This is a genomic window from Leminorella grimontii (assembly GCF_039789245.1).
Lineage (GTDB): Bacteria > Pseudomonadota > Gammaproteobacteria > Enterobacterales > Enterobacteriaceae > Leminorella > Leminorella grimontii.
Genome location: NZ_CP146357.1, coordinates 715,521 through 830,863 on the forward strand (window position 1 = coordinate 715,521; position 115,343 = coordinate 830,863).

At 54.5% G+C, this 115,343-nt stretch carries 100 protein-coding genes, 3 tRNA genes and 2 pseudogenes (2 of these 105 cut by a window edge); 71 read left to right on the plus strand and 34 right to left on the minus strand.

The genetic code is table 11. The annotated features are described in order from the left end of the window. From V8L73_RS03430 to V8L73_RS03460, 7 genes are all read left to right on the plus strand, one after another. On the plus strand, positions 1 to 2,889 hold the 3' portion of the coding sequence (locus tag V8L73_RS03430) for a nitrate reductase subunit alpha (protein WP_347254123.1). Its footprint begins 867 nt before the window's first position; 2,889 of the gene's 3,756 nt are visible here — the last part of the coding sequence; its start codon lies beyond the left edge, outside the window; it ends in the stop codon at positions 2,887 to 2,889. Next, on the plus strand, positions 2,889 to 4,448 hold the full coding sequence (gene narH / locus V8L73_RS03435) for a nitrate reductase subunit beta (protein WP_347254124.1): 1,560 nt from the start codon (positions 2,889 to 2,891) through the stop codon (positions 4,446 to 4,448). Before V8L73_RS03430 ends, narH begins: the two co-directional genes overlap by 1 nt. Then, positions 4,445 to 5,167, plus strand: a complete 723-nt coding sequence (gene narJ, locus V8L73_RS03440) for a nitrate reductase molybdenum cofactor assembly chaperone (protein ID WP_347254125.1) — start codon at positions 4,445 to 4,447, stop codon at positions 5,165 to 5,167. Before narH ends, narJ begins: the two co-directional genes overlap by 4 nt. Next, positions 5,164 to 5,841: a respiratory nitrate reductase subunit gamma gene (gene narI, locus V8L73_RS03445; protein ID WP_347254126.1), complete on the plus strand. Its 678-nt coding sequence runs from the start codon at positions 5,164 to 5,166 to the stop codon at positions 5,839 to 5,841. Before narJ ends, narI begins: the two co-directional genes overlap by 4 nt. A gap of 349 nt (positions 5,842 to 6,190) precedes the next feature. Beyond that, on the plus strand, positions 6,191 to 6,394 hold the full coding sequence (locus V8L73_RS03450) for a hypothetical protein (RefSeq protein WP_261832709.1): 204 nt from the start codon (positions 6,191 to 6,193) through the stop codon (positions 6,392 to 6,394). A gap of 73 nt (positions 6,395 to 6,467) precedes the next feature. After that, positions 6,468 to 6,758 (plus strand): DUF3861 domain-containing protein, encoded by a 291-nt coding sequence (locus V8L73_RS03455; RefSeq protein ID WP_347254127.1) that lies wholly within the window; start codon positions 6,468 to 6,470, stop codon positions 6,756 to 6,758. Positions 6,759 to 7,292: 534 nt separating this feature from the next. Next, positions 7,293 to 9,950 (plus strand): autotransporter outer membrane beta-barrel domain-containing protein, encoded by a 2,658-nt coding sequence (locus V8L73_RS03460; protein WP_347254128.1) that lies wholly within the window; start codon positions 7,293 to 7,295, stop codon positions 9,948 to 9,950. 59 nt (positions 9,951 to 10,009) lie between these two features. Here V8L73_RS03460 and V8L73_RS03465 read toward each other — a convergent pair whose 3' ends face one another. The 3 genes from V8L73_RS03465 to V8L73_RS03475 all read right to left on the minus strand — a co-directional run bounded on the left by V8L73_RS03465 (position 10,010) and on the right by V8L73_RS03475 (position 13,854). Then, positions 10,010 to 10,186 carry a hypothetical protein gene (locus V8L73_RS03465; protein ID WP_154656327.1) on the minus strand — a complete coding sequence of 59 codons (177 nt, stop codon included), beginning with the start codon at positions 10,184 to 10,186 and terminating at the stop codon, positions 10,010 to 10,012. Between the two features lie 70 nt (positions 10,187 to 10,256). After that, complete coding sequence (gene mgtA, locus V8L73_RS03470; RefSeq protein WP_347254129.1) at positions 10,257 to 12,953, minus strand: magnesium-translocating P-type ATPase; 2,697 nt, start codon at positions 12,951 to 12,953, stop codon at positions 10,257 to 10,259. Positions 12,954 to 13,155: 202 nt separating this feature from the next. After that, positions 13,156 to 13,854 (minus strand): MgtC family protein, encoded by a 699-nt coding sequence (locus V8L73_RS03475; protein ID WP_261831412.1) that lies wholly within the window; start codon positions 13,852 to 13,854, stop codon positions 13,156 to 13,158. Between the two features lie 670 nt (positions 13,855 to 14,524). Between V8L73_RS03475 and V8L73_RS03480 the strand changes: the two genes are divergently transcribed. Beyond that, on the plus strand, positions 14,525 to 14,971 hold the full coding sequence (locus tag V8L73_RS03480) for a helix-turn-helix domain-containing protein (RefSeq protein WP_027274313.1): 447 nt from the start codon (positions 14,525 to 14,527) through the stop codon (positions 14,969 to 14,971). Between the two features lie 117 nt (positions 14,972 to 15,088). Here V8L73_RS03480 and V8L73_RS03485 read toward each other — a convergent pair whose 3' ends face one another. Together V8L73_RS03485 and V8L73_RS03490 are read right to left on the minus strand one after the other, a co-directional pair. Continuing rightward, entirely contained in the window at positions 15,089 to 16,456 is a 1,368-nt protein-coding gene (locus V8L73_RS03485; protein ID WP_347254130.1) for an L-serine ammonia-lyase, read from the minus strand. Between the two features lie 33 nt (positions 16,457 to 16,489). Further along, positions 16,490 to 17,794, minus strand: coding sequence for an HAAAP family serine/threonine permease (locus V8L73_RS03490; RefSeq protein WP_347254131.1), 1,305 nt, complete (start codon positions 17,792 to 17,794; stop codon positions 16,490 to 16,492). A 708-nt stretch (positions 17,795 to 18,502) separates the two neighbouring features. Between V8L73_RS03490 and V8L73_RS03495 the strand changes: the two genes are divergently transcribed. Next, positions 18,503 to 19,486, plus strand: a complete 984-nt coding sequence (locus tag V8L73_RS03495; RefSeq protein WP_027274310.1) for a TerC family protein — start codon at positions 18,503 to 18,505, stop codon at positions 19,484 to 19,486. Positions 19,487 to 19,552: 66 nt separating this feature from the next. Here V8L73_RS03495 and V8L73_RS03500 read toward each other — a convergent pair whose 3' ends face one another. After that, the gene (locus V8L73_RS03500) at positions 19,553 to 19,783 is read right to left on the minus strand and encodes a DUF2594 family protein (RefSeq protein WP_027274309.1); all 231 of its coding nucleotides are present in this window, start codon (positions 19,781 to 19,783) and stop codon (positions 19,553 to 19,555) included. Between the two features lie 151 nt (positions 19,784 to 19,934). Here V8L73_RS03500 and V8L73_RS03505 point away from each other — a divergent pair, with 151 nt between their 5' ends. After that, entirely contained in the window at positions 19,935 to 20,360 is a 426-nt protein-coding gene (locus tag V8L73_RS03505) for a hypothetical protein (protein ID WP_261831408.1), read from the plus strand. Between the two features lie 88 nt (positions 20,361 to 20,448). On the opposite strand, the gene V8L73_RS03510 is transcribed toward V8L73_RS03505, so the two are convergent. Further along, the gene (locus V8L73_RS03510; protein ID WP_036023648.1) at positions 20,449 to 20,817 is read right to left on the minus strand and encodes an HMA2 domain-containing protein; all 369 of its coding nucleotides are present in this window, start codon (positions 20,815 to 20,817) and stop codon (positions 20,449 to 20,451) included. A 377-nt stretch (positions 20,818 to 21,194) separates the two neighbouring features. Here V8L73_RS03510 and V8L73_RS03515 point away from each other — a divergent pair, with 377 nt between their 5' ends. The 8 genes from V8L73_RS03515 (at position 21,195) to lplT (ending at position 29,445) form a co-directional block, all read left to right on the plus strand. After that, entirely contained in the window at positions 21,195 to 21,521 is a 327-nt protein-coding gene (locus V8L73_RS03515; RefSeq protein ID WP_027274306.1) for a hypothetical protein, read from the plus strand. Positions 21,522 to 21,532: 11 nt separating this feature from the next. Next, on the plus strand, positions 21,533 to 22,165 hold the full coding sequence (locus V8L73_RS03520; RefSeq protein WP_051155656.1) for a hypothetical protein: 633 nt from the start codon (positions 21,533 to 21,535) through the stop codon (positions 22,163 to 22,165). Then, positions 22,158 to 22,472, plus strand: coding sequence for a hypothetical protein (locus V8L73_RS03525; RefSeq protein ID WP_027274305.1), 315 nt, complete (start codon positions 22,158 to 22,160; stop codon positions 22,470 to 22,472). The genes V8L73_RS03520 and V8L73_RS03525 overlap by 8 nt, the downstream gene beginning before the upstream one ends. Then, on the plus strand, positions 22,456 to 22,779 hold the full coding sequence (locus V8L73_RS03530) for a YtxH domain-containing protein (protein ID WP_027274304.1): 324 nt from the start codon (positions 22,456 to 22,458) through the stop codon (positions 22,777 to 22,779). The genes V8L73_RS03525 and V8L73_RS03530 overlap by 17 nt, the downstream gene beginning before the upstream one ends. Before the next feature lie 8 nt (positions 22,780 to 22,787). Further along, positions 22,788 to 24,857 carry a heavy metal translocating P-type ATPase gene (locus V8L73_RS03535; RefSeq protein ID WP_347254132.1) on the plus strand — a complete coding sequence of 690 codons (2,070 nt, stop codon included), beginning with the start codon at positions 22,788 to 22,790 and terminating at the stop codon, positions 24,855 to 24,857. Positions 24,858 to 24,948: 91 nt separating this feature from the next. Further along, positions 24,949 to 25,704: a hypothetical protein gene (locus V8L73_RS03540; protein ID WP_027274302.1), complete on the plus strand. Its 756-nt coding sequence runs from the start codon at positions 24,949 to 24,951 to the stop codon at positions 25,702 to 25,704. Positions 25,705 to 26,086: 382 nt separating this feature from the next. Continuing rightward, a complete protein-coding gene (aas, locus tag V8L73_RS03545) occupies positions 26,087 to 28,243 on the plus strand; it encodes a bifunctional acyl-ACP--phospholipid O-acyltransferase/long-chain-fatty-acid--ACP ligase (RefSeq protein WP_347254133.1) in 2,157 nt (718 codons plus the stop codon). Continuing rightward, on the plus strand, positions 28,240 to 29,445 hold the full coding sequence (gene lplT / locus V8L73_RS03550; RefSeq protein WP_347254134.1) for a lysophospholipid transporter LplT: 1,206 nt from the start codon (positions 28,240 to 28,242) through the stop codon (positions 29,443 to 29,445). Before aas ends, lplT begins: the two co-directional genes overlap by 4 nt. A gap of 4 nt (positions 29,446 to 29,449) precedes the next feature. On the opposite strand, the gene mutH is transcribed toward lplT, so the two are convergent. After that, a complete protein-coding gene (gene mutH / locus V8L73_RS03555; RefSeq protein ID WP_347254135.1) occupies positions 29,450 to 30,148 on the minus strand; it encodes a DNA mismatch repair endonuclease MutH in 699 nt (232 codons plus the stop codon). Positions 30,149 to 31,110: 962 nt separating this feature from the next. Between mutH and rppH the strand changes: the two genes are divergently transcribed. From rppH to V8L73_RS03595, 8 genes are all read left to right on the plus strand, one after another. Further along, the gene (gene rppH / locus V8L73_RS03560; protein WP_027274298.1) at positions 31,111 to 31,671 is read left to right on the plus strand and encodes an RNA pyrophosphohydrolase; all 561 of its coding nucleotides are present in this window, start codon (positions 31,111 to 31,113) and stop codon (positions 31,669 to 31,671) included. Positions 31,672 to 31,860: 189 nt separating this feature from the next. Next, entirely contained in the window at positions 31,861 to 32,742 is an 882-nt protein-coding gene (gene lgt, locus V8L73_RS03565; RefSeq protein WP_027274297.1) for a prolipoprotein diacylglyceryl transferase, read from the plus strand. 32 nt (positions 32,743 to 32,774) lie between these two features. Then, positions 32,775 to 33,569: a thymidylate synthase gene (gene thyA / locus V8L73_RS03570; protein ID WP_027274296.1), complete on the plus strand. Its 795-nt coding sequence runs from the start codon at positions 32,775 to 32,777 to the stop codon at positions 33,567 to 33,569. A 60-nt stretch (positions 33,570 to 33,629) separates the two neighbouring features. Then, complete coding sequence (locus tag V8L73_RS03575) at positions 33,630 to 34,175, plus strand: WG repeat-containing protein (RefSeq protein ID WP_347254136.1); 546 nt, start codon at positions 33,630 to 33,632, stop codon at positions 34,173 to 34,175. 128 nt (positions 34,176 to 34,303) lie between these two features. After that, positions 34,304 to 34,810, plus strand: a complete 507-nt coding sequence (locus V8L73_RS03580) for a prepilin-type N-terminal cleavage/methylation domain-containing protein (RefSeq protein ID WP_347254137.1) — start codon at positions 34,304 to 34,306, stop codon at positions 34,808 to 34,810. After that, positions 34,804 to 35,409, plus strand: coding sequence for a prepilin peptidase-dependent protein (locus V8L73_RS03585; protein ID WP_347254138.1), 606 nt, complete (start codon positions 34,804 to 34,806; stop codon positions 35,407 to 35,409). The genes V8L73_RS03580 and V8L73_RS03585 overlap by 7 nt, the downstream gene beginning before the upstream one ends. Next, the gene (locus V8L73_RS03590; RefSeq protein WP_347254139.1) at positions 35,406 to 35,858 is read left to right on the plus strand and encodes a DUF2509 family protein; all 453 of its coding nucleotides are present in this window, start codon (positions 35,406 to 35,408) and stop codon (positions 35,856 to 35,858) included. Before V8L73_RS03585 ends, V8L73_RS03590 begins: the two co-directional genes overlap by 4 nt. Beyond that, complete coding sequence (locus V8L73_RS03595; protein ID WP_347254140.1) at positions 35,855 to 36,211, plus strand: prepilin-type N-terminal cleavage/methylation domain-containing protein; 357 nt, start codon at positions 35,855 to 35,857, stop codon at positions 36,209 to 36,211. The genes V8L73_RS03590 and V8L73_RS03595 overlap by 4 nt, the downstream gene beginning before the upstream one ends. Positions 36,212 to 36,309: 98 nt before the next feature. Here V8L73_RS03595 and V8L73_RS03600 read toward each other — a convergent pair whose 3' ends face one another. Then, positions 36,310 to 37,413, minus strand: a complete 1,104-nt coding sequence (locus V8L73_RS03600) for an NADH:flavin oxidoreductase/NADH oxidase (protein WP_347254141.1) — start codon at positions 37,411 to 37,413, stop codon at positions 36,310 to 36,312. Between the two features lie 364 nt (positions 37,414 to 37,777). Here V8L73_RS03600 and recC point away from each other — a divergent pair, with 364 nt between their 5' ends. The 4 genes from recC to recD all read left to right on the plus strand — a co-directional run bounded on the left by recC (position 37,778) and on the right by recD (position 49,577). Further along, positions 37,778 to 41,167 (plus strand): exodeoxyribonuclease V subunit gamma, encoded by a 3,390-nt coding sequence (recC, locus tag V8L73_RS03605; RefSeq protein WP_347254142.1) that lies wholly within the window; start codon positions 37,778 to 37,780, stop codon positions 41,165 to 41,167. A 111-nt stretch (positions 41,168 to 41,278) separates the two neighbouring features. Continuing rightward, a complete protein-coding gene (ptrA, locus tag V8L73_RS03610; RefSeq protein WP_347254143.1) occupies positions 41,279 to 44,167 on the plus strand; it encodes a pitrilysin in 2,889 nt (962 codons plus the stop codon). Then, positions 44,167 to 47,703, plus strand: a complete 3,537-nt coding sequence (gene recB, locus V8L73_RS03615) for an exodeoxyribonuclease V subunit beta (RefSeq protein WP_347254144.1) — start codon at positions 44,167 to 44,169, stop codon at positions 47,701 to 47,703. The genes ptrA and recB overlap by 1 nt, the downstream gene beginning before the upstream one ends. Further along, positions 47,703 to 49,577, plus strand: coding sequence for an exodeoxyribonuclease V subunit alpha (recD, locus tag V8L73_RS03620; RefSeq protein ID WP_347254145.1), 1,875 nt, complete (start codon positions 47,703 to 47,705; stop codon positions 49,575 to 49,577). Before recB ends, recD begins: the two co-directional genes overlap by 1 nt. Before the next feature lie 67 nt (positions 49,578 to 49,644). On the opposite strand, the gene V8L73_RS03625 is transcribed toward recD, so the two are convergent. Together V8L73_RS03625 and argA are read right to left on the minus strand one after the other, a co-directional pair. Then, the gene (locus V8L73_RS03625; RefSeq protein ID WP_261831395.1) at positions 49,645 to 50,634 is read right to left on the minus strand and encodes a siderophore ABC transporter substrate-binding protein; all 990 of its coding nucleotides are present in this window, start codon (positions 50,632 to 50,634) and stop codon (positions 49,645 to 49,647) included. 204 nt (positions 50,635 to 50,838) lie between these two features. Continuing rightward, on the minus strand, positions 50,839 to 52,167 hold the full coding sequence (gene argA / locus V8L73_RS03630; RefSeq protein ID WP_027274287.1) for an amino-acid N-acetyltransferase: 1,329 nt from the start codon (positions 52,165 to 52,167) through the stop codon (positions 50,839 to 50,841). 306 nt (positions 52,168 to 52,473) lie between these two features. On the opposite strand from argA, the gene amiC reads away from it, so the two are divergent. Next, positions 52,474 to 53,715, plus strand: a complete 1,242-nt coding sequence (amiC, locus tag V8L73_RS03635; protein ID WP_261831394.1) for an N-acetylmuramoyl-L-alanine amidase AmiC — start codon at positions 52,474 to 52,476, stop codon at positions 53,713 to 53,715. Positions 53,716 to 53,728: 13 nt separating this feature from the next. Here amiC and V8L73_RS03640 read toward each other — a convergent pair. From V8L73_RS03640 to V8L73_RS03660, 5 genes and pseudogenes are all read right to left on the minus strand, one after another. After that, positions 53,729 to 53,917 (minus strand): annotated as a pseudogene (locus V8L73_RS03640) (DHCW motif cupin fold protein); the annotation flags it as partial. A 253-nt stretch (positions 53,918 to 54,170) separates the two neighbouring features. Beyond that, positions 54,171 to 54,338, minus strand: coding sequence for a hypothetical protein (locus tag V8L73_RS03645; RefSeq protein WP_347254146.1), 168 nt, complete (start codon positions 54,336 to 54,338; stop codon positions 54,171 to 54,173). A gap of 82 nt (positions 54,339 to 54,420) precedes the next feature. Then, positions 54,421 to 54,497, minus strand: a tRNA-Met gene (locus tag V8L73_RS03650). Between the two features lie 35 nt (positions 54,498 to 54,532). Next, positions 54,533 to 54,609: transfer RNA gene (locus V8L73_RS03655), tRNA-Met, on the minus strand. A 35-nt stretch (positions 54,610 to 54,644) separates the two neighbouring features. Further along, positions 54,645 to 54,721: transfer RNA gene (locus V8L73_RS03660), tRNA-Met, on the minus strand. Between the two features lie 216 nt (positions 54,722 to 54,937). Here V8L73_RS03660 and mltA point away from each other — a divergent pair. Both mltA and tcdA read left to right on the plus strand, forming a co-directional pair. Next, positions 54,938 to 56,056 (plus strand): murein transglycosylase A, encoded by a 1,119-nt coding sequence (mltA, locus tag V8L73_RS03665; RefSeq protein ID WP_347254147.1) that lies wholly within the window; start codon positions 54,938 to 54,940, stop codon positions 56,054 to 56,056. 29 nt (positions 56,057 to 56,085) lie between these two features. After that, positions 56,086 to 56,895, plus strand: a complete 810-nt coding sequence (tcdA, locus tag V8L73_RS03670; protein ID WP_027274283.1) for a tRNA cyclic N6-threonylcarbamoyladenosine(37) synthase TcdA — start codon at positions 56,086 to 56,088, stop codon at positions 56,893 to 56,895. A gap of 8 nt (positions 56,896 to 56,903) precedes the next feature. Here the strand turns inward: tcdA and csdE are convergent, their stop codons facing one another. After that, positions 56,904 to 57,338, minus strand: a complete 435-nt coding sequence (csdE, locus tag V8L73_RS03675; protein WP_347254148.1) for a cysteine desulfurase sulfur acceptor subunit CsdE — start codon at positions 57,336 to 57,338, stop codon at positions 56,904 to 56,906. A gap of 3 nt (positions 57,339 to 57,341) precedes the next feature. Further along, on the minus strand, positions 57,342 to 58,544 hold the full coding sequence (csdA, locus tag V8L73_RS03680) for a cysteine desulfurase CsdA (protein WP_347254149.1): 1,203 nt from the start codon (positions 58,542 to 58,544) through the stop codon (positions 57,342 to 57,344). Positions 58,545 to 58,800: 256 nt separating this feature from the next. Here csdA and V8L73_RS03685 point away from each other — a divergent pair, with 256 nt between their 5' ends. From V8L73_RS03685 to rlmM, 4 genes are all read left to right on the plus strand, one after another. Continuing rightward, positions 58,801 to 59,025 carry a YgdI/YgdR family lipoprotein gene (locus tag V8L73_RS03685; RefSeq protein ID WP_027274280.1) on the plus strand — a complete coding sequence of 75 codons (225 nt, stop codon included), beginning with the start codon at positions 58,801 to 58,803 and terminating at the stop codon, positions 59,023 to 59,025. Between the two features lie 396 nt (positions 59,026 to 59,421). Further along, positions 59,422 to 60,336 (plus strand): transcriptional regulator GcvA, encoded by a 915-nt coding sequence (locus tag V8L73_RS03690; RefSeq protein ID WP_027274279.1) that lies wholly within the window; start codon positions 59,422 to 59,424, stop codon positions 60,334 to 60,336. 96 nt (positions 60,337 to 60,432) lie between these two features. Further along, complete coding sequence (locus V8L73_RS03695) at positions 60,433 to 60,819, plus strand: DUF423 domain-containing protein (protein WP_347254150.1); 387 nt, start codon at positions 60,433 to 60,435, stop codon at positions 60,817 to 60,819. Next, positions 60,816 to 61,928 (plus strand): 23S rRNA (cytidine(2498)-2'-O)-methyltransferase RlmM, encoded by a 1,113-nt coding sequence (rlmM, locus tag V8L73_RS03700; RefSeq protein WP_347254151.1) that lies wholly within the window; start codon positions 60,816 to 60,818, stop codon positions 61,926 to 61,928. Before V8L73_RS03695 ends, rlmM begins: the two co-directional genes overlap by 4 nt. Here rlmM and xni read toward each other — a convergent pair. From xni to queF, 4 genes are all read right to left on the minus strand, one after another. After that, positions 61,891 to 62,673, minus strand: coding sequence for a flap endonuclease Xni (gene xni, locus V8L73_RS03705; protein WP_347254152.1), 783 nt, complete (start codon positions 62,671 to 62,673; stop codon positions 61,891 to 61,893). The two genes, rlmM and xni, sit on opposite strands and share 38 nt — an antisense overlap. Before the next feature lie 54 nt (positions 62,674 to 62,727). Continuing rightward, complete coding sequence (gene ppnN / locus V8L73_RS03710) at positions 62,728 to 64,095, minus strand: nucleotide 5'-monophosphate nucleosidase PpnN (RefSeq protein WP_027274275.1); 1,368 nt, start codon at positions 64,093 to 64,095, stop codon at positions 62,728 to 62,730. An 89-nt stretch (positions 64,096 to 64,184) separates the two neighbouring features. Further along, positions 64,185 to 64,844, minus strand: coding sequence for a suppressor of fused domain protein (locus tag V8L73_RS03715; RefSeq protein WP_347254153.1), 660 nt, complete (start codon positions 64,842 to 64,844; stop codon positions 64,185 to 64,187). A gap of 170 nt (positions 64,845 to 65,014) precedes the next feature. Beyond that, on the minus strand, positions 65,015 to 65,869 hold the full coding sequence (queF, locus tag V8L73_RS03720; RefSeq protein WP_347254154.1) for an NADPH-dependent 7-cyano-7-deazaguanine reductase QueF: 855 nt from the start codon (positions 65,867 to 65,869) through the stop codon (positions 65,015 to 65,017). Between the two features lie 89 nt (positions 65,870 to 65,958). On the opposite strand from queF, the gene syd reads away from it, so the two are divergent. From syd to V8L73_RS03750, 6 genes are all read left to right on the plus strand, one after another. Beyond that, entirely contained in the window at positions 65,959 to 66,507 is a 549-nt protein-coding gene (syd, locus tag V8L73_RS03725; RefSeq protein ID WP_036023637.1) for a SecY-interacting protein, read from the plus strand. A gap of 626 nt (positions 66,508 to 67,133) precedes the next feature. Next, positions 67,134 to 67,436 (plus strand): hypothetical protein, encoded by a 303-nt coding sequence (locus V8L73_RS03730; RefSeq protein ID WP_347254155.1) that lies wholly within the window; start codon positions 67,134 to 67,136, stop codon positions 67,434 to 67,436. 67 nt (positions 67,437 to 67,503) lie between these two features. Further along, the gene (locus V8L73_RS03735; protein WP_347254156.1) at positions 67,504 to 67,833 is read left to right on the plus strand and encodes a YqcC family protein; all 330 of its coding nucleotides are present in this window, start codon (positions 67,504 to 67,506) and stop codon (positions 67,831 to 67,833) included. Further along, positions 67,834 to 68,613 (plus strand): tRNA pseudouridine(65) synthase TruC, encoded by a 780-nt coding sequence (gene truC, locus V8L73_RS03740; RefSeq protein ID WP_261831381.1) that lies wholly within the window; start codon positions 67,834 to 67,836, stop codon positions 68,611 to 68,613. Between the two features lie 26 nt (positions 68,614 to 68,639). Then, the gene (locus V8L73_RS03745) at positions 68,640 to 69,092 is read left to right on the plus strand and encodes a flavodoxin (protein ID WP_027274268.1); all 453 of its coding nucleotides are present in this window, start codon (positions 68,640 to 68,642) and stop codon (positions 69,090 to 69,092) included. A gap of 280 nt (positions 69,093 to 69,372) precedes the next feature. Beyond that, positions 69,373 to 70,269, plus strand: a complete 897-nt coding sequence (locus tag V8L73_RS03750) for a transporter (protein WP_347254157.1) — start codon at positions 69,373 to 69,375, stop codon at positions 70,267 to 70,269. Positions 70,270 to 70,328: 59 nt separating this feature from the next. Here V8L73_RS03750 and V8L73_RS03755 read toward each other — a convergent pair whose 3' ends face one another. Beyond that, positions 70,329 to 70,724 (minus strand): DUF3461 family protein, encoded by a 396-nt coding sequence (locus tag V8L73_RS03755; RefSeq protein WP_261831379.1) that lies wholly within the window; start codon positions 70,722 to 70,724, stop codon positions 70,329 to 70,331. 145 nt (positions 70,725 to 70,869) lie between these two features. Here V8L73_RS03755 and V8L73_RS03760 point away from each other — a divergent pair, with 145 nt between their 5' ends. Continuing rightward, a complete protein-coding gene (locus tag V8L73_RS03760; protein ID WP_261831378.1) occupies positions 70,870 to 71,454 on the plus strand; it encodes an SMI1/KNR4 family protein in 585 nt (194 codons plus the stop codon). Between the two features lie 312 nt (positions 71,455 to 71,766). Further along, on the plus strand, positions 71,767 to 72,228 hold the full coding sequence (locus V8L73_RS03765; RefSeq protein WP_347254158.1) for a hypothetical protein: 462 nt from the start codon (positions 71,767 to 71,769) through the stop codon (positions 72,226 to 72,228). A 187-nt stretch (positions 72,229 to 72,415) separates the two neighbouring features. Here V8L73_RS03765 and dapD read toward each other — a convergent pair whose 3' ends face one another. Both dapD and glnD read right to left on the minus strand, forming a co-directional pair. Continuing rightward, positions 72,416 to 73,240: a 2,3,4,5-tetrahydropyridine-2,6-dicarboxylate N-succinyltransferase gene (gene dapD / locus V8L73_RS03770; protein WP_027274264.1), complete on the minus strand. Its 825-nt coding sequence runs from the start codon at positions 73,238 to 73,240 to the stop codon at positions 72,416 to 72,418. A gap of 42 nt (positions 73,241 to 73,282) precedes the next feature. Then, a complete protein-coding gene (gene glnD / locus V8L73_RS03775) occupies positions 73,283 to 75,958 on the minus strand; it encodes a bifunctional uridylyltransferase/uridylyl-removing protein GlnD (protein WP_347254159.1) in 2,676 nt (891 codons plus the stop codon). 368 nt (positions 75,959 to 76,326) lie between these two features. Between glnD and V8L73_RS03780 the strand changes: the two genes are divergently transcribed. Continuing rightward, positions 76,327 to 77,616 carry a hypothetical protein gene (locus V8L73_RS03780; RefSeq protein ID WP_347254160.1) on the plus strand — a complete coding sequence of 430 codons (1,290 nt, stop codon included), beginning with the start codon at positions 76,327 to 76,329 and terminating at the stop codon, positions 77,614 to 77,616. A 21-nt stretch (positions 77,617 to 77,637) separates the two neighbouring features. Here V8L73_RS03780 and map read toward each other — a convergent pair whose 3' ends face one another. Next, entirely contained in the window at positions 77,638 to 78,432 is a 795-nt protein-coding gene (gene map / locus V8L73_RS03785) for a type I methionyl aminopeptidase (protein ID WP_027274261.1), read from the minus strand. A gap of 429 nt (positions 78,433 to 78,861) precedes the next feature. Here map and V8L73_RS03790 point away from each other — a divergent pair, with 429 nt between their 5' ends. The 23 genes and pseudogenes from V8L73_RS03790 (at position 78,862) to V8L73_RS03900 (ending at position 106,401) form a co-directional block, all read left to right on the plus strand. Continuing rightward, positions 78,862 to 79,788: an aspartate carbamoyltransferase catalytic subunit gene (locus tag V8L73_RS03790; protein WP_027274260.1), complete on the plus strand. Its 927-nt coding sequence runs from the start codon at positions 78,862 to 78,864 to the stop codon at positions 79,786 to 79,788. Then, positions 79,788 to 81,092: a dihydroorotase gene (locus tag V8L73_RS03795; protein WP_347254161.1), complete on the plus strand. Its 1,305-nt coding sequence runs from the start codon at positions 79,788 to 79,790 to the stop codon at positions 81,090 to 81,092. The genes V8L73_RS03790 and V8L73_RS03795 overlap by 1 nt, the downstream gene beginning before the upstream one ends. 572 nt (positions 81,093 to 81,664) lie before the next feature. Then, entirely contained in the window at positions 81,665 to 82,390 is a 726-nt protein-coding gene (gene rpsB, locus V8L73_RS03800; protein ID WP_027274258.1) for a 30S ribosomal protein S2, read from the plus strand. Between the two features lie 140 nt (positions 82,391 to 82,530). Next, the gene (gene tsf, locus V8L73_RS03805; protein WP_027274257.1) at positions 82,531 to 83,385 is read left to right on the plus strand and encodes a translation elongation factor Ts; all 855 of its coding nucleotides are present in this window, start codon (positions 82,531 to 82,533) and stop codon (positions 83,383 to 83,385) included. 105 nt (positions 83,386 to 83,490) lie between these two features. Beyond that, positions 83,491 to 84,228 (plus strand): UMP kinase, encoded by a 738-nt coding sequence (gene pyrH / locus V8L73_RS03810; RefSeq protein WP_027274256.1) that lies wholly within the window; start codon positions 83,491 to 83,493, stop codon positions 84,226 to 84,228. A gap of 84 nt (positions 84,229 to 84,312) precedes the next feature. Further along, on the plus strand, positions 84,313 to 84,870 hold the full coding sequence (gene frr / locus V8L73_RS03815) for a ribosome recycling factor (RefSeq protein WP_027274255.1): 558 nt from the start codon (positions 84,313 to 84,315) through the stop codon (positions 84,868 to 84,870). A 568-nt stretch (positions 84,871 to 85,438) separates the two neighbouring features. Beyond that, positions 85,439 to 86,635: a 1-deoxy-D-xylulose-5-phosphate reductoisomerase gene (ispC, locus tag V8L73_RS03820; protein ID WP_027274254.1), complete on the plus strand. Its 1,197-nt coding sequence runs from the start codon at positions 85,439 to 85,441 to the stop codon at positions 86,633 to 86,635. Positions 86,636 to 86,840: 205 nt separating this feature from the next. After that, complete coding sequence (gene ispU / locus V8L73_RS03825) at positions 86,841 to 87,599, plus strand: (2E,6E)-farnesyl-diphosphate-specific ditrans,polycis-undecaprenyl-diphosphate synthase (protein ID WP_261831373.1); 759 nt, start codon at positions 86,841 to 86,843, stop codon at positions 87,597 to 87,599. Positions 87,600 to 87,608: 9 nt separating this feature from the next. Further along, on the plus strand, positions 87,609 to 88,460 hold the full coding sequence (gene cdsA, locus V8L73_RS03830) for a phosphatidate cytidylyltransferase (RefSeq protein ID WP_027274252.1): 852 nt from the start codon (positions 87,609 to 87,611) through the stop codon (positions 88,458 to 88,460). Positions 88,461 to 88,466: 6 nt separating this feature from the next. After that, entirely contained in the window at positions 88,467 to 89,828 is a 1,362-nt protein-coding gene (gene rseP, locus V8L73_RS03835; RefSeq protein ID WP_347254776.1) for a sigma E protease regulator RseP, read from the plus strand. 31 nt (positions 89,829 to 89,859) lie between these two features. Next, positions 89,860 to 92,268 carry an outer membrane protein assembly factor BamA gene (bamA, locus tag V8L73_RS03840; RefSeq protein ID WP_347254162.1) on the plus strand — a complete coding sequence of 803 codons (2,409 nt, stop codon included), beginning with the start codon at positions 89,860 to 89,862 and terminating at the stop codon, positions 92,266 to 92,268. A gap of 66 nt (positions 92,269 to 92,334) precedes the next feature. Further along, positions 92,335 to 92,820: an OmpH family outer membrane protein gene (locus tag V8L73_RS03845; RefSeq protein WP_027274249.1), complete on the plus strand. Its 486-nt coding sequence runs from the start codon at positions 92,335 to 92,337 to the stop codon at positions 92,818 to 92,820. 3 nt (positions 92,821 to 92,823) lie between these two features. After that, a complete protein-coding gene (gene lpxD / locus V8L73_RS03850; RefSeq protein WP_027274248.1) occupies positions 92,824 to 93,849 on the plus strand; it encodes a UDP-3-O-(3-hydroxymyristoyl)glucosamine N-acyltransferase in 1,026 nt (341 codons plus the stop codon). Between the two features lie 165 nt (positions 93,850 to 94,014). After that, the gene (gene fabZ, locus V8L73_RS03855; protein ID WP_027274247.1) at positions 94,015 to 94,470 is read left to right on the plus strand and encodes a 3-hydroxyacyl-ACP dehydratase FabZ; all 456 of its coding nucleotides are present in this window, start codon (positions 94,015 to 94,017) and stop codon (positions 94,468 to 94,470) included. 4 nt (positions 94,471 to 94,474) lie between these two features. Beyond that, the gene (lpxA, locus tag V8L73_RS03860) at positions 94,475 to 95,263 is read left to right on the plus strand and encodes an acyl-ACP--UDP-N-acetylglucosamine O-acyltransferase (protein WP_027274246.1); all 789 of its coding nucleotides are present in this window, start codon (positions 94,475 to 94,477) and stop codon (positions 95,261 to 95,263) included. Positions 95,264 to 95,266: 3 nt separating this feature from the next. Beyond that, positions 95,267 to 96,421, plus strand: coding sequence for a lipid-A-disaccharide synthase (gene lpxB / locus V8L73_RS03865; RefSeq protein ID WP_347254163.1), 1,155 nt, complete (start codon positions 95,267 to 95,269; stop codon positions 96,419 to 96,421). Positions 96,422 to 96,443: 22 nt separating this feature from the next. Continuing rightward, complete coding sequence (rnhB, locus tag V8L73_RS03870) at positions 96,444 to 97,043, plus strand: ribonuclease HII (RefSeq protein ID WP_347254777.1); 600 nt, start codon at positions 96,444 to 96,446, stop codon at positions 97,041 to 97,043. Positions 97,044 to 97,100: 57 nt separating this feature from the next. Beyond that, complete coding sequence (dnaE, locus tag V8L73_RS03875) at positions 97,101 to 100,583, plus strand: DNA polymerase III subunit alpha (protein WP_027274243.1); 3,483 nt, start codon at positions 97,101 to 97,103, stop codon at positions 100,581 to 100,583. A gap of 12 nt (positions 100,584 to 100,595) precedes the next feature. Next, a complete protein-coding gene (accA, locus tag V8L73_RS03880) occupies positions 100,596 to 101,555 on the plus strand; it encodes an acetyl-CoA carboxylase carboxyl transferase subunit alpha (protein ID WP_027274242.1) in 960 nt (319 codons plus the stop codon). Positions 101,556 to 101,764: 209 nt separating this feature from the next. Next, positions 101,765 to 102,141 (plus strand): annotated as a pseudogene (gene tnpA, locus V8L73_RS03885) (IS200/IS605 family transposase); the annotation flags it as partial. 294 nt (positions 102,142 to 102,435) lie between these two features. Next, positions 102,436 to 102,816 carry a hypothetical protein gene (locus tag V8L73_RS03890; RefSeq protein WP_347254164.1) on the plus strand — a complete coding sequence of 127 codons (381 nt, stop codon included), beginning with the start codon at positions 102,436 to 102,438 and terminating at the stop codon, positions 102,814 to 102,816. 265 nt (positions 102,817 to 103,081) lie between these two features. Next, positions 103,082 to 105,118, plus strand: coding sequence for a hypothetical protein (locus V8L73_RS03895; protein ID WP_347254165.1), 2,037 nt, complete (start codon positions 103,082 to 103,084; stop codon positions 105,116 to 105,118). A gap of 455 nt (positions 105,119 to 105,573) precedes the next feature. Beyond that, positions 105,574 to 106,401, plus strand: a complete 828-nt coding sequence (locus V8L73_RS03900) for a DUF4198 domain-containing protein (protein WP_347254166.1) — start codon at positions 105,574 to 105,576, stop codon at positions 106,399 to 106,401. A 70-nt stretch (positions 106,402 to 106,471) separates the two neighbouring features. On the opposite strand, the gene V8L73_RS03905 is transcribed toward V8L73_RS03900, so the two are convergent. From V8L73_RS03905 to V8L73_RS03930, 6 genes are all read right to left on the minus strand, one after another. Beyond that, on the minus strand, positions 106,472 to 106,846 hold the full coding sequence (locus V8L73_RS03905; protein ID WP_347254167.1) for a hypothetical protein: 375 nt from the start codon (positions 106,844 to 106,846) through the stop codon (positions 106,472 to 106,474). A 74-nt stretch (positions 106,847 to 106,920) separates the two neighbouring features. Continuing rightward, positions 106,921 to 107,667 carry an FCD domain-containing protein gene (locus V8L73_RS03910; protein ID WP_027274238.1) on the minus strand — a complete coding sequence of 249 codons (747 nt, stop codon included), beginning with the start codon at positions 107,665 to 107,667 and terminating at the stop codon, positions 106,921 to 106,923. 394 nt (positions 107,668 to 108,061) lie between these two features. Further along, complete coding sequence (gene symE / locus V8L73_RS03915) at positions 108,062 to 108,391, minus strand: endoribonuclease SymE (protein WP_027274237.1); 330 nt, start codon at positions 108,389 to 108,391, stop codon at positions 108,062 to 108,064. 414 nt (positions 108,392 to 108,805) lie between these two features. After that, a complete protein-coding gene (locus V8L73_RS03920) occupies positions 108,806 to 110,008 on the minus strand; it encodes an IS256 family transposase (protein ID WP_347252891.1) in 1,203 nt (400 codons plus the stop codon). A 91-nt stretch (positions 110,009 to 110,099) separates the two neighbouring features. After that, positions 110,100 to 112,097, minus strand: coding sequence for an AAA family ATPase (locus V8L73_RS03925; RefSeq protein ID WP_347254168.1), 1,998 nt, complete (start codon positions 112,095 to 112,097; stop codon positions 110,100 to 110,102). A gap of 9 nt (positions 112,098 to 112,106) precedes the next feature. Continuing rightward, positions 112,107 to 112,589: a hypothetical protein gene (locus V8L73_RS03930; RefSeq protein ID WP_347254169.1), complete on the minus strand. Its 483-nt coding sequence runs from the start codon at positions 112,587 to 112,589 to the stop codon at positions 112,107 to 112,109. A 538-nt stretch (positions 112,590 to 113,127) separates the two neighbouring features. On the opposite strand from V8L73_RS03930, the gene cspE reads away from it, so the two are divergent. Continuing rightward, complete coding sequence (gene cspE, locus V8L73_RS03935; protein WP_347254170.1) at positions 113,128 to 113,340, plus strand: transcription antiterminator/RNA stability regulator CspE; 213 nt, start codon at positions 113,128 to 113,130, stop codon at positions 113,338 to 113,340. A 113-nt stretch (positions 113,341 to 113,453) separates the two neighbouring features. Here the strand turns inward: cspE and V8L73_RS03940 are convergent, their stop codons facing one another. After that, a complete protein-coding gene (locus tag V8L73_RS03940) occupies positions 113,454 to 113,993 on the minus strand; it encodes a DUF2058 domain-containing protein (RefSeq protein ID WP_027274232.1) in 540 nt (179 codons plus the stop codon). Between the two features lie 345 nt (positions 113,994 to 114,338). Between V8L73_RS03940 and V8L73_RS03945 the strand changes: the two genes are divergently transcribed. Continuing rightward, entirely contained in the window at positions 114,339 to 114,920 is a 582-nt protein-coding gene (locus V8L73_RS03945; protein ID WP_347254171.1) for a histidine phosphatase family protein, read from the plus strand. Between the two features lie 95 nt (positions 114,921 to 115,015). Here V8L73_RS03945 and V8L73_RS03950 read toward each other — a convergent pair whose 3' ends face one another. Beyond that, positions 115,016 to 115,343: the 3' portion of a hypothetical protein gene (locus V8L73_RS03950; protein ID WP_347254778.1), read on the minus strand. 101 nt of this gene lie beyond the right edge of the window; the window shows 328 of its 429 coding nt (coding positions 102-429); the start codon falls outside the window, past its right edge — the gene reads right to left on this strand; it ends in the stop codon at positions 115,016 to 115,018.

A 115,343-nucleotide genomic window follows, 5' to 3' on the forward strand; every position in this document is an offset into this window, starting at 1 on the left:
AAACTGTGCGACCAGTGGCTAAACCCGAAGCAGGGCACCGACAGTGCGCTGGCGCTGGCGATGGGGCACGTTATTCTCAATGAGTTCCACGTCAAGCGTCAGACCGAATACTTTGCCGACTATGTTCGTCGTTACACCGACATGCCGATGCTGGTGCTGCTTGAGCCGCGCGAGGGCGGACACTACGCCGCCGGGCGCATGCTGCGCGCGTCGGATCTGGTTGACGGTCTGGGGCAGGAAAACAACCCCGAGTGGAAAACCGTCTCTATCGACGCGCGCGGCGAGCTGACCGCGCCGCAGGGCTCTATCGGCTTTCGCTGGGGCGACAAGGGCAAGTGGAATTTAGAACAGCGCGACGGTAAAACCGGCGAAGAGGTTAAGCTGCGCCTGAGCCTGCTGGATAACCACGACGACGTCGTTGACATCGGCTTCCCTTACTTCGGCGGCGCCGAGAGCGAACACTTCAACGGCGTAGCGCTGGAGGACGTGCTGCTCCACCGCCTGCCGGTCAAACGCCTGCGCTTGGCGGACGGCTCCGAAGCGCTGGTGACCAGCGTGTACGACCTGACGCTGGCCAACTACGGCATCGAACGCGGGCTGGATGACCAAAACTGTGCGACAGACTATGACGACGTAAAGGCCTACACCCCCGCCTGGGCAGAGCGGGTCACCGGCGTTAGCCGTCAGAACATCGTGCGCATCGCCCGCGAGTTCGCCCAGAACGCGGAGAAAACGCACGGCCGTTCGATGATTATCGTCGGCGCCGGGGTCAACCACTGGTACCACATGGATATGACCTATCGCGGCCTTATCAACATGCTGATCTTCTGCGGCTGCGTAGGGCAAAGCGGCGGCGGCTGGGCGCACTACGTCGGACAGGAAAAGCTGCGTCCGCAGACCGGCTGGCTGCCGGTGGCGTTCGGGCTGGACTGGCAGCGCCCGCCGCGCCACATGAACAGCACCTCGTTTTTCTACAACCACTCAAGCCAGTGGCGCTACGAAACCGTGAAGACCGACGAGCTGCTGTCGCCGATGGCGGACCGGTCCCGCTTTAGCGAAAGCCTCATCGATCTCAACGTGCGCGCCGAACGCATGGGCTGGCTGCCTTCTGCGCCGCAGCTGGGCGTAAACCCGCTGCGTCTGGCTGAACACGCACGCTCCGCCGGGCTTTCGGTCGTGGACTTCACCGCGCAGAGCCTGAAAGAGGGCCGCGTGCGCTTCGCTTCGGAGCAGCCGGACAGTCCGCAAAACTTCCCCCGCAACCTGTTTATCTGGCGCTCGAACCTGCTGGGTTCCTCCGGCAAGGGGCACGAGTACATGCTTAAGTACCTGCTCGGCACCGAAAACGGCATTCAGGGGCTGGACCTCGGCCAGCAGGGCGCGGTTAAGCCGCAGGAGGTTGAGTGGCGCGACGAGGGCGGCGAAGGCAAGGTCGATTTGGTGGTGACGCTGGACTTCCGCATGTCCAGCACCTGCCTCTACTCCGACATCGTGCTGCCGACGGCGACCTGGTACGAAAAAGACGACATGAACACCTCGGACATGCACCCGTTTATTCACCCGCTGTCCGCCGCCGTCGACCCCGCCTGGGAGTCAAAGAGCGACTGGGAAATCTACAAGGGCATCGCCAAAGAGTTCTCCCGCGTGTGCGTTGGGCATCTGGGTAAAGAGACCGACGTGGTGACGCTGCCGATTCAGCACGACTCGGCCAGCGAACTGGCGCAGCCGTTTGGCGTGCTGGACTGGAAAAAGGGCGAATGCGATTTAATTCCAGGCAAAACCGCGCCGCACATCATTGCCGTCGAACGCGATTATCCGAACACCTACGCTCGCTTCACCTCCCTAGGCCCGCTGATGGACAAGCTCGGCAACGGCGGCAAGGGCATCAGTTGGAATACTCAGGACGAAGTCGAATTCCTGAAGAAGCTGAACTATACCCAGCCGGAAGGCGCCGCCGCCGGTCGGCCGAAAATCGACACGGCGATTGACGCTGCTGAAGTGGTGCTGTCTCTGGCGCCGGAAACCAACGGCCAGGTAGCGGTTAAGGCCTGGCAGGCCTTAAGCGACGTAACCGGCCGCGACCATACCCATCTGGCGTTGAATAAAGAAGACGAGAAGATCCGCTTTCGCGACATTCAGGCCCAGCCGCGCAAGATCATCTCCAGCCCGACCTGGTCAGGATTGGAGGATGAACACGTTTCCTATAACGCCTGCTACACCAACGTCCACGAGCTTATTCCGTGGCGGACGTTGAGCGGCCGTCAGCAGCTGTATCAGGATCACGAATGGATGCGCGCCTTCGGCGAAAGCCTGCTGGCCTATCGTCCGCCGATCGATACCAAAGCGGTGGAGCCGGTGCTGGGCAAAAAGCCTAACGGCCACAAAGAAAAGGCGCTCAACTTCCTGACGCCGCACCAGAAGTGGGGCATTCACTCCACCTACAGCGACAACCTGCTGATGCTTACGCTGTCGCGCGGCGGCCCGATCGTTTGGCTGAGCGAAGACGACGCTAAAGATCTGGGAATCGAGGACAACGACTGGATCGAAGCGTTCAACGCCAACGGCGCGCTGACGGCGCGTGCGGTGGTCAGCCAGCGCATTCCGTCCGGCATGACCATGATGTACCACGCGCAGGAACGTCTGATTAACCTTCCCGGTTCCGAAATCACCGGCCAGCGCGGCGGCATTCACAACTCCGTCACCCGCGTGACGCCCAAGCCGACCCACATGATCGGCGGCTATGCGCAACTGGCCTACGGCTTTAACTACTACGGCACCGTGGGTTCCAACCGCGACGAGTTTGTGGTGGTGCGCAAGATGAAAAACGTTGACTGGCTGGACGGTGAAAACGACGGCTACGTTCAGACAAACGGGCAGGAGAAAGCATAATGAAAATTCGTTCACAGGTTGGCATGGTGCTCAACCTTGACAAGTGTATCGGCTGTCATACCTGCTCCGTGACCTGTAAAAACGTCTGGACCAGCCGCGAAGGCATGGAATACGCCTGGTTCAACAACGTTGAAAGCAAGCCCGGCCTCGGCTATCCGCACAACTGGGAAGATCAGGCGCAGTGGAAGGGCGGCTGGATCCGCAAAATCAACGGCAGGCTTGAGCCGCGCATGGGCAATCGCGTCGGCGTGCTGTCGAAGATCTTCGCCAACCCGGACGTACCGGGGTTGGACGACTACTACGAGCCGTTCGACTACGATTACCACCATCTGCAAAACGCCCCGGAAAGCAAGCATCAGCCGATCGCTCGCCCCCGCTCTTTGATTACCGGCAAGCGGATGACCAAGATTGAAAGCGGCCCGAACTGGGAAGAGATTCTGGGCGGCGAGTTCGAAAAGCGCAGCCGCGATGCCAACTTCGCCAATATGCAGAAGGAGATGTACGGCCAGTTTGAAAACACCTTCATGATGTACCTGCCGCGCCTTTGCGAACACTGCCTCAACCCGGCGTGCGTGGCGACCTGCCCGAGCGGCGCTATTTACAAGCGGGCGGAAGACGGCATCGTGCTTATCGATCAGGACAAATGCCGAGGCTGGCGCATGTGCCTGACCGGCTGCCCGTACAAGAAAATCTACTTTAACTGGAAGAGCGGCAAGTCCGAAAAGTGCATCTTCTGCTATCCGCGCATTGAGGCCGGTCAGCCGACGGTGTGTTCGGAAACCTGCGTTGGGCGCATTCGCTATCTGGGCGTGCTGCTTTACGACGCGGATAAAATTGCCAACGCGGCGTCGGTGGAAAGCGAGCAGGATCTCTATCAGCGCCAGTTGGACATCTTCCTCGATCCGAACGATCCAGCGGTGATCGCGCAGGCGCTGGAGGACGGCGTGCCGCAGGGCGTGATTGAAGCAGCCCAACAGTCGCCGGTGTACAAAATGGCGGTGGACTGGAAGCTGGCCCTGCCATTGCACCCGGAATACCGCACGCTGCCGATGGTGTGGTACGTGCCGCCCCTGTCGCCGATCCAGTCCGCCGCCGACGCAGGCCAACTGCCCCACAGCGGCGTACTGCCGGACGTAGAAAGCCTGCGCATTCCGGTGGAGTATCTGGCTAACCTGCTGACCGCCGGCGACACCGAGCCGGTGCTGCTGGCGCTGAAGAGAATGCTGGCGATGCGCCACTATAAGCGGGCGGAGACCGTTGACGGCGTGGTGGACACCAGCGCGCTGGAGCAGGTCGGCCTGAGCGAAGCGCAGGCGCAGGAGATGTATCGCTATCTGGCGATCGCCAACTACGAAGACCGCTTCGTTATTCCATCCAGCCACCGCGAGCTGGCCCGCGAGGCGTTCCCCGAAAGCAAGGGCTGCGGCTTTAGCTTCGGCGACGGCTGCCACGGCAGCGACAGCCGCTTTAACCTGTTTAACAGTCGCCGTATCGACGCTATCGACGTCAGCCCTCGGACGCCTCGCGACCCGGATATTCAACGGGAGAAAAGCGCATGATCGGTTTGAAGATGATTGCCCGCCTGCTGGACTACCCCGATGAGGCTCTGTGGGCCCATCGCGATGAGCTGACTGCGGCGCTGGAAGAGGCGCACGAACCGACGATTAGTCGTTCGGCGCTGCTGATGCAGTTTATTCGCGACTACACCGGGCAGGACCTGCTGGACGCCCAGTCTCAGTACTGCGAGCTGTTTGACCGCGGCAGGGCGACGTCCCTGCTGCTGTTTGAACACGTGCACGGCGAGTCCCGCGATCGCGGTCAGGCGATGGTTGACCTGATGGGTCAGTATCGCGCCGCCGGGCTGGAAATCGACAGTCGAGAGCTGCCGGACTTCCTGCCGATGTATCTGGAGTTTCTGGCCAGCCGTGACGAAGCAACCGCACGTCAGGGGTTGTTGGACATCGTTCCGATCCTGGCGCTGCTGGGCGCTCGTCTGAAGGAACGCCAGAGCCGTTACGCTATTTTGTTCGATCTGCTGCTGGGCCTGTCCGGTTCGGACGTTGAGAGCGCGCAGCTTGAGGATAAGGTCGCTCAGGAAGCGCGGGACGACACGCCCGCCGCGCTGGACGCCGTCTGGGAAGAAGAGCAGGTCAAATTTCTGGGAGACGAGGGCTGCGCCTCGGCGCAGCAAACGGCGCACCAGCGTCGCTTCGCCGACGCCGTGGCGCCGCAGTATCTCAGTTTGGACGCCACTATGGTGGCAGGAGAACGCCAATGAACTACATAAACCAGTTCTTTTTTGATATTTATCCGTACCTGGCCTTGGCCGTTTTCCTCATCGGCAGCTGGCTGCGTTACGACTACGGCCAGTACACCTGGCGCGCCGGTTCCAGCCAGATGCTGGACAAAAAGGGCATGCGCTTGGCCTCTAATCTGTTCCACCTTGGCATTCTGGGCATCTTCGCCGGCCACTTTTTCGGCATGCTGACGCCTCACTGGATGTACGAGTCGTTCCTGCCGGTAGCCGTCAAGCAGAAGATGGCGATGTTCGGCGGCGGCGCCAGCGGGGTGATGATGCTGATTGGCGGCGCGATGCTGCTTAAGCGTCGACTGACCAATCCGCGCGTTCGCGCCACTTCAAGCGTAGGGGATATTCTTATCCTGACGCTGCTGGTGGTTCAGGTGCTGCTGGGGCTTTTGACCATTCCGGCCTCCGCTCAGCATATGGACGGCGGTGAAATGATGAAACTGGTGGCCTGGGCGCAGTCGATAGTTACGTTTAGAACCGGTGCGTCGGCGCATCTGGAGGGGGTAGCGCTGGTCTTTAAGCTCCATATCGTTCTTGGCCTGACGCTGTTTATCCTGTTCCCGTTCTGCCGCTTGGTGCACATTTGGAGCGCGCCGATAGAATATCTGACTCGTCGCTATCAGCTGGTGCGCAACAGGCACTAGCAGTTTTGGTCAGTCAACGTTGAATGAAGGCGCACCCTACGGGCGCGCCTTTTGCCTGTATCCCCTTCCGTTCGGCCCTTTGGCCGCTCGCTGAGAATCGTCTGACGCTTTAATAGCAGCCTGATGCTCCTTTATCTCCTTTTAGTTCATTTTTATCATAAAAATCAGTTGGTAGTCATTTATTGGTTATGACAAAATCGCCCGCCGCTTTCGGGCGATTATTCGAATAATTTTTATAAATTATTGAGGTTTTTCTATTTTGTTTCCGTCCTTATTATCCGTCAGGGACGGGGTATAAGAGATACGCGGTTATCTCCATTAGATGGATTTGGCAGAGAAGGAGTCAGTCATGCAGTACTTAAGTGAAATGCCCATTGATATAAGGGAAACGCTGGTAAAGCTTCTGAATGAAGAATCGTTAAACTTTCACCTGGAGTGGCTTGAAGACGGCAGCGTCGTATTCTCTACCGCCGATTCCTGCGGCGCCTATAAGGTGACCGTCGAAAAAAGCGCCAAGACCTGGACGGACGTGCGAGGCGCCAGCGCAGCCTAACGCACGGAAAGCGGGGGCAAATCGTCGTTATCCCAGTACACTCAGTGCAATAGCCCAATGAGAGGAAATGACGATGCCCAGCTATAAGTACCGCATCACGGTAGAACCTCTGGCCGAAGGCGAGGAGGCGGTGAAAGCGCCAGTGGCGTTTGAGGTCGAAAATCATGACGATATCCTTAAGATAGTCGAAACGCTTAAAGGCAGAAAAGACATAGGCTTTGACGAACGAACGACGTTAGAGTTTATCGTCGGGTTAAAACTGTTTTCCGAAGTCATGATGAGAAACCGTAAGCACTGGCTGTTTGAGCCCCTGAGAGACGGCTTTAAGTCGTTTATGCTAAGGCTGAAAAAGGGTGCAAGCTAATAAGCGCAAGGTTAATTTTGATGCAGAAGAGAAGGAGCCGTTGGACAAGGCTCTTTTTTCTTATTGTGTAACGGACGGGCATGTCTAAAGCGTACGCTGCGTAGCGCTATTTTTAACAATGTCTTATCTAAAATATGAACTATCAATTCAATATTTTTTGTTTTTTCTGTGAAACTTATAACCTTTGATGATTATTTTTATACTAATAAACACTCTTTTATTTTTTAATATAAATTGATAATAAACACATTGTCCAAAAATGGATGTTAGTTTTTTTTGTTTTTTAAATTCCAAATATTAGATTTAAATTCCATTAAATATAAAATTTAAGATCTTTTATATGTTAATTTTGGTATATTTAGGTTTAAAAGTTATTAAATTCATTTAAATTCAGCGACTAATGAGTTATATAACGATCTATAAAACCTAAAAACACTTATTTGATGTTATTTTATTTTTATGTATTCTGTTTTTTGCAAGATTTTTATCCGAAAAACCTAATAACGGACTGTAATTATACAGTATGGATACCTTATGAATAAGATAAGCCTGCTCTCTTTTAGCATATGCCTCGCGTTGAGCGGCGCGGCCTATGCGGCTCCCGCGACGACCAGCGTTGCCGACTTGGCTACTTTGACTTCCCATGGCGGAGAGGTTGACGTTGTCGATCAATGGGGAATAACTTTGCTTGATAACAACGCATTTAATTATTCAGGTGATGTTAGCGTTAAATATAAAACGACCGGCTCTGGTCGTGGTATTGGTATTAGCGTATTCAACAGTTTAATGACGCTGGGAAAAACGACGGTGGTTGTTGACGTAGACAGCGCGCCGAATGCTAACGCCGACGCCGTTACTGCCGTTCGATTAAAGAACGGTTCGGTTACGGTTGGCCCTGCGGGCAATGACAAAGTCACCGCTGAATTTGGCGCAGGTTCGTCTTTTACCGTCAATGGAAACGGCAGTACCGAAATCACCGGTCTGGATATTGAGGCTGGCCCCTATACCTCAGCCTATCTGATCCCTGAGATGACGATAACGCTAAATGAGAATACCACCGTCACGCTTAACAGAGCGGGTAACTATTCCGTTGGCCTATATGCCTATATCTCGGGCGCGAAATTTATTACTAAAGACGGGCTGTCTATCAATCTGAATTCCGACAGCGCGGCGACCATGTATGGCATCCGGGCACAGGGGATTATTCCCAGCAGCAGCGCTCCTGTATCAAGCCTGCCTGGCGCAGAAGTTGAACTAAACGGCACGACCGAAATTCACATGCTAAACGGCGGTACCGGTACGGCGGGGATCCTCGCGCACGTGACGGGCTCGAAGGTGACGGCGCAAAAGGCAGTAACCGTTACTAACGTCACCAACAACGCTACGGCGAATTTATACGGCCTCTATGCCAGCGGTGGTGCAATTGATTTCGCCGATACGGCTAATCTGACGATTAGCGGGGGCAGTGCAAGTTCGGCGGCAGTGATTGCCTCTGCCGGGGGCTCTGTTGCGCTGACCGGCGCCAATATCGACGTTGACGCCGGGCGTGCTTTTTATGCGAGCGGCGTAGACAGCACCATTACTGGCAGAGCGGCGCAGTATACGATTGACGGCAATATGCTGGCGGCTAACGGCGGCGCTATTAACGTCAGCATGGCGGACGGCTCTCGCTTTAACGGCATCACCAGCCTGGGGGCGACGCCGGGAACGATCGATTTGGCTATGGACGGCAGCCAGAGCGTCTGGAATATGAGCGGCGATTCGGTGCTGTCGACGCTGTCGTTAAATAACGGCGCGACGCTGGCCTATACGCCGGTAGCGGCGGGCGGCGCGTTTACGCCCAAAACGTTGACCGTGGAAGGCAACTACGCGGGCAACGGCGGCGTGCTGACGCTGAATACCGTTTTGGGCGGCGACGGTTCCTTAACGGACAGGCTTATCGTAAACGGCGACGTTGAGGCCGGTACGACCAAGGTAGCCGTTGTGAACGTCGGCGGAACCGGCGAGCAGACCGTTGACGGGATAAAAATCGTCGAAGTGCAGGGCACGTCCATCGGTACGTTTGAGCAGCAAAACCGCATCGTGGCGGGGGCTTACGACTATTCGGTGGTGAAGGGCGCGTCTGACGAAAACTGGTATTTGACCAGTAAAGTGACGCCGATCGACCCCGAAGGTCCGGAAGGACCAGAACAGCCAGGCGGCGAAAGTGCGCTGCGTCCTGAATTCGGCAGCTATCTGGCCAACAACTATGCGGCCAACACCATGTTCCTGACGCGCCTGCACGATCGCTTGGGCGAGACCCAGTACACCGACGTGCTGACCGGCGAGCAGAAGGTGACCAGCATGTGGATGCGCAACGTCGGCGGACACACGCGCTTCAGGGACAGCAGCGAGCAGCTGAGAACCAAGAGCAACCGCTACGTGCTGCAGCTCGGCGGCGATTTGGCCCAGTGGAGCAGCGACGGCCTTGACCGCTGGCACCTCGGCGCCATGGTCGGCTACGGCAACGATCGCAGCAAGACGGTGTCCAGCGTTAACTCGCGCGATTCCAAGGGCCAGACCACCGGCTACAGTGCGGGCCTGTACGGCACCTGGTACGCCAATCAGGCGGATAAGTCGGGCGCCTATCTGGACAGCTGGGTGATGTACAGCCGGTTTGACAACAAGGTGATGGGCGAAGAGCGCGAGACGGAGAAATACAAGTCACGCGGCGTTACCGCTTCCGTCGAGGGAGGCTACAGCTTTAAGGTGGGAGAAAACGAGCACAAGAGCTACTGGATCCAGCCGAAAGCTCAGGTGATCTGGATGGGCGTGAACGCGAAGGATCACTATGAGGCAGCAGGCGTTGACGGCAGCCGAGTGAAGGTGAGCGATGACACCGACGGCAACCTGATGACCCGATTGGGCGTGCGGGCCTACATGAAGGGACACAGTGCTATCGATGAGGGCAAAGACCGCGAGTTCCAGCCGTTTATCGAAGCTAACTGGATCCACAATACGCAGAACTACGGCGTAAAAATGGCGGGCGTGAAGAATGAGATGAGCGGCACGAAGAACATCGGCGAAGTGAAAATCGGCGTCGAAGGCCAGCTCTCCAAGCGCCTGAACCTGTGGGGTAACGCGGCCCAGCAGGTGGGGGATAAGGGATACAGCGATACGTCCGCGATGGTGGGCGTGAAGTATAGCTTCTGACGTTTGTTACGTTGCTCAACAGGCCGGCGAATGCCGGCCTGTTCTTTTTCATTCGTTCGTTATCCCGTTGCAGAGGAATACAACGCTGCATGATGCGTAACCGTCGCCAGTAAAATGAGGTAGAGAAAAACCAGCGCCAGCCGGTAAAGCCGAGCCCGGGGTGTTTTCGCCGTTTTCCAAACGTAGAGCACCGCGATTGCCGACGCCAATAAGACAAATATCATAAACAGGTTCATTGAGACCGCCCTGAAATAGGTTTGATGCCCCTACCTACGACATTCCGCCGCGGGTAAGGGCAGACAGTGGCTATAGCCATTCGTTGAAACGGCGGATATAAAAACGCTTCATCATCTGGGCGACGAAGCAGTAGCTGACGAGCGTCGCCGCCAGCCAAGGGAAATATTCCCAAGGCAGGGGCTGTAGCCCAACGTAGGCGCCCAGCGGTGAGAACGGAATATAGATGCCCAGCGCCATAACGAGCCCGGTCGTCAGCAGCACCGGTAGCGCGGCGGTGCTTTGAATAAAGGGGACCTTTTGAGTACGCAGCATGTGTACAACCAGCGTCTGCGACAGCAGCCCTTCGATGAACCAGCCAGACTGAAACAGCGCCTGATGCTCCGGTGAATTGGCGGCGAACACAAACCACATCAGCGCGTAGGTGGTGATGTCAAAGATGGACGACGTCGGCCCGATCCACAGCATAAAGCGGCCGATGTTTTTGGCGTCCCACTTGCGCGGCTTACGCAGGAACTCTTTGTCCATTTTGTCCCACGGCAGGGAAAGCTGGGAGATATCGTACATCAGGTTCTGAATCAAAAGATGGATAGCCAACATCGGTAAAAACGGAATAAACGCGCTGGCGACCAATACCGAAAAGACGTTGCCGAAGTTGGAGCTGGCGGTCATGTTCAGGTACTTGATAATGTTGCCGAAGGTCTCGCGGCCTTTGATGACGCCTTCTTCCAACACCATCAGGTTCTTCTCCAGCAGGATAATGTCGGCGGATTCTTTGGCGATGTCGGTGCCCGTGTCGACGGAAATTCCCACGTCGGCGTCGCGCAGCGCGGGCGCGTCGTTAATGCCATCGCCGAGGAAGCCGACGGTGTGGCCGTTTGCCTGCAGCATTTGCAGTACGCGAGATTTTTGCAGCGGCGTCACTTTGCAAAACGTCGTTCGCTGCTCTACTTCGTGAGCCAACGTCGCGTCATCCATTTTTTCAATATCGACGCCGAGCAGCGGTTCGCCGGGTTCCAAGCCTACGTCGCGGCAAATTTTGCCAGTGACGATCGGGTTATCGCCGGTCAGCACTTTTATCGTAACGCCGTTCTCCTGCAGGGCGGCGATAGCCTCGCGAGCGCTCTCTTTTGGCGGATCGAGGAAGGTTAAGATCCCCTGGATCGTCAAGTCCCTTTCTTCTTTTTCACTCAGGGGCAGCGCCAGCGCTTGCGCATCCAGTGGGCGGGTCGCCAGCATCAGCACCCGGAAGCCCTCTTCGTTATAGCGCTGTGTCAACGCCAGCAGGGCGGCGCGCTTTTTCGCATCAAGCGGCCGCGTTTCCTGCCCTTCATGAACGTGAGTAGCGATAGACAGCATCTCTTCCACCGCGCCTTTACAGATGAGCAGCGGTTGGCGTTTTTCGTCCTGAACGACGATAGACAGGCGACGGCGGATGAAGTCAAAGGGCAGTTCGTCCACTTTGCTGAAACGCTTGAGGGCGTCAACGTCCGCCTTTCCTTTAGCAAAATGCAGAACGGCGCGGTCCATCAGGTTCTTCATTCCGCTTTGATGAAAGCTGTTAAGCCAGGCGAGGCGGAGAACCTCTTCATCCCGTTGGCCGTGGGCATTGAGATGGTGTTCCAGAATGATGCGATCCTGCGTCAGCGTACCGGTTTTGTCGGTGCACAGCACGTCCATCGCGCCGAAGTTTTGGATGGCGTTAAGCCTTTTTACCACCACCTTACGGCGCGACATAGCGATGGCGCCCTTCGCCAGATTGGAGCTGACGATCATCGGCAGCATTTCCGGCGTCAGGCCGACGGCTACGGCCAGAGCGAACAGCGCGGCTTCCGCCCAGTCGCCTTTAGTAAAGCCGTTGATCAAAAGAACGACGGGCACCATGACCAGCATAAAGCGAATCAGCAGCCAGCTGACGCTGTTAACGCCTCGGTCAAATGCCGTTTGCGCGCGGCTGCCGACAATCGACTTCGCCAGCGAACCGAAGTAGGTGCGATCGCCGGTAGCGACCACGACGGCGGTTGCCGTGCCGCTGGTGACGTTAGTGCCCATCAGGCAAACGTTGGATAGCTCCAGTACGCCGCGCTCTCCGCCGTGTACCGCATCGCTTGATTTTTGGCTGACGTTGCCTAACGCGTCGTATTTCTCAATCGGAATCGATTCGCCGGTCAGTATCGCCTGGCTGATGAACAGATCGCGGGAATTCAGCAGCTTTACGTCCGCCGGCACCATGTCGCCGGCGGAAAGAGTAATGATATCCCCCGGCACCAGATCGTGAATAGAAACCTCCTGCATCGCTGGCTTGGCGCCGGCGTTAGCCCGGCGAAGCACCGTTGCGGTGGTGTGCACCATGGACTTTAGCGCTTCGGAAGCCCTATTGGTGCGGTACTCCTGCCAGAAACGCAGCAGCCCGCTGAGGCTGACCATGATGAGAATGATGCTGACGCCGGTAACGTCAGTCTCTTCTCCCGCCTGCAGAGGCAGCCAGTAGTCGGTGAAGAAGCTGATGGCTGCCAGCGCCAGCAGTACGTAGATAAAAGGATTGTTAAACGCGCTGACGAGCTGCACCAGCGCGTGGGGCGCCTTTTCATGGGCAACGTGGTTGGGGCCGAATGCCGCCAGCCTTTCGTTGGCGTCTTCCTGCGTAAGCCCGATGCGGTTGCAGTTCAGATTGGCCAAGGTCTGATCTTGGCCGTAGGCCGCTTCCCGCTCAATGGCGAATGGAGCGGTGGATTTAGCGCGGCGTGGCGTCTTTTTGAAACAGGTCATAACGTTGTTCTCACGTTTTTAGGCGCAGGCCATCCCCTGCCGAGCGGGAGCGGCATGCGCAGAGAAAATTAACGGCGTATTAGACGCGGGCCTGGCGGGTAATAGTTAGCGCTTGGCCTGCGTCAGAGAGTTGTTAGTCCCGGGGTGGTCGTCCATAGGGCCTCCTTATCACCCTTTAGGTGAAGTTATGATGATTGTGGGCCTATACGGGCAGTTCTGACGTCACCCGCCAGTGGACGGCGCTGACGCTTTTTTCCAGACTGATGCGGCAAACGATGTTTTCAATGTGTTTTTGCGCCGCGGGCGACGCGCCGATCTCCGCGAAGACCTCCAGTCGTCCGGGCGTTGCGATATCCGCGCTGCGCAACGACTGTAGCCGCATGGTCATGCCGTTTAGCGACTGAAGGATAAGCGTGCGCACCAGAATTTCGTCCTGCTCCGCGCAGGTCACCTGAATGCGGTAGTGCTGTTCCAGATCTACCGCCTGCTGCGGCGGCTGTAGGTTGATGCGCTGCGCCGCTTCGCGCAGCAGAATGTTGGCGCACAGGATAACCATCGTCGCCAGCGCGGCGTTCCAGTATTGGCCTAGCCCGCACAGCACGCCGATGGCGGCAGAACACCACAGCGTGGCGGCGGTGTTAAGGCCGCGCACGTTAAGCCCTTCGCGCATAATGACGCCCGCGCCGAGAAAGCCGATGCCGGAAACGATCTGCGCCGCGATGCGCCCGGCGCTGGTGGGTTCCGCGGTCATTGAGCTGAGGATAAACGCCGCCGCGCCGGTGGCGACCAGCGCGTTGGTGCGCAGGCCGGCCATCCGCTGACGCCATTGACGCTCAGCGCCGATAACGGCGCCAAGAAGCATCGCTAACAGCAAATTTAAAATAAAAGGAGTCATAGCCATGATCTTCCCCTTTTTAATAATGAAAGGTTGAATCATGTGCTAAATAAGCACATAAGATTTTCCGCCGAAAATAAGTCAGCGTAAGCGAAGTTTATGCGCCAGGAGGAAATAGGTTGTGAGTATAAAACAGCATAATAATATCCGAATCAATCAGGCTCCGGGCAATAATAGCCAGGGGCGGTAACGTTATATTCGGGTATGCACTGCCGGATGAATCAAGGAAGGAGTGCTGCCCGCCGGGTTCGGCAAGCAGACAGATCGAGAAAGGATTGTTCAGCTTACCGCATCAAATTTTTTACAACTGTAAGTGTCCAATTCATTCTCCTGAAATTAATTTTCGAGCGGGATCTTAAAGAGATTTAATTATGAAGTAAAGAAAAAAGGTTAATTAATTTATTCTTTAATATGTGTTGATGAATGAGTGATTATTAACTGAATAATTATTAATGGATCTGAAGTAAACGCGTCGTTGAGTGAACAAACAGGCCTTTTTCGATTGAGGATGCATAGCGATCGTTGGACCATTCAATTTTGCTCTTTGAGATGAATCAGGAAAGAAAAAGTGGCGTGATATCAATCGAAATCCACAGGGACATGATTCTGGTTATCCTTACAGTATAAATAGTGGGTATAATGGCTCCCTTGTAACAGTAACAAATCAGGTACAGCGATGAAATTTAATACCGTATCCGATAGCGAAATCATCTCTGAGCTCTGCCGGCGAATCAAAGAGACGCGTATTGCCATGCGGTTATCCCAAATAGAGCTGGCTGAACGCGCGCAGGTAGGGATCGCCACCATAAAGCGCGTAGAAATGGGAGAGTCCGTAACGCTCAGTACGCTGATTGGTATTTTGCGTGGCCTCGATCGCCTGCATCAGTTAGAAGGGATTTTGTTTGATTCAGAAGTGCGCGCGTTTAACGCTCAGATAAGCCCTGAGGCGGAAAAAGCGCCGGTGCGCATCCGTAAAAAAGCGGGTGACGACGATGACGCGGTGAAAGGTACCGCTCCGCAGGAAGAAACGCCCCATACTCTGCAGGGTAACAGCAGTTGGTATACTCAGGCCGCGAAAAGTAACGTCGTCTGGCCCTGGTTTAAGCCAGACGACAAAAAGTAAACGCCGAAAGGGGGCAATGCTCAGGTGTCTTTTTACAGACGATGGCGTTTAAAAAACTGCTTGCCCGCACGGATGCGGGCGGATAAAACTTCAATAACTTCAACTCTTGCAGGGCGATCAGGACTCACACAGGGCGACTTTGATAGCTAATCCGCCGCGCGAGGTTTCGCGATACTTCGCGTTCATGTCCTTACCCGTCTCATACATGGTCTCAATAACCTTATCGAGAGATACGCGCGGCTCGCTGGTGCGCAGTATCGCCATGCTGGCGGAGTTGATGGCTTTCACCGACGCGATGGCGTTACGCTCAATGCAGGGCACCTGAACCTGGCCAGCGACCGGGTCGCAGGTTAGGCCGAGGTTGTGCTCCATGCCGATTTCCGCCGCGTTGCAGACCTTCTCAGGGCTGCCGCCGCGCAGTTCCGCCAGGCCTGCGGACGCCATAGAGCAGGCTACGCCTATCTCACCCTGACAGCCGACTTCCGCCCCGGAGATTGAGGCGTTCATCTTAAACAGCAGGCCGATAGCGCCCGCCGCCAGGAAGTAGCGGGTGTAGGCTTCCGGCGCGACCGGCTGGATGAAGTGATCGTAATAGGCCAGCACGGCAGGGATAATCCCGCAGGCGCCGTTGGTCGGCGCGGTGACGACGCGGCCACCGGCAGCGTTTTCTTCACTGACCGCCATGGCGAACATGTTGACCCAGTCCATCGCCGTCATCGGATCTGTCGACAGGCGGTCGTGGGTGTGCAGAATACGGTGCAGCGCGGACGCGCGGCGCGGCACCTTCAGCGGGCCGGGCAGAACGCCTTCGGTATTCATACCGCGGTGAATGGCGCTTTTCATGGTGTCCCACACCTGCGCCATATAGCGCTCCACTTCCTCTCGGCCATGCATCGCTACTTCGTTTTTCATCATCACGGCGGACAGCGACAGGCAGTTGTCATTGCAGTGACGAAGTAGGTTTTTCGCCGAATAGAACGGGTAGGGGACTTCGACTTCGCTAGCAGACTGCTTGCCGAAGTTTTCTTCGTCTACCACGAAGCCGCCGCCGGTTGAGTAGTAGGTTTTGCTCAGCAGAAGAATGTTTTTGTCATACGCGCTGAACGTCAGCCCATTCTCGTGCAGCGGCAGCGCGTTGTCTGCAAAGTTCAGCCTAAGCCCAACGTGACGCTCGGTACCGTCTGAACAGCGAATCGGCATCGTCCCCGTCTCGTCAACCTTTTGAATAAAGGCGGGGATGGCGTCGACGTCTACGGTATCCGGTTTGTTGCCGGCCAGACCCATGATGACGGCAATATCCGTATGGTGCCCTTTTCCCGTCAGCGACAAAGAGCCATAGATGTCGACAACGATGTTGGTGGTCAGAGTGTCCAACTGCTTACCGATAAGCTCTTCAATGAAGCGCTTGCCGGCCACCATCGGGCCGACGGTGTGCGAACTGGACGGGCCTATACCGATTTTAAATATTTCAAATACGCTGATCATGGTATCTCCTTACAGCATCACGTTGGACGAGGGTTAACCCAGCAGGCTATAGATGATGGCGGTCATAGAGATAAGACCCATCAGTACCACGAACACGTTGCTGATATGGCCGCTGTACTTGCGCATAGCGGGAACCTTGTGGATGGCGTACATCGGCATCAGGAACAGCAGCATGGCGATAATCGGGCCGCCCAGCGTTTCGATCATGCCCAGGATGCTCGGGTTCAGCGTTGCGACTACCCAGGTGGTGACCAGCATGAACAGCGCGGTAATGCGGTTCAGCTTGTTGATTTCGATGCTCTTGCCTTTGCTGCGCAGCGACTTGATAACCATGCCGTTGAAGCCTTCACGCGCGCCCAGATAGTGGCCCAGAAACGACTTGGTGATGGCAACGAACGCGATGACCGGCGCAATATAGGCGATAACCGGCGTTTGGAAGTGGTTAGCCAGGTAAGACAGAATAGAGATGTTTTGTGCTTTCGCTTCGGCCAGATCGGCGGGCGACAGGCTCAGCACGCAGCTGAAGACGAAGAACATCACCGTCAGCACCATCATGACGTGGCTGCGGGCCAGGATCTGCGAGCATTTCTTCTCGGCGTTCTTCTGGCCGTACTCTTCGCGCTTGGCGACCGCAAAGGCGGAGATGATTGGCGAGTGGTTGAAGGAGAACACCATCACCGGAATAGCCAGCCATAGCGTCATGATAAGGCCGTTGCCGGTTGCAGACGCGGTAGAAGACACGTCCAGCGTTTGGAAAATAGCGCCTGACCAGTTTGGAATTAAGTACAGCGCCAGCAGCATCAGAACGGCGACGAACGGGAATACCAGGATGCTCATTGCCTTAACGATAATTTGCTCGCCGAAGCGTACGATAGTCATTAATCCCAGAATAAGGATCAGAGACAAAATAGCGCGCGGCGGAGACGGCAGGTGTAATTGGTGAACAATAAAGCTGTCTACCGTATTGGTAATTGCCACGCTATAAACTAACAGGATGGGATAAATAGCGAAGAAGTAGAGCAGAGTAATTAATTTACCCGCACCGGTACCAAAATGTTCTTCAACCACTTCGGTAATATCTTCGCCGGGATTTTTACCGGAAAGAACGAAACGACAAAGGCCGCGGTGAGAGAAATAGGTCATCGGAAAGGCGATAATGGCCATGATGATTAGAGGGATCAGGCCGCCGATGCCGGCGTTGATAGGCAGGAAGAGCACGCCTGCGCCGATGGCCGTGCCGTAAAGGCCGAGCATCCACATGGTGTCGGTCTTTCGCCAGCCCTGGGCTTGAGTCGAAGCGATCGCGCCCGCGTCTGCTGTGGTTTGAATACTGTTCATAGCTACCCCAAGGAATTGGATTTCAGATAAAGGACAAAAATAGTTACACGATATTCATTATTAATATCGGAAAAAAACTGTAATTTATTAAAAATAATGCGTTGGTTTGCCGCGGGAGGCACTTTATCAAAATCGAAAGATGTAATGAGGCGTACCGATCACAAAAATCATTTTGGCTAAAAAGTTTTAAGGAATCAAAATTGATATTTTATTTTCCATGTGTGGTTGTGGCTCGGATTTGATACTTTTTAAAAGCGAATTTTAGGCGGGATTAATATTTAAAGAATCAAAATTGATATTTTAATTTAAATTATTAATAAGGTCTCAAAGGTGATGCTTTAAATATATTGCGTTTGTCTTATCGATTATAGAGCCGATAAAGAAAGAAGTCCAAATAGTTCGCACGATATATTTTAGCTTGCAATGCCTTTTTCTCTATACCTTTAATAGCAAACGTATCTTGACGCCTTTGACTGCTTCCAGTATCTTCCTCTCTAGCAAAGGGGAGTAACTTCCACGCTGGTTAATCGTCAATACGATGCATGAATGCATCCGGTTACCAGGCAACCTTCGGTTGTAAGTGAGACCTTGCCGGAAGGCGAGGTGCGCTTATAATTAGCTAAAAGAGCGGCCACGTTTTCTGACGTAGCCGTTTTTTTATGTCTGAAGGTCAGCTTTTCGCATTGGCGGAAAGCGGGAGGAACTCTAATGCACTCTGTAGGTACGCCGCTGCTGTGGGGCGGTTTCATCATCATCGTCGTCGTTATGCTTTTAATTGACCTGTTTGGGCAGGGCAAGAAAAAGTGCGGCGGCATGTCGTTTAAGCAGGCGGCCGCCTGGTCGCTAGTCTGGGTTAGCCTTTCGCTGCTCTTTGCGCTGGGGCTTTGGTGGTACCTGAAGGGAACCGCCGGGCCGGAAGTCGCTAACGCGCAGGCGCTGGCGTTTATCACCGGCTATTTAATTGAAAAAGCGCTGGCGGTCGATAACGTCTTTGTCTGGCTGATGTTGTTTAGCTATTTCGCCATACCCGTGTCTATGCAGCGCCGAGTGCTGGTTTACGGCGTATTGGGCGCTATCGTCCTGCGGACAATCATGATTTTTGCCGGCAGCTGGCTTATCTCCGAGTTTAGCTGGATCCTCTATCTGTTCGGCGCCTTCCTGCTGTTTACCGGCGTGAAGATGATGGCGTTTTCCAAAGAAGGGGACGAGGGCGATCTTGGCAACCGGCCGCTGATAGGATGGGTTCGTGGGCGGATGCGCATGACGGACTCGCTGGAAGGGGAACGTTTCTTTGTCCGTCGCAATGGGCTTTTGTACGCAACGCCGCTGTTTTTGGTGCTGGTTCTGGTTGAGATTAGCGACGTTATTTTCGCCGTTGACAGCATTCCGGCGATCTTCGCCGTAACGACCGACCCCTTTATTGTATTAACGTCCAACCTGTTTGCCATTTTGGGCCTCAGGGCCATGTACTTCCTGCTGGTTAACGTGGCGGAGCGTTTCTCTATGCTGAAATACGGGCTGGCGGTCATACTGATTTTTATCGGCGTGAAGATGCTGATTGTTGACTTCTACCATATCCCTATCGCCTTCTCTCTGGGTACGGTAGGGGCAATTCTGCTGGCTACTCTGGCGATTAACGTCTGGGTCAACCGACGTAACGATCGGCGCAAGGCCCGTTCAGAAGACGCATAAAAAAATCGCCGCATGGAGTTAATCCGTGCGGCGATTAAATAAAGGCATTGGGATATATGCTTTTAATCAGGATTCCTGGCGGTAGGCCTGACGGATCTGCTGAACGACCTTTTTAAACGTTTCAACTTCCGCTTCGTTCTCATGCGCGGCCATCAGCCTTTCCATCTTCAGGATGACTTTGCCCGCATCCGCCTGGCCCATAGTGATCAGCATCAGCGTCATCAGGGCCTTCAGCGCGGAGATTTCCTGCGCCATTTCTTCAATTTTTTCCGCCGTTGGAAATTCAATGTTATTCATAACTTACCCGTATCTTCATGAATGGTGGTGTAAACAATGGGCACTATGGTAGCAAAGTATTTGTTCTCGCGTGAGTCTCTACCGCTGGAAAAGGGCGAAAAATAGGATAATAATATAAAGAATCATTCTCATTATCGTGTGGTGTTATTCAATGTCATCGGCTCTTAAGGCGCTAAAGAAGCTGCATAAAAAGGCGTTAAAGCAGGATAGAAAGGCTGGAGATCGCGCTTTACGGGCGCTTTCTCACGGTACTTTGCCTCCTGTTATGCCAATAAGACAAAGCGAAGCGCTTAAGGAAGATTCCGTCTGGGGAGAGGTTTCTCAGCAGGTGGTCGGCGCCATGCTTGGAGAAGTCGCTAAGCCGTTAAAGCCGCTGCTGGAGTGGTTTGACTACCATGAACCTTCCTGGCCTTCAGCGAAAGAGAAAATGCCTTCGGCGAGAGGAGCGATGCGGCCGATGCCAAAAGGAGCTCAGTCCCCGTCGATATTACGCCTGCCGCTCAAATCGCCTCCCTGTAAGCGCTGCCCTGCACGCAGCGGCGGCATTTGCCAGTGCGCGGCCAAACGCTTTGGTTAGGCCACTGAGTTCTATCCTGAGCGTTATATAAAGAAACGCCCCGCAGGCCGTAGAGCCTGCAGGGCGCATAGAATAACGAAGACGTCGCTTATCTGGCCATCGCGGCTACGGTGCTTAGCAGCGAGCCGCCCAGCGTGCGCTTAAGCGTGGTGACTGCAATTCCCTTAATCAGCGTTTTGGCTCCCAGCCGCAGTGCGTGATGAACAAAGTCGCGCTGCTCGCTTTCTTCCATCCAGCCGTTGCTTTCCAGCGTTTCCAGCAGCGCGGAAGCGCTGACAACCTTGCTGTCGAATTGAATAGCAACGGAACCGGCATAGCGGCGGTGCTGAATGTCCTTAATGCCCGGAATTTGGTTCAGCTGCTTGATAAGCGCTTCAACGCGAGCAGGATGGTGCTGAATAAAGTCAGAACGTACGCGGATGCGGTTGGGGGTTTGATGGACGTAAGGGTTGCTCATGGTGACCACCTAAACAGTAAAGTTAACGATAATAATTTACATTAAGATTTGTGTTCTGTCTATATCCCAAGGCATAGGAAATATGAGAGATTCGCAACATATTGAAAGCGTAGGAAATCGCATTCTCAGTACGGGATAAAAATATTCCGGATTTGTGGCCGTTCAGGGCATTTTCATATTTTCAATCACCGGCTGGCGTCATATGATAGTTGCAACGTTTTTTAACGACCTATACCCGTCATACTTCAAGTTGCCTGTACGTTGGCTGCGCTCGCTCACCCCAGTCACGTACTTATGTACGCTCCTGGGGATTCTCTCCCTTGCCGCCTTCATACAACTCGAATTATTTAGGGTATAAACGAGATTTAGGAAAAAGAATGAGTTCGGATAGCCTTATGGCGCTTCGCCGCTATGTGACGATTGCGCACCATATCCCCGGCCGCATTAGGCTGCGTTTTAACAACACGCTGATTGCGTCGCTGGGAAAGAGCAAGCTTTCCGCACTGGACGACTACTGTGGCCCGGGGCATAGTCTTCATAGCTATAGCCTGAATACGGCGACCGGTAGTCTATTATTAGAGTACGACGCTAAGCGCCTGTCTCCTAAGCTGATTGCACAGCTGTTCGGCGATGATGACGAACAGGCCGAGTTGGCGTTAACCGAACTGTTACCAATTATCTCGCCGTCAGCGGCTAAAGACTGAGGAACTGAATAATGGGAAAAGATAAAAAAAGCAGCGATTGGGAAAACGCATCCGGTCAGGATATGCCTCCATACGGACCTTACGGCTATCCCTACTATCCGCCTTACCCTCCCTATCCCCCACAGCAAACCATGCAGCCGCCGGCCTGGCCCCCCTATCCACCAATGTGGCACCCGATGTGCGGTCAGCCGCCGATGGGCTACGGCATGCCGCCTGCGCCTCAGCAGTTTCAGCAGCCGGGCGTGCCTCCTCAGGGCTTTGACTGGGGTTCACAGGCTCAGGGCATGGTGGAAGGGCTGATGGGCGAACAGGCCAGCCTGTTTAAGAAAATTGTCAGTACGATTGGCGTTGATGATAAAGAGTTTTGGAAGGGCGCCATGATAGGCGCGGCGGCGGCGCTGATCTTGGGTAATGAGAGCGTGCGCAACACGCTGCTGCAAACCTTCGCCAACGCGGGCGATTTGCTGAAAACCGGCGGCGGAAAGGTTAAAGAAGCGGCCGGCTCTGCGGCAGAAAGCGTTAAAGAGAGCGCAAAGGCCGGCGGCGAAATTTTCCGCGATACCGTTACCGCGGGCAAAGAGGGTTTTCAGGAGTCGGTAGCGCGCCACCGCCAGGCCGACGACAAGGAGGCTGACGATGAGTAATAACAGCGATCGCCTTAATCCCGCCAGCCGGGCGTTGATTGCAGGCGCTTTAGTCGGCGCGGCGGCCTCCGGCGTTGAGCAGTGGCGGCGCTATAAGAACGGAGAAAATACCCTTGAGCAGGCGACGGGTAAGGTACTGAAGGACGCCACCAAGGCGGGGCTTATCAGCGGCGCCGCCATGACGGTAGCGAACGCCACGGCAGGTCGCCCGGTGTTAACGCTTTTGACCGTACTCAGCGCCGGCGCAGCCGGTTTATACCTTATGGATGCCGTAAATAAGAGAGGCGCAGATGAAACAGCCGAATAATCCTTACTACTATTATCCGCCGTATCCCTATTCGCCTTACTCCCAGGGCTATGCTCCTGGCGCACCGCAGGGCCAACAAACGCCCTATCGCGCCGACAATGGCCGCGCGCATTTAATTACCGGCATCGTTGCCGGCGCGGCTATCGCCTATCTGCTGTCTAACAGTAAGGTGCAGGAGAGCATCGGCGCGACGGCTAACAGGGCCTGGGGCGCGGTGCGCGGCGAGGTTGAGGAGCTAAAAGAGCGGCTGGCCGACGTTCAGGCCGAGCTTGACTACTATCGCGAGAATGCGCAGGACGGCGAGTAGCGCCCGCAATGACGCATTTATCCCAAATTACGCCGGTTCACTCTTTGCCCGGCCGCCTGCGCGTGCGAATTCCTCTTTTGTTGGAACATGAAGAGTATGCCGGCTGGCTGAAAACGCAGCTTCTGGCCTTCAGCGGGGTCAGAGGAGTTCGCCTTCGCCCTGCGGCGGCGTCCGCCGTGCTGACCTACGATCCGCAAAAGACCGATGAAGCGGCGCTGCTCGCGCAGTTAAACCGCCTGGACTGGTCTCTGGCGCAGGAAAAGGAGTATGAGTCCGAGTACTGCGGCGGTGATAACCTGTTGAATATCGCAGGTCTGGCGGCTACGCAATTTCTTCCCAAACGCTGGGCCGCAGTGCCTGCGCTGGCGCTGATGGCGCCGACCATAGCCGAAGGGATCGAATCGCTTTGCCGACGCGAGCTGAACGTTGAGGTATTGGACGCGCTGGCGCTAAGCCTGTCCATCGTTCGCGGCGACTACCGCACGGCCATGCTGACCCAGAGCCTGCTTACGCTCGGAGAGTACTTTGAGCAGGAAACCAGCCGCCATTCGGACGAGCTGCTGTCCGAGCTGATGCAGCCACAGCATCACGCCGTTTGGGTTGAGCGCGGCGATGCGCGCGAAGAGATTGCCGCTGACGATCTTAAAAACGGCGACGTTATGCTGCTGGGACCGGGGGATAACATTCCGGCCGACGGTCGCGTTATCCGCGGCGTTGGCCTGATTAATCAGGCGTCGATGACCGGCGAAAGCGTGCCGGTGCGCAGAGAAAGCGGTGCATGGGTTTTTGCCGGCACTCAGGTGCAGGACGGCAACGTCGCGGTTCGCGCCGAACGCGTAGGGGACGACTCATCTACCGCCAGCATCCGGCGCTTTATCACCGAATCGCTGGGCCAGCGCAGCGAGACGCAGCAGGTGACTCAGCGAATGGCCGACCGCCGGGTGGCGATCACCCTCGGCGCAGGCGCGGGCGTGTTTGCGCTAACCCGCGACTGGCAGCGCCTGGCGTCCGTATTTCTGGTTGACTACTCATGCGCGCTGAAGCTCAGCACGCCGATAGCCTTCAAGTCAGTGATGTATAAAGCCGCTACCTCTGGGCTGCTGCTCAAGGGCGGCAGAGCGATAGAGCAGCTTGCCGATATCGATACGGTAGTGTTCGATAAGACCGGAACGCTCACCCACGGCGACATGCTGGTGACGGATGTCGTGAGCTTTGCGCCGGAAACAACCTGGGCCCGCCGCCTGTTGGCCATTGCCGCGTCGGTGGAAGAACACAGCAATCACCCGCTGGCGCGCGCCGTCGTCAACGCCGCCGCCCAGCACGAACTCCCCCATATTAACCACGGGGAAGTAGAGTACGTTATCGCCCACGGCCTGATTTCGGAGCTGGAAGGCAACCAGATGGTCATCGGCAGCCGCCACTTCCTGCGGGAACACTATCAGATAGACTTTGGGCCGTTCCAAAAGCAGATTGAGGTGCTGGAGGAAAAAGGCCGCCACCTCCTGTTTATCAGCCTGAACGAGCAGCTGGTCGGCATGATAGGGCTACAGGACAACGTTCGCGACGAAGCGGCCGAAGTTATCTCTCATCTTCGAGAGCTGGGTATCCGGCAGGTTGTTCTGTTAACCGGCGATAAACAGGAGAAGGCTGAACAGCTGGCCGATTCGCTGGGTATTGACCGCTATTTCGCCGAAGCAACGCCGGAAAGCAAGGTCGAGGTGGTGCAGACTCTTCAGGAACGGGGATGCCGCGTGCTGTTCGTCGGCGACGGCGTAAACGACGCCCCGGCGTTGACTCAGGCCGATATCGGCATGGCGATGAACCAAAGTACGGAACTCGCTCAACAGGCGGCGGATGCGGTGCTGATGCGAGATTCCCTGCACGGCGTGGCCACGGCCAGAGAGCTGTCCGTACAGGCGATGCGTTTGGTGAACAGCAACATCAAGGTTACCGAATGGGTCAACAGCGGCATTATGCTGGCGGCGGCGATGGGAAAACTTTCTCCAACGCTGAGCGCGCTGCTGCATAACGGGACGACGATCGGCGTTCTGCTGCGCTCGCTGTCTGCCCGCAGGTAGCCACCGAGTAAATAAGCGTAAACGGCGGTGATTTTTTATCCAGCCCTGATATCTTTCGGACAAATACAACATGGAATTAGGGATATCTGTTATGAAACGTATTTTTTCGGGAAGGGGCCGGATCCTGTTGGCCGTCGTGTTGGGCGCGCTGGTGCTTTCAGGCTGTTCAACTCGCTCTATTTCGCAGTCCGGCGGGCGCGGCGGTAACGCCTTTTACTCCGGCGAGCTTAAGGACAGCGACGTTCTGGGGGCCGCGCCTAAAAGCAAAGCTATCAGCGATGATGACATCCAGAAGGCCCTGAGCAGCGCGCGGCAGGATTTCCGCCTGCCCAAAAGCTCTTCCATTTTGCTTATTCAGTCCGGCGCAATGACGCCCGACGTTGAAATGCAACAGGCGCTGGCGCAGCACTATTCCGTCGCGCTTTACTCCGGCATCCCTCCCGACAGCGGCTATCGCTACGGCCAAACGACAGACAACGCGGCTTCGGTTGACTACCCCAGGCTGCTGCGCCTGACGGCGGCCAACGGCGGTCAGGATAAGATCCTGGTGTACTGGGGCCAGCTGGAGAGCGGCTCTGAAAACGAGGCTACCAAGGTGGTTTCCTGGGTGCCGTTTGTCGGCGGCGTTTTACCGGATGAAACGCAGCATATGCGCATCGTTCTGCGCATCGCGCTTATCGACGTCGCCAGCGGGCGTTGGACAACCTTCACCCCGCCGGTATTCGAGAACAGCAGCCTCAGTGGCCGCTATAACCGCGACTCAAAAGACGCCAAGCAAATTATGGAGCTGAAGTCTCAAGCCTATCAGGCCGCCGCTGAAGAAATTTATAAACGGTTTACGCAGTGATGCCTATTGATGAAAAACTTGCTTCATACTGATTACGAGCGATTTTTAATCGAGTTGTGTAGGAAAAATAGGTGAAATGATAATAATTTCACGCTTGGTTACACTTTGTCGGGCAATGTAGCGTTTTGGCAGTGGCTGGAATTTAGCGCTTGAACTAGATTTTAGATCCCAGAGGTATTTATTGGTGAATATCCGGCGGCGACGTCGGAACCATTTACTGGATTACACCGACCTACGCGGATGCGTAGGTTTTTTTTTACCTGAGCTGGGCGCCGGTTTTTTGTTCGGTTAACCGTAAGGTAATGAACGGCGTAATAATTCACTTGTCTTATCGGTGAAAGGGATGTATCAACGCATACTGCGCTGTGATAGGGAGATAGTCATGATTTACAAGGTTCTTCGGTTTATTGCTCGAACGTGCTTTCGCGTACGCGTGACGGGCGATCTTAACGGTTTCAATCATCAGCGCCTGCTGATAACCCCCAACCACCTTTCTTTTATCGACGGCGTCCTGCTGGGGCTGTTTTTGCCGGTAAAGCCGGTGTTTGCTATTTACACCAGCATGACCGACCGCTGGTTTCTGCGAATGATGGAACCGCTGGTGGACTTTGTGCCGCTGGATCCAACCAAGCCGATGGCGATTAAAACGCTGGTCCGCCAGATTGAACACGGCAGGCCGATCGTGATTTTCCCCGAAGGCCGCATCACGGTGACCGGCTCGCTGATGAAGATTTACGACGGCGCGGCCTTTGTGGCGGCGAAGTCGCAGGCGACGATTATCCCTATCTGGATAGACGGCCTGGAGCTGAGCTTCTTTAGCCGCCTGAAGGGCATTTTTAAGCGGCGCCTGTTTCCACAGGTCAACATTCATATTTTGCCTGCGACGACGATCCCGATGCCGGAAGGCGGACGAGCCGCCGAGCGCCGCAGGCTGGCCGGCGAGCGGATGCATCAAATCATGATGGACGCCCGCATGGCGACCCGCAGTCCGAGAACGCTGTATGAAGCGCTGGTTGAAGCAACCTGCCGCTACGGCGGCAGCAAGCCCTGCATTACCGATATCGGCCTGAAAGAGGACTCCTATCGCTCGCTTTTGAAAAAGTCGCTGGGCGTTAGCCGCATTATTTCTCGTTTAACCGCGCCGGGAGAAACGGTCGGCCTGCTTTTACCCAACGCGACGATTACCGCTGCGACCATTTTCGGCACCTCACTGTGCGGCCGCGTACCCGCCATGCTGAACTATACCGCCGGCGTTAACGGGCTGGAGAGCGCGCTTAAGGGCGCGCAGATAAAAACCATCGTGGCGTCGCGCCAGTTTTTGGAAAAAGCCAATCTGACGCACCTTGCAGAACAGGTAAAGGGCGCGACCTGGTATTTTCTCGAAGACCTGAAGGACACGGTGACCCGTGATGACAAGCTTTGGGTGTTAAAGCACCTGCTGATGCCGCGCTGCGCAATGGCGCCGCAAAAGCCGGACGACGCGGCCATTATCCTGTTTACGTCTGGTTCAGAGGGCAATCCGAAGGGCGTAGTACACACCCACAGCAGCCTGCTGGCTAACGTGGAGCAGATCCGCACCGTGGCGGACTTCTCGCCGCAGGACAAATTTATGTCGGCGCTGCCCCTGTTCCACGCCTTCGGCCTGACTGCGGGGCTGCTGGCGCCGATTGTTACCGGCAGCCGCATTTTCCTTTACCCAAGCCCGCTGCACTATCGCATCGTGCCGGAAGTGATCTACGATCAGAACTGCAACGTGATGTTCGGCACGCCGACGTTTCTCAACAACTATGCGCGCTTTGCCCATCCGTACGACTTCGCTCGCCTGCGCTACGTAGTGGCCGGGGCGGAGAAGCTTTCGAGCGCTACGCGCGAGCTGTGGCAGGAGAAGTTCGGCATTCGCATTCTGGAAGGCTACGGCGTGACCGAATGCGCGCCGGTGCTGGCGATTAACGTTCCGATGGCGTCCAAATCTCAGACCGTAGGGCGACTGCTGCCGGGCATCGAATCCCGCCTGATCTCAGTTCCGGGGATTGAAGAGGGCGGCCGCCTGCAGGTGAGGGGGCCAAACATCATGAAAGGCTATCTGCGGGTGGAAAACCCCGGCGTGCTGGAGCAGCCTGCGGCAGAAAATGAGCGGGGCGAGCTGGAAGTCGGCTGGTACGACACCGGCGACATCGTCTCTTTTGATAGTGAAGGCTTCTGCACGATTAAAGGCCGCGTGAAGCGCTTTGCTAAAATCGCCGGCGAGATGGTATCGCTGGAAAGCGTAGAAGCGATAGCCAAAAAGGTGGCGCCAAATGCCGAGCATGCCGCAACGGTGAAAAGCGACGTGGCAAAGGGAGAATCTCTCGTATTGTTTACCACCGCTGCCGAGCTGCCTCGCGATGCGCTATCGCGAGCCGCCCAGGAGCTGGGGCTGCCGGGGCTGGCCGTTCCTCGCGATATTCGGACCTTAAAGTCGCTCCCGCTTTTGGGCAGCGGCAAGCCGGATTTTGTCTCCTTGCGTAAACTGGCCGAAGCGCCTGCGGAGTCCGAATGACGACGATCGACGTAACGCCCAAGCCGCTGCTGAGCAGGGGCATGGTGGCGGTAACCAGCGCCCAGTTTTTATCGGCCTTTGGCGACAGCGCGCTGTTTTTTGCGACATTAGGCGTTTTGATTCAAAAGACCTACCCGCTTTGGAGCCACTCGGTGCTCCAGATGCTGTTTATTGTCGCCTACGTGGTGCTGGCGCCGTTTGTAGGGCAGGTTGCCGACAGCTTCTCGAAGGGGCGGGTGATGATGTTCGCCAACGCCGTTAAGCTTATCGGCGCGGGGATCATTTTCGCCGGCCTCGATCCGTTCTTTGGCTACCTGCTGGTAGGCATTGGCGCAACCGCCTATTCTCCCGCCAAGTACGGCATCCTTGGCGAGCTGACCCACGGCGATCAGTTGGTGAAGGCCAACGGCCTGATTGAGTCTTCTACGCTGGCGGCGATCCTCACCGGCTCTTTGGTCGGCGGCTGGCTGGTGGACATCAGCCCTTATATCGCGCTGACGGTATGCTGCATCGTCTATGCCGGCGCCGTCGCCGCCAACTTTTATATTCCGAAGCTACAGCCAGCCAGACCGGGCGCCCGCTGGAATCTTAAAGAGATGGTGGCGAACTTCGCCAACGCGATTGTGGTGCTCTGGCGAGATCAGGGAACGAGAATGTCGCTGGTGGGCACCAGCCTGTTCTGGGGGGCGGGGATCACGCTCCGCTTCCTGCTGATCCTCTGGGTTCCTGTCGCGTTAGGCATCGAAGGACTGCTTACGCCGACGCTGCTAAACGCTATGGTGGCGGTAGGCATCGTTATCGGCGCAGCGGCCGCGGCCAAGTGGATCACGTTAAAAACCGTGAGCCGCTGTATTCCTGCAGGGGTACTGTTGGGCGTCGGCGTGGTGGTTTTCGTACTGCAGGGCAGCCTGGCGCTCTCCTATGCGATCCTTGTTGTTATCGGCATTTTTGGTGGGTTCTTTATCGTTCCGCTCAATACGCTGTTACAGGATCGGGGAAAGCAAACCGTCGGCGCGGGTAATGCGGTGGCGGTGCAAAACTTTGGTGAAAATACCGCCATGCTGCTGATGCTCGGCCTGTACACGCTGGCGGTGAAAGCCGGTATGCCCGTTGTGGCGATAGGCTGCGTTTTTGGCGGCCTGCTGGCGGTGTCAATCGGCGGCCTGTGGCTTGTACAATTGGCGAGAGCGCGGAAGAAGTAGCCTCTTATTCAGACAGCGGCAGGTTAAAGTGTTTGGCCAGCAGCGCCCGCGTAAAGGCTTTTTTCAGATAGAAGCCGCGCGGGAGCGTCATAATCGGCTGGCCAAACTCGCCGATCGCATCCGTCAACGCCCGCGCGTTGGCGGCCTTGGGGCGGATTTGCAGCACTTCTCCGTGCCGGGCGGTGATGGTTTCTACCTTCCCCAGCACGATGAGGTCCATCAGCTCCTCCCAGTCGCGCTTGAGTTTGGTTTCCTCTTCTTCGTCCGGGCTCCACAGCAGGGCAGTGCCGATGCGCCGCTCGGCTAAAGGAATGCTTCTTTCTCCCTCTACCGGCACCCACAGCACCCGCTGAAGCTTCCTACGAAGGTGGCTGCTTTCCCAAGTCACCCCGCTGTTGCCGGTCAAGGGAGCGACGCATACGAAGGTCGTTTCCAGCGGATTGCCCTGCGCGCTTACCGGGATCGTCTTCAGTTCTATGCCCAGATGAGGAAAGTCCTGTTCGGGCTTGCTGCCGGCGCTGGCGCCTAAATAGTGTTCCAGCATCATGCCAACCCATCCCTTATCCCGCTTTAGATCTTTAGGGATCGGCAACCCTACGGCGTCCGCCAGCGCTTTCATCGTATATCCGGCCAGCGCCAGCGCTCGCTGATAGAGCTCCTGCTCGCTTTCTGGCATAGGAAGGGGCGTTACCGTATAGGACATTTAGGGATCCGTTTATCTGTTCTAAATTTATACAGCCCAAGGGGCGCGCTTGTAAGTCATTTTTCATAGCGTTAAGAAACAAATTAACGCTATGGTTTATATCATAATTTTTTATTTTTGGCCCGTTTCGCCTTCCACTATGGCTGAACGGATCGTCAATAAGCCACCGACAGTGAACAGGATCTTACACTATGTTATCCACAGATATCTTGGATAACTCACAAAAAGATGACTACTGTTTTCATTTACAGCATTGACTTCGGGGTTTTTTTGCGTATCAAACCGCATTTTGGTTAACTTTTTATCACTGTCTGTGGATAAAGTCGACGGAGGCTATTTTTTGTTCATGGCGATCTCGCCTAGGGATCTGCATCACATTTTAGATCCGTTTTTTGCCTGTTGGTTATTTATATTAACCTGATTTATATTGAATTATTTCAATTTCAATGCAGGATCAATTCTCTGGGGGTTCTGATTTCTACCCATATTGTTATCGGGTTCTTCACATAGATATCCACAGTAAAGGTGCATAAAGTAGGGTAATGTGGCTTTAGGCTGTTTATAACTTAATTCCAAATGTCAAGTTATACTCAGCAAGCGTATTGATAAGGGAATCTCACCCAGAGGTTTACCGCACCGTTTAGGCTGTGTCCCGCAACTGTACGCGGATGGCGCTGGCGGTCATTTTTACGCAGAGCAAGGCGCGAGCGGTGAGGTTTGGCGGGCCCAAATAAGCCGTGAGTAACGCAGCGCTGCGTAAAAAGGACCCCAGCCCTTCGGGACGAGTGCCAAAAGGGCGTACCCTGCGTTGTCGCACTTGGGCATAGGCTCACTATGCCCTGCGCGCTCCGCCTTGATTACGCCCTTTTGGCTCAGCGTCGCCACCGTGTACAGTTGCGGGACACAGCCTAGTATGAAACAATCAACCTATCTATAAAGAATTTATGCTCTGAGGTAGTCCGGTGATCGATGATGATGGCTACCGCCCGAATGTTGGTATCGTAATTTGTAATAAGCAGGGACAGGTATTGTGGGCCAGGCGATTTGGTCAACACTCATGGCAGTTTCCTCAAGGCGGCATCAACGCGGGGGAATCTCCGGAGCAGGCCATGTATCGCGAGCTTTTTGAAGAAGTGGGACTGAGTCGTAAAGACGTCAAGGTCCTTGGCTGTACGCGTAACTGGTTACGATATAAGTTACCTAAACGTTTGGTGCGTTGGGACACTAAGCCCGTTTGTATTGGTCAGAAGCAGAAGTGGTTTTTACTACAGCTGATAAGCAGTGAAGCCGATATCAACATGCAGCGCAGCAGCACGCCGGAGTTCGACGGCTGGCGCTGGGTGAGTTATTGGTATCCGGTTCGACAGGTCGTTTCGTTCAAACGTGACGTTTATCGTCGCGTCATGAAAGAGTTTTCTCCCATCGTTTTGGCGATGCAGGAAAAGCAGGAAACCCGACCGCAAAAGTCGAATTCGCCGTACCCGAAGCGTAGGAAGGGTGAACGCACCGGCGGTGATAGATAGTCATTAGCCCCACTTAATCGTGGGGCTATCCATTTTCACTCCCCGATATACGGGGCGTAAATGAGTGTAAAGCGGCCTTTTTCTGCGAACCAAACGCGTTTGGCTATGCTATGATTGCGCGGTTTTTTAAGCGCGTAATCAACGGCGCTGTCCGTTCTCAATTCAACGTGATATGTACTGTGGTGAGTGATGAACTCTAGCTTTCTGGAATTTCCTAAATTCGATCCGGTTATCTTCTCTTTAGAACCCACGCTGCCTTTGTCGCTGCGCTGGTACGGCATGATGTACCTGATAGGCTTCGTGTTTGCCCTCTGGCTAGCCAAGCGCCGCGCCGGGCGGCCAAACAGCGGCTGGACGAAGGACGAAGTGGAAAGCGTGCTGTATGCGGGCTTTTTGGGAGTATTCGTCGGCGGCCGCGTTGGCTACGTGCTGTTCTACAGCTTTCCCGACTTTGTCGCTAATCCGCTTTACCTGTTTAAAGTCTGGGAGGGCGGCATGTCCTTCCACGGCGGCCTGATGGGCGTCATCGTAGCGATGCTGTGGTTTGCGCGTCGCACCAAGCGCACGTTCTTCCAGGTGTCCGATTTCATGGCGCCGCTGATCCCCTTCGGGCTCGGCGTTGGCCGACTGGGCAACTTTATCAACGGCGAACTTTGGGGACGCGTTACCGATTTCCAGTGGGCGATGCGCTTCCCGACGGCGCGCGTCGCCGACCAGCTGTTTGTTGAACAAAACCCGCAGTGGCTCCCCTACATGCAGGACGGAATGCTGCCTCGCCACATGTCGCAGCTGTATGAAATGTGCCTGGAAGGCGTCGTACTGTTCCTGCTTCTGAATCTGTTTATCCGCAAGGCGCGCCCGGCGGGCAGCGTCTCGGGGCTGTTTTTGATTGGTTACGGGACGTTCCGTTTTATCATTGAATTTTTCCGCCAGCCGGACGCCCAACTGGGGCTGTTTGGCCTGTTCAGCATGGGGCAGCTGCTTTCGCTGCCGATGATCCTGATTGGCGTACTGATGATGGTTTGGGCCTACCGCCGCCCGAAGCCGCAGGAAAAACGGCAAAAAGCGTGATCGATGAGGAATTTTAAGGTGACGAGGTTACGATGAAACAATATTTAGAATTAATGCAAAAAATCCTCGACGAGGGAACGCCAAAATCCGACCGTACCGGTACGGGAACGCGCTCTATTTTCGGCCATCAGATGCGCTTTAACCTGCAGGAAGGTTTCCCGCTGGTGACCACCAAGCGCTGTCACCTGCGCTCAATCATTCACGAGCTGCTGTGGTTTCTAAAGGGCGACACCAACGTCGGCTACCTGCGCGACAATAACGTCACTATCTGGGACGAATGGGCTGACGAAAACGGCGATTTGGGGCCGGTATACGGCAAGCAGTGGCGCTCGTGGGGCGCGGCTGACGGTCGTCAGATAGACCAGATTTCCGCGGCGGTGGAGCAGCTAAAACGCGATCCGGATTCGCGCCGGATCATCGTTTCCGCCTGGAACGTGGGAGAGCTGTCCGAGATGGCGCTGGCGCCCTGCCACGCGTTCTTCCAGTTTTACGTCGCCGACGGCAGGCTCTCCTGCCAGCTGTATCAGCGCTCCTGCGACGTGTTTTTGGGGCTACCGTTCAACATCGCCAGCTACGCGCTTTTAGTACACATGATGGCCCAGCAGTGCGATCTGGAAGTCGGCGACTTTGTCTGGACCGGCGGCGATACGCACCTGTATATGAACCACATGGAACAAACGCACCTTCAGCTGAGCCGCGAGCCGCGTCCGCTGCCGAAGCTTGAGATCAAGCGTAAGCCGGAGTCCATCTTCGACTATCGGTTCGAAGACTTTGAAATTACGGGCTACGATCCGCATCCGGCGATCAAAGCGCCGGTGGCGATTTAATTTTTATGCCCGCCCCTGTCGGCGGGCTTTTTACATCTGATGTGGGAAAAGGCGCTCAGGATGAGAATCGCACGTTTGAAAGTTGTTCTTTTGCTGCTGGTCGGGTTGATGGCCGCAGGCTGCGGTGTTTCTTCACCCTCCTATTCGTTAAGCTGTTTGTATGGTTCCAGCGAGCAAGGGCTAATTGACGATAGCGCCTGTGCGGCGCCAGATGGCAAGACGTTTCGCTTCTCCTCTCGCGCTCTGGCGCAGGCCGACTATGGCGACAACGGTCTGGCCGGATTCTTTATTGATCGCCGGGTTTTTTACGTTAAGCCCGATGGAAGCAGCCTCGAAGTGCTCTTGTTTGACAACGGCCCCGACTATTTTGAGGAAGGGCTGACCCGCGGTATCGTCAACGGCAAGGTCGGCTTCTTTAACCAACGACTGGAGCCGGTGATTGAGCCGCAGTATGACTTTGCCTGGCCGTTTGAAAACGGGCTGGCAAGAGTCGGCATGGACTGCGAATCGATACCGGACGGCGAACATACGGTCGTTTCCTGCCGTCAGGAAAACTATATTGACAGGCAGGGGCGGAAAGTCGAGCCGCCGGTTCCCGCTCAGTAAGCGTATTATTCTATTTGCGCCGCAGTTTGATGTAACGCTCGGCGCATTACACCTTTTCTTATCAGCGTCGTTTCCACTTCTTTTTTCTCTCCCTGTTCGCTTTCACTGGGCCCGTTTAGCATGCGGCCATGAAAACACGACAACACACCGACCAGTGCGGCCTGTCGCTTATCGAGCTTTTGCTTGCAATAAGCGTAATGGCGATTTTAGCGACCGGCAGCGTTCAAAGCTGGCAAAGCTACCGACAGCGGGCCGCGTTGGAGCAGGCCAGCGCGGAGCTGCTGGCCTTTATGTCCCGGCTTCAGCAGGCGGCGCACTGGCGTAATGAAACCCTCCTGCTGCGAATAGGCAAAGAGCGCGACAGGGACTGCCTGATAGCCTCCCGGCCCCAGGGAGCAGCGGACTGCTTTTCTGCCCGCGGCCCTATTTATCGCCTGCCGATGGAGGGGATGCGGCTTGAGCTACAGCAGTCCGAATTGGGCCTTGGTTTTTACGGCGTACGCAATACGGCGGGGGCGGGGCATATCGTCGTGCAGGGAAAGGCGGGAAGGGTAAGGATTGTGCTATCCGCTACCGGTCGCCTGCGTCGCTGCGCTGAAAGTAACAACGACCTGGCGGGGCTTCCCCGATGCTAGCCGCTCAGCGAGGTTTTTCCCTGCCCGAAATGCTGATCGCCATGCTGATTAGCGGGCTGCTGCTGTCTGGCACTATGTCGCTGTTACCGACGTTCCAGCGCCAGAGTCTGATGCAGTATCGGGCCTACCGGTTGGAGCAGGCGCTGGGGCAGGTTTTGCAAACCGTGGAGAAAGATCTTCGCCGCGCGGGCTATCTGTTTGCCTCAACGACGCTGCGAAGCGATGAGATGGTCAAGATTGTCACGTCGCCCTCCGGCGACGTGAAGGCCTGCGTGCTTCTGAGCTATGACCTGAACCACAACGGTCGGATAGAGCCGGAAGGCGTCTCGCTGTCTGAACGCTTTGGCTACCGCTGGCGACAAGGGATTGTTGAACGCCAAAGGGGCGTCAGCGGCTGTCAGGGCGGTGAATGGGAGAAGATGCTGGATCCTTCAGAAATCGTCGTCAGCGGGTTCCTGATTGAACGCCGCGACTCTCGGTCGGCGAAGGGAGAGGGCGAATACTATTTTGATATCACACTTTCAGGCCACTGGCGCGGCCAACCGGCAGTCGTGCGGACGCTCGTCGCCCGCGTAAAGGGGAGGAGCAGAAACCCGTGATACAAAAACAAAGGGGCTATGCGACGCTGCTGCTGGTTATGATGCTCTTGGCGTTTTCCATGATGATGCTTAAGGGTGTTCATCGCCAGCTGGATCAGCGCGTCAGAATGCAGGTTGACGAAAGGCGCTATCTGCAAAACCGCCAGCGGGCGCACTCTGCGCTGGCGTGGGCATCATCGCTGCGCTGGTCGTTGAACGGCGAGGGCTGGCGGTGCGAACGCCATGAAGCCCGTCGGTTAAATGCCTGCGTAAGGGCGTTAAGCAGTGACGAACTGCTGATTCACGGTTCGGGCTACGCCAGGTTTGGCGAGATGCCGGCGGCGCTCTTTCAGCGAGCGCTGGTGCGGCGAGAGCGGGGCGAATCTTTAGACGTTGGCCTGATCCCGCTTCCAGCCTCGCTAAGCGACGTTTGCCCGCTGGTTGGCCAGCCCGTGGAGTGCGAACCGTGACCGCGTCAGCCCTCCGTCAGGAGGGATTTAGCCTGATAGAGACGCTGGTCGCCATGCTGTTGTTCTCTGTGACGGTTTTGGGGCTGATGCACTATCAGCAGGCGCTGACTGCGCAGTTTTATCACTATGCGAACGAGCAGAAGGCGTGGCGGCTGGCCGCTCAGGCGTTGGAGCTTTATCCCATCAGCGTGGATGAAGACGCCGTTTTGAAGGCCGCTGGGTGGCGGTTTAGCGTTGCCGATAGGAGGCTGGACGAGCGCTGTGATGAAGTGACCGCGGAGGTGAGCGGGCCGGGCCGCGTGAGCGTAAGCCTTGAAAGGCTGTTTTGTCGACCTTCGGGAGAACCGCCATAGGCAGCCCCGCCCGAAGGTAGATAGTAACGGATATAGAGGAGCGGCTATTCGTTCTCCGCAACTCGGAGCGCACATAACCTATGATCCGTTTTCTCCACTCACGTGGAGGTGTTTCCGAAAAGCCCTTTTATCCGACGCGGCGCAGCGCGCCAATACTGCTTCGGTGCGTGAACCTGTGCGCCAAGCTCGGCGGCGGCGCGCCACGGCCAGTGCGGGTCATAAAGGATGCCGCGCCCCAGCGCTACCATGTCGGCATCGCCGGTAGCGACGACGGCTTCCGCCTGCTCTGGCTCGGTAATCAGCCCGACGGCGATAGTGGGCATGCCGACTTCCTCTTTAATTCGACGGGCGAAGGGCACCTGATAGTTCGGCGCTACGGGAATGCGCTGCTCGGCGGACAGCCCGCCGCTGGAAACGTGAATAAAGTCGCAGCCAAGCGCCTTTAAGCGATGGCAGAGGGCAATGGACTGCTCCAAATCCCAGCCGCCTTCAACCCAGTCGCTGGCGGAGATGCGCACGCCGACCGCCTTATTGGCAGGAAAGACTTTGCGAACGGCGCTGAAGGTTTCCAGCAGCATGCGCATGCGGTTTTCCAGAGAGCCGCCGTAGCCGTCTTCTCGCCGATTGGCTATCGGGGATAAAAACTGGTGCAGTAGATAGCCGTGCGCGGCGTGGATCTCAATGGCGTCGAACCCCAGCCTGTCGGCTCGCTTGGCGGAATGGGCGAACGACGCAATGATGGAGGCGATGCGTTCTTCGCTCAGCGCCTGCGGCGTGGCGGAATGGGCGTCAAACGGGATGGCCGACGGCGCTACGGGCTGCCAGCCGCCTCGTTCGGCCGGAACGGCGGGGCCCGGCTGCCAAGGGGGCGGCATTGACGCTTTGCGTCCCGCATGGGCCAGCTGAATCGCCAGAGGCATTGCGGAGTAACGCTTCACTGCGCTAAGAGTTTTTGCCAGCGCACGCTCGGTTTCATCGTCCCAAAGGCCGACGTCATGAGGGGAAATGCGTCCTTCCGGCTCTACGGCGGTGGCCTCCATAATCAACAGCCCCGCGCCGGAAAGCGCAAGCTGCCCCAGGTGGATAGTGTGCCAGTCGGTCGTTTTGCCGTCTTCGGCAGAATATTGACACATTGGCGCGATAACGATGCGGTTGGGCAGCGTAAGCGGGCCAATCTTAATCGGGGTGAACAGTTGACTCATGGTTAGATTCCTCATCGCACAGGGAGATAGTCTGGAACAAAATAAAAAAGTCCCGGCCATGGTAGCACCGCCAAGGCCGGTCGCCATAGACAGAAAAAGCGCAGGTTAGAACAGATTAGGCATATATACTCTATGGATTTCGAGTTGCAGGAAGGCGGCAAGAGAGTGAATCCCGATGAGCTTACTCCAGTAAGTGATTCGGGTGAACGAACGCAGCCAACGCACCTGCAACTTGAAAGACGACGAGTATAGTGATAACGCTATCCGGCTTTACAGTCGGCCTGATAACGTTGAAAATCACTCTTTTACGCTATTCTTTACCAAGGCAGCAGGCCTTACGCCCTTGCCCATTCGGAGAGTCGGAATGTTTACGGTTTATCACTCAAATCAGCTGGACGTCCTGAAGTCGCTGATCGCCGCGCTGGTGGCTGGTAAACCGCTGGCCTCTGTGCTTGAGCCCGAAGTGATTCTGGTGCAGAGCAACGGCATGGCGCAGTGGCTGCAAATTGAGCTGGCGACGGATTTAGGCATTGCGGCCAACGTAGAGTTTCCGCTTCCGGCCTCATTTATCTGGCAGATGTTTACCAAGGTTTTGCCGGGCGTTCCAAAAGAGAGCGCCTTTAGCAAAGACGCCATGCGCTGGAAGCTGATGCGCCTGCTGCCGCCGATGCTTGAACGGCCGGAGTTCAGCCCGCTTTCAGGCTACCTTAGCGATGATGAAGACAAACGCAAACACCACCAGCTGGCGGGGCGAGTCGCTGACCTTTTTGACCAGTATCTGGTGTACCGACCGGGCTGGCTGGAACGCTGGGAAGCGGGGGCGCTGGTCACGGGGCTGAACGACGCTCAGCTTTGGCAGGCCGCGCTTTGGCGGGCGCTGGTGGATGATACCAAAGCTATGGGGCAGCCTTCCTGGCACCGCGCCAATCTTTATCAGCGTTTCATCGATGCGCTTGGCCGTCCCGGCTTTTCTGCGGTAGAAAGCGGCCTCCCGTCTCGCGTGTTTATCTGCGGCATATCGGCCCTGCCGCCCGTTTATCTGGAAGCGCTGTCGGCGCTGGGGCGGCATATCGACATTCACCTGATGTTTACCAACCCGTGTCGCGACTACTGGGGCGATATTCAAGACTACGCCTTTTTAGCGCGCGTGCAGGCGCGCCGGAGGCGTAAGCACGGCAGTGAAGAAGAGGTCGCTCTGTTTAAGTCCGTGCAAAACGCGGCCAGCCTGTTTGACGAGCAGGGAAACCAGAATCTGAGTAATCCTCTGCTGGCAAGCTGGGGTAAGCTCGGCAGGGACAACATTTACCTGCTGGCGCAGCTTGACGGCGTGCAAGAGATCGATGCGTTCGTGGAGCCGCGAAGCGACAGCCTGCTTCATCGAATCCAGCGCGATATCCTGACGCTGGAAGACGGCGCTCAAACCTCGTTCAGCGCAGGCGCCGCGTTTTCCAACGAGGGTAGAGTAGCGCTCGCGCTTGACGATCGGTCGATTAGCGTCCACGTCTGCCACAGCGCCCAGCGTGAAGTGGAAGTGCTGCACGACAGGCTGTTGGCCATGATGGATGCCGATCCGTCGCTTACGCTGCGAGACATCATCGTCATGGTGGCGGAAATAGACGGCTATACGCCCTATATTGACGCGGTATTCGGCAGCGCGCCGAAAGATCGCTTCCTGCCTTATGCCATCTCTGACCGCAGCGCTAGTCAGGTTCATCCGGTGGTGACGGCGTTTCTACAGCTGCTGGATCTCCCCTACAGCCGGTTCGGTGCGCAGGAGGTTCTGGCGCTGCTCGAAGTGCCGGAACTGGCGCGGCGTTTTTCCATTGATGAAAGCGGCCTGCGGACGCTACGCCAGTGGGTTGAGGGGGCAGGAATTCGCTGGGGGCTGGATGACGACATGGTCGCCGACCTGGATTTACCCCCGACGGGGCAGCATACCTGGCGCTTTGGGTTGACGCGAATGCTCCTCGGCTACGCAATGGACAGCCAGGCCGGCGATTTTCAGGGCGTCCTGCCGTACGACGAATCCAGCGGGCTTATCGCGACGCTTGCGGGCCAGCTGGCGGAGTTTTTGATGCAGCTGGCGCGTTGGCGAGAGCGCTTAAGTCAAGCGAGCCCGCTTGCCGAGTGGGCGCCCCTTTGCCGCCAACTGATGGACGCCTTTTTCGTCACGGAGCTGGAGACGGAACCGGTGCTGGATCTGATAGAAAGCCAATGGCAAAAGCAGATAGGTGCGGGTATTGAAGCCGGTTACGATGACGCGCTGCCGCTTACCGTCCTGAAGGATGAGTTGTCCTCTCGCCTTAACCACGAGCGCCTCAGCCAGCGCTTTTTAGCCGGTGCGATTAACTTTTGTACCCTGATGCCGATGCGCTCTATTCCGTTTAAGGTCGTTTGCCTGCTGGGGATGAACGACGGCGTGTATCCGCGGACGCTGCCGCCGCTGGGTTTTGACCTGATGGCCGATGGGCCTATGCGGGGCGATCGCAGCCGCCGGGATGACGACCGCTATCTTTTCCTCGAGGCCCTACAGTCGGCGCAGAACGCGTTCTATATCAGCTATATAGGCCACTCGATTCAGGACAACAGCCTGCGCTATCCTTCCGTATTGGTCAGCGAGCTGCTGGAGTACGTCCGTCAAAGCCACGTGCTGGCGGGGGACGGAGAAGAAGACCCTGAGCTTTGCACGCAGCGCGTGCACCAGCACCTCTTGCACTATCACGCGAGGGTGCCCTTTAGCGAAAAGAATTTTATCAGCGGCAGCGAACAGCAAAGCTACGCCAGAGAATGGCTGCCCGCGGCGGCCAGAGAGGGCGTTCCGCACGGTGAATTTGGCGGTCAGTTGCCGCAGTTAATGCCGGAACGAGTAGATATAGACGATATTCGCCGCTTTTATCGTCATCCCGTCAGGGCGTTTTTTCAGCAACGTCTGAGGGTAAGCTTTTCTTTGGAAGACGCTGAGCTTTCCGACGAAGAGCCGTTTAGCGTCGAAGGGCTTGAACGCTATAGAATGAACGTAGACCTGCTTAACCAGCTTATTGAATCGCGCGATCCGCAGGCGCTGTTTTCGCGCGCGCATGCCGCCGGAGAGCTGCCCTTTGGCGCTTTTGGCGAGCTGTATTGGCAGGGGCAGACGGAAAAAATGCGTGAGCTGGCCGACGCCGTTATCGCGCAAAGGCAGGAGAGCGAAAGCGTCGAGTTTGAGCGCCGGATTGACGGTGTAACGGTCAGCGGCTGGCTGCATCAGGTCCAAAAAGACGGCCTGCTGCGTTGGCGACCGGCGAAGCTGTCGGTGATTGACGGCATGACGCTGTGGCTAGACCACCTGGTTTACTGTATGTCCGGCGGAGAAGGCGAAAGCAGGATGTTGGGCATTGAAGGCAGCGAATGGCGCTTCGCGGCGCTTGGCGTTGAAGAGGCGCAGTCGCAGTTCTCATTTTGGCTGAGGGGCTATCTTCAGGGGCTTTGCGCGCCGCTGATGCTTTTGCCAAAAAGCGCGTGGGCGTGGCTTGAGTCCTGCTACGATGTGGCGTCTGGGCAAGTTGACTATAGCGAGGAGGCGCAGCAAAAGGCGCGCCACAGGCTGGTGCAAACCTGGCAGGGATCGCCTCCCGCGGTCGGCGAGGGAGAAGATCCCTATGTGATGCGGCTGTTTCGCGTGATGGACGACGCCCGATATCGCCAGATTATTGACGACAGCCTGCCCTACCTGCTGCGGCTTCGACAGCATCGGCAGGAAAAAAACGAAGGGTAGCGGTGAACCCTGAGAAACGCCGATGTCCAACAAGAAGAATATCAGTGACCTCCGACGCAGAGCCTGACCCGCTCAACGCCTCGGGGAATGAATCAACAAGAAGGAAACGTCATGCGTAAGCTCTATGTCTCTATTACCGGCGCGCTGCTGCTGTTATTCGGCCTTGCGTCAACGGCGCAGGCGGCCGAGGGCTGGCAGCCAATGCCTGAGAAAATCCAAAAAAGCGAAAGGGACACGCGGGCCTATCAGGCGATTAAGCTCGATAACGGCATGACCGTTTTACTGGTTTCTGACAGCCTGGCCAGCAAGTCGCTGGCGGCGCTGGCGCTGCCCGTCGGCTCGTTGGAAGACCCCAACAGCCAGCTCGGCCTCGCCCACTATCTGGAGCATATGGTGCTGATGGGCTCCAAACGCTATCCGGAGCCCGACAGCATTTCCGAGTTTCTGAAAAAGCACGGCGGCAGCCATAACGCCAGCACCGCGTCTTATCGCACAGCGTTCTACCTTGAGGTGGAAAACGACGCGCTGGCGCCTGCCGTCGACAGGCTGGCCGACGCTATCGCCGAGCCGCTGCTGGACCCGGTTTATGCCGATCGCGAACGTAACGCCGTTAACGCGGAAATGACCATGGCCCGCTCGCGGGACGGCATGCGCATGGCGGAAGTGGGGTCTGAAACGCTCAACCCCGCTCACCCAAGCTCGCGCTTTTCCGGGGGCAACCTCGAAACGCTGAAGGATAAGCCCAACAGCAAGCTGCACGACGAGCTGAAGGCTTTCTACCATCGCTACTATTCCGCCAACCTGATGGTCGGCGTGCTGTACGGCAATCAGTCGCTGGACTCGCTGGCCAAGCTTGCGTCGGAGACCTTCGGGCGCATTGCTAACCGCCAGGCGACGGTGCCGCCTATCACCGTTCCCGTCGTGACGGAAAAAGAGAAGGGGCTGATTATCCACTACGTGCCGGCCCAGCCGACCAGGCAGCTGCGCATTGAGTTTCGTATTGATAACAATGTTTCCCAGTTTCGCAGCAAGACCGATACCTATATTGGCTATCTGATTGGCAACCGCAGCGAAAATACGCTGTCGGACTGGCTGCGTAAGCAGGGGCTGGCCGACAGCATCGGCGCGGGAGCCAACCCGGTGATTGACCGCAACGGCGGCGTGTTCAGCATTGGCATCTCCCTAACGGAAAAGGGACTGGCACAGCGGGATCGGGTTATCGCCGCCGTGTTCGACTACCTGAAGCTCATTCGTAAAGAGGGCGTTCGCAAAGACTACTTTGATGAGATTGCCCACGTTCTGGCGCTGGACTTCCGCTATCCGTCCATTTCTCGCGATATGGACTACGTCGAATGGCTGTCCGACACCATGTTGAACATTCCCATTGAAAACGTGCTGAATTCCGACTATCTGGCCGATCGCTACGATCCCAAAGCCATTGAGGCAAGGCTTGACGAAATGACGCCGCAGGCGGCCCGCATCTGGTTTATCAGCCCGGATGAGCCCCACGACAAAATGGCCTATTTTGTGAATGCTCCCTATAAGGTGGAGAGCATTACGCCCAAGCAAATCTCAACCTGGGCTGCCGATGAGAAAAATCTTCCGCTGCGCTTGCCGACGCTGAACCCTTATATTCCGGACGATTTTTCTTTGGTCACCAAGGCGGCGCCGAAAGACGCCATCCCTTCTCTGGTGCTGAGCGAGCCGTCCGTCAGGGCGTGGGCGATGCCCAGCCGTTATTTCGCCGACGAGCCGAAGGCCTATGTGAATCTGGCGCTGCGCAACGCCAAGGCGCAGGACTCCGCACGGGATCAGGTGCTTTTTTCACTGACCGACTATCTGGCCGGGCAGGCGCTGGCGCAGATTGACTATCAGGCGTCGGTGGGGGGCATCAGCTTCTCTTCTTCCGGCGGCAACGGCATACAGCTTTCTGCCTCCGGCTTTACCCAGCGGATGCCGCAGCTGATAAGCTCGTTGTTAACGCAGTACCAGAGCTTTACGCCGACCGAGGAACAGCTGGCGCAGGCCAAGTCGTGGTATCGCCAGCAGCTGGACGCCGCAGAAAAGGGCAAGGCGTTTGAAGTGGCGTTACAGCCCGTGCGCGCCATCTCTTCCGTACCTTACACCGAGCGCGATGAGCGCCGCGCTCTGATTGACGGGCTCACCGTTAACGACGTGGTTCAGTACCGCAATCGGCTGCTGGAAAGCGGCACGCCGGAAGTGCTTGCGGTCGGCAACATGACGCCGGAACAGGTTAAAGCGTTGGCATTGAGCGTCAGCAAGCAGCTGGGCTGCAAAGGGCAAAGCTGGTGGTATGGTCAAAACGTCGTCGTGGATAAGAAGCAGGCCGCTAACCTGATGAAGGCCGGCAGCAGTACGGACTCCGCGCTGGGGGCGGTATTTATTCCTCAGGGCTATGATGAAGTGCAGGGCATGGCGCGCAGCAACCTGCTGTCTCAAATCGTTCAGCCCTGGTTTTACAACCAGCTGAGAACCGAAGAACAGCTGGGGTACGCGGTTTTCGCCTTCCCGATGTCGGTTGGGCGCCAGTGGGGGATCGGCTTCCTGCTGCAAAGCAACAACCAGACGCCGGCCTATCTGGACGGTCGCTACGAGAATTTCTACCGCCTGGCTAAAGACAAGCTGTCAGCCGTAACGGATGACGAGTTCGCTCAGTACCGGCAGGCGCTGGTCAACGAATTGACTCAGCGCCCGCAGACGCTGGACGAAGAGGCGGGGCAGTACGTGAACGACTTTAACCGCGGTAACGATCGCTTTGATACGCGCGTTCGCATCGTTGAGCAGGTCAAGGCGCTGACGAAGGCGGATATTCAAACCTTCTACAGTCAGGCCGTCATCGATCGCGACGGGCTCTCCGTCCTTTCCCAAATTATGGGGCAGAGCGAGCTGAAAGAGGCCTACGCCAAGCCGGAAGGGTGGCAGGTCTATCCTAACGCGTCTTCGCTACAAAAAACGCTGCCGGTTAGGGCCCAGAAGTAATGGCTAACGGGCTGCCGCAGGCGCTGGAGCCGTTAACGCTTCCGCTGTTTGGCGAGCGTTTGATTGAGGCGTCCGCCGGTACGGGGAAAACCTATACGCTGGCGGTACTTTATCTGCGTCTGCTGCTGGGGTTAGGCGGTGCGGCCGCCTATCCTCGCCCGCTGTCGGTAGAGGAAATTCTGGTCGTTACGTTTACCGAAGCGGCGACGGAAGAGCTGAGAAACCGCATCCGTGAGAATATTCACCGCCTGCGCATTGCCTGCCTGCGGCGGGAGAGCGAAGAGCCGACGATAGGCCGCCTGCTCGAGCGGATAGACGATCCCGACGCTGCGGCCGCCTGGCTGCTGGCGGCGGAGCGCCAGATGGATGAAGCCGCTATCTATACCATTCACGGCTTTTGCCAGCGCATGCTGAGCCAGAACGCGTTTGAGTCAGGTATTTTGTTTGAGCAGACCCTGATTGAGGATGAGCTGCCCCTGCGGCGTCAGGCTGTGGCAGACTTCTGGCGTCGCCACTGCTATCCGCTGCCTTTGCCCGTGGCGTCAGCCATAGTATCCGAGTGGACCGGGCCAGACAGCCTGCTGGCTGACATGTCCCCCTATCTGCACGGCGAAGCGCCGACGCTTCGCCAGCCGCCGACTCAGGACGACATTTTGCAGCGCCACCAGCAGATAGTTGAGCGCATCGACGCGCTTAAGCGCAGCTGGCTTGCGTGCGCAAACGAGCTTGAGCCGCTGATTGTCGCCTCCGGCGTTGACAAGCGCAGCTACAGCAGCCGCTATCTTTCCAACTGGCTGGCCGCCGTCACCGAGTGGGCCGGCCAGGAGACCGTTGACTATCGGCTTCCTGACCCGTTAAAGCGCTTTTGCCAGTCGACGCTGGATGAAAAAACCAAAAAGGGCGAGGCTCCCCGCCACGCTATTTTTACCGAGATCGACCTCATCTACGCCGAGCCGCTGACGCTGCGCGATCTGATTTTAGCGCGAGCGCTGAGCGAAGTGCGCCTGTCCGTCCAGAAGGAAAAGCGTCGGCGGGCGGAGATGGGGTTTGACGATTTGCTTAGCCGTCTGGACTTTGCCCTGCGCGGTGAGGGTGCTGAGGCACTGGCGGCAACGATCCGCCGCCGCTATCCGGTGGCGATGATCGACGAATTTCAGGACACCGACCCGCAGCAGTATCACATTTTCCATAAGGTCTACGGCGGCCGAGACGACACCGGCCTGCTGCTCATCGGTGACCCAAAGCAGGCCATTTACGCATTTCGCGGCGCGGATATTTTTACCTACATGCGCGCGCGCAGCGAAGTAAGCGACCACTATACGATGGACACCAACTGGCGTTCGTCGCAGGCAATGGTTGAGAGCGTCAACCGCCTGTTTGAGCGCCTGCCGTCGCCCTTTGTCTTTGAGCAAATTCCTTTTTTACCCGTAAAGGCGGCGGAGAAAAACCGTTCGTCGGCGTTTGAAATCGGTGGAACGGTTCAGCCGGCGCTCGGGCTGTGGCAGGTGCAAAGCGAGGGCTGCGGCCAGCCGGAATATCAGCAGGCGATGGCGGAATGCTGCGCCGGGCAAATCAGGGATTGGCTTATCGCCGGCCAGCGCGAGGACGCCTGGTTAGTGACGGCTAACCAACGCAGGACGGTGAGCGCATCAGACATCGCCGTTCTGGTACGAACCGGAAAAGAGGCGTCGCTGATGCGCGACGCCCTGAATGCGCTGGGCATCCCGTCAGTTTATCTCTCCAATCGGGAGAGCGTATTCAGCGTTCCGGAAGCTCAGGACATGCTGTGGCTCTTGCAGGCGGTGCTGGCACCGGAACAGGAGAGGGCGCTGCGCGCTGCGCTGGCCAGCAGCCTGTTGGGGCTGGATGCTGCACACATCGACGCCGTTAATCAGAACGAGCGCGAATGGGAAGCGCTGATTGACGAATTCAGCGAGTACCGGCGGGTATGGCAAAAGCGCGGCGTGCTGCCGATGCTGAGAGAGATTATGACTCGCCGCAGGCTGGCGGAAAACCTGCTGGTGACGTTAGGCGGCGAGCGGCGGCTGACGGACGTTATGCACATCGGCGAGCTGCTGCAGGAAGCTTCCCTTAAGCTTGAAAGTGAGCACTCGCTGGTGCGCTGGCTGACGCAGCAAATCGCCAAGCCGAACGATCGGTCGGACAGCCAGCAGCTTCGGCTGGAAAGCGACGCCAGTCTGGTCAGGATAGTGACTATCCATAAGTCAAAGGGGCTTGAGTATCCTTTAGTGTGGCTTCCCTTTATCTGCGGCTTCCGTCAGCAGATGAACGCGCTGTACCACGATCGCCAAACCTTTACGTCGGTGCTCGACCTGCAGCGAAGCGAAGACTCGCTTGCGCTGGAAGAAGAAGAGCGGCTGGCGGAGGACCTGCGCCTGCTTTACGTTGCGATGACGCGCTCCATTTTTCACTGCAGCGTCGGCGTTGCGCCGATTTATTCCCGCGGACGCAGCAAGGGGAACAGCGACGTGCACCGCAGCGCGATGGGCTATCTGCTGCAAAGAGGCGAGGCGGGCGATGCGCGGACGCTGAGCGAGGCGCTGCGGGACTTGGCTCGGGGCGACGCCATCAGGTTATTTAACGTAGATAAGGCCGGCGAAACGCGCTGGCAGCCCGGCAGTGCCTCATCCGAACCGCTGGCCGCGCGCAAATTCTCCTCTCCTCGCCGTGACGACTGGCGGGTGACCAGCTATTCCGGCCTCCAGCAGCAGGGGGGCGGACACCACTACGAGCTGTTGCCCCGCTTTGACGTTGACGCCGCGGGCGAAAAGAGCGACGAGCTCCTGCCCGTTAAAACGCCCCATACCTTCCCCAAAGGGGCCGCTCCCGGCACTTTCCTGCACGGCCTGTTTGAATCGTTTGACTTTACCGAAGGGCCGGAGCCGCTTTGGTTGGCGGAACAGGTAGAGCGGCAGGGGTTGGACGCCGAGTGGTCGCCGGTGCTGCAAGAATGGCTCGATGCGGTGCTGAAGGCTCCTCTGACTGAAGAAGGCGTGCGCCTGTGCGACATTCCCGACCGCGAGCGGCGCGTGGAGCTGCAGTTCTTTTTACCTATCGACGCGCCGCTGGTCGCCGATCGTTTGGACTCTCTGGTCAAGCGCTACGATCCGCTGTCGGTCGCCTGCCCGCCGCTGGAGTTCCGTCAGGTGGAGGGCATGCTGAAAGGCTTTATCGATCTGGTGTTCTGCTGGCAGGGGCGCTATTTCCTGTTGGACTATAAGTCGAACTGGCTGGGGGAGAGCGCCGAGGCCTATACCACAGACGCGATGGCGTCTGCGATGTGCGAGCACCGCTACGACCTTCAGTATCAGCTTTATACGCTGGCGCTCCACCGCTATTTGCGTCATCGCATAGCGGACTATGACTATCAGAAACATTTTGGCGGCGTGCTCTATCTTTTTCTGCGCGGCGTTGAGCCGGGCAAGCCCGGGCAGGGGATTTTTTACTGTCGTCCGGAACCGGCGCTGGTGGAAGGCATGGATGAACTGTTTCGCGTTGGGGAGGTTACGGTCTGATGTGGACGCTGTTGGCTCAGGCGGTTGACGCCGGTTTGTTCAGGCCGCTGGACGTCCAGCTGGCGCGGCTGTTGGCGGGAGACGACGATCCCCGGTTGGCTTTGCTGGTGGCTAAGCTTAGCGCGGAAGCGGGAGATGGCCACGTTTGCCTTCCGTTGGCATCAATGAACAAAGCGTCGCTGTTTTCCGGCCGTCATGACGATCTCGCCGACGCCCTGTGGAGCAAGGCGGGAAACCCAACGGTCGAGGATTTTTTACGAGCCCTCTCGCACTCTCCCGCCGTGGGCGACGGAGAGCAGGCAACGCCGCTGGTGCTGGACGGCGATCGCCTCTATTTGCAAAGAATGTGGCGCGACGAAGGCAAAGTGGCGGGCTTTCTGCTGCGCCGCGGCGCATACGACGGCTGCGCTGACGTCAAAACGCTGCGCCAAACCCTTGACGGCCTTTTCTCCAACGCGTCGCAAGAGGTGAACTGGCAAAAGGTGGCTGCGGCCGTCGCGGCGACGCGCAGCGTGTCGGTGATTTCAGGGGGGCCAGGAACGGGGAAAACCACTACGGTAGCGCGCCTGCTGGCGGCGCTGCTGATGCTTGACGACGCTCACTCCCTGCGCATTGCGCTGGCTGCGCCTACGGGGAAGGCGGCGGCCAGGCTGACGGAGTCGCTTGGCGCCGCCAGTCGGACGCTGCCGCTGACTGACGCGCAGCGTGGGCGCATCCCTTCTGAAGCGTCGACGCTTCATCGCCTTTTGGGCATTCAGCTTAGCGGCACGCGCCTGCGCTACCATGCGCAGAATCTGCTTCATTTTGACGTCATTATCGTTGACGAGGCCTCAATGGTGGATTTGCCGATGATGGCGCGCCTGGTGGACGCATTGCCTTCCCACGCCCGGCTTATTCTTCTGGGCGACAGGGACCAGTTGGCCTCCGTGGAGGCGGGCGCAGTGCTGGGGGACGTTTGTCGATTTGCCGAGCTCGGCTACAGCGCACGACGGGCCGCTCAGCTAAGCGAGCTGACCGGCTACGCCATCGCGCCGGGCGATTCTCCTTTGGCGACAACGGTGAGAGACGGCCTTTGCCTGCTGAGAAAAAGCTATCGCTTTGACCAGGATTCCGGCATCGGCCGCCTGGCGCTGGCGGTGAACCAGGGCGATGGGCGAAGCGCATTGGCCTGCTTTAAGCAGGACCATGGCGATCTTGAGTGGCGTTCGTCCTGCGACGTTGAAGACTATCAGCGCCTTTTAGAGGTTTGCGTAGAAGGGTATCGCGACTATCTGGAGGCGATCGCGAAGCCGGAAAAAGAGGCGCGCGACATACTGGCTCGCTTTAACCGCTTCAGGCTCCTGTGCGCGCTGCGCAGCGGGCCGTTTGGCGTGGAAGGGCTCAACGAGCGCATTGAGCTGATGCTGCAGCGCCGTAAGCTTATCAACCGGCCTGCCGGTGCTGCGGGGCTTTGGTATTCAGGTCGACCGGTCATGGTTAATCGCAACGATGCGTCGCTGGGGCTTTATAATGGCGATATCGGCATTGCTTTTCACAACGAGGAAGGGGAACTGCGGGTTCACTTTCAGCTGCCGGACGGTTCCATTAAGTCCGTTCCCCCCAGCCGACTGCCGTCGAGCGAAACCGCCTTTGTGATGACAGTGCATAAATCCCAGGGATCGGAGTTTGACCATACGGTTTTAGCCCTGCCCGAACAGTATACGCCGCTGCTGAGCCGAGAGCTGGTGTATACGGCCATCACCCGGGCCAGAAAGCGGCTGACGCTGTTTGCCGCACAGCCGGTGCTGATGTCCGCTATCGCTACGCCGACCGAGAGGCGCAGCGGATTGGCGGAGAGGTTGGTGAAAGGGGATACTGGAACGTCTGCGGCTTGAGCGTAAAGAAAAGCCTCTCTAGAGCGTAAACAGAGGCTTTTTTGTTTTATGAAGCCAGGTGGCGCGTTTACTGAATTGCGCGGCTGACTTCATCCAACTGCAAGCTCAGGCTTTCCAACCCGCCGCCGGAGAGATACCAGAGGTCGGGGCGCAGATAGACGATTTTGCCCTTGCGAAACGCGCCGGTTTGGCGGATTTGCTCATTTTCTTCCAGCAGCGCGCGATCCATCTTGCCTTCGCCTATGGCCTCGTTGCGATCGACGACAAAAATTACGTCGGGATTTTTCTCGGCGATATAGTCGGGCGTCGCGGCCTGACGCCCTTCGGTTAACCCTTCATCGGCGTGCTGCAGGCCGACAATTTGATAGACCACGGCCGCGTAGGCGTTAGAGTTAGAAGCAGAAAGCTTGCCGTTGTAGTGAACCAGCACCATCGCTTTTAAATGGGCGGATTCAGCCTTAATTCGAACGTCGGCGATCTTTTTATCCAACACCGCCAGGCCGTTTTCTGCTTCGGCCTCTTTGTTGAAGATCTGTCCGATCGTCATTACGTTTTTCTTAATCGAGCCCAGATAGTGCTTGGCGTCAAGGCTGAGGTTAACGGTTGGCGCGATGCCGTTAAGCGCTTCAAACGACTTGCTTTGGCGGCCGCTGATGATGATAAGGTCGGGCTTCAGCGTTCCCAGCGCCTGAAGGTCCGGCTGCTTCATGCCGCCGGCGTTTACGATGTCCGTCTTGGCGTATTCCACCAGATAGCCGGGCAGATTTTTCTTCGGCAGCGCAGCGATGCCTTCTACCTTCAGCGCGTTCATCGTATCTAATGCGCCAAAGTCGAATACGGCAATGCGGGACGGCGCTTTTGCAACGCGAACGGAACCCTGCTCGTGAGTAATGACTTTCCCGCTTTGCGCCGGAGGCTGGGTTTCCTGCGATGGGGTCGTCGGCGTAGGAATTGGCGCAGGCGTCGGTTCTGGTGGCGTCTCTTGCGTTTTTTGATCGCAACCCGCCAGGATGCCAAGGGCCAGAGCGAACGCTGGCAGCAGCAGATTTTTTTTCATCGATAGGCCTTATGCGGTTGAGCTTATTTGTTGAAAATATTGTAAGTATAGAACGCTATCAGTGTATCGAAGTTGGTTTAGCTCATCAATGTAAATGAATATTGTTATCATTTAATGTGTGGCTATTCGCGCCAGGTGAAGAAATAGAGCGCCGCCGGACAGAGGCCCGGCGAGAGAAATAAATTAGAAAGGGAGAACGAGCGCTTAAAGCGGCGTCACCAAAATCTTCGAGCGTCGCTGGTAGTTGTACAGCGCCTGCTTTTTCATCGGCAGGGAGTCGATGTCTGCCGGTTGGAAACCCCGCTCCTGGAACCAGTGAATGCTGTGGGTTGTCAGAACAAACAGCTTTTCAAGCCCCATCAGGCGCGCCTGGGCGCTGATTTTTTCCAGCAGGATTTCGCCCCTTAACGAATTGCGATATTCGGGATGAACCGCCACACAGGCCATTTCGCCGATCCGCTCTTCCTGAAAGGGGTAAAGCGCCGCGCAGGCGATGGTCATGTTGTCCCGTTCGATAATAGTGAACTTGTCTATCTCAATCTCAAGCTGCTCTCGGGAGCGGCGAACCAGAATGCCCTGTTGTTCCAGCGGCCTAATAAGCTCCAAAATGCCGCCGATGTCGTGGATCGTCGCTCTGCGCACCTGTTCTGCGCTTTCCATTACGATTTGAGTACCGATGCCGTCGCGGGAGAAAAGCTCCTGCACCAGCGCGCCGTTTTCCTGATAGCTGATGAGGTGGCAGCGGCGCACGCCGCTGCGGCAGGCCTTAATCGCGCCGCGCAGAAACCTGACGGTGCCGGACTGAAAGTCGCCCTGCGCTTCACGGCGCTCGAGGCAGGCCTGTGCGTCGTTAGGAAACAGCTCGGGGATGATTTTGCCGTTCTCGTTTTCAACGCCCTGAGAAGAACAAAAGCCGATCATTTTCTCTGCCTTCAGCTTAATGGCCAGCTGAGTAGCGATTTCTTCCGACGTCAGGTTAAAGCTTTCGCCGGTAACGGAGACTGCAACCGGGCCAAGCAGGACGATAGCGTCGTTGTTTAGCTGACGGTGAATAGCCTCTTCGTCAATGCGCCGTATGCGGCCGCTGTGGCAGTAGTCTATGCCGTCGTCTACGCCCAAAGGTTGGGATATAACGAAGTTGCCGCTGACGACGTTGATATGCGCGCCCTGAAGCGGCGTATTGTTCAGGCTCATCGACAGGCGGGCGGTGATGTCCAGCTGTAACCTTCCCGCCGCCTGCTTAACCAGCTCCAGCGCTTCGGCGTCGGTGACGCGAGTATGCTTATGATATATTGAAGGCTTATTATGCAGGGCCAGGCTGGCGTCGATTTGAGGGCGTGCGCCGTAGACCACCACCAGGCGGATACCCAGGCTGTGGAGCAGGCCGATGTCGTTAATGATATTACAGAAGTTCTCATGCTCGATAGCTTCGCCGCCCAGCATGATGACAAAGGTTTTTCCCCGGTGGGTGTTGATATAAGGAACCGAGTGCCGAAAGCCTTCGACCAATTCAGTGCTGCGTTCCTTCATGATAGGGCCTCTTGCATAATAATTCGATTTTTGTGTATTTTTATTCCATTTGGCGCGACAAGGCAAGCGGAATATTTACCATTATGCGGTTTTGATATATTTCAACGGCGAGGTAATGACGGGATGCGGACTGAGCCAGCTTGAACGATACGTGCTAATTATCGGCGCGTTTGGTGTAGTAAGCGTGCAAAAGGCCCTATAACACGCAACTGATGCGTGACAGCGAAGCCGCTCTTCGGTAGAGTTTTACGCCAGTTTTATTCGTTCTTATCATTGCACAGTATCGCACAGCTTTATTTACGGAGAATCATGTCCAGCTCTGAGCCCAATTATTTACGCCGCCGTTTATTGCAAGGAGCCGCAGCGACGTGGTTGTTGAGTGTCAGCGGCGTAGGCATAGCGGCCTCGTTATCTACCGTTGTCGCCGTTCGGGTATGGCCTTCGTCGACCTATACCCGTATTACGCTGGAGTCGAACGTTCCCCTAAAGTATAAGCAGTTCTCGCTGTCTAACCCTAACCGCCTGGTTATTGATATTGAAGACGTACAGCTTAACAGCGTATTGAAGGGCGTTTCCTCGCAGGTACAGCAGAGCGATCCCTACTTAAAGCTGGTGCGCGTCGGGCAGTTTGATACTAAAACCGTGCGGCTGGTGCTTGAACTCAAGCAAAATATTAATCCTAATCTGTTCACCCTTAAGCCGATCGCCGAGTTTAAAAACCGCCTGGTGGTCGATCTTTATCCCGCCAACGGCGGCTCTTCAGAACCTGACGATCCGCTGCTCGCTCTGCTTAAAGAGTATAACCAGGGGGCGCTGGAGAAAGACACGCCGGCTCAGGCCCCTCAGGCCGGGAAGGTGGGTAAGGACAGGCCGCTGGTCGTGATGCTGGATCCAGGCCACGGCGGCGAAGACCCTGGCGCCATCGGCAAGCGCGGAACGCGTGAAAAAGACGTGGTGCTGCAAATTGCCCGCCGCCTTCGAACGCTGCTTCAAAAAGAGAAGGGCATAAAGGTCTATATGACCCGCAACGAAGACGTCTTTATCCCGCTTAAGGTGCGGGTTGCGAAGGCGCGCGCCCAGAGGGCGGATCTGTTTATCTCTATTCACGCCGATGCGTTCACCAACCGCTCGGCTCGAGGCTCTTCCGTCTTTGCGCTTTCAACGAAAGGGGCGACCAGCAGCGCGGCGAAGTATTTGGCGCAAACGCAAAACGAAGCCGACCAGATCGGCGGGGTAAGCAAAAGCGGAGATCGCTATCTCGACCATACGATTTTCGATCTGGTCCAGACGGCGACCATCAGCAGCAGCCTGACCTTCGGTAAAGAGATCCTGGGCAGGATGGGCAGGATTAACAAACTGCATAAAAATAAGGTCGAGCAGGCGGGCTTCGCGGTGCTTAAAGCGCCGGATATTCCCTCAATCCTGATTGAAACCGCGTTTATTTCCAATCTGGAAGAGGAGCGGAAGCTGCGAACGGCCAGTTTTCAGCAGCAGCTGGCCGAGTCTATTCTGGCGGGTATTAAAACCTACTTCTCATCGATTAAATACTAGGCCGAGTCCACATTCAGTCTACGATAAACAGGCGCGCTCCTGTCTCCGTGCGGGAACGATGCGCCTCGGCGTTATCCCCTACCTGATAGCTTGTCCCCGGCGTGAGCGTAACGACCGTTCCGTCTTCAAGCTCGGTTTCCAGCTCGCCGTCAAGGCACAGCAGGACGTGGCCCTTTTTACACCAGTGGTCGGCCAGATAGCTTAGGCTGTGTCCCGTAACTGTACGCGGATGGCGCTGGCGGTCATTTTTACGCAGAGCAAGGCGCGAGCGGTGAGGTTTGGCGGGCCCAAATAAGCCGCGAGTAACACAGCGCTGCGTAAAAAGGACCCCAGCCCTTCGGGACGCGTGCCAAAAGGGCGTACTCTTCGTTGTCGCACTTGGGCATAGGCCCGCTATGCCCTGCGCACTCCACCTTGATTACGCCCTTTTGGCTCAGCGTCGCCACCGCGGACAGTTACGGGACACAGCCTAGTGTATATTCCACCATGCGAACGCGAATGAGGCTTCCTTCCTCGCCAAAGGTTTGGGTTTGCCAATAGGCTTTACCGGTTATTCCCGGATGCTCGGTTTTTTCAATAAACTTCCAGTCAACGGTGGAAAAAGAGAAGGGTGACATGTGCATAAAGGAACTCGACGTTAGTGAAAGGTAACGTTAAGCATAGCTGAGCGGAAGAAAAGGACAGAAGAAATAAATAAATGGGAATTGGTTGCGGGGGCCAGATTTGAACTGACGACCTTCGGGTTATGAGCCCGACGAGCTACCGGGCTGCTCCACCCCGCGTCCGACGTACTTACGATCGCTTACTGCTATAAGATTGGTTGCGGGGGCCAGATTTGAACTGACGACCTTCGGGTTATGAGCCCGACGAGCTACCGGGCTGCTCCACCCCGCGTCCGACGTACTTGCGATCGCTTACTGCTACGGAATTGGTTGCGGGGGCCAGATTTGAACTGACGACCTTCGGGTTATGAGCCCGACGAGCTACCGGGCTGCTCCACCCCGCGTCCGTAGGAGGCGCATAATACTCTCTGTGACTCAGGTTGCAAGTTATTTTTCTTTCTCGTAGCAGAAAAGGGCATTTATTTTTTACTAACGATTAACTTTTCGCCATTTTTTACCGTGCGCGCTCCGGCGCTGATTTTATCCCGCGCTTCCTTTATACTGTGCGCTTTATAGCGGTTTGAATCGCCGATTCGGCGGTGAATAAGGTGAGCGGTAAAATGAATGGACGTTGGGTTAAGTATCTCCTTGGTGGCGTAATTATTGCCCTGCTGGCGGGCTGTGAGTCTCGGCCAACCGACAGAGGGCAGCAGTACAAAGACGGAAAGTTAACGCACCCTTTTGAGCTGGTGAATAACCCTAACGCCAAGAACAAGCCGGTCAACGGCAAAGATTTTGCCCAGCAGGTTTATGAAATAAGCCAGTCTTCCCCTTCGCTGTATGAACGAAATCGCGATACCTACCAAGCTATTTTCCAGTGGATGGTGGCCGGCGCAGAGGGGCAGCAGCTGTCCCAGTTCAGCCTCGACGCCTATCAGATGGAGGGCGTCGATAACTACGGCAACGTCCAGTTCACCGGCTATTACACGCCGGTTATTCACGCGCGGCGCACCAAGCAGGGCGAGTTTAAATATCCGCTTTACGCCATGCCGAAAAAGAGCAAGAAGATGCGCCGCCTGCCCGATCGCAAGGCCATCTATAACGGCGCTCTGGACGGGCTGGGCCTTGAGCTGGCCTACAGCAATTCCCTTGTCGATAACTTTATGATGGAAGTTCAGGGCAGCGCCTACGTCGACTTTGGCGACGGCACGCCGCTGGTGTTTTTCGCCTATGCGGGTAAAAACGGCCGCGCCTACCACAGCATAGGCAAGGTGCTTATCGACCGAAACGAAGTGCCTCGCGAAGAGATGTCGATGCAGGCCATCAAACGCTGGACGGAGCAGCACAGCGAAGCGCAAGTGCGCGAACTGTTAGAACAGAACCCTTCCTTCGTTTTCTTTAAGCCAAGACACTCCGCGCCGGTGAAGGGCGCCAGCGCCGTGCCGCTGATAGCCAAGGCCTCGGTTGCGTCGGACAAGACGCTAGTCCCCGCGGGAAGTACGATCCTGGCCGAAGTTCCCCTGTTGGACAATCAGGGCAAGTTTACCGGGCAATATGAAATGCGTCTGATGGTGGCGCTGGACGTCGGCGGTGCGATTAAAGGCCACCACTTCGATATTTATCAGGGCATTGGCGATGAGGCCGGGCACTGGGCCGGATTCTATAACCACTACGGTCGGGTATGGGTGCTGAGTTCGCCGAAGGACGCGGGCGCATTAGTCTCACCGGCGGATAAATAACGGTTTTGCTATCGATGAACGAGGTTGCTATGTCCACCGCCTATTCCGACGCCTATTTTCAACGCTTTAGCGGAATTGCTCGCCTGTACGGCGAGAGCGCGCTGGCGCTTTTCTCTCGTGCTCACGTGTGTGTGATAGGCATCGGGGGCGTAGGTTCCTGGGCTGCTGAAGCGCTGGCGCGAAGCGGTATTGGCCAAATTACGCTGATTGATATGGACGACGTGTGCGTAACGAACGTCAACCGGCAGATCCACGCGATGAGCGCGACGGTCGGTCAGCCGAAAGGGGAAGTGATGGCCGAGCGGATCCGTCAGATCAATCCGGAATGCAAAGTAGCCTATATTGATGATTTCATTACCGTCGATAACGTTGCGGAGCACCTGGGTGCTGGCTATGACTACGTGATTGACGCCATCGACAGCGTGCGCCCCAAGGCGGCGCTGCTGTCTTACTGCCGGCGCTATAAGATCCCCGTGGTGACGACCGGCGGCGCGGGCGGGCAAATCGATCCGACGCAAATCCAGGTGGCCGATTTGGCCAAGACGATTCAGGATCCGCTGGCGGCCAAGCTGCGCGAGCGCCTTAAGAGCGACTTTGGCGTAGTGAAAAACGGCAAGGGGAAGCTCGGCATTGACTGCGTGTTTTCAACCGAACAGCTGGTCTACCCGCAGGCGGACGGCAGCGTTTGCGCCGCTAAATCCAGTGCCGAAGGGCCCAAGCGTATGGACTGCGCTTCCGGCTTTGGCGCAGTGACTATGGTGACGGCGTCGTTTGGCTTTATCGCCGTTTCTCATGCGTTAAAGAAGATGATGGCAAAAGCAGAGCGGTTAAAAGGCTAAAATTACGGCTAAACGTAGCTCTGCGCCGCGTTCTTAATGGCGCCAACCAGCGCGTCCAGCCCCTGTGAACGCGATGCGCTGAGTTGGCCATATAATCCAAGCTCGTGAAACAGTCGCATCAGGTCCAGCGCCAGAATTTGCCGCGGCGTCTTTCCCTCTATCTGTACAAGTAAAACGGCCAGAATGCCCTTCACGATGCGCCCGTCGCTGTCGCCATAGAAGTGCAGCGTGCCGTTTTCATTGAGCCGATGGCCCAGCCAAACCCTGTTTTCACAGCCCTTAAGTTCAAGATGCTGCTGCTTTAGCGATTCGGGCAGCGGCGGCAGCTTTTTGGCTAACAGGATAAGCTGACGGTAGCGCTCTTCCCACGATGCGCAGGCGTCAAACAGCGCGCGCAGCGCCTCGGCGTCGATTTCGCTACCGAACGGGTGTGATGACGGCATGACTTACTCCAAAATTTCAATCGCATAGCGCAGAGCCTGATAAAGGCGCTCTACGTCTTGAGGGCTGTTATAGGGGGCGAACGACGCGCGAACCGCACCGTTCACGCCGATGGCGTCCAAAAGCGGCTGCGCGCAGTGCTGGCCGGCGCGCACCGCGACGCCCTGTTCCGACAGCAGCGTGGCCAAATCGGCATGGTGAAAGCCCGCAATATTGAATGACAGCAGGCTGCTGCCCGGCACGCTGTAGCTAATAAAGCCGGGAATAGAAGCCAATTTTTCACAAGCCGATTGAGCAAGCGAGCCGGCATAGCGCTCGGCCTCTGCCATATTCTGCTCAGCAAGCCAGGCCAGCGCGGCGCCGGTGCCGATAACGCCGGCGACGTTAGGCGTCCCGGCTTCAAACCTTTCGGGAATGCCCCGGGGAATAAATCCGCTGAAGTCGGCGTGGCTCAGCATTTTCCCGCCGCCCTGCCAAGGATCCATCTCCGCCAGCAGCGCTTCTTTGCCATACAATACGCCGATGCCGGTAGGGCCGTAGAGCTTGTGGGCGGAGAACGCGTAGAAGTCGATGCCCAGAGAATGTACGTCGGGCCGCGCGTGCACAACGCCCTGCGCGCCGTCAACCACCACTACGGTACTGTTGGCGTGGGCCAGAGAGATAGCCCTTTTCAAATCGGGACAGCCGCCGGTCACGTTGGACATCTGGCTGATGGCCAAAATGCGAGTGCGTTGGTTTAACAGTTCAGGCAGGCGCGTAAGATCGGGCTGATAGCGTTCGTCCAGCGGCAGTTTTACCACTCGAGCGCCGGTTTGGGACGCGACCATTAGCCACGGGATCAGGTTAGCGTGGTGTTCAGCCTCGGTAACGATGATTTCATCACCGGCGCCAAGGCGAGGACGCGCATAGCCTTGAGCTACCAGGTTGATGGATTCGGTGGCACCCTTTGTCCAAACGATGCTCTCTGCCTTTGTAGAACCGATAAACGCCGCCATGCGGGTGCGGGCCTCTTCATACAGCGCTGTCGCTCTACGTGCGGCAGGGTGGGCGCTTCGATGCACCGTTGCGCCGTTGTGGCGATAGTAGTCGTCCTGCGCGTTGATAACGGCGTCGGGCTTAAGAGCCGTCGCCGCGCTGTCGAGATAGCAGGCGTTTTCCCTCAGTGCGGGAAACTGTTGGCGAAACTGTACGGGGTCAAACGGTGTCATGGCGTCTATCTATAATGCCCGCAGGCCAGAACGTAATAAGTGAAAGTGAGGGAATTGTACTCTGTGAAGGGGAAGAGCGCAGCACACATTGCTACCTAATTTGTTTGCAGTTGGGCGTTTTTCAGAAGATAGTTAGGCAGTGTCTTGCCTGCGTGTACAATGATGAGGCTCGGACAAAAAAGATATACCGAGTATATAATTAAGAAGACAGTTGGCCCTAGCGGCCTACGACCCGTTTAACCGAAAGGAAGAGTTTATGAAGCGTTTTGTTTTTTCCTGCGCCGCCCTGTTGATGCTGTTGGGCGTTGCCGGTTGTTCCAGCCACTATGAGCTGACGATGCAGGACGGCACTAAAGTGATCACCGTCGGCAAGCCTTCTTTAGACGAAAGCACGGGGATGGTAACTTACGAAACTCGATTCGACGGCGAAAAGCAGGTTCCCCAAAGCGAAGTCAAAGAGTACGTGAAAAAGCCGTACTGATCCGCTTCACGCCTTGCGCCATCGCGGCGTAGGGCGTTTGGATAAAAAGGCAAAAAAAAGCACCGCCTTGGCGGTGCTACATAAACACTATGTGACAAATAGGGTAAATGTTCAGAAATAATCGTTAATCCTATGAGATAGGAAGCTAACGACCGCGCCCGACACTCGCCAGGCAAATTAGCAAACACAACATCACAACCACAAAGCCAAAATGCGCTTTCGCTTAAAAACGCACTTTCGTTCCGGCTCAGGAAGTGGGCACACTATAGGTATTTGCTGGCGCATCTACAACGGACAATTTATAATGCATCGCATTAGAAAAACTAATGTATATACCGCCGGGTGAAGCCCCTCTTCCGATTGCGCGGATCGGGGGCGAAAAACAACGCTGATACTATGAAACGATTACCACCTCTTAACGCGCTGCGCGTGTTCGACTCTGCGGCAAGAAACCTAAGCTTTACTAAGGCTGCAGAGGAGCTCTTTGTTACTCAGGCCGCGGTTAGCCACCAAATAAAGTCGCTGGAAGACTTTCTCGGACTGAAACTTTTTCGCCGCCGCAACCGCTCGCTTTTGCTGACGGAAGCCGGGCAAAGTTACTATTTAGATATAAAAGAAATTTTTGCGGCGCTAAACGACGCGACCCGAAAACTGCAGGCGCGCAGCGCGAAAGGCGCGTTGACAGTGAGTCTGCCGACCAGCTTCGCCATTCAGTGGCTGGTGCCCCGCCTGAACGGTTTTCACAGCCGCTATCCGGGGATCGACGTGCGGGTTCAGGCCGTCGATCGCGACGAGTGGAAAATGTCTGACGATGTGGATGTCGCCATTTTTTACGGCCGAGGGAACTGGAGCGGCCTGCACGTTGAGCCGCTGTATGCGGAATACCTTATCCCGGTTTGCGCGCCTTCGCTGATGATGGGAGAAAACCGGCTGACGTCGCCCGATATGCTGGTTCACCATACGCTGCTGCACGACGCCTCAAGGCGCGACTGGCAGGCTTATATTCGCCAGCTTGGCATATCAAACATCAATGTTCAGCAAGGGCCGATTTTCAGCCATACGGCGATGGTGGTGCAGGCCGCCGTGCACGGGCAGGGCGTTGCGCTGGTCAACAACATGCTGGCGCAGGCGGAAATTGAATCCGGTCGCTTGGTTTGCCCATTTAATCAGGTGCTGGCCAGTAAGAACGCGTTTTATTTGGTATGCCATGAAAGCCAGGTTGATTTGGGAAAGATCGCGTCTTTTCGAGAGTGGATCCTGGCGGTAGCCGCCGACGAGCAGAAAAGCGTCCATCTAAGCTACGCCGAATAAACCTGCCAACCTGCTAAATTTGGCGCAATAGGGTGATTTATGCTGCCGTTTATCGGTAGAATCTCACGAATTTTTTATCAAGAAGGGCACAGGCTTATGAAAGGGCGCTGGATTCTGATTTTTGCCGCCGTCAGCGGTTTTATTTTTGTTTCTCTGGGAGCGTTTGGCGCACACGGCCTGAGTAAGATCCTGGACGTCAAGCAGATGGCCTGGCTTAAGACCGGCCTTGAATATCAGGCTATCCACACGCTGGCGATTTTAGCTTTGGGGATAGCGCAAGGGATAAAAGAGTGCGTATGGCTCTATCGCAGCGCGGCGTTTATGGCGCTCGGCATCGTTTTATTTAGCGGTAGCCTCTATTGGCTGGCGTTGACCACGACAAAAATCTGGCCCTACGTGACGCCGCTGGGCGGTTTTTGTTTTCTCATCGGCTGGGCGCTGCTGCTGGTAGGTGCCTGCCGCTTTAAGAGGGATGCCTCGTGAATAAAGTTGCTTTATACTGCCGCCCCGGTTTTGAAAAAGAGTGCGCGGCTGAGATTGTCGAGCGCGCAACCCGCCTTGAAATTTATGGATTTCCCCGCGTTAAGGACAACTGCGGCTATGTCATTTTCGAATGCTACCAGCATGATGATGCGGAGCGTTTGATTCGAGAATTGCCCTTCAACTCCCTGATTTTCGCCCGGCAAATGCTGGTGGTCGGCGACTTGCTAAAAGACCTGCCGGTGGATGATCGCGTGACGCCCATTGTTGGCATGATTCAGGGGGCGATAGAGAAAGCGGGCGAGCTTCGGGTAGAGGCCCCCGATACGAACGAGGGCAAAGAGCTGCTCAAGTTCTGTCGTAAGCTGACGGTACCGCTGCGCCAGCGGATGCGGGCGGACGGCGTGCTGTTGAATCGGGAGAACCATCATCGCCCCGTCGTTCACGTCTTTTTTATCGCCAGCGGCTGCTGCTATGTGGGCTACTCCTACAGCAATAATAATTCTCCGTTCTTTATGGGCATTCCCCGGCTGAGGTTTCCGGCCGACGCGCCCAGCCGCTCAACCCTTAAGCTGGAAGAGGCGTTTCACGTATTTATCCCCGCCGACGAGTGGGAGGAGCGCTTGGCCAGCGGCATGCGCGCGGTAGATCTGGGCGCATGCCCGGGCGGCTGGACCTATCAGCTGGTGCAGCGCAGCATGATGGTGGAAGCGGTCGATAACGGTACGATGGCGCAAAGCCTGATGGATACCGGGCAGGTGGCCCACCGTCGTGAAGACGGCTTTCGCTTTACGCCGACGCATGCGACGACTAACTACTGGGTGGTGTGCGACATGGTAGAGAAGCCTTGGCGGATTGCGATGCTGATGGCCGACTGGCTGATTAACGGCTGGTGTCGCGAGGCTATTTTCAACCTGAAACTGCCGATGAAAAAGCGCTATGAAGAAGTGAGCCACTGTCTGGAGGAGATAGACAAACGCCTGAAGGAGAATGGCATTAATGCTCAAATTCAGGCCAAGCAGCTTTATCACGACAGGGAAGAGGTGACGGTGCACGTTCGCCGAATTTGGAGCGCTATTCCTGGCCGTCGCGACGAACGCGAGCGCCGCTAAAGCGCAGATCCTGCAGGTTGCCCCGAAGCGGAACGTCCCGCTTTAGGGCGGCCAGTTCTCGGCAGAGAAACGCCTGCTCTTTTTGTTCCACCAGCTTGTTTCGCCACTTTTGCGGCACCTCTTCTATTCGTCGATAGGCTTCTTCAAGCGTGCCGAACTGATTGAGGATAGCCGCTGCGGCCTTAGGGCCGATGCCCATCACGCCTGGAATTTTACTGCTGCTGATGCCGGTAAGTCCCCAAAAATCCACGAGCTGAGCGGGGATGACGCCGAATTCCTGTTCTATAAAGGGGACGTCCAGCCAGCGCTTTTGAAAGTAGTCGCGTATGCGCAACGTCGGCGCCAGCAGTTGGCAATAGCCCTTATCCGTAGACACAATGGTGACCTGATGGCCCTGCTGGCTTATGCGATAGGCTAGCGCAGCGACGACGTCGTCCGCCTCATCTCCCTCTGAACGCCAACAGGCTACGCCGCTTTGAGTAAACGCTTCTTCAATCTGCTTTAATTCCTGACTGAGCGACTCGGGCATGGTGACTCTGCCCGACTTATAGTTTGGAGAAAGCCGGTGCCGCCAGCTCTGCTTTCTTTCCTCATCGTCGAAAACGGCGACCGCGTGCGTGGGGTTTGCGTGTTGAATGAGCTGTTCAAGAGCGCGAACGCAGGCGGGGACGCAGGGGGAGCCCTGAACGGCGTGAATGCGGCGTATCAGGTTTAAAGCGTCAACGATGAGTAGGTTAATGGGCACGGCGTTTTCCTTTTGGCCGCCAGCGACGCGCGTTGGCGGCAATTAACGACAGTCTTAGGTGCAGATTTCGTAGCAGGGCGTGTAGGCAGAGCCCGGTAGCTTCATGCGGTGCTGGGCAACGAAGCCCTGCAGCAGCGTGTCCATATGGCGCATCATCTGCGGATCGCCGTGGATCTTGTAGCGTCCGTACTGCTCAATAGCCTGAATGCCCACGTCCTTCACGTTGCCCGCGACGATGCCGGAAAACGCCCGGCGAAGCGCGGCGGCCAGCTGCTCCGGCGGTTGATTCGGATACAGGTTCAAGCCCGCCATATTTTCGTGCGTAGGCTCGAACGGGTGCTGTAAGTCAGGAGCGATTTTGAGCGACCAGTTGAAGCTGTAAGCGTCGCCGTTAGTCTTGCGGCACTCTTTAACCGCCGACATGCCGTGTTTCATTATGCGGGCGACTTCCTTCGGATCGTCGATGACGATGGTGTAGTGGTTGCGCGCTCGCTCGCCCAGCGTATTGAGAATAAAGTTGTCCAGCACGTGGAAATAGTCGGCGCTTTCCTTTGGCCCCGTCAGCACCAGCGGCAGAACCTGATCTTTGTTTTCCGGGTTCATCAGAATGCCGAGCAGATAGAGCAGCTCTTCCGCCGTACCCACGCCGCCGGGGAAAATGACGATACCGTGGGCGATGCGTACGAAGGCCTCAAGGCGCTTTTCGATATCCGGCATAATGATAAGTTCATTAACCAGCGGATTGGGCGGCTCTGCGGCGATGATGGACGGCTCCGTCATGCCGATAAAGCGGCTTTCTTTGTACCCTTGCTGCGCGTGGCCGACGGCGGCGCCCTTCATCGGCGCTTCCATCGCGCCCGGCCCGCAGCCGGTGCAGATGTTCATTTTACGCAGCCCGAGCTGGTTACCCACCTTGCGCGCGTAGAGATACTCGGTTTCGTTAATGGAGTGGCCGCCCCAGCAGACGACCATATTAGGTTCTTCACCTACGTGGAGCGACCGCGCGTTGCGCAGGATGGCGAACACCAGGTTGGTCAGGTGGACGCTGCTTTCAGGATCCAGACGATGATGCCTGTAGGCTTGGGTTATTTGCCCGTGGACAAACAGGATGTCGCGCAGTACGGCGAACAGGTTGGACTGTATTGAATGGATTAGCCGCCCGTCGACAAAGGCGTCCTCCGGCGGGTTGATAAGCTCAAGCTTGATGCCGCGCTCCCGGCGCAGGATGTTGATGTCAAACGTCTTATAGCGGTCAAGCAGCTCTTTGCTGTTGTCGGTTTTGCTTCCCGCGTTCAGCGCGGCCAGCGCGCAGTTGCGAAACAGGTGGTACAGGTTGCTGCTAGCGGTTTTCTTCAGCGTATCGACTTCAATTTGCGACAGCAGGTCCATAGAACCTAAAGGGGGGCTAATGTGCGTAATCAAACTTGTTTCCTTAACGTTTCTGCGGCTTCATTCAAGGACAGAAGCCTGATTCGTAATGCAAATCGTGACTTGATTGTGTCATCGGCAGCTTAAAGGTAATTCTTCGTTCTGCCCATGTCGGTAATGAGGTCGGGATTGTCCTGCTTCATGTTCTCAATGAGCTGATGGACCTTCTCCGGCGTCTCTTTCACTTGCTGAAACTCCACTTCGGTAATGCCGACGAGCTGGAGGAATTCCAAACGACCGTAAAGCGAGTCTCTAGGCGCGATCTCCGTATCCGGCACGACAAGCAGGGCGGTTATCTTCGACGGTTCGCCGATGTGGATAGACTCTCCGCTGCCACCGATATATTGATAAGGCTCAAAATAGCGCTTTGATGTAAAAGTATAGCGGGCAAGGTTGGAAAGCATGTTGAGCGCCCATTCGCACTCTCGCGCCTCTTTAGCGGGGAGCTTGATAGTCATTTCATAGCCCCACTTGCTGAACTCGCCGCCCAGCGCTTCTTCGTCGGCGTACAGCTGAGACATACCGTAAGTGACGATGTGTCTGTAGCCTTTGGGGGAAGCGAACAGGCTGTAGCCGTCAAGGTACTGGTCACCGCCGAACGTGGCTCTGCTGGTCATTTCCGTGCCGTAGTGGTCGGGGTTTTGTTCGCCATAGATTTGCGAAAAACCCAAATCGATTTCATCCCAGCCGGGAGCCCAGCTCTCGTCCTCTTCGACGTTTTTCCTGAACGTTGCCAGATCCATTCACTTTCTCCTTGAAGATTTCGCTTTCAGCCCGTTATTTATCAGAAAAGGCGCGGCCGTTTAGTTAAATAAAAGGTTACTTTACCCGCGTTATGGACACGGTTCACGTAAATAGTGTTCTTTTTACCCGCTTTTACACTAAGTTTCCGGCACGGCTTCCAATGATTTTTTTACTGCCTCGCCAGCCTTTGAACCGATGGCGTAAAGGGCCGATTGGTTCTGTACGGGTTGATGTCCAATCCTCCTCGTCGCGTATAGCGGGCGTATACGGTCAGTGCCTCCGGTCGGCAGTAGCGTTGGATATCGTGGAAAATGCGCTCGACGCACTGCTCGTGAAACTCATTGTGATGGCGAAATGAAACGACGTAGCGCAGCAGGGCTTCTCGGTCGATCTTTGGGCCGCGGTAGCTGATTTGTAGCGATCCCCAGTCCGGCTGGTGGGTGATTAAACAGTTGGACTTCAGCAGATGGCTGACCAGCGTTTCCTCTACGAGAGGAGTGCCGTACGCCGCTGCGTTCTCTAGCAGTCGATCGTTAAAATCATAGCTGTCGATAACGATGTCCTGTTCGTCAATACATTCACCGGCAAAGGCGCCAATAGGGGCGTTTTCCAGCTCTGCGAGCTTGAACAGGCGAATGTCGACGTCCCCCTGAGCGCAAAGGGATAAATCGCGACGCAGCGTGTGCTCAACGTCTTTCCAGCTGTCAAAGTGGGTTTGGTTAAAGCTGTTGAGATAAAGCTTAAAGCTTTTTGACTCGATCAGGTTCAGGCTGTTTGCGTCGATCCTGACTTCTCCAACGGCAACCTGAGGCACGCCGCTGGCGTTAAGCCAGGAGAGTTCATAAAGCGTCCAGATATCTGCGCCGGTAAAGGGAAGATTTTCAGGAAGAAGCCCGAGAGGCTCGCGGTTCAGGCTGCGGGGCACCGGCTGTAAAAGCGCGGCGTCATAGCGGTCGACGTAGCCGGTTTCCTTACCCAGCGTCAGACCTGACAGCGCCTGATGGTTCTCGTAATTGTGAGACATGCTCTTTCTCCTGCGGCTGAACTTTCAGGTTGATTAGGTATAATGAATCAATATTCTTCTCCTAGTGTAACGCAATCTTTAGGAAAATCATGACAGTTCAGGCCGCATTATCCCAGTTTACCTCCGACTTCGTTTCTCTCTGGCAGCGGAAACGTGGGCATGAGCCCGCCAGCGGCGAGCTCTACGGCGTACCGTCCCCCTGTATTGTTGCGACAAGGGATGAACAGGTTCTTTGGCTGCCGCAGCCCTTTGGCGACGTGGCCTCTTTGGCTAACGTAGAGCGTGCGCTGGATATTTCGCTAAGGGATGAGGCCAGCGCCTATTTCACCTGTCAGCTTGCCGGCGATATGGCGGCAAGATTTGGCGAGCTTGAGCTTTGTCTGATTCAGGTATGGAGCGAAGAGGACTTTATTCGCCTGCAGGAAAACCTGATAGGCCATCTGGTTACTCAACGCAGGCTGAAGCTGTCGCCAACGCTGTTTATCGCGACTACACATTCCGAGATGGACATGGTGTCTCTTTGTAATCTTACCGGCGAAGTGATTTTAGAGCACTTTGGCACGCAAAAGCGGGAAACGCTGGCGGAGTCGCTTGAGGCATTTTTACTGCATCTGACGCCGATAGTAGCGGAAAATTGAGGCGCGTTTTTCACACCTATTAAAGCATGACGGGCGTTAGTAGATTAAATGGGGGATGGTCGTCTTACAAAAATGACACGTTGCTTGTGAGATATATCCTACAAACCCTGTGAGACATTTCATTCATTACTATACGAACGTTTTTATATAATTACTTATTTATCAATTTATTGACGTCTATTTTTGCCCGTTTTTTTGCTTTTTCCTCAAAGTCAGGCTTTGTGAGTATATTGTGAGACTGGGGAAATTAGGCGATTCTATGTTCATCGAAAGGAAGCTTGGAAATTCGGGAATGCATCAGGACGATGCGGGCTTTAGGATAAAGCAGAACGGACACATAAGGAAGCTTCAGGACAGCCGTCAGGATGATGGCGGGACAGTTTAAGGAAGAAACCCGGGACACCTCCAGGACGGAGAACGAATACTTACCGGAGCGTAAGGGGTCAGGACGACAGGCTAAGGAAGCGCATCAGGATGATGCAAAGGCCGCTCGGGATTGAGCAGCCGTTCGAAGGAGTGTCGGTCAGGAAGGCCACAGGGAAAAGTTTTCAAGGACTGAACAGGGAAGTACGCGGGTAGCCGGATTGCTATAAAACGAATCAGGAAAGTTAAGGATCGTCATCAGGATGATGACGGGACAGTTTAAGGAAGAAATCCAGGACACCTCCAGGACGGAGAACGAATACTTACCGGAGCGTAAGGGGTCAGGACGACAATCAGGGAAAGGCATCTGGATGATGCAAAAGCCGCTCGGGATTGAGCAGGCGCTTCAAAGGAACGTCGGTCGGGAAGACCAGAAGGAAAAGTTTTCAAGGATTGAACAGGGAAGTAAAGCGAGTAGCCGGATTGCTATAAAACGAACTAAGCCCACTGTGTATACAGTGGGCTTTTTTTATGCCTTTTTAGCCGTAATGTCATCCATGGTATGATGGCGCTTTCGGGTTCTGGCCGTCGCTTTGGCCATGAGCGATGACCGTTTTTTGATAAGAGAACGCAATGAGTTTAGAAAAGCAGATATGGCAGTTGCTGTCCGACGTAGAGCTTTTTATGCATGCAAACGGGCTATGGTCTGAGCTGCCGCCCGCGCTGGAAGCCTTTGACAGCCAAGAGCCCTTTTGCATTGACACGATGTCGCCACAGGAGTGGCTACAGTGGGTTTTTATACCCCGCATGGGCGCTCTTTTGGAGAGCCATCGCCCTTTACCGACGCGCATCGCCATCACGCCCTACTATGAAGAAGCCTTTAGCGAGCGTCAGGATGAGCTTCGGCCCCTGCTGGAGGCATTAGCCAAAATTGACGGCGCGCTAAGCGCAGGCGGCGCCTAAATGTTGGATATTCTCTATCAGGATGAGCATCTGGTGGCGGTAAATAAGCCATCGGGATGGCTGGTGCACAGAAGCTGGTTGGACAGGAATGAGAAAGTCGTCGTGATGCAGACCGTTCGCGACCAGATTGGCCAACACGTGTTTACCGTACACCGCCTAGACAGGCCGACGTCGGGCGTGCTGCTGATGGCGCTCTCAAGCGACGTCGCCCGCATGATGGCGCAGCAGTTTGAGCGTCATCAGGTGCACAAGGTTTATCACGCCGTTGTGCGCGGCTACGTGGAGGGGAGCGGTAAGATAGACTATGCGTTAGTCGAACAGTTGGACAAGATCGCCGATAAGTTTGCCGATCGCAATAAAGACGCGCAGGACGCCGTCAGCCACTATCGCGGTTTGGCGACAATAGAAGTCCCCGTTGCCGTCGGCCCTTACCAAACGGCGCGATACAGCCTGGTAGAACTTCGCCCGGAAACGGGGCGCAAGCACCAGCTGCGTCGCCACATGAGTCATTTATCCCATCCGATCGTCGGCGATAGCTCTTACGGCGATCTTCGCCACAATCGAGCTGTCGCTGCTCACTTTAACTGCCCGCGCCTGATGCTGCACGCCAGCCACCTTGCGTTAACGCATCCGGTTACGGGGCAGCCTTTACTGATTTCTGCACCGTGGGATTTACCTTGGCAGGGCGTAATGAACGCTTTTAGCTGGCCGGAGGAATGCCCTGAAGCTCATGGGGTTGAATTTGCCTTCCCGATGAATCAGGATAATCCCATCGATTAACGGACGATAAAATAAGAGAGTGCGCGATGGCAAAGATAGGCATTTTTGTTGGGACGGTGTACGGCAACGCCCAGATGGTGGCGGAAAAAGCGCAGGCGCTGCTGCAAGAAGCCGGGCACGACGCGACGGTGTTCGATGAAGGGACGCTCGAAGAGTGGCAGGCCTACGAGCGAGACGTCGTTTTAGTCGTGACGTCGACCACCGGGCAAGGGGATTTGCCGGATAGCATAGAACCGCTGTTTTACGATATTAAAGACAGCCTAGGGCATCAGCCGTCGCTGCGCTACGGCGTGATTGCGTTAGGCGACAGCAACTATGAAAACTTCAGCGGCGCCGGCAAGAAGTTCGACGCTCTGTTGCAGGATCAGGAGGCGAAGCGGGTGGGAGAAGTGCTGATTATCGACAGCAGCGAAATTTCCGAACCTGAAGAATTTGCCGAACCGTGGATCCGCAGTTGGGCAGCGCTTATCAACGGCTAAAGCTTGCCTCCTTCGTTTTAAAAGCCCGCGTCTAAAAAGCGCGGGTTTTTCATTTCTCCCGTTTTCCATTCGTAACGTAATGAAATTTCATTCCATTTTCATCGCAAGATGAGAAGTCGCTCACTCTTTAAAAATAATTTCAATATGTAACATATTATTTCATTACGGCCGGTAGTATGTTGGCGACGGTAAAGAAAATTCGGTGCAACACGTTGATAATGTGTTGTTCTTCTATGATTTCAGCGTATCCGCAGAGCGATGGGCTTTCAGGAGAATAGCGATGAAAAAAAAGGGGAGTTCGTTTTTTTGGGCCGGGATTGCCGTCGGCGCCGTTTCTTTTTCAACCGCCCAGGCGCAGGAAAGGCCTAGCCCTTTGCTCGGTGCGCCGGTAAATACGGCGATCTCCGGTGCACAGGTGTTGCCTGACGGTATGCTGCTGACGGCGGTAAACGCCTCTTTTCGAGATAAGACTCACCAGGTTGAGGGAAAGGGCAATCCTGACGTCTTCTCTCAGATTTGGCTACTCAAAGTGCGCTATGGGCTTACCGATCGTTTAGAAATCAGCACCGTGGGTTCCTACGTCAACAACCGCCGGGACGGCATGAGCCCGGAGTACATCGAAGGGATGGGCGATCAGTCGCTCGGATTCAGCTACGCTTTGCTAAGCCAGAGACAGGGAGATCCGTTCTGGCTTACCTTCGGCGCGGCCGCGCTGTTGCCTACCGGGCAGAGCGGCGATAACCACCTGCCGGGCAACGAGGCCTGGGGCGGCCGGGCTTCCATACACCTGACAAAGCTTTTTACGCCTCAGTGGAAAGGGGATATGGACTTCGTCATGCAGGGGCCGTTCGAGCGAGGCAATCAGAACGTCAAGCGCGGCAACGAGTATCAGTGGAACATGCAGCTGCGCTATATGTTCGTCGACCCGCAGGTTGACGTCGGCATTGAAAGCGCGTTTTCAAAAACCGAGTCCGGCGATAGGCGGGTGGGTTCCCGCACGTTTAATAACCATGCAGGGACGACGGAGTGGGTGATTGGCCCTTCGGCTAACGTGGCGATTGACCCGCTGAACATGTGGATTGGGGCCGGCGCGTTTTTCCCCGTTTTACAGGACGCTGACGGCCCGGCCAAGATGGAAGAGGTGCGCTGGGAGTTTAAGATAGGAAAAACTTGGTAGTCAGAAAGCAGATGCCTTTCAGGCCGCCGCTGGCCTGAAAGGAAAATGGCAAAGTGCGCCTATTTTGTTTTTGAGGTCAGTTTTTCCAGGTCGGCTTCAATTTCCGCGATCTTATGGGTCACGACCTGTTCCAAATGGCGAAGGTCAGACAAAATCTTCTGCTTCAGATCGATTTCCACCTGTTCGCCTTTGCAGATACCGTCGAGTTCCTCTATGAGGTAGCGAAGGTTTGGGCTTATCTCGTGCACCTCTTTGTAGGACTTTTCCGCGCCCGGATTGGCAAGGATCGTCTTTCTCTGGCGGGGAAACTTGAACTTGACGCTTTTAGCGAAAAACTCTCCCTTTTCTTTACGAAAGTAGATCTTAAGGATGTCGTTGCTCGCTTCCTGGCGCAGGCTGTAGCGATCGATCTGTTTAGGATTGCTGATTCCAAGGCTAACGAGATTATCGTACATAAAAAGTACCTTCCTGATTTGTATTATGCCGATGGGCCACCGCCTATTATTATAGCAAGGGCAAACGTCCGCAGTTTATGGCTTGTCTGAAAACGGGCTGAAAAAGTTCAGTTCGTGAAGGGTGTAACGTTATGGGAGAAAAGGAGTGTCTTTTCAATATGAAACATGGGCTAACCTTCTGACCAACCTGCTTAGGGGAAAAGGCCTTCGTTTTGCCGAAGGACTGAATGAAGAGGAAGCGGGGGCGGTTGAGCGCCTTTTTAACTTCCGCTTTCCTCCCGATCTTAAAGCGCTGTTGCAAAACGCGCTGCCGATATCGGAGGGGTTTGTCGACTGGCGAGAGGGGCTACATTCGTCACGCGCGCAGCGCCGCCTCTTTGGGCGAATGAAGGCACCTTTAGAGGGATTCCTGTTTGACGTAGAAAACAACGGCTTTTGGTTTGACGGTTGGGGAGATGAACCCTCCACCTCTTCTGAACGCAGGGCGTGCGTTGAGCGCGCTTTTGCTGACTACCCGACGATGATCCCCGTCTATTCCCATCGCTATCTTCCCGATTCGCCCTGCGAGACAGGGAACCCGGTATTTTCCATCCATCAGACCGACATTATCTATTACGGCTATGACCTGGCGTCTTACCTTGCGGCAGAGTTTGGTCTCCCGCTGCCGAAGTTTTTTCATACGCCGGAAGAGCCAAAGGCGATTGCGTTTTGGGGAGACATTACGTCGTAGGGGGATGGAATTAAGCGTATTTCTGAAGTGAAGGTAATGTGAAGTGAAGCAATAATGCGGTGTTCGGTATCCAGATTTTGGAAGAAATAGAGATCGGTGATTACTCTTGGTATTACTTATTTTATCATCAATAAATTGATGATATTGATCTGAGGATGACATAGAACGTTACAACTTCATATTCCCCTCACTTATCGAAATTATACTTGTAGCTATCTGAAGGAGATAAAGAAAACTACGGTATTTTTCTTATGGCACTTAATAAAGCGGCTGGCGTTTTCTTTAGTTTGAGTATTGAAGGGAAATAGAAGAATGAGTAGAAAAACAAAGGCCGTATTATTTTCATTTTTTTTCTTTGTGGCATTTATTGAGTGTGGGATGAGGTTAACTATCTGGTGGTCAGCTAATGAACTCACTCATAATGCTGAAAAATATAAAATTGAAGTGATAGTATATGATATAGTCGAATATAGTTACGTATGTCCTGCGCACTCAGAAGAAAGCTACCTTAGCGTTTCATATACGTTATGGCTTGTGAAAGATGTTTTTTGGGTTAATATGATGTGTCAAATAAGAGGACCGCATATTGATATAAGCGTGTGGACTAAAGAAAGCTCTAGAGAACATGATAAAAGAGATTTTATTAATTATTACTGGAGCTTTAAACAATGGAGCTTCATAGACTCAGAACGTGAACAGCAAATGAAATTTATAGTGAAAAAATTCAATGAAGAAATGATAAAGGAATATAAGAAAAAAACCTCAGAAAAATGATTTCAAAAGCTTGGTAGAAAGTATAACAGAACAGCAGTAATTTAATTGCTATCGAAGTTGGCACAATCTTCGCGCTTACGGCGTTATTGTGTCATATTAAACTATTAGTTGAAATAAACCAGATCTCCCGGCCGAAAACGGCCGGAACATCGTGAATGCCAGCGAGTGGCAATAAGGTCAGAAGGGATTAATCAATGGTGCGCAGCAGCTCATTGATGCCGACTTTGCCGCGGGTTTTGGCGTCGACCTTCTTGACGATGACGGCGCAGTACAGGCTGTACTTTCCGTCTTTGGACGGCAGGTTGCCGGAGACGACGACGGAGCCCGCAGGGACGCGGCCATAGTGAACTTCACCGGTTTCGCGGTCATAAATGCGGGTGCTTTGACCGATGTAAACGCCCATGGAAATCACCGAACCTTCTTCCACGATCACGCCTTCGACCACTTCAGAGCGTGCGCCGATAAAGCAGTTGTCTTCGATGATGGTCGGATTGGCCTGTAACGGTTCCAGCACGCCGCCGATGCCGACGCCGCCGGACAGGTGAACGTTCTTACCGATTTGCGCGCATGAGCCCACGGTGGCCCAGGTGTCGACCATCGTGCCTTCATCAACGTAAGCGCCGATGTTGACGTAAGAGGGCATCAGCACGGTGTTGCGGGCGATAAAGGCGCCCTGGCGCACGCTGGCGGGAGGAACGACGCGAAAGCCTTCACGTTGGAAACGAGCCGCGTCGTAGTCGGCGAACTTCATCGGCACTTTGTCGTAGTAGCGGCTTTCTGCGCCGTCCATAACGACGTTGTCGTTAATGCGAAACGAGAGCAGAACGGCCTTTTTCAGCCACTGATGGGTGACCCACTGGCCGTTAATCTTCTCGGCAACGCGAAGCTCGCCGCTGTCGAGCTTGGCAATAGTGGCGCTGACGGCTTCGCGAAGCACGGTGTCCGCGGAGGTAGGAGTGATGTCTGCGCGGCGCTCAAAGGCGCTTTCAATCACGGCTTGTAACTGTTGCATCTTATTTCCTGATGTCGTGTGTTTAAAAGAGATATCCCGATCTTAGCCGGGCCCATATTTATCCTTTGGACTCAGGGTTTCTGTCAACCTTTGTTTCAAAACTTCGCACATTTCGGCAGGCAGAGCGGCCCGCTCGGCGTTGGTAAGAATAAAGAGGTCTTCTACCCGCTCGCCGATAGTCGAGATGCGCGCGCTGTGCAAAGAAAGCCCCAGATCGGCAAAAACCTCGCCCACGCGCGCCAGCAGGCCGGGGCGATCCAGCGCCGTCAGCTCCATATAGGTTCGGCGATCGCTGTGGCCGTGCAGGAAGTTGACGTGAGTCGGCACGTTAAAGTGGCGCAGCTTTGACGACAGCGGCCGGGGCTTAGGGCGCTCGTAAACCGGCTGGACCAGCGCTCTTTCAAGCCCTTCGCGAATTTCACGGTGGCGATCGGGGGACAGCGGGCTGCCGTCGGGCTCCAGTACGATAAAGCTGTCCATCGCCATTCGGTCGCGGTTAGTGAAAATCTGCGCGTCGTGAATGTTGAGGTTTCGCCTGTCCAGCTCGCCTGCCGCGGTGGCAAACAGATAGGGGCGATCGGAACTGTAGATAAAAATCTCCGTCCCGCCCCGATTGGGCAGCGGGCTTATCAGCACCAGCGGCTTGTCCTCTTTATGTTCCACCAGATGTCGGGCGTGCCAGGCCAGCTGTAGCGGAGAGTGGCGCAGGAAGTAGTCGGCCCGGCAGCGGTTCCACAGCGGGTGCAGCACCGTTTCGTCGATATTTTCTCTACGCAGCAGGGCCAGCGCCTGCGCCTTGTTGTGGCGAACCCGTTCGCGAAGATCCGGCCGGTAGTGCATGCCGCGCTTGAGCTGCCTTTCGGTGGCGAAATAAAGCTCGCGCAGCAGGCTCTGCTTCCAGCTGTTCCACAGCGGTTCGTTGGTGGCGCAGATATCGGCGACGGTCAGACAGATAAGGTAGTGCAGCCGAGTTTCGCTCTTCACTTCGGCAGCGAACTGCTGGATAACTTCCGGATCCTGAATATCGCGCCTTTGCGCGGTGACCGACATCAAAAGGTGCTGTTTGACCAGCCAGCTTACCAGCGCGGCTTCATTGGCGTTAAGGTCGTGCAGCAGGGCGAAGTCTCTGGCGTCTTCTGCGCCAAGCTCGGAGTGGTCGCCGCCGCGCCCTTTGGCGATGTCGTGGAACAGGGCGGCCATTAGCAGCAGCGACTGTTTTGGCAGCTTAGGGTATAGCTCTACGCACAGCGGGTGCGCTTGGCGGGTTTGCTCATCGGCGAAGCTTTCAAGCTTGAGCAGTACGCGAATAGTGTGTTCATCGACGGTATAGACGTGGAACAGATCGAACTGCATTTGGCCGACGATGTTGCCCCATTCCGGCATGTAGGCCGCCAGCACGCTGTGGCGGTGCATCGGCACGATGGCGCGCTTAACCGCGCCGGGGTGGCGTAAAATGGCCATAAACAGCTGGCGCGCCTGCGGCAGCTGGCACAGCGGCTGTTTCAGGTGGCGGCGGGCGTAGCGCAGGTGACGCAGAGTGGTGGAGTAGATGCCCTTGATGTCGGCATTGGTCGCCAGTCGATAAAACAGGTCGATGATGGTTTCCGGTTGTTCGATAAACAGGTTGGGATCTCGGAGATCGATAAGCTGGCCGCGCAGCTGGAAGCGCTCGTCTAAAATCTGCGGCTTGTCCATCGGCGACAGCGCCAGAATGGCCTCGTCGAACAGCTGAAGCAGCATATGGTTGAGTTCGGTGACGCGACGGGTGACGCGGAAATAGTCCTTCATCATCCGCTCGATGGGCTGATTGCCCTCGCCCCGGTAGCCTAAAAGCGTAGCGACGCTGAGCTGGCGGTCAAACAGCAGGCGGTTATCGTAGCGGGAAAGCGTCAGGTGCAGCGCAAAGCGAATGCGCCACAGGAAGGTCTGGCACTCATCGAGCTCGGCGCACTCCGCCGGCGTCAAAAAGCCGAAGCTGACCATTTCATCAAGCGACGTGGCGCCAAAGTGGCGGCGGGCGACCCACAGCAGAGTGTGAATATCGCGCAGGCCGCCGGGGCCGGCTTTAATGTCCGGCTCAAGGTTGTAGCTGGTGCCGTGATAGCGACGATGCCGCTCTTCCTGCTCCTCGCACTTGGCGTGAAAGAAGGTCTCTGAGGGCCAGATTTCCTGGCTGAAAACGTGCTTTTGCAGCGTTAAAAACAGCGCCACGTCGCCGCAGATAAGTCGGGACTCAATCAGGTTGGTGGCGACCGTCAGGTCGGCTATGCACTCCTCCAGACACTGGGAAAGGCTTCTTACGCTGTGCCCGACTTCAAGCTTCAGGTCCCACAGCAGGGTAATGATTTCGCCGACTTTTTGAGACTGTTCTTCGTTTAGCGGCTCGCTGCTCAAAACCAGAATGTCGACGTCCGACAGCGGGTGGAGCTCCCCCCGCCCGTATCCGCCAACGGCGATCAGCGCCAGACCGCTGCGGTTGGCAAAGCCTTTGGACGCGGGAGAGATAAAACCGTGCGCCAGCCACAGCCGCTGGAGCAGGTGGTCTAGGTAGTCCGAACGCGCCTTGAGCAGTTCCTCAACCGCACACTCCGCTTCAAACGTCTGGCGTAGCCAAAGCTGAAAGTCGTCAAGCGCTCGCCGAAGAAAGGGGAGGTTGAGCTCATCCTGGCTAAAGCAGGAGGGATCGCAGGGCTTTTTGGGCACAGAACGTTCGGACATAGCGGCGGTTACCTTTGGGCCAAAAGTAAAACGGCAAAGTGCTCTTAAGCTACCTGCAAATGAGGGAAATCGCCAGATGGATAAAAGGGTAAAGGAGAAACGTACTAGGGGGACTGGCGGCCTTTGCCGATATTTTTCTTGTTACCGCCAGCCTTGATTAATTACACTGGCAATTATTTTTCATCTGAATAGATTAAGTTATCGTGTTGATAAACAATAGAGCAGGCGCCGCGCCGCTTGTCTTGATCGCTCTTTTGCTGTCTTTTGACTTTTCCCAGAGTTCATTGGCCGTTCGCGCCGTGGGATATGGCGCAGTGCCGCTATATATGATTTTTGCGTTGGTATTCTTTATTCCATTGGTACTGATAATGACTGAAATAGGCGTAGATCTTCGTCGCCAAGGCGGCGGAATTTACGCTTGGATGAGTCGCTATCTCGGGGCCAGGCTGGCGTTTGTCGGCTTATTCGTCTGGTATTTATCCTGCATCATCGTAATGGGGAACTATGTTTCTTACGTGGTGTACGATCTGTCGTTCTTTATTTGCGGTGGCGATCCCTCTTCGCTATACCAGTTCGATACCTGGCTGCTAGGCAGTTTAACGACTATTGTTGCGGCAATGGCGACCGCTATCGCCATTAAATGGCACAGCCGTTTATCTGTCATTATCACGGTAGGCGCAGCGGCGCTCATTGGTTTTATATTGATGCTGCTGTTAGCCTGTTTGCCTTCATTTTTTTTAGCCAATGCCCCGGCGATTGACGCTCCAACCGTTCAGGCAAGCTATTTTCCCTTTGAGCTGAGTTCCAGGCTTGACGCAGAGCGTAAAAAAGAACTCTCCGCTCAGCTGGTGGCGCAGATTGTTTTTGCCTATTGCTGTATTAGCGCGGCGGGCGGATTAGCCAATAGTGCTAAAAACGTGGGCAACAGGTTTAAGAAAAAGCTGACGCTGGCGGTCGTTGCGATTGTTGCCGGTTACGCAGCAAGCGTATTGATATGGAACACCCAGCCCATAGCCGACAGATATTGGGTTGCGAGTATTTTTGAGTTAACGAAAGATCTGGGCGTCTCATGGGCTAAGGTCCTGCATCTATCCTCCGACACCGCTGCGGCCATAGGTGACGGATTGCTGCGTATTTCAGAGCTTCTCCTGTTTCTGGCCGCGACGGCGGCGTTATCAATCTTGATTCATGCGCCTCTGAGGCTGTTGATGAGGGGCGTTCAGGAAACCTCTAAGTCAACAAACACGGCGGGAGTATCGGCGAAAGCGATGTGGGTACAGTGCCTGTTGGTGTTAGTTGTGATGAACGCATCGCGAGAGCAGCATCACTATCTGATTGATACGCTGACTCAGGTTTCTATGGCCTTGCCCTGCATCCTTCTGGCCGTCGCGTTCTATTTATTTAAAACGAAGCCTCATTTCGAGAGTGGCTCCATCATACCCAAAAATCGCCTGTCGGCGTTTTTAGTCAGTGGCGCAGTGGTTGGGGCGATTATTCTTTCCAACGTTAGCGCCATTATGGCGCCGGGTGTTTATATGGGGGAATTTGAGCGAGCGGAGTGGGCGCTGTATGGAGGCGCAATCGCCGTGCTGGCAGGGTTGGCCGCTTATGAAATCTACCGTCGCAGGATAAATAAAGAAAAGACGCCGGAAGCCTAAGCTCCCGGCGCATAGCGAGAATTACTCGGCGGGCGTCAGAATCGCCTCAATGGTGTCGTCTTTGCGCAGGGTGAGGATTTCACAGCCGTCGTCGGTAACGGCGATCATGTGTTCATACTGCGCGGAGAGGCTGCGATCTTTGGTTTTTACCGTCCAGCCGTCCTTCATGGTGCGGATGTGGTAGTCGCCGGCGTTGACCATCGGCTCGATGGTGAAGGTCATGCCCTTTTGCAGCACCACGCCGCCGTCGTCTGCGTCATAGTGCAGCACCTGCGGCTCTTCGTGGAAGCCTTCGCCGATGCCGTGGCCGCAGTATTCGCGAACGACCGAAAAGCCCTGTGACTCAACATATTTTTGAATCGCCTTGCCCAGCGTGCGCAGGCGAATGCCTGGCTTCACCATCCTCAGCGCCAGATAGAGGCTTTCCTGCGTTACTTTGCACAGGCGATCGCCCAGGATGGTCGGTTGGCCGACGGTATACATTTTGGACGTATCGCCGTGGAAGCCGTCCTTAATGACGGTCACGTCGATGTTGACGATATCGCCGTCCTTTAGCTTTTTGTCATCGCTGGGGATGCCGTGACAAACCACCTCGTTGATGGAGATACAAACCGACTTGGGAAAGCCGTGATATCCCAGACAGGCGGAAATCGCCTGCTGCGTATTGGTGATGTAGTCGTGGCAAATTCTGTCCAGCTCGCCGGTTGTGACGCCGGGCTTTACAAAAGGCTCGATCATTTCCAGCACTTCGGCGGCCAGGCGGCCGGCTACGCGCATTTTTGCGATGTCTTCGGGAGTTTTTATTGATATAGCCATAAAGCAGAGTCCATGTTGAATCGCCGCGAATATACCCGTCATACTTCAAGGGGTATTGACAACGATTATCAATACAAGATCCCGCTATGGTATCAGCCCTGCGAAAGAGAGCCAAATTTATTGCCGGGAACGCTTCAAATTTATCGACCGCTTGCATTGTAAAAATGTCGACCTTTTTCCACAAATAAGATTGACGAAAGCGTTTTGTCTGGTAAATTAAGAAGGTTTGTGCGCAGGTTATAATGCCCTTGAGGGCTTAACCTAAAAACGTATACAAACGCCACTTAACGAAAAAGAAAAGGTTAAGACGACGGATGAAGATACACATAGACAAAGCGGTTGATATCAACCCCTAATCATATGCCTACGGGCCGTTGATTAGGGGTTTTTTTTCGTCTGGACTTCAACAACAGGGGAGCAGAAAAAAGAATGCGAGGCCAACATATACTGGGGTTGGAACACATGTCGCCCGCCGACATCGAACGCGTGCTGACCACCGCGGAAGAAATGAAAAAAATGGTGGGCCGTCAAAAAAACAAGAAACTTTCCGTTTTGCGCGGAAAAGCAATCGTTAACGTCTTCTTTGAAAACAGCACCCGCACCCGTTCATCCTTCGAGCTGGCGGGGAAATACCTGGGAGCGGACGTCATTAACATCGCAGCGTCGACGTCGAGCGTGGCTAAGGGAGAGAGCCTGCGCGATACGCTGTTGACGGTACAGGCGATGGGCATAGACGCCATCGTAATGCGCCACAGCGCTGAAGGCGCAGCGCAGTATGCGACCCGCTACGTGAAGGCGGTGGTGATTAATGCCGGAGACGGCGCTCACGAACACCCAACGCAGGGGCTGCTGGACCTGCTGACTATTCGCCAGCATCACGGCGAGATTGCGGGCAAAAAGGTGGCTATCATCGGCGACATTCTGCACAGCCGGGTGGCTCGTTCCAACGTCTGGGGATTATTGAAAATGGGGGCGGAAGTGCACCTCGGCGGCCCGAAGACGCTTATTCCCAAAGAGATGGTCGATATGGGGGTGACTATCCACCATCGGGTTGAGGACGCCATTGCCGACGCCGACGTAGTGAACGTGTTGCGCATTCAGCTTGAGCGCCAGAAGCGGGGGCTGTTCCCTACGCCTCGCGAATACGCCCGCATCTTCGGCATCAACGACGAACGCCTGAAGCTTGCAAAAAAGAACGTTCTGGTGATGCACCCTGGCCCGATGAACCGCGGGTTGGAAATCTCGCCCGACGTCGCCTACGGCCGCTTTTCCGCCATTGAAGAGCAGGTCAATAACGGGGTGGCGGTCAGAATGGCGGTACTGTCTTTAACTTTAGCCGATGAGGAATGCGCGTAATGTCACAGTGGTTAATTCAAAACGGTCACCTGATCGATCCGGCAAACGGTTTGGACGGCGCGTTTGACGTTCGCGTTGTGAACGGCTCCGTTGCGCAGGTCGGCAAGGGGTTAAAGCCCGAGGCGGGAGACGAGCTTATCAATGCTGCGGGGCTTATCGTAAGCCCAGGGTTTATTGACATCCACTGCCACCTACGCGAGCCCGGTCAGGAGGCGAAAGAAGACCTGCTGACCGGTACGGCGTCAGCTGCCGCCGGCGGCTATACCACGATTTTGACCATGGCCAATACGCGTCCGGTTATCGATCAGGCCATTATCGTCGAGGGCATGAAAAATAAAATTCGCCGCGACGCGCTGGTGCGGGTCGAGATTACCGGCGCAGTGACTAAGGGGCTGGAAGGCAAAGAGCTGGCCGAGATTGGCGACATGGCGCAGGCCGGCGTGCGGGCGCTCTCCGACGACGGCTACTACGTGGACGACGGCCGCCTGATGCGCGCCGCGCTGGAGTACGCCAGCATGTTCGACCTGCCGGTCATTTCCCACTCGGAAGACTGCTGCCTGGTAGCGGACGGCGTTATGCACGAAGGCTGCGTATCGGCCAAGCTGGGCCTGAAAGGGCGCCCGGCCGAGGCGGAAAACATTGCCGTCTCCCGCGAGCTGATGCTGGCGGAAATGACCGGCGGCCATATCCACATCGCTCACGTCAGCAGTAAAGGCGCGGTAGAGCTGATTCGCGCCGCCAAGGCCAAGGGCATCAAGGTGACCGCCGAAGTGACGCCGCACCACCTGTGCCTGGTGGACAAGAGCATCGAATCGTTCGACTCGGCGTTTAAGGTCAATCCGCCGCTTCGTACCAACGAGCACATCGAAGCGCTGTTGGAAGGGCTGAAGGACGGCACGCTGGACGCCATCGCCACCGATCATGCGCCCCACGCGTACGAAGAAAAGGACTGTGAGTTTAACGAGGCGCCCTGCGGCTTTGCCGGCTTTGAAACGGCGTTCAGCGTACTGCACAGCCGTTTTGTCGAGACCGGGCAGTGGAGCGTGCAGGATCTTATCGCCAAGATGACGTCAGGCCCGGCGGCGGCGTTTGACTGGAAAGACAGGGGACACTTAAGCGTCGGCGGCCTGGCGGATCTGGTGCTTATCGACCCGAAGGCTAAATGGGTTGTCGACCCCGACGCGCTGCTGACGCGCGGAAAGTCCTGCCCGTTCAGCGGCATGCACATGACCGGCAAAGTGGTGAGAACCATGGTCAACGGCCGCTGGGTTTATCAGGATGGGGAAATCCTGCGGGAGTGCTAAACTTTCGTTAACGACCGCGGCGTGAACACAGGGCGCGCCGCGGGGCGTTTTTCCGCTATTCGCCCGCCAACGTGCATCAGGCTGTGTCCCGCAATTGTACGCGGATGGCGCTGGAGGTCATTTTTACGCAGAGCAAGGCGCGAGGGGCGAGGTTTGGTGGGCCCAAATAAGCCGCGAGTAACGCAGCGCTGCGTAAAAAGGACCCCAGCCCTTCGGGACGCGTGCCAAAAGGGCGTTCTCTGCGTTGTCGCACTTGAGCATAGGCCCACTATGCTCTTCGCGCTCCGCCTTGATAACGCCCTTTTGGCTCAGCGTCGCCACCACGTACAATTGCGGGACACAGCCTAAGAATAAGTAGTGGCGTTTAGTGGTGCTTTTATGGTATAAAGCGCGCCGGAAATCCGTCTTGTTTTTTATGAAATGCAGTACGGTATTTTCATTCACTTTTACTTAACGTTATAACACACACGTATCGGCACATGCGGCGGGGTGCCTTGAAGCGTTATTCGCTCCAGGGTCGGCGTTATGGGATGCGTGGAGGCATAACCCCAAACTTTACTATAGAGGTAATAATGGCAACTGTATCTATGCGCGACATGCTCAAGGCTGGCGTACACTTTGGTCACCAGACCCGTTACTGGAACCCGAAAATGAAGCCGTTCATCTTCGGTGCTCGTAACAAAGTGCATATCATCAACCTTGAAAAAACCGTACCGATGTTCAACGAAGCTTTGGCTGAGTTAAACAAGATCGCTTCCCACAAGGGCAAGATCCTGTTTGTTGGTACCAAGCGCGCAGCGTGTGAGCCAGTAAAAGAAGCCGCTAAAAGCTGCAACCAATTCTACGTTAACCACCGTTGGTTAGGTGGCATGCTGACTAACTGGAAAACCGTTCGTCAGTCAATCAAGCGTTTAAAAGAATTAGAAGTTCAGGCACAGGACGGTACGTTCGACAAGCTGACCAAGAAAGAGGCGCTGATGCGCACTCGCGAAATGGACAAGCTGGAGAACAGCCTGGGTGGTATCAAAGAGATGGGCGGCCTGCCTGATGCGATTTTCGTCATCGACGCCGACCACGAGCACATCGCTATCAAAGAAGCAAACAACCTGGGTATCCCGGTATTTGCGGTAGTTGATACCAACTCCGATCCGGACGGCGTTGACTTCGTTATCCCTGGTAACGACGATGCTATCCGCGCAGTACAGCTGTACCTTGGCGCTGTTGCAGAAACCGTTCGTGAAGCTCGTTCAGCTCAGGGCGTTCAGGCCGTAGAAGAAAGCTTCATCGAAGCGGAGTAATAAGGCGTGCTCCGTAGAGAGCCCTTATTAACCAGGTATTAATTATGTTGGTTAGGGGGCCTGAATAGGCCCCCTATTTGCTTGTAGATAACTTGTTTATTACAAAACGTCCGACAAAGAATAACCGAGGATTAAAGAGAATGGCTGAAATTACTGCAGCTCTAGTAAAAGAACTTCGCGACCGTACCGGCGCCGGTATGATGGAATGTAAAAAAGCGCTGGTTGAAGCTAACGGCGACATCGAGCTGGCTATCGACAACATGCGTAAGTCTGGTCAGGCGAAAGCGGCTAAGAAAGCCGGTCGCGTGGCCGCTGAAGGCGTTATCCTGACCAAAATCGCAGCCGACGGTAAGCGCGGCGTGATTCTGGAAGCTAACTGCGAAACCGACTTCGTTGCTAAAGACGCTGGCTTCCTGGCCTTTGCAAACGGTGCTATCGACGCTGCGCTGGCTGAAAACATCACCGATGTTGAAGCGCTGAAAGCCAAGTTTGAAGAAACCCGCACCGCGCTGGTGGCGAAGATTGGTGAAAACATCAATATCCGTCGCGTCGTCTTCCTGGAAGGCGAAAAGCTGGGCGCATACATGCACGGCGCTCGTATCGGCGTTCTGGTTGCTGCAACCGGCGCGGCTGACGATGAGCTGGTTAAGCACATCGCAATGCACATCGCTGCAAGCAAGCCTGAGTTCGTCTCTCCGGACGACGTTCCGGCTGAAGTCGTTGCCCGCGAGCACGAAATCCAAATCGACATCGCGATGCAGTCCGGCAAGCCGCGCGAAATCGCCGAGAAGATGGTTGAAGGCCGTATGCGTAAGTTCACTGGCGAGATCTCTCTGACCGGTCAGGCTTTCGTTATGGAGCCGAGCAAAACCGTCGGCGACCTGCTCAAAGAGCGCAAGGCTGGCGTAGCTCAGTTCATCCGCTTTGAAGTGGGTGAAGGCATCGAGAAAGTAGAAGTAGACTTTGCGGCAGAAGTTGCTGCGATGGCTAAGTAATCTTCTCTTGATGAAAAAACGGATCGATAGTCGTATCGGTCCGTTTTTTTAAGTAGTTAGGATATAAACCGACGACAACTCTCTGCCGACTTAGGAAATCAAACCATGGCAACCAACGCAAAACCCGCATATCAAAGAATCCTGCTTAAACTCAGCGGCGAGGCCCTACAGGGCTCTGAAGGTTTCGGTATTGACGCCAGCGTCCTTGACCGCATGGCTCAAGAGATTAAGGAATTGATTGAGTTGGGCGTCCAGGTCGGCGTTGTGATTGGCGGCGGTAACCTGTTTCGCGGCGCGGGGCTGGCTAAGGCCGGCATGAACCGCGTAGTGGGCGACCACATGGGGATGCTGGCGACCGTAATGAACGGCCTGGCCATGCGCGATGCGCTTCATCGTGCCTATGTGAACGCCCGCCTGATGTCCGCCATTCCGCTAAACGGCGTCTGCGACGACTACAGCTGGGCCGAAGCTATCAGCCTGCTGCGCCACGGTCGCGTAGTGATTTTCTCCGCCGGCACCGGCAACCCGTTCTTTACGACGGACTCCGCTGCCTGCCTGCGCGGCATCGAAATCGAAGCCGACGTTGTGCTGAAAGCGACAAAAGTTGATGGCGTTTTCTCTGACGATCCGGTAAAAAATCCGGATGCGACGCTGTATGAAACCCTGAACTATCAGGACGTTTTAGAGCGTGAATTGAAGGTGATGGACCTCGCGGCCTTTACGTTGGCGCGCGATCACGGTCTCCCTATCCGCGTGTTCAACATGAACAAGCCCGGCGCGCTGCGTCGCGTGGTCATGGGCGAGCCGGAAGGAACCCTAATCTGCGCGCAGGCCACATCATAATCGCCTCGACGCGTATGCGCATAATTTTACGGACCCTGCATTAAGCGCGGTTCCCACTATTATTCACATTGAAAGGTTGGCAACGTGATTAACGAAATTAAAAAAGATGCAAAAGAGCGCATGGAAAAGTGCGTAGACATGTTCAAAACGCACATCAGCAAGGTACGCACCGGCCGCGCTCATCCGAGCCTGCTGGACGGTATTATGGTTGAATACTACGGTTCTGCGACTCCGCTTCGCCAGCTGGCGAACGTGGTGACGGAAGATTCCCGCACTTTGGCTATTACCGTATTTGACCGCAGTCTGTCTCCGGCCGTAGAAAAAGCGATCATGGCTTCCGATCTGGGCCTCAACCCGTCTTCCGCCGGTACGACCATCCGCGTTCCGCTGCCGCCGTTGACGGAAGAACGCCGTAAGGATCTGACCAAAGTCGTACGCAACGAAGCCGAACAGGGCCGCGTTTCCGTACGCAACGTTCGCCGCGACGCGAACGACAAGATCAAGGCGCTGCTGAAAGATAAAGAAATCGGCGAAGACGAAGAGCGCAAAGCGCAGGATGAAATCCAGAAGCTGACCGACGGTTACATCAAGAAGATTGATGAGTCGCTGGCGGAGAAAGAAGCCGAACTGATGGCGTTCTGATTTCGCTTCTGGCTAATAAAGAAAACCCGGTGGTGGCGTTTGACCTACGGCCGGGTTTTTCTTTTTTAACTCGTTGAAAATACGGGTAACCGGGAGTTTTCTGGGGTATCGTGATTTCCGGTGTAAGAAAAAAGTAGTATATAAGTTCGCTAGCAAAGGTTTTGAATTAAACTGACGGGGTCAAACGGCGGGAGAGGGCTACTCGCGTCGCTTGCCCTACGGGCCAACACTTCGTGTTGTTCAACGCCTAAAGGCGTTGTCCGTTGGGGGCGACTTGGCGTAAGCCAACGACAAACCGGCAAAGCCGGTTTGAACAGCGCTTGCGCTGGCCCTTTAGAGTGAAGCCCGAAGGGCTTCATAACAGCCCCTAGGAGGGCTAGGCCCGCCGTACTCCCAAAGTTAATACAAGCGCCCTTCCGGCCGAGCACGATGGCAATATGAGTAAGTTGTATTTTCGGCCGGAATATCCGCTGTAGCTAATTAAGATGGTTTGTCATAAATCTTAAATGTGCCATTCTTTTTACAGACGCGCTCTGTGAGAAATGTCGTGAATAGTAGTAATAACCTGATGAAAAAAATAACGATACTTGGTTCGACGGGGTCTATCGGGCACAGCACGCTGGCGGTGATCAGAGAGAATCCCGAACGGTTTTGCGTTTATGCGCTGGTCGCCGGACGTAATGTGGACGCGATGCTGGCGCAGTGCCGCGAGTTTCGCCCTCAATACGCCGCCATGGCCGACGAGCGTTCGGCCTCTACGCTTCGGGCGCGCCTGAAGGAGGAGGGGCTCTCAACCGAAGTGCTGAGCGGGCATAATGCCGCCTGCGAACTGTCGTCGGCGCCGGAAGTCTCTCAGGTGATGGCGGCTATCGTCGGCGCAGCGGGGCTTTTGCCTACGCTTGCGGCCATCCGGGCCGGCAAGCAGGTTCTGTTGGCTAATAAAGAGTCGCTGGTGACCTGCGGTCGGTTGTTTATGGATGCCGTCACGCAGTATGGCGCCCAGCTGTTGCCGATCGACAGCGAGCACAACGCGATTTTCCAAAGCATGCCGCCTGCGGTGCAGCACGCTTTAGGCTGCGCGTCGCTGAAGGACAACGGCGTAGTCAGCATTATTCTTACCGGGTCCGGAGGCCCTTTCAGAACGACGCCGATAGAGCAGTTGGCGTCAATGTCTCCGGATCAGGCCTGCGCCCACCCCAACTGGTCGATGGGAAGAAAAATCTCCGTAGATTCAGCAACCATGATGAATAAAGGGCTGGAGTATATAGAGGCCCGCTGGCTGTTCAATGCATCCGTTGAGCAGATGGAGGTGCTGCTGCACCCCCAGTCGGTGATCCATTCGATGGTGCGCTATCAGGACGGCAGCATTCTCGCGCAGCTCGGTTCGCCGGATATGAAAACGCCGATTGCGCACGCAATGGCCTACCCGGAACGCATTTCTTCCGGCGCGCAGCACCTTGATTTTTGTCGCCTTGGGGCGTTAACGTTTGAGCAGCCCGACTTTGCGCGCTACCCGTGCCTGAAGCTGGCGATGGACGCCAGCCTCGCAGGGCAGGCGGCGACGACCGCGCTAAACGCCGCGAACGAGCGCAGCGTGGAGGCGTTTTTGCAGCAGCGGATCGCCTTCACCGATATCGCAAAAGTGAATCATTTGACGCTCGATTCCCTATGCCACAGGGAACCTCAGAGCGTCGACGAGGTCTTGTTTATTGACGCCTGGGCCCGGGAACGAGCTGATGATGTCATTTCATCGCTGTGCGGTTAATCACGGCAGATTTGTTCGTATCAGGGTGAAATGGTATAGTTTGCGCCATGATAACTGTCCAAGCTATCAGCTCTTCGGATCCGGAAAAGAGAAAGCGTGCTTGAACTGGTTTCACGAGCCGTGCGGTGTTCACGGCTTTTTTGCGTAAGAAGAACGGTAGTTTTTTGCTGTTGTTCTATTAATTATTTAGGAATGCTAACTGGTTATGTCGCCCGTTAAACAGCAGAACGATAACAATCAAGCCTCTGTTCCGCGCCACGTTGCTATTATTATGGATGGCAACGGCCGTTGGGCTAAGCAATTAGGGAAACTGCGCGTTTTCGGCCACCAGGAAGGGGCTAAAGCGGTGCGTCGGGCCGTCAGTTTTGCCGTAAGCCGGGGCATTCAGGCTCTGACGCTCTATGCTTTCAGCAGCGAGAACTGGAACCGCCCCGCGCAGGAAGTGTCCGCGCTGATGGAACTGTTTGGGCGAGCGTTGGATAAAGAAGCGCCAAGTCTGCACAAGCATAACGTGCGCCTGCGGGTGATTGGCGACATTACGCGCTTTAGCGATCGCCTGCGCGCCAAGATCCACAAGGCGCAGACGTTGACGGAAAACAATACCGGTCTGACGCTGAACATCGCCGCTAACTACGGCGGACGTTGGGACATCACTCAGGCGTGCCAGACGCTGGCCAGAAAGGTCGCCGAAGGTGAGCTGAAGCCGGAAGACATCAGCGAGCAGGCGATTGGCCAGTACGTGAACCTTCGCGATCTGGCGCCGGTCGATTTAGTGATAAGAACCGGGGGAGAGCATCGGATAAGCAACTTCCTGCTGTGGCAAATCGCCTATGCGGAACTGTACTTTACCGAAGTGCTTTGGCCCGACTTTGATGAACTTGTTTTTGAAGGTGCGCTTAATGCGTTTGCACAGCGTGAGCGTCGTTTTGGTGGGACTGAACCCGCGAGTTGTAAGGAAATCTAGGAGGCACTCGTGCTGAAGTCACGCATCATTACTGCGCTGATTCTTATTCCGTTGGTTATTGCCGCGCTGTTTATGCTGCCGCCGCTGCCCTTTGCTATCGTTATTATTGCGGTATGCATGCTGGCCGCCTGGGAGTGGGGACAGTTTCTCGGTTTTAAAACCGCCGCTTTTCGCATTCCTTTGGCCGTGCTTTGCGGCATCGGCCTTGGGGCGCTCTACTGGCCGGTTTACGCCTCCGGCATGCCGCCGTTAGCGAATCCCGTCGTCGATGCGTTTCTGCTGGCCTCGTTAGGATGGTGGGCGTTGGCGCTGCTTATGGTGCTTAGCTATCCGTCATCGGCGCGCTTTTGGCAGAAATCTCCGCTGCTGCGCCTGATGTTTGGCGTGTTGACGATCGTTCCGTTCTTTTTCGGCATGATTGCGCTTCGCCAGCACGGCCTGCAGGAAAACGCCTATACCGGCGCGTGGTGGCTGCTGTACGTGATGGTGCTGGTCTGGGGCGCGGATTCCGGCGCCTATGCGTTTGGACGCCTGTTCGGCAAGCATAAGCTGGCGCCTAAGGTCTCGCCCGGTAAAACCCTTGAGGGGCTTATCGGCGGGCTGGTAACCTCTGCGCTTATCGCCTGGCTGTTTAGTCTTTTCGTACCTTTACATATTTCTTTAAATACGCTTCTCATCTGTTCGGTATTGGCTGTGTTAGCATCGGTGCTGGGCGATTTAACGGAAAGCATGTTTAAGCGCGAATCGGGCATAAAGGACAGCAGCCAGCTTATTCCTGGCCACGGCGGCGTGCTTGACCGAATTGACAGTTTGACGGCGGCTATTCCGGTATTTGCCTGTCTGATTTTTCTTATTTTCTAAGGCGGGCTGATGAGTACAATTCACACCATAGTGGTCTTTATCATTGCGCTGGGGCTTCTAGTCACGGTGCATGAGTTTGGCCATTTTTGGGTGGCGCGCCGCTGTGGAGTCAAGGTTATTCGTTTTTCTATCGGTTTTGGCAAAGCGCTGTGGCGCAGAACCGATAAGAAAGGCACCGAATTCGTTATCGCCGCCATTCCTCTCGGCGGCTATGTCAAAATGCTTGATGAGCGTGCGGAAGAGGTTGAGCCACACCTTCGCTCACAGGCGTTTAACAATAAAACCGTCGGGCAGCGTGCGGCGATTATCGCGGCAGGCCCTTTGGCTAACTTCCTGTTTGCCGTTTTTGCCTACTGGCTGGTTTTCATTATCGGCGTGCCGACGCTGCGCCCGGTTATCGGCGACATTACTCCCCAATCTATTGCTGCAAAAGCGAATATTTCCGCCGGCATGGAACTAAAGTCCGTTGCGGGTATCGAAACGCCTGATTGGAGCGCCGTTCGTATGGCGCTTTTAGGACAGATTGGCGATAAGCAGATTGAGGTGACCGTGGCCCCGTTTGGGTCTTCGGTTGAGCAGAAAAAGACGCTGGATATTTCCAACTGGGTGTTCGATCCGGAGAAGGAGAGTCCGATACAAACGCTGGGCTTTATGCCTAAAATGCCGCAGGTTGAGCCGGTGCTGGACGTCGTCCAGCCGGATTCAGCGGCGCAGAGGGCAGGGCTGAAGCAGGGCGATCGGCTGTTGAAGGTTAACGGGAAAGACGTCGGCCAGTGGCAGGACTTCGTTAAGCTGTGGCAGAGCAGCCCCGGCCAACCTATTGAGTTGGTCGTTTCGCGCGCCGGCGAAAACCAGACGATCGTGATGACGCCGGACGTCAAGACGCTTGATGATGGTTCGAAAATCGGGTTTGCCGGTATTTCACCTAAAGTCATACCGCTGCCGGAAGAGTATCAAATAACCCGCCAATACAACGTATTTTCAGCGGTTTATCAGGCAGCAAGCGAAACCTGGCAGTTGACCAAGCTCACTGCCAAAATGATAGTAAAACTGATAACGGGCGACGTGAAGTTGAAAAACCTGAGCGGCCCGATATCAATTGCTCAGGGAGCCGGCGTAGCCGCCAGCTATGGACTGGTTTATTATCTGATGTTTTTAGCGATAATTAGCGTAAACTTAGGCATAATTAACCTGTTCCCTCTGCCGGTGTTGGACGGTGGCCATTTGGCCTTTCTGGCGGTAGAAAAGGTAACGGGTAAACCGGTGTCTGAGCAAGTTCAGGACTATAGTTATCGGGTTGGGGCAATCTTATTGGTACTGTTGATGGGACTTGCGCTTTTCAATGACTTCTCGCGCTTTTACGGCTAGAGAATTTGGTTAGGATGAACAGATAATAACGATGGCGATGAAAAAGTTGCTTTTAGCCTCGCTGCTGTTTGGCAGCGCCACCGCATACGGTGCCGATTCGTTTGTCGTACAGGACATTCGTTTTGAAGGATTACAGCGCGTAGCCACGGGCGCTGCGCTGTTGAACATGCCCGTTCGCGTAGGCGACACGGTCAGCGATGCGGATATCGGTAATACCATCCGGGCGCTGTTTGCTTCCGGTAACTTCGAAGACGTCAGGGTGCTGCGAGACGGCAACGCGCTGATTGTTCAGGTTAAGGAACGCCCGACTATCGCCAGCGTGACTTTCTCCGGCAATAAGGCGGTGAAAGACGACGCGCTGAAGGAGAATCTGGAAGCCTCCGGCGTTCGCGTCGGTGAAGCGCTGGACAGAACCACCCTGAGCTCCATGGAGAAAGGGCTGGAGGACTTCTACTACAGCGTCGGTAAATACAACGCGTCGGTAAAGGCTATCGTCACGCCGCTGCCGCGTAACCGCGTCGACCTGAAGCTGGTGTTCTCCGAAGGTGAATCCGCCTCTATTCAACAGATCAATATCGTCGGCAACCACGCGTTCTCCAACGAAGAGCTGGTCAGCCGCTTCCAGCTGCGCGACCAGGTACCGTGGTGGAACGTGGTGGGCGATCGCAACTACCAGAAGCAAAAGCTGTCCGGTGACCTTGAAGCGCTTCGCAGCTTCTATCTGGATCGCGGCTATGCCCGCTTCAACATCGACTCTACCAACGTCAGCCTGACGCCGGACAAGAAAAGCATCTATATCACTATCAACATCACCGAAGGGCAGCAGTACAAGCTTTCCGGCGTTGAGGTGAGAGGCAACCTGGCCGGTCACGGCGCGGCGATTGAAGACCTCGCCAAGGTTGAGCCGGGCGAACTGTACAACGGCAGCAAGGTGACGCAGGTCGAAGACAGCATTAAAAAGCTGCTGGGCCGCTACGGCTACGCCTATCCGCGCGTGGCGACGCAGCCTGAAATCAACGACGCAGACCGCACCGTGAAGCTGCACATCAGCGTGGACGCCGGCAACCGCTTCTACGTGCGCCGCATTCGTTTTGAAGGCAACGACGTCAGCAAAGACTCCGTACTGCGCCGCGAAATGCGCCAGATGGAAGGAGCCTGGCTTGGCAACGATCTGGTTGAGCAGGGCAAAGAGCGCTTAAACCGCCTCGGCTACTTTGAAACCGTCGACGTAGAAACCGAACGCGTGCCGGGATCTCCTGACCAAGTTGACGTTGTTTATAAGGTGAAAGAGCGCAACACCGGTACCTTTAACTTCGGCGTTGGCTTCGGTACCGAAAGCGGCGTGAGCTTCCAGGTTGGCCTGCAGCAGGAAAACTGGATGGGTACGGGTAAGAGCGTCGGTATCAACGGTACCAAAAACGACTACCGGACCTACGTAGAACTGTCCGTTACCGAACCCTATTTCACCGTTGACGGCGTGAGCCTCGGCGGCAGAGTCTTCTTCGATCAGTTCAGCGCAGACGACGCGGACCTGTCCGACTATAGCAAAGACAGCTTCGGCGTAGGCACGACGCTGGGCTTCCCGATCAACGAAAACAACGCGCTGCGCTTCGGCCTGGACTTCGTCAGCAACGACCTGTCCGAAATGCAGCCCCAGCTCGCCATGTGGCGCTATCTTGAGTCGGTCGGAGAAAAACCGGCGCTGAACGAGAAGGCCGACTACAAGGCCTACGACTTCTTCCTGTCCGCAGGCTGGAACTACAACAGCCTGAACCGCGGCTACTTCCCAACGTCGGGTTCTCGCGCCGGCCTGAACGGCAAGGTGACGATCCCTGGTTCCGACAACGAATACTACAAGCTGACGTTTGACAGCGCCTCTTACTATCCGATCGACAGCAAAGACAAGTGGGTGATGTTAGGTCGCCTGCGCGCCGGCTACGGCGACGGTCTGGGCGGTAAAGAGATGCCGTTCTACGACAACTTCTATGCGGGTGGTTCCGGTACGGTGCGCGGCTTCCAGTCGAACAACATCGGTCCTAAGGCCGTTTATCTTCGCGATTGCTCGACACCAAATTCTCTGTCAGGTTGTAGATTGGAGCACAGTGACGACGCCGTCGGCGGTAACGCCATGGGCGTTGCCAGCGTTGAGCTGATTTTCCCGACGCCGCTGGTTGACGACAAGTACGCTAACTCGCTGCGGACCTCGATTTTCTTCGACGCCGGTACGGTGTGGGATACCAACTGGAAGGATACGGCGGCCACCAAGGCTAACGGCGTTCCAGACTACAGCGACCCAAGCAATATACGTACTTCCGCCGGCGTGGCGCTTCAGTGGATGTCCCCGCTGGGGCCGCTGGTCTTCTCCTACGCGAATCCGTTGGATAAGTATGACGGCGATAAGTCAGAGCAGTTCCAGTTCAACATCGGCACTACGTGGTAATGATGCTGAGCCCGGTAGTAAACAATGGGTCTAGGCCCAAGGCAATTATGAGTTAAGGAGTTCAAATTGAAAAAGTGGTTATGTGCTGCAGGTCTAGGTTTAGCTATGGTTGCTTCTGGCGTTGCCCAGGCGGCCGATAAAGTCGCTGTCGTTGACGTCATGCAGGTTCTGCAAAAGATGCCTGAGCGTGAAGCCATCGCCAAGAAGCTTGAAGGCGAGTTTAAGTCCCGCGCTGCCGATCTGCAAAAAGAAGAGAAGACCGCGCAGGACAACGTGAAGAAGCTCCAGACCAAGGGCGCTTCCATGAAGGCCGCTGAGCGTACCAAGATTGAAAACGACATCAAGGCATTCCAACAGAAGGCTGCTGCCTTCACTCAGGACAGCCGTCGTCGCGAATCTGAAGAGATGAACAAGCTGGTCGCTAAAGTCCAGGCCGCAGTGAAGACCGTTGCCGATAAAGAAGGCTATGCCGTCGTCGTTAAATCTGACGCTGCTTTCTACAGCAATGCGGAAAACGATATCACTGAGAAAGTGCTTGCACAGGTAAAATAAGTGATGCAGTCCATTCGTTTAGCTGATTTAGCCGAACATTTGGGTGCACAACTGCACGGAGATGGCGATATCGTCATCTCCGGCGTTGCCTCAATGAGTTCTGCGAAAGAAGGGCAGATTACCTTTTTATCCAATTCGCGCTATCAGGAGCAGCTGCTAAACTGCCGCGCCAGCGCGGTGGTGGTGGCCGAAGAGAATCTACCGTTCTGTTCGCACCTGGCGGCGCTGGTCGTTAAAAATCCGTATCTGAGCTATGCCCGTATGGCCCAGCTGCTTGATACGACGCCAATGCCAGCCAAAGACATTGCGCCTTCTGCCGTCATTGACCCGAGCGCGAAGCTTGGCCAAAACGTTTCTATCGGCGCTAACGCGGTGATTGAATCGGGCGTAGAGCTTGGCGATAACGCTATTATCGGCGCAGGGTGTTTCATTGGTAAAAACGCGCGCCTGGGCGCAGGCACTCGCCTGTGGGCCAACGTGACGATTTACCATGAGGTTGTGATGGGCGAAAATTGCCTGGTCCAATCCGGCACGGTCATTGGCGCTGACGGCTTTGGCTATGCCAACGAGCGCGGCGAATGGGTGAAAATCCCTCAGCTGGGTACGGTTCGCATTGGCGATCGCGTAGAGATCGGCGCCTGCACCACGATTGACCGCGGCGCGCTGGACGACACGCAGATTGGCAACGGCGTTATTATCGATAACCAGTGCCAGATTGCGCACAACGTCATTATTGGCGACAATACGGCGGTTGCCGGCGGCGTCATTATGGCCGGAAGCCTGAAAGTGGGTCGCTACTGTCAAATCGGCGGCGCCAGCGTTATCAACGGCCATATGGAAATCTGCGATAAGGCCGTCGTAACGGGAATGGGCATGGTGATGCGTCCTATCACCGAGCCGGGCATTTATTCTTCAGGCATTCCGCTTCAGACCAACAAAGAGTGGAGAAAGACCGCCGCTCTGGTGCTGAACATAAATGAGATGAGTAAACGGCTGAAGGCCGTTGAGCGTAAGGTTGATGGGAAATAGGCTGGTGCCGATATGCGTATAACGACCTAGCGCATCAAGGTATATGTAAAATAAACAATTATTGAGCCATCAATTTTATTTTTTTGTTTGCGGCCTGCCTATCGGATGAAAAGCAGGCCGCGTCGTTGATACTATCAGTTCAGTTTAGAAGACAGGAAGAGTATTTTGACTACTGACAATCACACTCTGGATATCGAAGAGATCCTGAGTTTATTACCCCACCGCTACCCGTTTTTGCTGGTCGACCGCGTATTGGATTTCGACAAGGGCAAGTTCCTGAAGGCGGTGAAGAACGTTTCTGTCAACGAGCCTTTTTTTCAGGGACATTTCCCGGGCAAGCCGATTTTCCCCGGCGTGTTGATTCTGGAAGCCATGGCGCAGGCCACCGGCATTCTGGCGTTTAAGAGCCTTGGCCGTCTGGAACCCGGTGAACTTTACTACTTCGCCGCCGTTGACAACGCCCGATTCAAGCGCCCGGTACAGCCGGGAGACCAGCTGATCCTTGAAGTTGAATTTATTAAAGAGCGTCGTGGCGTAGCCCGCTTCCGCGGTGTCGCCAAGGTTGACGGCGAAATCGCCTGCGAAGCCGACATGATGTGTGCACGACGCCGGGAGGCTTAATACCGTGATTGATAACACCGCCTTTATTCATCCTACTGCGATTGTTGAAGAGGGTGCCGTTATCGGCGCAGGCGCGCACATCGGCCCTTTTTGCTGGGTGGGCGCTGACGTTGAAATCGGGCCTGGAACCGTTCTCAAGTCTCACGTCGTGGTGAACGGCGTGACGAAAATCGGCGCCGATAACCAAATCTACCAGTTTGCTTCCGTCGGCGAGGTAAACCAGGATCTGAAATACGCAGGCGAACCGACTCGCGTAGAGATTGGCGATCGCAACCGGATCCGCGAGAGCGTAACTATCCATCGGGGTACGGTTCAGGGCGGTGGCGTCACTCGCATTGGCAACGATAACCTGCTGATGATCAATGCGCACATCGCGCACGACTGTCAGATCGGCAACCGCTGTATTTTCGCCAACAACGCGACGCTGGCGGGCCACGTTGAAGTAGACGACTTTGCCATTATCGGCGGCATGACGGCGGTGCATCAGTTCTGCATCATCGGCGCCCACGTAATGGTTGGCGGCTGCTCCGGCGTTGCTCAAGACGTTCCTCCATATCTGATAGCTCAGGGCAACCACGCGACGCCTTTTGGCGTCAATATTGAAGGCCTTAAGCGCCGCGGCTTTGACAAGCCCGCGATACAGGCTATTCGTCAGGCGTACAAGCTGCTTTACCGCAGCGGAAAGACGCTGGATGAAGCCAAGCCTGAAATCGAAGCGCTGGCGAAGGAACAGCCTGCCGTGCAGCCGTTTGCGGACTTCTTCGAACGCTCAACCCGCGGCATCATTCGATAAACAATGTCGAATCGTCCTCTGACAATTGGCCTGGTCGCCGGGGAAACCTCCGGCGATATTCTTGGCGCCGGGCTTATCCGCGCGCTTAAAGAGCGGGTGCCCGACGCGCGCTTTGTCGGCGTCGCCGGGCCTTTGATGCAGGCCGAAGGCTGCGAAGCCTGGTTTGAAATGGAAGAGCTGGCGGTAATGGGCGTGGTGGAGGTGCTGGAGCGCCTGCCCAGGCTGCTGAAAATCCGTAAAACGCTGGTTCAGCGCTTTAGCGAGCTGAAGCCGGACGTGTTCGTCGGCATCGACGCGCCGGATTTCAACATCACTCTCGAAGGCAAGCTAAAGCAAAGCGGCATTAAAACTATTCACTACGTCAGCCCCTCCGTTTGGGCGTGGCGTCAAAACCGCGTTTTCAAAATCGGTCGCTCGACCAACCTCGTGCTGGCGTTCCTTCCTTTTGAAAAGGCGTTCTACGATCGCTTTAACGTTCCCTGCCGCTTTATCGGTCACACCATGGCGGACGCCATGCCGCTGGATGCCGACGTCGAAGCTGCTCGCCAACGACTGGGCATTGCGTCCGACGTTCACTGCCTGGCGCTGCTGCCGGGCAGTCGACATGCGGAAGTGGAGATGCTGAGCGCGGACTTTTTGCAAACCGCTCGCCTGCTGCGCGAACGCTACCCCGACCTTGAAATTCTGGTGCCGCTGGTCAACGCCAAGCGTCGCCAACAGTTTGAACAGATTAAAGCCACTGTCGCCCCCGATCTGTCCGTGCGGCTGCTGGACGGCCTGGCGCGCGATGCGATGATAGCCAGCGACGCTGCCCTCTTGGCGTCGGGTACGGCGGCGCTTGAGTGCATGCTGGCCAAGTGCCCGATGGTGGTCGGCTACCGCATGAAGCCCTTTACCTTTTGGCTGGCCAAGCGCCTGATTAAGACGCCGTACGTTTCTCTGCCCAACCTGCTGGCCGGCCGCGAGCTGGTCAAGGAGCTGCTGCAGGAAGAATGTACGCCGCAAAAGCTTTATGACGCCCTGATGCCGCTTTTGGATAAACAAAACGAAAACGTCAAAGCGCTGAGGGAAACCTTCACCGAGCTGCACCAAAGCATCCGCTGCGATGCAGATGCGCAGGCCGCCGAGGCGGTGCTGGAATTAGCCGGCAGACAATAACAGGGACAGCGCAATGGCAAAGATGACTTTTCCGCCTTTTGTATACCCACAGGCTTCGCTGATTGCCGGCGTAGATGAAGTCGGGCGCGGCCCGCTGGTCGGTGCAGTGGTAACCGCCGCAGTTATTTTAGATCCTGCCAGGCCGATCGTCGGGCTGGCGGACTCAAAGGCGCTGAGCGAGAAAAGGCGGCTGGCGCTGTGCGAAGAAATTAAACAGAAGGCGCTGTGCTGGTGCCTGGGGCGCGCCGAACCGGATGAGATCGACCGCCTGAACATTCTGCACGCCACGATGCTCGCCATGCAGCGGGCGGTAGCTGGGCTTACCGTGCAACCGGAGTGGGTGCTGATTGACGGCAACCGCTGCCCGACGCTCCCTATGAGGTCGCTGGCAGTGGTTAAGGGCGACAGCCGGGTTGCAGAAATCAGCGCCGCCTCTATCATAGCGAAAGTAGCGCGCGATGCCGAAATGGCCGAGCTGGACGCCCTGTTTCCCCAATACGGCTTTGCCCAGCATAAGGGATACCCGACGGCGCTTCATCTGGAAAAGCTGGCGGAGCACGGCGCGACTGAACATCACCGTAAAAGCTTTGCGCCGGTTAAGCGTGCGCTCGGGCTGGCTTAGGCCGTCGGGCCTTTCTTCTTTTTGAATAACGAACGTCATTAGATAGCGGGTAGCAACATGGCCGAACCTCGTTTTGTTCATCTTCGAATCCACAGCGACTATTCCATGATAGATGGGCTCGCCAAGGTGGGCCCGTTGGTGAAAAAGGTTGCCGCGTTGAACATGCCGGCCATGGCTATCACCGACTTTACCAACCTGTGTGGGCTGGTGAAGTTCTACGGCTCGGCGCACGGGGCGGGCATTAAGCCCATTATCGGCGCCGATTTTCGCATGCAGGGCGGGCTGACGGGAGACGAGCTGGCCGAGCTGACCGTACTGGCCTCCGATAACGTCGGCTATCAGAACCTGACGCTGCTGATCTCCCGCGCCTATCAGCGCGGCTACGTGCAGGGCGGGCCGGTTATCGACCGAGACTGGCTGATTGAGCACAAAGAGGGGCTTATCCTCCTGTCCGGCGCGCGGTTTGGCGACGTCGGCCAGTCCCTGATACGCGGCAACCAGCAGCTGGTTGACGAATGCGTCGCCTTCTACCGCGAACACTTTCCCGATCGCTACTACCTTGAGCTGGTGAGAACCGGCCGCGAGGACGAAGAGCTTTATCTGCACGCCGCCGTCGAGCTGGCGACCAAAGAGGGCCTGCCGGTCGTCGCGACCAACGACGTGAAGTTTATCGCTAAGTCTGACTTCGATGCGCACGAAATCCGCGTGGCGATCCACGACGGCTTCACGCTGGACGACCCGAAGCGGCCGAAAAAATACAGCGTCGAGCAGTATCTGCGCAGCGAAGAGGAAATGTGCGAGCTGTTCTCCGACATTCCTGAAGCGCTGATAAACAGCGTGGAAATCGCCAAGCGCTGCAACGTCACTATCCGCCTGGGTGAGTACTTCCTGCCGCAGTTCCCGACCGGCGAGATGACCACCGAAGACTTCCTGGTCAAGTGCGCCAAAGAGGGGCTGGAAAAGCGTCTGGAATTTTTATATCCCGATGAGGACGTGCGCGCCAAGCGGCGCGGCGAGTACGACGAACGTCTGGAGGTTGAGCTTAACGTTATCAACCAGATGGGGTTCCCCGGCTACTTCCTGATCGTGATGGAGTTTATTCAATGGTCCAAGGACAACGACGTGCCGGTTGGCCCGGGGCGAGGCTCCGGCGCGGGCTCGCTGGTGGCCTATTCTCTCGGCATTACCGACTTGGATCCGCTGGAATTTGACCTGCTGTTCGAACGCTTCTTGAACCCTGAGCGGGTATCGATGCCCGACTTCGACGTCGACTTCTGCATGGAGAAACGCGACCGAGTGATTGACCACGTTTCCGAAATGTACGGTCGGGACGCGGTCTCGCAAATTATTACCTTTGGCACCATGGCGGCGAAGGCGGTTATCCGCGACGTGGGCCGGGTGCTGGGCCACCCTTACGGCTTCGTCGATCGTATTTCCAAGCTGGTGCCGCCCGATCCGGGCATGACGCTGGAAAAGGCGTTCGCCGCCGAGCCGCAGCTGCCTGAGCTGTATGAGTCGGACGAAGAGGTGAAGGCGCTTATCGACATGGCGCGCCAGCTTGAAGGTGTCACGCGCAACGCCGGCAAGCACGCCGGGGGCGTGGTGATTTCGCCCACCAAGATAACCGACTTCGCGCCGCTGTACTGCGACCCCGAAGGGCAGTTCCCGGTCACCCAGTTTGACAAGAACGACGTCGAGTACGCCGGCCTGGTGAAGTTTGACTTCCTGGGGCTGCGCACGCTGACCATTATCGACTGGGCGTTAGAGATGATTAACGCCCGCCGCGCCAAGAGCGGGCTTGAGCCGATAGACATCTCGGCCATTCCGCTTGACGACCAGAAGAGTTTCGACGTCCTGCAGCGTTCGGAAACCACCGCGGTATTCCAGCTTGAATCCCGCGGCATGAAGGACCTGATTAAGCGCCTGAAGCCCGACTGCTTCGAAGACATGATAGCCCTCGTGGCCCTGTTCCGTCCGGGGCCGCTGCAGTCGGGGATGGTGGACAACTTCATTGACCGTAAGCACGGGCGCGAAGAGATCTCCTATCCGGACATCCAGTGGCAGCACGAGTCGCTTAAGCCGGTGCTGGAGCCGACCTACGGCATTATCCTGTATCAGGAACAGGTAATGCAGATTGCCCAGGTGCTGGCGGGCTACACCCTCGGCGGCGCGGACATGCTGCGCCGGGCGATGGGTAAGAAAAAGCCCGAGGAGATGGCTAAGCAGCGCTCGGTGTTTAAAGAGGGCTCGATTAAAAACGGCATCGACGGCGAGCTGTCGATGAAGATCTTCGACCTGGTGGAGAAGTTCGCCGGCTACGGCTTTAACAAGTCGCACTCCGCCGCCTATGCGCTGGTGTCTTATCAAACGCTGTGGCTTAAGACCCACTATCCGGCCGAGTTTATGGCGGCGGTGATGACCGCTGATATGGACAATACCGAAAAGGTAGTGGGCCTGGTGGACGAATGCCTGCGTATGGGGCTCAAGGTGCTGCCGCCGGACATCAACAGCGGCCTGTATCATTTCCACGTCAACGACGACGGCGAGATAGTCTACGGCATCGGCGCCATCAAGGGCGTCGGCGAAGGGCCGATTGAGGCCATTATCGAGGCCCGCAACCAGGGCGGCTATTTTAAAGAGCTGTTCGACCTGTGCGCCCGTTCCGACATGAAGCGCCTGAACAAGCGGGTGCTTGAAAAGCTGATTATGGCCGGGGCCTTTGACCGGCTTGGCCCGCACCGCGCGGCGCTGATGCACTCGCTGACCGAAGCCATGAAGGCGGCGGATCAGCACGCCAAGGCCGAAGCGCTGGGGCAGGCCGACATGTTCGGCGTGCTGGCCGAAGAGCCTGAGCACGTTGAAAAAGCCTACGCTAACGTGCCGCCGTGGCCGGAGCAGGTGATCCTGGACGGCGAACGCGAGACGCTGGGGCTATACTTAACCGGCCACCCGATCACGCAGTATCTGAAGGAAATCGAACGCTATACCGGCGGCATTCGCCTGAAGGATATGCACCCCACCGAGCGGGGCAAAATGACCATGGCCGCCGGGCTGGTGGTTGCCGCCAGAGTGATGACCACCAAGCGAGGTAACAGAATTGGCATTTGTACGCTTGATGATCGTTCCGGTCGTCTTGAAGTCATGCTATTCTCTGAGGCACTTGAAAAATACCAGCAGCTGCTGGAGAAAGACCGCGTCCTGATTGCAACCGGACAGGTCAGCTTTGATGATTTTAGCGGCGGACTTAAAATGATGGTCCGCGAATTAATGGACATCAGTGAAGCGCGGGAAAAATACGCCCGCGGCCTTGCCATATCGTTAACGGACGGGCAAATTGATGACCAGCTGTTAAACCGTCTTCGCGAATCGTTGGAACCGCATCGATCGGGGACGATCCCAGTTCATCTGTATTACCAGAGAGAAGACGCAAGGGCGCGACTGCGCTTTGGCGCCGCGTGGCGAGTGACGCCGAGCGAACGCCTGCTTATCGACCTGCGGACTCTGCTTGGCAATGCCCAGGTTGAATTGGAATTTGATTAAAATAGGAATGCTATGAGCCTGAATTTTCTAGATTTTGAACAGCCGATTGCCGAGCTGGAAGCGAAAATTGATTCGCTAAAGTCAATCGGTCTTCAAGACGAGAAGCTGGATATTAACCTCGACGAGGAGGTTAAGCGCCTGCGCGAAAAGAGCCTTGAGCTGACCCAAAAGATTTTCTCTGAGCTGGGCGCCTGGCAGATTGCCCAGCTGGCGCGCCATCCGCGTCGTCCCTACACGCTGGACTACGTTTCGCACATCTTTACCGACTTCGACGAGCTGGCAGGGGATCGCGCCTACGCCGACGATAAGGCTATCGTCGGGGGCATCGCCCGCCTTGACGGCCGTCCGGTGATGGTGATTGGCCACCAGAAGGGCCGCGAAACCAAAGAAAAAATTCGCCGCAACTTCGGCATGCCCGCGCCGGAAGGCTACCGCAAGGCCCTGCGCCTGATGGAGATGGCCGAGCGCTTCAACCTGCCGATTATCACCTTTATCGACACGCCGGGCGCCTATCCGGGCGTTGGCGCGGAAGAGCGCGGCCAGTCTGAGGCGATTGCCCGCAACCTGCGCGAGATGTCTCGCCTGAGCGTACCGGTGGTTTGCACCGTGATCGGCGAAGGCGGCTCCGGCGGCGCGCTGGCTATCGGCGTTGGCGACAAGGTCAACATGCTGCAATACAGTACCTATTCCGTTATTTCTCCGGAAGGCTGCGCCTCCATTCTGTGGAAGAGCGCCGATAAGGCGCCGCTGGCGGCTGAAGCAATGGGCATCATCGCCCCGCGCTTAAAAGAGCTCGGCCTTATCGACACCGTTATCCCTGAACCGCTGGGCGGCGCACACCGCAACCCGGAAGAGATGGCGGCGAACCTGAAGGCACAGCTCCTCGCCGATCTGGACGATCTGGCTCCGCTGGATAAAGAGATGCTGATTGACCGCCGCTACCAGCGGCTGATGAACTACGGCTACTGCTGATAGCCGTTTTATTGAGTTTTAATAGCCGCCTTGGGTTTCCAGGCGGCTTTTTTATTATGGCTTTAGCCAGTTTAAGTCGCGTTAGCGTCTTAAACATAAAACCACCTGCTTTGCGGGTGGGATCAAAGGGTTATACCAAGAAAAACACCTTTCCGTTACGATATAGATGTTCAAGCTAATAACCGTAACTAAAATGAGGAAAGGTGTTTATGGGCATTAAAGCACAAAGCTCAGCGCATACAAAGTGGCTGTGCAAATACCATATCGTCTTTTCGCCGAAGTTCAGACGGAAAGTGATTTTCAATAGTATACGTTCAAGCGTAGGTGAGATATTACGAGACCTTTGTAAGTATAAAGGAGTGGAAATAATAGAAGGTCACCTGATGCCGGATCATGTTCATATGTTGGTAAGTATTCCTCCGAAGTTGAGTGTTTCAAGCTTTATGGGTATCTGAAAGGGAAAAGTTCGCTGATGATTTTTGATAGACATGCCAATCTAAAATATAAGTTTGGCAACAGAAAATTTTGGAGCGAAGGCTTCTATGTAAGTACGGTAGGGCTAAATGAAGCGACAATCCAAAAATATATCAGAGAACAAGAGAAATCAGATTTAGTCTCAGACAAATTGAGCAGCAAAGAGTATACAGACCCCTTCAAGGGGTAAGCCAAAGTAGCAAAGACACTTAGCTTGAACGAAGAGAAAGCGGCGTCATTTAGGCGCAGTCGGTAACAAGCCCTTATAGGGCAAGAGCAAACCACCCGCTATGCGGGTGGTTATGATTGCAGGTATAACAGCGTGACGTATGGGCGTGGCTTTTGGATGCCCATAAACATGAATGCTTGCTCGTACAATGATGATGGAATTTAGCGGTGAACGGATATGAAGCATTACGCCAGACTCATTGCCCAGAATGAACATATAGAGGAAGAGGTGGTTTTATCTGTCGGTAATTACACCATTACCTGCTTTGTAAACTATGTGCCCTATCCGCTGGAGATAAATAAAATTTATCCCGTTGAGCTGAGTTTTACTTTCCTGCACGACTTCCACATAGAAGAAACGAAGATAGAGAACTACGTTCTGGAAAGGGTTGGCGATAGCTTTGCGTACAACGTCAGAGGCATTCTGGTCTATGACACGATGATCGTTGACGGCATCGCATTTCAGGATGAGATGTTTATTGATGACTACCTCTATCTGGATAAGCAGTTCATACAGTTTAAAGCGGATAGGATTGGCGTGGCGTTTTTGGAGGAATAAGGCCTGATTCTATAACTGATTTAATTATTTGGTTTTATTATTTGTGAGTTGAACTGACGTAGGCCTGTGATAGGGTAGTATTAAATCTGACAGTTAATTAGATGTGAGAATCAGGTATCATGATGGCATAAATCAGAATTATTTGATAAAGAATATTTCAAAGAGGTGTGCGCTTAATTGACAGAATTATATTAGTCAAAATTGATTGGTTCAATTTTGATTGACCATTTTTTACTATGATGGCGGATAGGAAAAATATAGAAAAATGATAAAGAAAATACATCCCCTTATTAAAGCTGCAAGAGATAAAAAAATTAGCCATCCCGGACAATTAGATAAGTTCGATCAACAGCATTGGATAGCATATGCAAAAAGTATTGGTACCGAAGATCAAGAAGCGGTGGCATTTTTCACTGGAGCAATCTGGCTTAATGGGCATTTTCATCGAGTTAAAAATACCCGAGAACAATTCACATGGTCAGGGAGCACTCCTCCTGATTATCGTGAGCTAGTTTGTGCCCATATTGCAGGTGCCAATTATGCGTTCTGGGAGGTCATGGCTGAACAAGAGAAGTTCATTGCTGGCCTTGAAAGCCCAGCGGCTGAGCAGCTAGTTGCAAGTAAATCCTCAATGGTTGGTGACAGTGACCCGATAGGAGTGAATCAGGTTATTATGCACCGTTTGGATAGCCTGCGTGGCCCATTATGGGAGCTCTTTCATTTCAAGGATCAAATGGCAGCACTCTTTCCTGGTGATCGCCCGAATAAATTATCTCTCATCAATTTATTCATGGTTGAGATGCGAATGTCTCAGTATTATCACAATTTCAGCCAATTGTGGCAGGAACTTCTTTATGGCCATGGGAGGTTTCATTATCAACAAGGAGAAGTATTCTTTATTCATCGTCATGCCGATTACCATCGTATAAAGTGTATTGCTGAGTACCGTCGTGAACATAACCAAGTTACGGGTATGCAACAAACGTGCGCTGTCCTTAAACAGATGCCTATTATCCCAAAATGGCCGGGATATCTTTCGTATAATATTAATGGTTCTCTGACAATAACTTCATGGGATAATCTTTCTGAAAATGTACAACTAATCGCTCAATTTCACACGCTGGCACCTTTCAGTCAACTTGATGATCATCTGAAACCGCTACTTAAACAAACGATAGCAACTTCTGTTGAGCGAACTCTGCAGACATGCATAGATTTGTGGGTTCACTTTGCAGTTCTATCAGAACAGATAAATGCTTCTCTCAAAACTAATAGTGGAATTAATGAATGGAAAGATTTATTAGCATTGGCTCCTCAATTTGACAGAACTAATCTGCTCAGTTTGTTGTGCCAGTGTACAGGATATATTGAATCTGAAATTGAAAAAGCATTTAAAATTTTAACTTGGTTAGGAGAAAAGCCGCAGGAAGATTTATGGGCTCAGCCGTTGGTTAGAATAGATGGGAAAATCTTATTTCCAATCAGTGCATTTTTAACGGGGCAAATTAGCCGAAATGTGGATTGTTGGATGAATAAACTCGATAATAAAGATACTCACCGAGGTAAAATGTTTGAACGAGATCTAATGCGTTTATTCGAGAATTGTCGTACTGTAAACACAGTGATGGGAGAACACCTACATTATACACCGGCGATTAAACCATGCTATGGCGGGATTCAGGAGGAAATAGATGCCACATTCTCATTCGGAAATTTACTGGTTATAGTTGAAGCGCGTAGTCGTAAAGTACCAATAACCCCCCTTGATTATGAAAATGAATTGTATGATAAGAATGGTTTAATCAAAAAATCCATGCAGGCGGCTCGCAAAGCGGACTTTGTACGTTACCATATTAAAGACTTTTGCCAAGATTATTATCCGCAACTGCTGGAAAAAAATAATATAAAAGTCCTTCCTTTAGTTATCGTAAACGGTTCATTCCATGCAGGCTATCCTTTCAATAATGTACCGGTTGTTGACACTTCTCTATTGTTGCACTTTCTTAAAGATGGCGAAATTAGGTTTATGTATAACCAGATAGAGGAAAAGTATCAGTATGGCTTACCCCTTTGGAACACAATTGAAGAAGCGCAGGCGTGTTTTGAAGAATATCTCCGTAAACCGGTGCTTATTGATATTTACGAGTTATTTTGCAAAGAAACTGAGATTCGCTCAAAAAATCTTGGTGAGAGTTATGAGGACATTGTGACATTGACTTTTGAGATGCAAGTTGAACAATGGGAGCAGTATATAGGCGCTGTTGAGCTGCGTTATCCTGGAAGGCTAATTAAGTATTTTTAGGACGAGTTCCTTAACCTCACTATGTGTTTAGGGACATAGTTAAAATTTCTTTTAACATACAGAAATGAGCTTAATATTGGATGTTTTTTAGTTGAATTTTGTTACGCCAAGTGGTTTTTATCTCTCTGTAGATATAGTGAATCGTACCAAAATAGTTACGGGATGCGGCCTAGTCTGGTTTGAGAAAATCATGTCAGATCTGAGTTAGCATATTTCTATAAATTAATTTATTCCCGTTTAAGTTTTGTTTTCTACTTTCCACGCAAATGGCTTGTTATTAGGAACGCCTTCTTTTGCGAGTCCTTTTCTCCTGCCGACACATTAACATTTATTGTATTATGTTATGTTATATTATAACATAAATAAGTTGATAATAGTTATTATTAACATTAAATCCTAAGCGCCCGCGTGAAAGCGAGCGCTAACTTTTGGCATGGAAAAGGAGATACAAAACGATGAAACTGCGTTTGTTAACCGCGCTGTGCGCTACGGCACTGCTGAGCGCACCGGCGCTGGCGCACGAGCTTTGGATTAACGTGGCCAACACGCCGGTCGGCCAGCCGATGGTGGTTGAGATGGGCTATGGTGATAACTTCCCCGAGCCGGAGGCGATTGCCGCCGATCGCCTGGCGATCTTCTCCCCCGCTAGGCTGGTTAGCGCGGCGGGTGAGGTAAAGCTTGAGCAGAAGGGGGAGAACTACCGCTACGTGAGCACCAAGCCGGCAGTCGAAGGCAGCTATCTGGCGATCGCTACCTATAATCCCACCTACTGGGCAAAGAACAAGAACGGCTGGAAGCAGCAGTCGCGCAGAGAGATGACCGACGCCTCCTACTGCCAGCTGGCGTCAATGTACGGCAAAACGGTAGTCAACGTCGGCAATAAGAGCGACGCGGCGTTTATCAGCCAGCCGCAGGGCATTCCGCTGGAGATCGTACCGCTGGCCGACCCGGCTATGCTGAAGGGAGGGCAAACTCTGCCGGTCGAGCTGCGCTATCAGGGCAAGCCGCTGGCTAACCATAAAGTGAGCGCCAGCTACGCGGGCTACGAAGATCCCCATCACCACCACAAGCACGGCGACCACCGTCATCTGGAGGCCGCGTTTAGCGCCAAAACCGACGATAAGGGCAGGCTCTCCGTACCCGTTGACCGCGACGGCTACTGGGTGATTTTCGCCGACAAGGTAACGCCGATTGCCGATAAGAACGTGTGCGATGAAGAGAAGGTAAAAACTACGTTTACGTTTAACGTCGGGCAGGACGTAGGGCAGAAAGCAGGGAAATAAAAGGCGAAGCAGTGGCGTTTCGTTTTTTTAAGCGGCCGGAGGCGGCCGCTTTTTTCTTTAAGCCGCAGGGCTAGTGGGGCAGCTCTCCCCGCCGATAGGACGCCCAGAGAAACGCCGTCGGCCAGCTTTCCTCTTCCCCCTGCGCCAGGCTTTTGGCTATCAGCTCCACGTCATCCGATACCCTTGCGGCGGCGTCAGCGTCCTGAATGACGCGATAGGCGCCTTTGAACGCCAGCTCTCTCAGCCTGTCGATAAGCCGGTTTACCTCTTCGGAAAAGGTTTCCTGGCTCAGGCGGTCAAACTCTGCCATCCAGCGTTCGTCGAAGTCGGCCTCGTCTCTGGCGTCGAGCGCGCTGTATAGGTCGATATGCTGGAGGAAGTCGAAGAAGGTTGGGGCGGTCAGATGGGATTCGATTTCTGTGAGGGAGCGTATTGCCGTGTTCATATGAAGACCCCGTGCGGTGTTGTTTATACGAAACGGAAAAATAGCGGCAGTCGTCTGCCGCCTTGGCATCTAACTCAAGACTTACCCTTCGGCATCTCAAGCGGGATGGAGTCAAATAAGAACCTGTCGAAGGACGGCTGCTCGTGGCACTCCAGTTGCTTGGTGACGCGCTCTTTGACGTTCTCCAGGTGCTGCCACATGCTCAGGCGCGCGGCGACCGGGTCCTTACGCTGGAGGGCGGCGACGATCTCTTCGTGCTCTGCGTAGCCTTTCCTGCTGTATTCCCCCTGATCGGACTCTTTGGCCAGCATCTGCCAGAGAGGATCTCGGTTGCGAACGTCCCATATGTAGCGGACGATCTCCGCCAGCATGGCGTTTTGCGTCGAGGCGGCGATGGCGCAGTGGAACTGGGCGTCGAGGGACTGGTCGGGCGGAGAGTCCAGCAGCTTTTTCTCCTGCTCGAGAATTTCATACAGCTTGGCCAGATCGCTTTTGACTATCTGAGTGGCGGCGAAGGCGGCGATGCTGGTTTCGATAAGCTGCCGGGCCTGCAGCAGCTCGAACGGGCCGGACTTACCGTCGAGAAAGGAGTTAATGACGGTCTCGTTTTTTAATACGTAAACGCCGGAGCTTTTTCTTATATCGATAAAGCCTTCGGCTTCCAATAAAATCATCGCTTCCCGAATAACGGCGCGGCCAACGCCAAAGGTTTCAGCCAGCGTTCTTTCCGTTGGCAATTTATCGCCGACTTTATAAACTCCGTCTGATAGCTGCTGTTTTATTGCTGTTGCAATTTCTTTATATAAACGTGTATCAGTCATGTGTTTTAATCCTTTCAGTTGCTTGATTATCAGCACATTCGGTTAGTACGTCAAGCAATGCCGCGGGCTGGCGGCGGTTGGCGCGGCGTGCGGTCATGGGGGACTGTTCGGGTAGGAGAGAGCTGATGTAAGGTTAAGGACGGTTTTTCATGAAAGTACGCTAAGCATAGAGGGCGGGTTTATATTTTTCTTTTTTCATTTTTGGCGCGCGTAAATTGACAGATATTATTATATTTCGCCTTTTTATTGAGTTGATTTTCAGTTTATTAAACGTTTCTAAAACGAGGGTGAATATTTTTAAATAGGCTGAATGACATAAAAGTGAGTTTTTAAGAATGCGGCTATTTCGATGGCCTTTATTTGGCTCCGGCCGCGGGGCCGGAGCGCCGGTTGCTTAGGCTCTGCCGCCGTTCGCCACCGCGTCGATCAGCGCCTGCACCTGCCGCTGCTTGCTGGCGGAGAATTTACACACCCTTTTCAGCGACGTCATCAGCTCCGGCTCTGGCCGCTTGGCGGTGATGACGATACAGCCGTTCATCACCCGCACATTCACCTTGGTGCCGGTGTCAAAACCGGCGGCCGCCAGCCACTGGCCCTTTAGGCTAAGGGCGGGAATTAACTTATTACTTGAGTAATGGCTCACGTAACCCACCGTATAACGGTGAAAATTTTCCGGAGAGACTTCTGATTCGGGGATTTCTACAATACAATCTTTTTCAGCCATGATGACTACCTCTGATAGTTGCTGTGGTTAGCGTCGTGAGCGTGTTGCACCACGTTCACGGCGTGCATAAAAACCCTATAAAAATATCCAGTTATAGGGGGAAAGTCCAAATGAAAGTGGATGTAAATTTGGAAAGAGGGAGTGTGAGGTGGGTTCCAGAATTGTTTGGAGTGGTGGGTTTTTAATAAATGCTTATATAAGCACTATTTTAGTTATCTTAGTCATTTATATATATCGACCGAACCTGTAGCTTCGGGGTAAAAGTAATCTATTTTTTGATGAGCTGTGACTTTTCACCAGCAAAATCGAAAGTAAAAAGGCCCACTATTAAGTGGGCAGAGGAAAAATTGACTTGATGGTTCAAAATCGAATTTTTTTTGAGAGTGTTCAGAATTCTGTGTCACGTTAAAAATACTACAACGTCATTACTTTATTCAGCCGCCCGTCAAAATAAATGGCTAACTGTGACAATGTCAAATTCCAGCTCCGGATGGGCATTGTCCATTTTTCCTGTGCATTCATCAGCCCCAGATAAAGCAGCTTCAGCAGGCTGTTTTCATTCGGGAAAGCACCTTTGGTTTTGGTCAGTTTCCTGAACTGACGATGCACTGATTCGATTGCATTTGTGGTGTAAATAACCTTACGGATATCAGTTGGATAGCGGAAGTATGCTGACAGATTTTCCCACTTGCGTCGCCACGACTGGAGCACTACCGGATACTGCTGACCCCATTTTGCCTCCAGCTCATCCAGCGCTGTTTCCGCCGCCTCTTTCGACACAGCACGGTAAACCGGCTTCAGGTCAGCCATGAACGCTTTATGGTGTTTTGACGCAACATATTTAATCGAATTACGTATCTGATGAATGATACATAACTGAACCTCTGTCTGCGGATAAATGCTTTTTATCGCGTCCGGGAACCCGGTCAGCCCGTCCACACAGGCAATCAGAATGTCTTCCACTCCGCGGTTTTGCAGGTCGCTTAATACCGACAGCCAGAAGTTAGCGCCCTCGCTTTCCGACAGATACAGGCCCAGAACATCTTTTTTGCCTTCCAGATTCAGTGCCAGCACGGTATAAACCGCTTTGCTCTGATAACGGCCATCCTCGCGGATTTTATAGTGAATGGCATCCAGCCAGACGAAGGGATAAACCTTCTCCAGCGGGCGCTGCTGCCACTGTTTTAATTCAGGGACAACTTTATCCGTAACGGCGCTGATAGTGGCTGTGGACACGCTGAAAGCATATAAATCTTCAATTTCCCGACTGATATCCTGGTAGCTCATCCCCAGCGCAAAAAGGCGAATGATCTTACGCTCAATCTCGTCGGACAGCGTGGTCTGATGCTTTTTGACTAACTGAGGCTCAAAAGTGCTATTGCGATCGCGCGGAGTCGACAATTCGAAGCTGCCGGTCGGAGCTTTGATGGTCTTTTTACTGGAACCGTTTTTACGGTTAGCTTCGACGTCCTGAGCCAGATGGGAGTCAAGTTCAGCAGCCAGGGCTGCTTCGGTTAACTGTTTGATTAACGGTGTTAAAACACCATCCTTGCCGGTTAGTGCCTGACCGGACTGGAGTGCTTTAAGTGCTTTGTCGAAATCGAAGGGTTGGGACATGTGTCATTCCTTTTTGATTGTATATTACTGGAATGACACAGAATTTCTAACACTCCCTTTTTTTTAGTAAAAATAAAGGGATTTCCCTTATTCATTTTCTGGTAGACATTCTTTTATTGATAAGTTCGAAAAGTTTTTCGAACCTGTTTAGTTCTTCTTCCTGAAGAGGGGTGTTTTTCCCATCTTTTATGTGGTTGAGAAAAATCCTTGCTGGTTTGGCTTTTATGAATGTTTTCTCTGTACCCGATAGATAATTTTCGAACTGTTTTACAATACGAGGTATCTTTTCATTTAATTTTAATGAATTAATATCGAGATCGTAACTTTCGCAGACAAACTTGATAAAACTATCTCGATTGAATAAATCCTCTATGTCGCATTCATTTTTTGTTTCTTCAAGGGCTTCAGAGACAAACAGCACATTTTTTTTGTTAAGCATTCCCTGTTGCTGAAGCTCTCTTGATGTTTCTCTACTCTGTTTTTCATCATCCAAGAGTACGACCACATTCAAATTCTGCGATGACAACAGTGATACCATATATGAGACACGTTGTGCTCCGCCAGCTGGAGTAATAGTAATATTTCCGTTAAGTCCTTTCCGGCCCAGTGAGTTTAAGTAGTCAGAAATTGAGCTCAGGTACCAGAAATCGGTCACACCTTCTACAATTAGATTGTGTGAGCCGATAAACAGGGACTGTGCGATGTCGTACCCTAGTGCAGCCTGTAAAGGGAATAGAGTGGTGGAGTCGCCACTTGGATCATTAGTTACAGTCGTTCCTTTTTCCTCAGAGATGGAAACCGTTTTAACAGCGGATATATTTTTCAAGGGAACTAGAAATGGCGAGTGTGTTGTATAGATAATTTGGTTGGTAAAATCTTCAGATAAATGGTTTAGGAGATCAGTCTGGGATTTGGCGTGTAGGTATAATCCCGGCTCATCTAGTAAAATGATGGCATTTTCAGCGGAACCTCCTTTTGTATCAGCAACGAAACTAATGTAAAAAGAGAAAAACCATTTGAAACCGCGGCTTCTTTCATCAAGGTTAACTTCGACATCATACGCATGACTGGAGTCAGATACATAAGTATCAAAAAAGTCTCCGTCAACGTTGAATCGTATTTTCAGCGAACGATCTTTCCATAGGCGCTTGATCTCGTTGGTCACGACTGCACCGCTGCGGTTTACCAGTTGGTTGCGTACTTCAGAGCTTGCCTTATTCTCGGCCAATTCTGCTGGCTTGATACCTGCGACTTTACATAATTTCTCAAAGTTGATATCTGCTGTAGTCAGCTGTTTACTAGTCTGTCTCTGCAAATAAGTTGCCATGTTGTGATGCCCGTTAATTTCGGGATATTCATCAACCAGTATAAATACAGGCATGTTTTTAACTACCCAATCCCTTGCAGCCTTATTCTTCTCCGCATCACTCAATACTTCAGAGAGCTTTTCTTCAATTTCTATCAATGAATCTTCAAGAACATCATTAATTTCAATGCCATTTTTTGCCAGACATTTTCTCAGTTCCTGTGGTTTTTCTTTTGCATTGGTTGCCCATTGCAGATATTTCCCTGTTGAAAAAGCTATGTTGTCGCAAAGAGCTTTAATTATTTTCAGTTCAGCTTTACCTTGCTCTGTATTACGTTCAGGGGTGTCAAAAAATATCTCAGCTTGCGTCGCAATTTTATTTAGGTCTCTTCTGATTTTTTTTGCGTCCAGTTCGAAACTTGTCAGGTCATAAAAACCAATGCTTCTTCCGCTATAGCTTCGGTTGATAGACACTGAGGTGATATTTTTCGTTCGCGGATATATAGATGAAAGTTCAGCAATCTCACTGGAGCTTAAAGCCCAAGAACTTTCTACTACTGGCGTATCAGGTGTGCATTCATCAAGCAAACGGTTCCGTGGGAAATCTTTGACTTTATTTAGCTCCCCAAATCCCTCTACTGGGTTCAAACTTTTAAGCGCTAATAGCAAATTGGTTTTTCCGCTTTCATTCCTGCCAAGAACTGCGGTTAACCTGTCTGCTGTAATAACTCCACTGTCAAAGACAGATCTGAAATTTTTTATACGGAAAGATATAAGTTGCATAACGATTCCTTATTTTAGTAATGCGGTCGCAATAGCTGTTGCTGAAGAAAGAAAGGCCAGTCCTAATGCTGACCATATTTTAAGGTTATTATTTTTTACTTCAAAACTTAGCCTTCTGTTCTGTTCTTCAACGCCGATCATCTTGGTAACTAAATCTAGGAGGATTCCTATTTCAGCTGCACTTATTGGTGGTGATTCTCGGGCATTGGTATCCTCATTTTTTTTGCGTCGCGCGTAACGAAGATGAATCATAAAAAGGGGTTCACCTTGTGTACTAAGGTTGCTGGAACGCCGAAAAAATGCGGGATAGGAAGTCAATACACGCTCAACTTGCAGCATATCCATTCCTAAACTATCTGCGATATTTCTTGGCGTTCTGCTGTTCCAGCGCTCATGGGCTCCTAAATGCTGGATCATTGCTGTTAGGTAATGAAAGTCTTTAACAAAGGATATCGGGTGCTCACTTTCCTCAACTCTTTTTAATTTCCACATATTCTTCCTTAAATTAAAAATCAACTCTGCAAAGGTTAATTTATTTTAACATAGGATTAATATCACTCAACTAAGCCATTGTAATGTCCGTAATTGGCACAGAGTTAACGATTACGTTCGTTTACACCCGAAACAGCAAAAAAGATACTAGCACATATACGATAAAGGGCTGGGAAGCTAAAAGGTATAGTCCAATCTGGCTGGCAGAAAAGGCGTTGGTAATCATTCAGAATACCCTTATTGTCTTCTACGGCTTTTCTCACCTGAAACCAACAGCCATACAGCCATCCAGATGTTTAAGCGCTTAAAATAAAAAACATAAGTGTTGCATAATGAATTTCTCTGTGTCCTAATAGCTCTCGGTTTGGAAGTCAGACCTTATGAAAGCAGTTTTAGTAAAGCAGTCCTCAGTTCAAGTGTTATCTGTAGATACCCTTCTTCGTGAGCCTCCTCCTAAGTGCCCAAGTAAGTCACTCTTTAAGTACAGGCCACCATTGCCGCTCTTATGTGGCTCATCAAATTAATTAAGGAAGTATCTATGTCTAACAAAATGACTGGTTTAGTAAAATGGTTTAACTCTGATAAAGGTTTTGGCTTTATCACTCCGGACAACGGCAGCAAGGATGTATTCGTACATTTCTCTGCTATCCAGAGCGACAACTACAAAACTCTTGATGAAGGTCAGAAAGTCTCCTTCACCATCGAAAGTGGCGCTAAAGGCCCAGCGGCTGGAAACGTCGTAGCGCTGTAAGCCGTGCTAACTATCAGTGACGCTTACGGTACCAATGAAGGCAATAGCCTGAGCCGCTAAGCTCCGTTGATAAGAAAAAACCCGCCATGTGCGGGTTTTTTACTATGTTCATTTCACCACATCAAATCATCCGGCACCTTAAAATCAGCATACGGATCGTCCTCGTCCTGCTCTTCCTGACTCAGCGCGCTGTTTAACACAATAAAGCTCGCATCCCGCTGGGCAATCTTATCGGCGACGCTGGCGGGGATAATCGCGTATTCACTCTCACCGTTGCTATCAACCGCTAAACGAGCAATGGCGAGACGACCGCTAATCAGCTGAGCCTGAGTCAGCTTATCCACGGTGATTTTTTTAATTAAGTTACCGTCCGTGAAGTTAAAGCCAATATCACCTCTTGAAACGTCGATGCGGTTCATTTCAATCAGCTGCTTCACCTGCGCCTTGTATTCTTTAGATAACGCAGCCTGCTTTTGCTGCTCGCTTAGCTGCTTATCACGCTCAAGCTGGGCCTTTTTATTCTCTTCCACGGCTTCCCTTGCCTCACGTGCCTGAACGCGTGATTTTTTCGCCGTTCTCTGGACTTTGGCCATCTTCTTGCTGCTTACTAATCCCGCTTTTAGCATCTGCTCTTGTAGGGTGAGTTTTGTCATCTTCGTTTCTGAGTCTGTTGGATAATGGGTGGGATTATACCCTAAATAATCGGCGTTGCAGGACCCCGATCGCGACGTGATTTGAGCTTAGGGAGCGTTATCAAAGGCCGACATGACCCGCTCTAGGGATTAGATTCTGCACTCAGTTATATTAGAACAGCGTTATTCCGTTGGGTAGGATAACGTCGACTATGGACAATCATAACCATTCAGATAATCCAACCCCGCCTTATTTATGATTTATCTGTTAAAGTACGTAATGCTATACGATATGAATTATTATGGAAGGCCTTGGCATTCCTAATATATCTAGTTTCTGACGCTTAGGGATCAAATTAACAAGGAATGGACAAACTGGAAAATATAAATATGGAAATTATTCTGATGCGTCACGGAAAACCCTCCTTCACTGGTGCTCCGAAAGTGTCTTCCCGTGAAATGGTTGATTGGACTACACAATATGATCTCTCTGATACAGGGAGTGACATGCCGCCTGAGTCAAGCCGCGTACTGGCGCGTAAGGCGCAGGTGGTTATTAGCAGCCCTCTGCTCAGAGCGCTTTCATCCCTGAAGACGCTGGGCTGCGAGCCGGCACTCATTGATGAAGTATTCCGAGAAGCGGACCTGCCGCTACACCTTATACCTGGAGTACGGTTATCCCCCTTTTACTGGGCCGGTATTTTTCGTCTTATGTGGCTTTGCGGCATGCCCTGTAAGGTAGAATCTTTAGGAATGGCGAAAATGCGCGCTGCTCGGGCCGCTGGCATACTTGTCAATCTCGCCAGGGAATATAACGGTTCCGTATTGCTGATGGGCCACGGTATTATGAATCGACTTATCGCAAGGGAGCTAATGTTGCTTGGCTGGAAAGAGCATTGCCGCCCTGGAAAAGGATACTGGAATGCAGGCACTTACCAATTCCCGTAAGGGAAGGGGATAACTGTATTACCCCCCTTACTTATTACAGTCTGAAATGTTAGATACGACAGTTTCTGACCTCTCGAATGACTACAAGCACAAATCTATCCACTAATCGCCCCAGCTTCGGCAATTAACTTTTCCAAAACCCCTTCCAATTCCTCCGACTGAGAAAACCCCACACAGTCATAAATCACCAAATTCACCCTAGCCAAATCCCCCTCACTCTGCTTGGCCTTATAAAACCCATCGGTCTTATCCTTTATAAATGCATTCAAAGCGTTGTTTTGCTCAGCGGTTAAAGCATATCCCAACTCAATATCAATAAACCCTTGCGTACCGTCTTTTAACGGCAGCTTGCCAAAGTCTACGCCCATGCTTTTATAGTTCTCGGTAATACAGCGCGCCAGCGAATAGGTTTTATATTCTTTT

Bases quoted from the DNA above. Each gene is read 5' to 3' on its own strand.
- narH (WP_347254124.1), top strand. From the start codon at position 2,889: ATGAAAATTCGTTCACAGGTTGGCATGGTGCTCAACCTTGACAAGTGT.
- narJ (WP_347254125.1), top strand. From the start codon at position 4,445: ATGATCGGTTTGAAGATGATTGCCCGCCTGCTGGACTACCCCGATGAG.
- narI (WP_347254126.1), top strand. From the start codon at position 5,164: ATGAACTACATAAACCAGTTCTTTTTTGATATTTATCCGTACCTGGCC.
- V8L73_RS03450 (WP_261832709.1), top strand. From the start codon at position 6,191: ATGCAGTACTTAAGTGAAATGCCCATTGATATAAGGGAAACGCTGGTA.
- V8L73_RS03455 (WP_347254127.1), top strand. From the start codon at position 6,468: ATGCCCAGCTATAAGTACCGCATCACGGTAGAACCTCTGGCCGAAGGC.
- V8L73_RS03460 (WP_347254128.1), top strand. From the start codon at position 7,293: ATGAATAAGATAAGCCTGCTCTCTTTTAGCATATGCCTCGCGTTGAGC.
- V8L73_RS03465 (WP_154656327.1), bottom strand. From the start codon at position 10,186: ATGAACCTGTTTATGATATTTGTCTTATTGGCGTCGGCAATCGCGGTG.
- mgtA (WP_347254129.1), bottom strand. From the start codon at position 12,953: ATGACCTGTTTCAAAAAGACGCCACGCCGCGCTAAATCCACCGCTCCA.
- V8L73_RS03475 (WP_261831412.1), bottom strand. From the start codon at position 13,854: ATGGCTATGACTCCTTTTATTTTAAATTTGCTGTTAGCGATGCTTCTT.
- V8L73_RS03480 (WP_027274313.1), top strand. From the start codon at position 14,525: ATGAAATTTAATACCGTATCCGATAGCGAAATCATCTCTGAGCTCTGC.
- V8L73_RS03485 (WP_347254130.1), bottom strand. From the start codon at position 16,456: ATGATCAGCGTATTTGAAATATTTAAAATCGGTATAGGCCCGTCCAGT.
- V8L73_RS03490 (WP_347254131.1), bottom strand. From the start codon at position 17,794: ATGAACAGTATTCAAACCACAGCAGACGCGGGCGCGATCGCTTCGACT.
- V8L73_RS03495 (WP_027274310.1), top strand. From the start codon at position 18,503: ATGCACTCTGTAGGTACGCCGCTGCTGTGGGGCGGTTTCATCATCATC.
- V8L73_RS03500 (WP_027274309.1), bottom strand. From the start codon at position 19,783: ATGAATAACATTGAATTTCCAACGGCGGAAAAAATTGAAGAAATGGCG.
- V8L73_RS03505 (WP_261831408.1), top strand. From the start codon at position 19,935: ATGTCATCGGCTCTTAAGGCGCTAAAGAAGCTGCATAAAAAGGCGTTA.
- V8L73_RS03510 (WP_036023648.1), bottom strand. From the start codon at position 20,817: ATGAGCAACCCTTACGTCCATCAAACCCCCAACCGCATCCGCGTACGT.
- V8L73_RS03515 (WP_027274306.1), top strand. From the start codon at position 21,195: ATGAGTTCGGATAGCCTTATGGCGCTTCGCCGCTATGTGACGATTGCG.
- V8L73_RS03520 (WP_051155656.1), top strand. From the start codon at position 21,533: ATGGGAAAAGATAAAAAAAGCAGCGATTGGGAAAACGCATCCGGTCAG.
- V8L73_RS03525 (WP_027274305.1), top strand. From the start codon at position 22,158: ATGAGTAATAACAGCGATCGCCTTAATCCCGCCAGCCGGGCGTTGATT.
- V8L73_RS03530 (WP_027274304.1), top strand. From the start codon at position 22,456: ATGAAACAGCCGAATAATCCTTACTACTATTATCCGCCGTATCCCTAT.
- V8L73_RS03535 (WP_347254132.1), top strand. From the start codon at position 22,788: ATGACGCATTTATCCCAAATTACGCCGGTTCACTCTTTGCCCGGCCGC.
- V8L73_RS03540 (WP_027274302.1), top strand. From the start codon at position 24,949: ATGAAACGTATTTTTTCGGGAAGGGGCCGGATCCTGTTGGCCGTCGTG.
- aas (WP_347254133.1), top strand. From the start codon at position 26,087: ATGATTTACAAGGTTCTTCGGTTTATTGCTCGAACGTGCTTTCGCGTA.
- lplT (WP_347254134.1), top strand. From the start codon at position 28,240: ATGACGACGATCGACGTAACGCCCAAGCCGCTGCTGAGCAGGGGCATG.
- mutH (WP_347254135.1), bottom strand. From the start codon at position 30,148: ATGTCCTATACGGTAACGCCCCTTCCTATGCCAGAAAGCGAGCAGGAG.
- lgt (WP_027274297.1), top strand. From the start codon at position 31,861: ATGAACTCTAGCTTTCTGGAATTTCCTAAATTCGATCCGGTTATCTTC.
- thyA (WP_027274296.1), top strand. From the start codon at position 32,775: ATGAAACAATATTTAGAATTAATGCAAAAAATCCTCGACGAGGGAACG.
- V8L73_RS03575 (WP_347254136.1), top strand. From the start codon at position 33,630: ATGAGAATCGCACGTTTGAAAGTTGTTCTTTTGCTGCTGGTCGGGTTG.
- V8L73_RS03580 (WP_347254137.1), top strand. From the start codon at position 34,304: ATGAAAACACGACAACACACCGACCAGTGCGGCCTGTCGCTTATCGAG.
- V8L73_RS03585 (WP_347254138.1), top strand. From the start codon at position 34,804: ATGCTAGCCGCTCAGCGAGGTTTTTCCCTGCCCGAAATGCTGATCGCC.
- V8L73_RS03600 (WP_347254141.1), bottom strand. From the start codon at position 37,413: ATGAGTCAACTGTTCACCCCGATTAAGATTGGCCCGCTTACGCTGCCC.
- recC (WP_347254142.1), top strand. From the start codon at position 37,778: ATGTTTACGGTTTATCACTCAAATCAGCTGGACGTCCTGAAGTCGCTG.
- ptrA (WP_347254143.1), top strand. From the start codon at position 41,279: ATGCGTAAGCTCTATGTCTCTATTACCGGCGCGCTGCTGCTGTTATTC.
- recB (WP_347254144.1), top strand. From the start codon at position 44,167: ATGGCTAACGGGCTGCCGCAGGCGCTGGAGCCGTTAACGCTTCCGCTG.
- recD (WP_347254145.1), top strand. From the start codon at position 47,703: ATGTGGACGCTGTTGGCTCAGGCGGTTGACGCCGGTTTGTTCAGGCCG.
- V8L73_RS03625 (WP_261831395.1), bottom strand. From the start codon at position 50,634: ATGAAAAAAAATCTGCTGCTGCCAGCGTTCGCTCTGGCCCTTGGCATC.
- amiC (WP_261831394.1), top strand. From the start codon at position 52,474: ATGTCCAGCTCTGAGCCCAATTATTTACGCCGCCGTTTATTGCAAGGA.
- V8L73_RS03645 (WP_347254146.1), bottom strand. From the start codon at position 54,338: ATGCACATGTCACCCTTCTCTTTTTCCACCGTTGACTGGAAGTTTATT.
- mltA (WP_347254147.1), top strand. From the start codon at position 54,938: ATGAATGGACGTTGGGTTAAGTATCTCCTTGGTGGCGTAATTATTGCC.
- tcdA (WP_027274283.1), top strand. From the start codon at position 56,086: ATGTCCACCGCCTATTCCGACGCCTATTTTCAACGCTTTAGCGGAATT.
- csdE (WP_347254148.1), bottom strand. From the start codon at position 57,338: ATGCCGTCATCACACCCGTTCGGTAGCGAAATCGACGCCGAGGCGCTG.
- csdA (WP_347254149.1), bottom strand. From the start codon at position 58,544: ATGACACCGTTTGACCCCGTACAGTTTCGCCAACAGTTTCCCGCACTG.
- V8L73_RS03685 (WP_027274280.1), top strand. From the start codon at position 58,801: ATGAAGCGTTTTGTTTTTTCCTGCGCCGCCCTGTTGATGCTGTTGGGC.
- V8L73_RS03690 (WP_027274279.1), top strand. From the start codon at position 59,422: ATGAAACGATTACCACCTCTTAACGCGCTGCGCGTGTTCGACTCTGCG.
- V8L73_RS03695 (WP_347254150.1), top strand. From the start codon at position 60,433: ATGAAAGGGCGCTGGATTCTGATTTTTGCCGCCGTCAGCGGTTTTATT.
- V8L73_RS03715 (WP_347254153.1), bottom strand. From the start codon at position 64,844: ATGGATCTGGCAACGTTCAGGAAAAACGTCGAAGAGGACGAGAGCTGG.
- queF (WP_347254154.1), bottom strand. From the start codon at position 65,869: ATGTCTCACAATTACGAGAACCATCAGGCGCTGTCAGGTCTGACGCTG.
- syd (WP_036023637.1), top strand. From the start codon at position 65,959: ATGACAGTTCAGGCCGCATTATCCCAGTTTACCTCCGACTTCGTTTCT.
- V8L73_RS03730 (WP_347254155.1), top strand. From the start codon at position 67,134: ATGATGACGGGACAGTTTAAGGAAGAAATCCAGGACACCTCCAGGACG.
- V8L73_RS03735 (WP_347254156.1), top strand. From the start codon at position 67,504: ATGAGTTTAGAAAAGCAGATATGGCAGTTGCTGTCCGACGTAGAGCTT.
- truC (WP_261831381.1), top strand. From the start codon at position 67,834: ATGTTGGATATTCTCTATCAGGATGAGCATCTGGTGGCGGTAAATAAG.
- V8L73_RS03745 (WP_027274268.1), top strand. From the start codon at position 68,640: ATGGCAAAGATAGGCATTTTTGTTGGGACGGTGTACGGCAACGCCCAG.
- V8L73_RS03750 (WP_347254157.1), top strand. From the start codon at position 69,373: ATGAAAAAAAAGGGGAGTTCGTTTTTTTGGGCCGGGATTGCCGTCGGC.
- V8L73_RS03755 (WP_261831379.1), bottom strand. From the start codon at position 70,724: ATGTACGATAATCTCGTTAGCCTTGGAATCAGCAATCCTAAACAGATC.
- V8L73_RS03765 (WP_347254158.1), top strand. From the start codon at position 71,767: ATGAGTAGAAAAACAAAGGCCGTATTATTTTCATTTTTTTTCTTTGTG.
- dapD (WP_027274264.1), bottom strand. From the start codon at position 73,240: ATGCAACAGTTACAAGCCGTGATTGAAAGCGCCTTTGAGCGCCGCGCA.
- glnD (WP_347254159.1), bottom strand. From the start codon at position 75,958: ATGTCCGAACGTTCTGTGCCCAAAAAGCCCTGCGATCCCTCCTGCTTT.
- V8L73_RS03780 (WP_347254160.1), top strand. From the start codon at position 76,327: ATGACTGAAATAGGCGTAGATCTTCGTCGCCAAGGCGGCGGAATTTAC.
- map (WP_027274261.1), bottom strand. From the start codon at position 78,432: ATGGCTATATCAATAAAAACTCCCGAAGACATCGCAAAAATGCGCGTA.
- V8L73_RS03790 (WP_027274260.1), top strand. From the start codon at position 78,862: ATGCGAGGCCAACATATACTGGGGTTGGAACACATGTCGCCCGCCGAC.
- V8L73_RS03795 (WP_347254161.1), top strand. From the start codon at position 79,788: ATGTCACAGTGGTTAATTCAAAACGGTCACCTGATCGATCCGGCAAAC.
- rpsB (WP_027274258.1), top strand. From the start codon at position 81,665: ATGGCAACTGTATCTATGCGCGACATGCTCAAGGCTGGCGTACACTTT.
- tsf (WP_027274257.1), top strand. From the start codon at position 82,531: ATGGCTGAAATTACTGCAGCTCTAGTAAAAGAACTTCGCGACCGTACC.
- pyrH (WP_027274256.1), top strand. From the start codon at position 83,491: ATGGCAACCAACGCAAAACCCGCATATCAAAGAATCCTGCTTAAACTC.
- ispC (WP_027274254.1), top strand. From the start codon at position 85,439: ATGAAAAAAATAACGATACTTGGTTCGACGGGGTCTATCGGGCACAGC.
- ispU (WP_261831373.1), top strand. From the start codon at position 86,841: ATGTCGCCCGTTAAACAGCAGAACGATAACAATCAAGCCTCTGTTCCG.
- bamA (WP_347254162.1), top strand. From the start codon at position 89,860: ATGGCGATGAAAAAGTTGCTTTTAGCCTCGCTGCTGTTTGGCAGCGCC.
- lpxD (WP_027274248.1), top strand. From the start codon at position 92,824: ATGCAGTCCATTCGTTTAGCTGATTTAGCCGAACATTTGGGTGCACAA.
- lpxB (WP_347254163.1), top strand. From the start codon at position 95,267: ATGTCGAATCGTCCTCTGACAATTGGCCTGGTCGCCGGGGAAACCTCC.
- rnhB (WP_347254777.1), top strand. From the start codon at position 96,444: ATGACTTTTCCGCCTTTTGTATACCCACAGGCTTCGCTGATTGCCGGC.
- dnaE (WP_027274243.1), top strand. From the start codon at position 97,101: ATGGCCGAACCTCGTTTTGTTCATCTTCGAATCCACAGCGACTATTCC.
- accA (WP_027274242.1), top strand. From the start codon at position 100,596: ATGAGCCTGAATTTTCTAGATTTTGAACAGCCGATTGCCGAGCTGGAA.
- V8L73_RS03890 (WP_347254164.1), top strand. From the start codon at position 102,436: ATGAAGCATTACGCCAGACTCATTGCCCAGAATGAACATATAGAGGAA.
- V8L73_RS03895 (WP_347254165.1), top strand. From the start codon at position 103,082: ATGATAAAGAAAATACATCCCCTTATTAAAGCTGCAAGAGATAAAAAA.
- V8L73_RS03900 (WP_347254166.1), top strand. From the start codon at position 105,574: ATGAAACTGCGTTTGTTAACCGCGCTGTGCGCTACGGCACTGCTGAGC.
- V8L73_RS03905 (WP_347254167.1), bottom strand. From the start codon at position 106,846: ATGAACACGGCAATACGCTCCCTCACAGAAATCGAATCCCATCTGACC.
- V8L73_RS03910 (WP_027274238.1), bottom strand. From the start codon at position 107,667: ATGACTGATACACGTTTATATAAAGAAATTGCAACAGCAATAAAACAG.
- symE (WP_027274237.1), bottom strand. From the start codon at position 108,391: ATGGCTGAAAAAGATTGTATTGTAGAAATCCCCGAATCAGAAGTCTCT.
- V8L73_RS03920 (WP_347252891.1), bottom strand. From the start codon at position 110,008: ATGTCCCAACCCTTCGATTTCGACAAAGCACTTAAAGCACTCCAGTCC.
- V8L73_RS03925 (WP_347254168.1), bottom strand. From the start codon at position 112,097: ATGCAACTTATATCTTTCCGTATAAAAAATTTCAGATCTGTCTTTGAC.
- V8L73_RS03930 (WP_347254169.1), bottom strand. From the start codon at position 112,589: ATGTGGAAATTAAAAAGAGTTGAGGAAAGTGAGCACCCGATATCCTTT.
- cspE (WP_347254170.1), top strand. From the start codon at position 113,128: ATGTCTAACAAAATGACTGGTTTAGTAAAATGGTTTAACTCTGATAAA.
- V8L73_RS03940 (WP_027274232.1), bottom strand. From the start codon at position 113,993: ATGACAAAACTCACCCTACAAGAGCAGATGCTAAAAGCGGGATTAGTA.
- V8L73_RS03945 (WP_347254171.1), top strand. From the start codon at position 114,339: ATGGACAAACTGGAAAATATAAATATGGAAATTATTCTGATGCGTCAC.